The 107,081-nt window shown below is 70.2% G+C and carries 104 protein-coding genes and 1 pseudogene; 41 read left to right on the top strand and 64 right to left on the bottom strand.

Annotation, left to right across the window (positions count from 1 at the left end):
• A partial coding sequence (locus AB0C26_RS41710; protein WP_360259539.1) for an integrase core domain-containing protein occupies positions 1 to 153 on the top strand: 153 nt, incomplete at its 5' end.
• Here AB0C26_RS41710 and AB0C26_RS41705 read toward each other — a convergent pair.
• Positions 150 to 1,088 (bottom strand): carbohydrate kinase, encoded by a 939-nt coding sequence (locus tag AB0C26_RS41705; protein WP_360259506.1) that lies wholly within the window; start codon positions 1,086 to 1,088, stop codon positions 150 to 152. The two genes, AB0C26_RS41710 and AB0C26_RS41705, sit on opposite strands and share 4 nt — an antisense overlap.
• A gap of 102 nt (positions 1,089 to 1,190) precedes the next feature.
• On the opposite strand from AB0C26_RS41705, the gene AB0C26_RS41700 reads away from it, so the two are divergent.
• Complete coding sequence (locus tag AB0C26_RS41700; RefSeq protein ID WP_360259504.1) at positions 1,191 to 1,835, top strand: superoxide dismutase family protein; 645 nt, start codon at positions 1,191 to 1,193, stop codon at positions 1,833 to 1,835.
• 94 nt (positions 1,836 to 1,929) lie between these two features.
• Complete coding sequence (locus AB0C26_RS41695) at positions 1,930 to 3,417, top strand: aminopeptidase P family protein (RefSeq protein WP_360259501.1); 1,488 nt, start codon at positions 1,930 to 1,932, stop codon at positions 3,415 to 3,417.
• Here the strand turns inward: AB0C26_RS41695 and AB0C26_RS41690 are convergent.
• Complete coding sequence (locus tag AB0C26_RS41690; protein WP_360259498.1) at positions 3,414 to 4,136, bottom strand: aminoglycoside adenylyltransferase domain-containing protein; 723 nt, start codon at positions 4,134 to 4,136, stop codon at positions 3,414 to 3,416. The two genes, AB0C26_RS41695 and AB0C26_RS41690, sit on opposite strands and share 4 nt — an antisense overlap.
• A 74-nt stretch (positions 4,137 to 4,210) precedes the next feature.
• Here AB0C26_RS41690 and AB0C26_RS41685 point away from each other — a divergent pair, with 74 nt between their 5' ends.
• Positions 4,211 to 4,948 (top strand): metallophosphoesterase, encoded by a 738-nt coding sequence (locus AB0C26_RS41685; protein WP_360259496.1) that lies wholly within the window; start codon positions 4,211 to 4,213, stop codon positions 4,946 to 4,948.
• On the opposite strand, the gene AB0C26_RS41680 is transcribed toward AB0C26_RS41685, so the two are convergent.
• Together AB0C26_RS41680 and AB0C26_RS41675 are read right to left on the bottom strand one after the other, a co-directional pair.
• Complete coding sequence (locus AB0C26_RS41680) at positions 4,930 to 5,829, bottom strand: SDR family NAD(P)-dependent oxidoreductase (protein ID WP_360259494.1); 900 nt, start codon at positions 5,827 to 5,829, stop codon at positions 4,930 to 4,932. The genes AB0C26_RS41685 and AB0C26_RS41680 overlap by 19 nt on opposite strands.
• A gap of 34 nt (positions 5,830 to 5,863) precedes the next feature.
• On the bottom strand, positions 5,864 to 6,361 hold the full coding sequence (locus AB0C26_RS41675) for a hypothetical protein (protein ID WP_360259491.1): 498 nt from the start codon (positions 6,359 to 6,361) through the stop codon (positions 5,864 to 5,866).
• A gap of 312 nt (positions 6,362 to 6,673) precedes the next feature.
• Here AB0C26_RS41675 and AB0C26_RS41670 point away from each other — a divergent pair, with 312 nt between their 5' ends.
• Together AB0C26_RS41670 and AB0C26_RS41665 are read left to right on the top strand one after the other, a co-directional pair.
• A complete protein-coding gene (locus AB0C26_RS41670; RefSeq protein ID WP_360259488.1) occupies positions 6,674 to 7,093 on the top strand; it encodes a YciI family protein in 420 nt (139 codons plus the stop codon).
• Positions 7,066 to 8,352 (top strand): sigma-70 family RNA polymerase sigma factor, encoded by a 1,287-nt coding sequence (locus tag AB0C26_RS41665; protein WP_360259485.1) that lies wholly within the window; start codon positions 7,066 to 7,068, stop codon positions 8,350 to 8,352. Before AB0C26_RS41670 ends, AB0C26_RS41665 begins: the two co-directional genes overlap by 28 nt.
• Positions 8,353 to 8,435: 83 nt before the next feature.
• On the opposite strand, the gene AB0C26_RS41660 is transcribed toward AB0C26_RS41665, so the two are convergent.
• The 3 genes from AB0C26_RS41660 to AB0C26_RS41650 all read right to left on the bottom strand — a co-directional run bounded on the left by AB0C26_RS41660 (position 8,436) and on the right by AB0C26_RS41650 (position 12,992).
• On the bottom strand, positions 8,436 to 9,191 hold the full coding sequence (locus tag AB0C26_RS41660; RefSeq protein ID WP_360259536.1) for a class I SAM-dependent methyltransferase: 756 nt from the start codon (positions 9,189 to 9,191) through the stop codon (positions 8,436 to 8,438).
• An 83-nt stretch (positions 9,192 to 9,274) separates the two neighbouring features.
• Positions 9,275 to 12,490, bottom strand: coding sequence for a pullulanase-type alpha-1,6-glucosidase (pulA, locus tag AB0C26_RS41655; protein WP_360259482.1), 3,216 nt, complete (start codon positions 12,488 to 12,490; stop codon positions 9,275 to 9,277).
• A gap of 112 nt (positions 12,491 to 12,602) precedes the next feature.
• Positions 12,603 to 12,992 carry a hypothetical protein gene (locus tag AB0C26_RS41650; protein WP_360259534.1) on the bottom strand — a complete coding sequence of 130 codons (390 nt, stop codon included), beginning with the start codon at positions 12,990 to 12,992 and terminating at the stop codon, positions 12,603 to 12,605.
• Positions 12,993 to 13,183: 191 nt separating this feature from the next.
• Between AB0C26_RS41650 and acnA the strand changes: the two genes are divergently transcribed.
• Genes acnA through coaD form a run of 3 tightly spaced genes read left to right on the top strand, consistent with a single transcriptional unit; the run spans position 13,184 to position 18,240 of the window.
• Positions 13,184 to 15,958, top strand: a complete 2,775-nt coding sequence (acnA, locus tag AB0C26_RS41645) for an aconitate hydratase AcnA (RefSeq protein ID WP_360259479.1) — start codon at positions 13,184 to 13,186, stop codon at positions 15,956 to 15,958.
• A gap of 58 nt (positions 15,959 to 16,016) precedes the next feature.
• Complete coding sequence (locus AB0C26_RS41640; RefSeq protein ID WP_360259477.1) at positions 16,017 to 17,828, top strand: ATP-binding protein; 1,812 nt, start codon at positions 16,017 to 16,019, stop codon at positions 17,826 to 17,828.
• A 4-nt stretch (positions 17,829 to 17,832) separates the two neighbouring features.
• Positions 17,833 to 18,240 carry a pantetheine-phosphate adenylyltransferase gene (gene coaD, locus AB0C26_RS41635; RefSeq protein ID WP_360259475.1) on the top strand — a complete coding sequence of 136 codons (408 nt, stop codon included), beginning with the start codon at positions 17,833 to 17,835 and terminating at the stop codon, positions 18,238 to 18,240.
• A gap of 1 nt (position 18,241) precedes the next feature.
• Here the strand turns inward: coaD and AB0C26_RS41630 are convergent, their stop codons facing one another.
• On the bottom strand, positions 18,242 to 18,664 hold the full coding sequence (locus AB0C26_RS41630) for a DUF6069 family protein (protein ID WP_360259473.1): 423 nt from the start codon (positions 18,662 to 18,664) through the stop codon (positions 18,242 to 18,244).
• Between the two features lie 132 nt (positions 18,665 to 18,796).
• Between AB0C26_RS41630 and AB0C26_RS41625 the strand changes: the two genes are divergently transcribed.
• From AB0C26_RS41625 to AB0C26_RS41615, 3 genes are all read left to right on the top strand, one after another.
• Complete coding sequence (locus AB0C26_RS41625; RefSeq protein WP_360259471.1) at positions 18,797 to 19,954, top strand: histidine kinase; 1,158 nt, start codon at positions 18,797 to 18,799, stop codon at positions 19,952 to 19,954.
• On the top strand, positions 19,942 to 20,604 hold the full coding sequence (locus tag AB0C26_RS41620; protein ID WP_360259468.1) for a response regulator transcription factor: 663 nt from the start codon (positions 19,942 to 19,944) through the stop codon (positions 20,602 to 20,604). The genes AB0C26_RS41625 and AB0C26_RS41620 overlap by 13 nt, the downstream gene beginning before the upstream one ends.
• Before the next feature lie 123 nt (positions 20,605 to 20,727).
• Positions 20,728 to 20,973 carry a DUF2630 family protein gene (locus tag AB0C26_RS41615; protein ID WP_360259465.1) on the top strand — a complete coding sequence of 82 codons (246 nt, stop codon included), beginning with the start codon at positions 20,728 to 20,730 and terminating at the stop codon, positions 20,971 to 20,973.
• A 52-nt stretch (positions 20,974 to 21,025) separates the two neighbouring features.
• Here AB0C26_RS41615 and AB0C26_RS41610 read toward each other — a convergent pair whose 3' ends face one another.
• Both AB0C26_RS41610 and AB0C26_RS41605 read right to left on the bottom strand, forming a co-directional pair.
• A complete protein-coding gene (locus AB0C26_RS41610) occupies positions 21,026 to 21,910 on the bottom strand; it encodes an RIO1 family regulatory kinase/ATPase (RefSeq protein ID WP_360259532.1) in 885 nt (294 codons plus the stop codon).
• Between the two features lie 178 nt (positions 21,911 to 22,088).
• Entirely contained in the window at positions 22,089 to 22,739 is a 651-nt protein-coding gene (locus tag AB0C26_RS41605; protein ID WP_360259463.1) for an HAD family hydrolase, read from the bottom strand.
• Positions 22,740 to 22,904: 165 nt separating this feature from the next.
• Here AB0C26_RS41605 and AB0C26_RS41600 point away from each other — a divergent pair, with 165 nt between their 5' ends.
• The 4 genes from AB0C26_RS41600 to AB0C26_RS41585 all read left to right on the top strand — a co-directional run bounded on the left by AB0C26_RS41600 (position 22,905) and on the right by AB0C26_RS41585 (position 25,747).
• Complete coding sequence (locus tag AB0C26_RS41600; protein ID WP_360259461.1) at positions 22,905 to 23,483, top strand: helix-turn-helix domain-containing protein; 579 nt, start codon at positions 22,905 to 22,907, stop codon at positions 23,481 to 23,483.
• A 68-nt stretch (positions 23,484 to 23,551) separates the two neighbouring features.
• On the top strand, positions 23,552 to 24,463 hold the full coding sequence (locus AB0C26_RS41595) for a TIGR04222 domain-containing membrane protein (RefSeq protein ID WP_360259458.1): 912 nt from the start codon (positions 23,552 to 23,554) through the stop codon (positions 24,461 to 24,463).
• A gap of 16 nt (positions 24,464 to 24,479) precedes the next feature.
• Positions 24,480 to 25,307, top strand: coding sequence for a DUF692 domain-containing protein (locus AB0C26_RS41590; RefSeq protein WP_360259530.1), 828 nt, complete (start codon positions 24,480 to 24,482; stop codon positions 25,305 to 25,307).
• On the top strand, positions 25,304 to 25,747 hold the full coding sequence (locus tag AB0C26_RS41585) for a hypothetical protein (protein ID WP_360259456.1): 444 nt from the start codon (positions 25,304 to 25,306) through the stop codon (positions 25,745 to 25,747). The genes AB0C26_RS41590 and AB0C26_RS41585 overlap by 4 nt, the downstream gene beginning before the upstream one ends.
• Here the strand turns inward: AB0C26_RS41585 and AB0C26_RS41580 are convergent.
• Positions 25,686 to 26,138 carry a DUF3592 domain-containing protein gene (locus AB0C26_RS41580; protein ID WP_360259528.1) on the bottom strand — a complete coding sequence of 151 codons (453 nt, stop codon included), beginning with the start codon at positions 26,136 to 26,138 and terminating at the stop codon, positions 25,686 to 25,688. The two genes, AB0C26_RS41585 and AB0C26_RS41580, sit on opposite strands and share 62 nt — an antisense overlap.
• A 196-nt stretch (positions 26,139 to 26,334) precedes the next feature.
• Complete coding sequence (locus tag AB0C26_RS41575) at positions 26,335 to 26,673, bottom strand: nuclear transport factor 2 family protein (RefSeq protein ID WP_360259454.1); 339 nt, start codon at positions 26,671 to 26,673, stop codon at positions 26,335 to 26,337.
• Between the two features lie 112 nt (positions 26,674 to 26,785).
• Between AB0C26_RS41575 and AB0C26_RS41570 the strand changes: the two genes are divergently transcribed.
• The 4 genes from AB0C26_RS41570 to AB0C26_RS41555 are packed head-to-tail and all read left to right on the top strand — an operon-like array spanning position 26,786 to position 29,386.
• On the top strand, positions 26,786 to 27,502 hold the full coding sequence (locus AB0C26_RS41570; RefSeq protein WP_360259452.1) for a helix-turn-helix transcriptional regulator: 717 nt from the start codon (positions 26,786 to 26,788) through the stop codon (positions 27,500 to 27,502).
• Between the two features lie 23 nt (positions 27,503 to 27,525).
• Complete coding sequence (locus AB0C26_RS41565; protein WP_360259449.1) at positions 27,526 to 28,287, top strand: SDR family oxidoreductase; 762 nt, start codon at positions 27,526 to 27,528, stop codon at positions 28,285 to 28,287.
• A complete protein-coding gene (mug, locus tag AB0C26_RS41560) occupies positions 28,284 to 28,832 on the top strand; it encodes a G/U mismatch-specific DNA glycosylase (RefSeq protein ID WP_360259447.1) in 549 nt (182 codons plus the stop codon). The genes AB0C26_RS41565 and mug overlap by 4 nt, the downstream gene beginning before the upstream one ends.
• Positions 28,829 to 29,386, top strand: a complete 558-nt coding sequence (locus tag AB0C26_RS41555; protein WP_360259444.1) for a TIGR03086 family metal-binding protein — start codon at positions 28,829 to 28,831, stop codon at positions 29,384 to 29,386. The genes mug and AB0C26_RS41555 overlap by 4 nt, the downstream gene beginning before the upstream one ends.
• Here AB0C26_RS41555 and AB0C26_RS41550 read toward each other — a convergent pair.
• From AB0C26_RS41550 to AB0C26_RS41535, 4 genes are all read right to left on the bottom strand, one after another.
• Positions 29,383 to 31,305 (bottom strand): ABC transporter ATP-binding protein, encoded by a 1,923-nt coding sequence (locus AB0C26_RS41550; RefSeq protein WP_360259526.1) that lies wholly within the window; start codon positions 31,303 to 31,305, stop codon positions 29,383 to 29,385. The two genes, AB0C26_RS41555 and AB0C26_RS41550, sit on opposite strands and share 4 nt — an antisense overlap.
• A 138-nt stretch (positions 31,306 to 31,443) precedes the next feature.
• The gene (locus tag AB0C26_RS41545) at positions 31,444 to 32,211 is read right to left on the bottom strand and encodes an enoyl-CoA hydratase/isomerase family protein (protein ID WP_360259524.1); all 768 of its coding nucleotides are present in this window, start codon (positions 32,209 to 32,211) and stop codon (positions 31,444 to 31,446) included.
• A gap of 23 nt (positions 32,212 to 32,234) precedes the next feature.
• A complete protein-coding gene (locus AB0C26_RS41540) occupies positions 32,235 to 32,462 on the bottom strand; it encodes a helix-turn-helix domain-containing protein (RefSeq protein WP_097322431.1) in 228 nt (75 codons plus the stop codon).
• Between the two features lie 440 nt (positions 32,463 to 32,902).
• Entirely contained in the window at positions 32,903 to 34,507 is a 1,605-nt protein-coding gene (locus AB0C26_RS41535) for an ABC-F family ATP-binding cassette domain-containing protein (RefSeq protein ID WP_360259442.1), read from the bottom strand.
• A 209-nt stretch (positions 34,508 to 34,716) separates the two neighbouring features.
• Here AB0C26_RS41535 and AB0C26_RS41530 point away from each other — a divergent pair, with 209 nt between their 5' ends.
• Positions 34,717 to 35,628: a neutral zinc metallopeptidase gene (locus AB0C26_RS41530; protein WP_360259440.1), complete on the top strand. Its 912-nt coding sequence runs from the start codon at positions 34,717 to 34,719 to the stop codon at positions 35,626 to 35,628.
• Here the strand turns inward: AB0C26_RS41530 and AB0C26_RS41525 are convergent.
• Positions 35,625 to 36,257 (bottom strand): acVLRF1 family peptidyl-tRNA hydrolase, encoded by a 633-nt coding sequence (locus tag AB0C26_RS41525; RefSeq protein ID WP_360259438.1) that lies wholly within the window; start codon positions 36,255 to 36,257, stop codon positions 35,625 to 35,627. The two genes, AB0C26_RS41530 and AB0C26_RS41525, sit on opposite strands and share 4 nt — an antisense overlap.
• Before the next feature lie 32 nt (positions 36,258 to 36,289).
• Here AB0C26_RS41525 and AB0C26_RS41520 point away from each other — a divergent pair, with 32 nt between their 5' ends.
• Positions 36,290 to 36,958: a DNA alkylation repair protein gene (locus AB0C26_RS41520; protein ID WP_360259436.1), complete on the top strand. Its 669-nt coding sequence runs from the start codon at positions 36,290 to 36,292 to the stop codon at positions 36,956 to 36,958.
• Here AB0C26_RS41520 and AB0C26_RS41515 read toward each other — a convergent pair.
• The 3 genes from AB0C26_RS41515 to AB0C26_RS41505 all read right to left on the bottom strand — a co-directional run bounded on the left by AB0C26_RS41515 (position 36,955) and on the right by AB0C26_RS41505 (position 39,495).
• A complete protein-coding gene (locus AB0C26_RS41515) occupies positions 36,955 to 37,713 on the bottom strand; it encodes a LysE family transporter (RefSeq protein WP_360259433.1) in 759 nt (252 codons plus the stop codon). The genes AB0C26_RS41520 and AB0C26_RS41515 overlap by 4 nt on opposite strands.
• 144 nt (positions 37,714 to 37,857) lie before the next feature.
• Positions 37,858 to 38,757: a hypothetical protein gene (locus AB0C26_RS41510; protein ID WP_360259430.1), complete on the bottom strand. Its 900-nt coding sequence runs from the start codon at positions 38,755 to 38,757 to the stop codon at positions 37,858 to 37,860.
• A gap of 6 nt (positions 38,758 to 38,763) precedes the next feature.
• Positions 38,764 to 39,495 carry an MBL fold metallo-hydrolase gene (locus AB0C26_RS41505; protein ID WP_360259427.1) on the bottom strand — a complete coding sequence of 244 codons (732 nt, stop codon included), beginning with the start codon at positions 39,493 to 39,495 and terminating at the stop codon, positions 38,764 to 38,766.
• Positions 39,496 to 39,565: 70 nt separating this feature from the next.
• Between AB0C26_RS41505 and AB0C26_RS41500 the strand changes: the two genes are divergently transcribed.
• From AB0C26_RS41500 to AB0C26_RS41490, 3 genes are all read left to right on the top strand, one after another.
• The gene (locus AB0C26_RS41500; RefSeq protein ID WP_360259425.1) at positions 39,566 to 40,549 is read left to right on the top strand and encodes a helix-turn-helix domain-containing protein; all 984 of its coding nucleotides are present in this window, start codon (positions 39,566 to 39,568) and stop codon (positions 40,547 to 40,549) included.
• Positions 40,550 to 40,558: 9 nt separating this feature from the next.
• A complete protein-coding gene (locus tag AB0C26_RS41495; RefSeq protein ID WP_360259423.1) occupies positions 40,559 to 41,254 on the top strand; it encodes a histidine phosphatase family protein in 696 nt (231 codons plus the stop codon).
• A gap of 61 nt (positions 41,255 to 41,315) precedes the next feature.
• The gene (locus AB0C26_RS41490; RefSeq protein WP_360259421.1) at positions 41,316 to 42,728 is read left to right on the top strand and encodes a type II CAAX prenyl endopeptidase Rce1 family protein; all 1,413 of its coding nucleotides are present in this window, start codon (positions 41,316 to 41,318) and stop codon (positions 42,726 to 42,728) included.
• Positions 42,729 to 42,733: 5 nt separating this feature from the next.
• On the opposite strand, the gene AB0C26_RS41485 is transcribed toward AB0C26_RS41490, so the two are convergent.
• The 9 genes and pseudogenes from AB0C26_RS41485 to AB0C26_RS41445 all read right to left on the bottom strand — a co-directional run bounded on the left by AB0C26_RS41485 (position 42,734) and on the right by AB0C26_RS41445 (position 49,964).
• A complete protein-coding gene (locus AB0C26_RS41485; RefSeq protein ID WP_360259419.1) occupies positions 42,734 to 43,483 on the bottom strand; it encodes a maleylpyruvate isomerase family mycothiol-dependent enzyme in 750 nt (249 codons plus the stop codon).
• A 30-nt stretch (positions 43,484 to 43,513) separates the two neighbouring features.
• Positions 43,514 to 43,837: pseudogene (locus tag AB0C26_RS41480) on the bottom strand (metal-sulfur cluster assembly factor); the annotation flags it as partial.
• A gap of 11 nt (positions 43,838 to 43,848) precedes the next feature.
• Positions 43,849 to 44,304 carry a Fe-S cluster assembly sulfur transfer protein SufU gene (gene sufU / locus AB0C26_RS41475; protein WP_360259416.1) on the bottom strand — a complete coding sequence of 152 codons (456 nt, stop codon included), beginning with the start codon at positions 44,302 to 44,304 and terminating at the stop codon, positions 43,849 to 43,851.
• Positions 44,304 to 45,533 (bottom strand): cysteine desulfurase, encoded by a 1,230-nt coding sequence (locus AB0C26_RS41470; protein ID WP_360259413.1) that lies wholly within the window; start codon positions 45,531 to 45,533, stop codon positions 44,304 to 44,306. Before AB0C26_RS41470 ends, sufU begins: the two co-directional genes overlap by 1 nt.
• Positions 45,534 to 45,554: 21 nt before the next feature.
• Complete coding sequence (sufC, locus tag AB0C26_RS41465) at positions 45,555 to 46,316, bottom strand: Fe-S cluster assembly ATPase SufC (RefSeq protein ID WP_097322442.1); 762 nt, start codon at positions 46,314 to 46,316, stop codon at positions 45,555 to 45,557.
• Positions 46,313 to 46,645: a non-heme iron oxygenase ferredoxin subunit gene (locus AB0C26_RS41460; protein ID WP_360259410.1), complete on the bottom strand. Its 333-nt coding sequence runs from the start codon at positions 46,643 to 46,645 to the stop codon at positions 46,313 to 46,315. Before AB0C26_RS41460 ends, sufC begins: the two co-directional genes overlap by 4 nt.
• Positions 46,646 to 46,647: 2 nt before the next feature.
• Positions 46,648 to 47,778: a Fe-S cluster assembly protein SufD gene (gene sufD / locus AB0C26_RS41455; protein ID WP_360259407.1), complete on the bottom strand. Its 1,131-nt coding sequence runs from the start codon at positions 47,776 to 47,778 to the stop codon at positions 46,648 to 46,650.
• Positions 47,779 to 47,808: 30 nt separating this feature from the next.
• Positions 47,809 to 49,230, bottom strand: a complete 1,422-nt coding sequence (sufB, locus tag AB0C26_RS41450) for a Fe-S cluster assembly protein SufB (protein WP_360259405.1) — start codon at positions 49,228 to 49,230, stop codon at positions 47,809 to 47,811.
• Positions 49,227 to 49,964, bottom strand: coding sequence for an ArsR family transcriptional regulator (locus AB0C26_RS41445; RefSeq protein WP_360259403.1), 738 nt, complete (start codon positions 49,962 to 49,964; stop codon positions 49,227 to 49,229). Before AB0C26_RS41445 ends, sufB begins: the two co-directional genes overlap by 4 nt.
• A 116-nt stretch (positions 49,965 to 50,080) precedes the next feature.
• Between AB0C26_RS41445 and AB0C26_RS41440 the strand changes: the two genes are divergently transcribed.
• Positions 50,081 to 51,100, top strand: a complete 1,020-nt coding sequence (locus AB0C26_RS41440; RefSeq protein WP_360259401.1) for a COX15/CtaA family protein — start codon at positions 50,081 to 50,083, stop codon at positions 51,098 to 51,100.
• A 1,450-nt stretch (positions 51,101 to 52,550) separates the two neighbouring features.
• On the opposite strand, the gene AB0C26_RS41435 is transcribed toward AB0C26_RS41440, so the two are convergent.
• The 3 genes from AB0C26_RS41435 to AB0C26_RS41425 all read right to left on the bottom strand — a co-directional run bounded on the left by AB0C26_RS41435 (position 52,551) and on the right by AB0C26_RS41425 (position 55,007).
• Positions 52,551 to 53,453, bottom strand: a complete 903-nt coding sequence (locus tag AB0C26_RS41435; RefSeq protein ID WP_360259399.1) for a hypothetical protein — start codon at positions 53,451 to 53,453, stop codon at positions 52,551 to 52,553.
• A gap of 9 nt (positions 53,454 to 53,462) precedes the next feature.
• Positions 53,463 to 53,756, bottom strand: coding sequence for a hypothetical protein (locus AB0C26_RS41430; protein WP_203768207.1), 294 nt, complete (start codon positions 53,754 to 53,756; stop codon positions 53,463 to 53,465).
• A 309-nt stretch (positions 53,757 to 54,065) separates the two neighbouring features.
• Positions 54,066 to 55,007 (bottom strand): heme o synthase, encoded by a 942-nt coding sequence (locus AB0C26_RS41425; protein ID WP_360259522.1) that lies wholly within the window; start codon positions 55,005 to 55,007, stop codon positions 54,066 to 54,068.
• A 260-nt stretch (positions 55,008 to 55,267) separates the two neighbouring features.
• Here AB0C26_RS41425 and tkt point away from each other — a divergent pair, with 260 nt between their 5' ends.
• From tkt to AB0C26_RS41395, 6 genes are all read left to right on the top strand, one after another.
• Entirely contained in the window at positions 55,268 to 57,400 is a 2,133-nt protein-coding gene (gene tkt, locus AB0C26_RS41420; protein ID WP_360259396.1) for a transketolase, read from the top strand.
• 12 nt (positions 57,401 to 57,412) lie between these two features.
• Positions 57,413 to 58,549, top strand: coding sequence for a transaldolase (gene tal / locus AB0C26_RS41415; RefSeq protein WP_360259394.1), 1,137 nt, complete (start codon positions 57,413 to 57,415; stop codon positions 58,547 to 58,549).
• A gap of 92 nt (positions 58,550 to 58,641) precedes the next feature.
• Positions 58,642 to 60,159, top strand: coding sequence for a glucose-6-phosphate dehydrogenase (zwf, locus tag AB0C26_RS41410; RefSeq protein ID WP_360259519.1), 1,518 nt, complete (start codon positions 58,642 to 58,644; stop codon positions 60,157 to 60,159).
• On the top strand, positions 60,156 to 61,172 hold the full coding sequence (locus AB0C26_RS41405; protein WP_360259393.1) for a glucose-6-phosphate dehydrogenase assembly protein OpcA: 1,017 nt from the start codon (positions 60,156 to 60,158) through the stop codon (positions 61,170 to 61,172). Before zwf ends, AB0C26_RS41405 begins: the two co-directional genes overlap by 4 nt.
• Positions 61,173 to 61,238: 66 nt before the next feature.
• Positions 61,239 to 61,979, top strand: a complete 741-nt coding sequence (pgl, locus tag AB0C26_RS41400; protein WP_360259391.1) for a 6-phosphogluconolactonase — start codon at positions 61,239 to 61,241, stop codon at positions 61,977 to 61,979.
• A 93-nt stretch (positions 61,980 to 62,072) separates the two neighbouring features.
• Positions 62,073 to 62,669 carry a GNAT family N-acetyltransferase gene (locus AB0C26_RS41395; protein ID WP_360259389.1) on the top strand — a complete coding sequence of 199 codons (597 nt, stop codon included), beginning with the start codon at positions 62,073 to 62,075 and terminating at the stop codon, positions 62,667 to 62,669.
• An 11-nt stretch (positions 62,670 to 62,680) separates the two neighbouring features.
• On the opposite strand, the gene AB0C26_RS41390 is transcribed toward AB0C26_RS41395, so the two are convergent.
• The 14 genes from AB0C26_RS41390 to rsgA all read right to left on the bottom strand — a co-directional run bounded on the left by AB0C26_RS41390 (position 62,681) and on the right by rsgA (position 79,478).
• Positions 62,681 to 63,025, bottom strand: coding sequence for an RNA polymerase-binding protein RbpA (locus AB0C26_RS41390; RefSeq protein WP_360259386.1), 345 nt, complete (start codon positions 63,023 to 63,025; stop codon positions 62,681 to 62,683).
• A 118-nt stretch (positions 63,026 to 63,143) separates the two neighbouring features.
• Positions 63,144 to 63,401 carry a preprotein translocase subunit SecG gene (gene secG, locus AB0C26_RS41385; RefSeq protein WP_360259383.1) on the bottom strand — a complete coding sequence of 86 codons (258 nt, stop codon included), beginning with the start codon at positions 63,399 to 63,401 and terminating at the stop codon, positions 63,144 to 63,146.
• 91 nt (positions 63,402 to 63,492) lie between these two features.
• Positions 63,493 to 64,257 (bottom strand): triose-phosphate isomerase, encoded by a 765-nt coding sequence (gene tpiA / locus AB0C26_RS41380; RefSeq protein WP_360259517.1) that lies wholly within the window; start codon positions 64,255 to 64,257, stop codon positions 63,493 to 63,495.
• A gap of 28 nt (positions 64,258 to 64,285) precedes the next feature.
• Complete coding sequence (locus AB0C26_RS41375) at positions 64,286 to 65,488, bottom strand: phosphoglycerate kinase (RefSeq protein WP_360259516.1); 1,203 nt, start codon at positions 65,486 to 65,488, stop codon at positions 64,286 to 64,288.
• The gene (gene gap / locus AB0C26_RS41370; protein WP_360259381.1) at positions 65,485 to 66,486 is read right to left on the bottom strand and encodes a type I glyceraldehyde-3-phosphate dehydrogenase; all 1,002 of its coding nucleotides are present in this window, start codon (positions 66,484 to 66,486) and stop codon (positions 65,485 to 65,487) included. Before gap ends, AB0C26_RS41375 begins: the two co-directional genes overlap by 4 nt.
• Before the next feature lie 315 nt (positions 66,487 to 66,801).
• Positions 66,802 to 67,359 carry a hypothetical protein gene (locus tag AB0C26_RS41365; protein WP_360259379.1) on the bottom strand — a complete coding sequence of 186 codons (558 nt, stop codon included), beginning with the start codon at positions 67,357 to 67,359 and terminating at the stop codon, positions 66,802 to 66,804.
• Between the two features lie 113 nt (positions 67,360 to 67,472).
• On the bottom strand, positions 67,473 to 68,453 hold the full coding sequence (whiA, locus tag AB0C26_RS41360) for a DNA-binding protein WhiA (protein ID WP_097322458.1): 981 nt from the start codon (positions 68,451 to 68,453) through the stop codon (positions 67,473 to 67,475).
• Between the two features lie 57 nt (positions 68,454 to 68,510).
• A complete protein-coding gene (yvcK, locus tag AB0C26_RS41355; protein WP_360259376.1) occupies positions 68,511 to 69,500 on the bottom strand; it encodes a uridine diphosphate-N-acetylglucosamine-binding protein YvcK in 990 nt (329 codons plus the stop codon).
• A complete protein-coding gene (gene rapZ / locus AB0C26_RS41350) occupies positions 69,497 to 70,399 on the bottom strand; it encodes an RNase adapter RapZ (RefSeq protein ID WP_360259513.1) in 903 nt (300 codons plus the stop codon). The genes yvcK and rapZ overlap by 4 nt, the downstream gene beginning before the upstream one ends.
• Positions 70,400 to 70,568: 169 nt before the next feature.
• A complete protein-coding gene (gene uvrC, locus AB0C26_RS41345) occupies positions 70,569 to 72,650 on the bottom strand; it encodes an excinuclease ABC subunit UvrC (protein ID WP_360259374.1) in 2,082 nt (693 codons plus the stop codon).
• Between the two features lie 97 nt (positions 72,651 to 72,747).
• Positions 72,748 to 73,275, bottom strand: coding sequence for a Rieske (2Fe-2S) protein (locus AB0C26_RS41340; RefSeq protein WP_360259372.1), 528 nt, complete (start codon positions 73,273 to 73,275; stop codon positions 72,748 to 72,750).
• Between the two features lie 184 nt (positions 73,276 to 73,459).
• On the bottom strand, positions 73,460 to 76,408 hold the full coding sequence (gene uvrA, locus AB0C26_RS41335) for an excinuclease ABC subunit UvrA (RefSeq protein ID WP_360259370.1): 2,949 nt from the start codon (positions 76,406 to 76,408) through the stop codon (positions 73,460 to 73,462).
• 166 nt (positions 76,409 to 76,574) lie between these two features.
• The gene (locus AB0C26_RS41330; RefSeq protein WP_360259368.1) at positions 76,575 to 78,359 is read right to left on the bottom strand and encodes a hypothetical protein; all 1,785 of its coding nucleotides are present in this window, start codon (positions 78,357 to 78,359) and stop codon (positions 76,575 to 76,577) included.
• An 81-nt stretch (positions 78,360 to 78,440) separates the two neighbouring features.
• Positions 78,441 to 79,478 carry a ribosome small subunit-dependent GTPase A gene (gene rsgA / locus AB0C26_RS41325; RefSeq protein ID WP_360259367.1) on the bottom strand — a complete coding sequence of 346 codons (1,038 nt, stop codon included), beginning with the start codon at positions 79,476 to 79,478 and terminating at the stop codon, positions 78,441 to 78,443.
• A 189-nt stretch (positions 79,479 to 79,667) separates the two neighbouring features.
• On the opposite strand from rsgA, the gene AB0C26_RS41320 reads away from it, so the two are divergent.
• Together AB0C26_RS41320 and AB0C26_RS41315 are read left to right on the top strand one after the other, a co-directional pair.
• Positions 79,668 to 80,375: a maleylpyruvate isomerase family mycothiol-dependent enzyme gene (locus AB0C26_RS41320; protein WP_360259363.1), complete on the top strand. Its 708-nt coding sequence runs from the start codon at positions 79,668 to 79,670 to the stop codon at positions 80,373 to 80,375.
• Position 80,376: 1 nt separating this feature from the next.
• Positions 80,377 to 81,021, top strand: coding sequence for an MBL fold metallo-hydrolase (locus AB0C26_RS41315; RefSeq protein WP_360259361.1), 645 nt, complete (start codon positions 80,377 to 80,379; stop codon positions 81,019 to 81,021).
• 13 nt (positions 81,022 to 81,034) lie between these two features.
• On the opposite strand, the gene AB0C26_RS41310 is transcribed toward AB0C26_RS41315, so the two are convergent.
• Positions 81,035 to 81,928: an NAD(+)/NADH kinase gene (locus AB0C26_RS41310; RefSeq protein ID WP_360259359.1), complete on the bottom strand. Its 894-nt coding sequence runs from the start codon at positions 81,926 to 81,928 to the stop codon at positions 81,035 to 81,037.
• 108 nt (positions 81,929 to 82,036) lie between these two features.
• Here AB0C26_RS41310 and AB0C26_RS41305 point away from each other — a divergent pair, with 108 nt between their 5' ends.
• Positions 82,037 to 82,660 (top strand): ATP-dependent Clp protease proteolytic subunit, encoded by a 624-nt coding sequence (locus tag AB0C26_RS41305; RefSeq protein WP_360259357.1) that lies wholly within the window; start codon positions 82,037 to 82,039, stop codon positions 82,658 to 82,660.
• Between the two features lie 46 nt (positions 82,661 to 82,706).
• Here the strand turns inward: AB0C26_RS41305 and AB0C26_RS41300 are convergent, their stop codons facing one another.
• Positions 82,707 to 83,132 (bottom strand): 50S ribosomal protein L11, encoded by a 426-nt coding sequence (locus AB0C26_RS41300; protein ID WP_360259355.1) that lies wholly within the window; start codon positions 83,130 to 83,132, stop codon positions 82,707 to 82,709.
• A 150-nt stretch (positions 83,133 to 83,282) separates the two neighbouring features.
• A complete protein-coding gene (locus tag AB0C26_RS41295; protein WP_360259353.1) occupies positions 83,283 to 84,083 on the bottom strand; it encodes a lytic transglycosylase domain-containing protein in 801 nt (266 codons plus the stop codon).
• Positions 84,084 to 84,271: 188 nt separating this feature from the next.
• On the opposite strand from AB0C26_RS41295, the gene typA reads away from it, so the two are divergent.
• The gene (typA, locus tag AB0C26_RS41290; protein WP_360259351.1) at positions 84,272 to 86,137 is read left to right on the top strand and encodes a translational GTPase TypA; all 1,866 of its coding nucleotides are present in this window, start codon (positions 84,272 to 84,274) and stop codon (positions 86,135 to 86,137) included.
• A 57-nt stretch (positions 86,138 to 86,194) separates the two neighbouring features.
• Here the strand turns inward: typA and AB0C26_RS41285 are convergent, their stop codons facing one another.
• Entirely contained in the window at positions 86,195 to 87,184 is a 990-nt protein-coding gene (locus AB0C26_RS41285; RefSeq protein WP_360259349.1) for a TerC family protein, read from the bottom strand.
• Between the two features lie 412 nt (positions 87,185 to 87,596).
• Between AB0C26_RS41285 and AB0C26_RS41280 the strand changes: the two genes are divergently transcribed.
• Entirely contained in the window at positions 87,597 to 87,893 is a 297-nt protein-coding gene (locus AB0C26_RS41280; RefSeq protein WP_360259347.1) for an antibiotic biosynthesis monooxygenase, read from the top strand.
• A gap of 89 nt (positions 87,894 to 87,982) precedes the next feature.
• Here the strand turns inward: AB0C26_RS41280 and AB0C26_RS41275 are convergent, their stop codons facing one another.
• The 5 genes from AB0C26_RS41275 to rpsA all read right to left on the bottom strand — a co-directional run bounded on the left by AB0C26_RS41275 (position 87,983) and on the right by rpsA (position 95,154).
• Complete coding sequence (locus AB0C26_RS41275; RefSeq protein WP_360259345.1) at positions 87,983 to 88,696, bottom strand: VOC family protein; 714 nt, start codon at positions 88,694 to 88,696, stop codon at positions 87,983 to 87,985.
• Positions 88,697 to 88,704: 8 nt separating this feature from the next.
• Positions 88,705 to 89,283 (bottom strand): N-acetyltransferase, encoded by a 579-nt coding sequence (locus AB0C26_RS41270; protein ID WP_360259343.1) that lies wholly within the window; start codon positions 89,281 to 89,283, stop codon positions 88,705 to 88,707.
• Between the two features lie 647 nt (positions 89,284 to 89,930).
• The gene (gene uvrB / locus AB0C26_RS41265; RefSeq protein WP_360259339.1) at positions 89,931 to 92,048 is read right to left on the bottom strand and encodes an excinuclease ABC subunit UvrB; all 2,118 of its coding nucleotides are present in this window, start codon (positions 92,046 to 92,048) and stop codon (positions 89,931 to 89,933) included.
• A 307-nt stretch (positions 92,049 to 92,355) separates the two neighbouring features.
• A complete protein-coding gene (gene coaE / locus AB0C26_RS41260; protein WP_360259336.1) occupies positions 92,356 to 93,546 on the bottom strand; it encodes a dephospho-CoA kinase in 1,191 nt (396 codons plus the stop codon).
• Between the two features lie 90 nt (positions 93,547 to 93,636).
• The gene (gene rpsA, locus AB0C26_RS41255; protein ID WP_360259333.1) at positions 93,637 to 95,154 is read right to left on the bottom strand and encodes a 30S ribosomal protein S1; all 1,518 of its coding nucleotides are present in this window, start codon (positions 95,152 to 95,154) and stop codon (positions 93,637 to 93,639) included.
• A gap of 312 nt (positions 95,155 to 95,466) precedes the next feature.
• Here rpsA and AB0C26_RS41250 point away from each other — a divergent pair, with 312 nt between their 5' ends.
• Genes AB0C26_RS41250 through AB0C26_RS41240 form a run of 3 tightly spaced genes read left to right on the top strand, consistent with a single transcriptional unit; the run spans position 95,467 to position 96,795 of the window.
• Positions 95,467 to 96,270: a methyltransferase domain-containing protein gene (locus tag AB0C26_RS41250; RefSeq protein WP_360259331.1), complete on the top strand. Its 804-nt coding sequence runs from the start codon at positions 95,467 to 95,469 to the stop codon at positions 96,268 to 96,270.
• Positions 96,267 to 96,476 (top strand): DUF2945 domain-containing protein, encoded by a 210-nt coding sequence (locus AB0C26_RS41245; RefSeq protein WP_360259329.1) that lies wholly within the window; start codon positions 96,267 to 96,269, stop codon positions 96,474 to 96,476. Before AB0C26_RS41250 ends, AB0C26_RS41245 begins: the two co-directional genes overlap by 4 nt.
• The gene (locus AB0C26_RS41240) at positions 96,469 to 96,795 is read left to right on the top strand and encodes a DUF3140 domain-containing protein (RefSeq protein WP_360259327.1); all 327 of its coding nucleotides are present in this window, start codon (positions 96,469 to 96,471) and stop codon (positions 96,793 to 96,795) included. Before AB0C26_RS41245 ends, AB0C26_RS41240 begins: the two co-directional genes overlap by 8 nt.
• 4 nt (positions 96,796 to 96,799) lie before the next feature.
• Here AB0C26_RS41240 and AB0C26_RS41235 read toward each other — a convergent pair whose 3' ends face one another.
• A complete protein-coding gene (locus AB0C26_RS41235) occupies positions 96,800 to 97,123 on the bottom strand; it encodes a metalloregulator ArsR/SmtB family transcription factor (protein WP_360259511.1) in 324 nt (107 codons plus the stop codon).
• 71 nt (positions 97,124 to 97,194) lie between these two features.
• Here AB0C26_RS41235 and AB0C26_RS41230 point away from each other — a divergent pair, with 71 nt between their 5' ends.
• Entirely contained in the window at positions 97,195 to 97,695 is a 501-nt protein-coding gene (locus tag AB0C26_RS41230) for a hypothetical protein (RefSeq protein ID WP_360259324.1), read from the top strand.
• 101 nt (positions 97,696 to 97,796) lie between these two features.
• Here AB0C26_RS41230 and polA read toward each other — a convergent pair whose 3' ends face one another.
• From polA to AB0C26_RS41190, 8 genes are all read right to left on the bottom strand, one after another.
• Entirely contained in the window at positions 97,797 to 100,490 is a 2,694-nt protein-coding gene (polA, locus tag AB0C26_RS41225) for a DNA polymerase I (protein ID WP_360259322.1), read from the bottom strand.
• 97 nt (positions 100,491 to 100,587) lie between these two features.
• Positions 100,588 to 101,352, bottom strand: a complete 765-nt coding sequence (locus AB0C26_RS41220; RefSeq protein ID WP_360259320.1) for an amino acid ABC transporter ATP-binding protein — start codon at positions 101,350 to 101,352, stop codon at positions 100,588 to 100,590.
• Positions 101,349 to 102,353: an amino acid ABC transporter permease gene (locus tag AB0C26_RS41215; RefSeq protein WP_360259318.1), complete on the bottom strand. Its 1,005-nt coding sequence runs from the start codon at positions 102,351 to 102,353 to the stop codon at positions 101,349 to 101,351. The genes AB0C26_RS41220 and AB0C26_RS41215 overlap by 4 nt, the downstream gene beginning before the upstream one ends.
• Positions 102,354 to 102,361: 8 nt before the next feature.
• Positions 102,362 to 103,267: an ABC transporter substrate-binding protein gene (locus AB0C26_RS41210; RefSeq protein WP_360259315.1), complete on the bottom strand. Its 906-nt coding sequence runs from the start codon at positions 103,265 to 103,267 to the stop codon at positions 102,362 to 102,364.
• Between the two features lie 27 nt (positions 103,268 to 103,294).
• Positions 103,295 to 104,005, bottom strand: a complete 711-nt coding sequence (locus AB0C26_RS41205) for an ABC transporter ATP-binding protein (protein WP_360259313.1) — start codon at positions 104,003 to 104,005, stop codon at positions 103,295 to 103,297.
• Positions 103,995 to 104,885, bottom strand: coding sequence for an ABC transporter ATP-binding protein (locus tag AB0C26_RS41200; RefSeq protein WP_360259310.1), 891 nt, complete (start codon positions 104,883 to 104,885; stop codon positions 103,995 to 103,997). The genes AB0C26_RS41205 and AB0C26_RS41200 overlap by 11 nt, the downstream gene beginning before the upstream one ends.
• Positions 104,878 to 106,008 (bottom strand): branched-chain amino acid ABC transporter permease, encoded by a 1,131-nt coding sequence (locus AB0C26_RS41195; RefSeq protein WP_360259308.1) that lies wholly within the window; start codon positions 106,006 to 106,008, stop codon positions 104,878 to 104,880. Before AB0C26_RS41195 ends, AB0C26_RS41200 begins: the two co-directional genes overlap by 8 nt.
• Positions 106,005 to 106,925, bottom strand: coding sequence for a branched-chain amino acid ABC transporter permease (locus tag AB0C26_RS41190; RefSeq protein WP_360259508.1), 921 nt, complete (start codon positions 106,923 to 106,925; stop codon positions 106,005 to 106,007). Before AB0C26_RS41190 ends, AB0C26_RS41195 begins: the two co-directional genes overlap by 4 nt.
• Positions 106,926 to 107,081: the final 156 nt, after the last annotated feature.

Below are 107,081 nucleotides of genomic sequence, written 5' to 3'. Positions count from 1 at the left end.
TGGATCTACTCAAGGCCCTTCACCAACGGCCAGGACCGCGCCGACGCCCTACCCGGCTGGCTCCACACCTACAACTACCATCGAGCCCACACCGCCCTCGGAGGCAAGCCACCCATCACCCGAGTCAACAACGGTCCTGGTCGCTACAACTAGGCGAGCGTTCCCCAGCGGGCGGTGAGCTCCTCCTGCGTGGGCATCGCGACGGCGCCGCCGCGGCGCTCGCAGACCAGGCCGGCCACGGCCAGCGCGAACCGCACGTTGCGCTGCCAGCCGTCGAGGTCCTTGGGCAGCCCGTCGGCGAGCAGGCGGCGGATCAGAGCGCCCATCACCGAGTCCCCGGCACCGGTCGCGTCGACCGCGTCGACCACCGGGGCCGGCAGCGTCGCGGTGCCGTCACCGGCGGCCACGTAGGCACCCTTCGACCCGCGGGTCACCACCACCGCTTTGGCGCCGAGCCCGCGGATCCGCTCGGCCGCGACGTCGGGCGCCGCGCCGTCGTAGAGAACTTCAGCGTCGGCCGCGCTGAGCTTCACCAGATCGGCGCCGGCGAAGAACTCCTCGGACAGCTCGCGCAGCGAGGTCACCGCCGCCCCGTCGGGCAACAGTGTGGGCCGGGCGTTCGGGTCGAACACCTTCAGCGGCCCGGGCGTGTGCCAGGCGGCCCGGGCGGCGGCCCGGAACGGCTCCCGCAGCAGGCAGATCGACCCCGCGTAGAGCACATCGGCGCCCCTGACCGCGCCGAGGTCGACGTCCGAGGGCGCGAGCAGCGAGTACGACGGCGGTTCGCCGTAGAACGTGAAGGTCGGCTCAGCGCCCACGAAGGTGGTCACCGCCAGCGTGGTCGGCACGGCAACCCGCTTGACGCCGTCCACGCCGACGCCGGTCTCGCGCAGGAAAGTCGCGATCCGGTCGCCGAGGACGTCTTGGCTGAGCGACCCCGCGTACCGCACATCGCCGCCGAGCCGGGTCGCCCCGACCGCGACGTTGAGCGGCGCCCCGCCGATCGCCTGCCGGTAGACCACCCCGCCGTCGTGCTCGGCCTCCTGGAGGTCGATCAGCGCCTCACCGAGCACCACCGCATAGCCCATTGCCGTCTCCCTGTACTCCGCCGTGATTACCGCCAGCCTTGCGCCCCGGGACGCGCGGCGCCAGTACTCGCCCGATAAGTACCTTTTTGAGAAGATCACCCGATGATCCTCCGCGCCCTGGCCCTCGCCGCTCCCGCCGCTCTGCTCGCCGCCTGCACCAACTCGGTGGAGGTCGAGCCGGCCGCCCTGCCCTCGGCGGCCTCGGCCTCGGCCTGGGTGGTCTACCAGGGCGCCATGAGCGCGTCCCCGGCCGTGTCGTGGGCGCCCGACACCGTCGCCGCCGGCACCTTCCTGCCCTACCGCCCCGACTCCCCGGCGATCACCTACGAGCCCACGGTGGTTCCGCCGGGCGCGCGGGCCGAGGTCGGCATCGCCCGCAACGCCGCCGGCATGATCGTCCGCCTGACCACCCGCGGCCTGATCCCCCGCCGGTCGTACGGCGCCCATCTGCACACCGCCCCCTGCACCGCCGCCCCGGCCGACGCCGGCCCGCACTTCCAGCACCAGAAAGACCCCAAGACGCCCTCGGTGAACCCGTCCTACGCCAACCCGCGCAACGAGATCTGGCTGGACTTCACCGCCGACGCCACCGGCGCGGCCACCGTCACGAGCGAGCAGCGCTGGAGCTTCACGGCCGGGTCCTCGCCGCGCTCGCTGGTCATCCACACACTGACCACCCGTACCCGCGCCGGAGCGGCCGGGACGGCCGGCGAGCGGGCCGCCTGCCTCACCCTGCCCGCCCGCTGAGCGGGCGGGATGTTGATCATCGTCTCCCGGGACTGCGTTCCGCCGGAGCCAGGCGGTAACGTCGGGGGCGGATCGACGATCGGAGGCAACACCCATGGCCGAGCAGGGTGACGGCAAGACTCAGGGCAAGGCGCAACCCGCCGCGAAGACGGAGTCGCACGACCCCGGCTTCCCCGAGGCGTTTCTGCAGTTCATGCGCACCGGGTGGCGTGAGGACCCGATCGCTGTCACGCCTCGCCCCGAGGTGCCGAACTACGCCAAGCGCCGGGCCGCGCTCTCCGAGGCCTTCCCCGGCGAGACTCTGATCATCCCGAGCGGCAACGAGAAGGTGCGCGCCAACGACACCGACTACACGTTCCGCCCCGGCAGCGACTTCGTCTACCTCACCGGCGACCGCGACCCCGACAGCGTGCTCGTGCTGCGGCCGAGCGGCTCCGGGCACGACGCCGTGCTCTACACCCACCAGCGCAACTCGAAGGACACCGACGCCTTCTTCCGCAGCCGCAACGGCGAGCTGTGGGTCGGCCGCACCCACACGCTGGGCGAGAAATCGACCGAGCTGGGCGTCGAGACCGCGTCGCTGGGCGAGCTCGGCACCGCCCTCGCGAACTCGGCGCCGGGCCGCACCCGCGTCCTGCGCGGTCTCGACGCGGCGGTCGACCGGGCCGTGCTGGCCTACGAGCCCGATCGCGACAAGCCCCGCGACCGTGAGCTGGCCTGGGTGATCTCGGAGCTCAAGCTCGTCAAGGACGAGTGGGAGATCGCTCAGCTCCAGGCCGCGATCGACGCGACGGTCCGCGGCTTCGAGGACGTGGCGCGCATCCTGCCGGCCGACCGCGGGGTCAAGGAGCGGCTGCTCGAGGGCGTCTTCGGCCTGCGGGCCCGGCACGACGGCAACGACGTCGGCTACACCTCGATCGTCGGCGCCGGCAGCCACGCGACGATCCTGCACTGGGTCCGCAACACCGGGGTGACCAAGCCCGGTGAGCTGCTCCTGATGGACATGGGCGTCGAGGGCGACAACTTCTACACCGCCGACGTGACCCGCACGGTGCCCGTCTCCGGTTCGTTCACCCCGCTGCAGCGCCAGGTGTACGACATCGTCCACGCTTCGCAGCAGGCGGGCATGGACGCCATCAAGCCCGGCGTGCTCTTCCGCGACGTGCACACGACTTGCATGCGGGTCCTGGCCGAAGGGCTGAACGACCTGGGCCTGCTCCCGGTCAGCGTCGACGAGGCGATGAGCGAGGAGAGCACCGTCTACCGTCGCTGGACCCTGCACGGCTTCGGCCACATGCTCGGCATCGACGTGCACGACTGCAACAACGCCCGCAACGAGAACTACCGCGACGGCGAACTGAAGGAGGGCTACGTCCTCACGGTCGAGCCCGGCCTCTACTTCCAGCCCGAGGACGAGCTGGTCCCCGAGGAGCTGCGCGGCGTCGGTGTCCGCATCGAGGACGACGTGCTGGTCACGGCCGACGGCTGCCGCAACCTGTCGGCCGGCCTGCCCCGCTCGTCGGCCGACGTCGAGGCCTGGCTCGCCTCCCAGCGTGAGGCCGGCCCCCGCCTGCCGGGCTAGTCCGTCTCCTTCAACACGGTCTCGAGCACTACGGCCAGTCGCGCCGGATCGATCGGGGTGGGATCATCCTGCTCGATCCGGCGGATGGCCTGACGGACCGCGATCAGGCTCGGCCGCCGCTCGAGCGCCCACCGGCCGGCCGCGACCTTGGGCAGGTGGCTGCCCTCGACCGCGAGATGCCAGATGCGGCAGGCGGTCAGGACCATGAAGGCCGCGTGGTCGTCGTCCTCGGTCAGGCCCAGCCAGGTGCGCAGCCACTGACGGCCTCGGTCCACGACCCAGCGGGTCGGGACGGGCCCGATCACCTCACCCGGCGGTTGGCCGTGCAGTGCCTCCCCGCCGGCCCGCGCCATCGACAGCTCGGCGAGAAGGTCGGGCGCGACCCCGGCCCGGCGCTCCACCTCGAACAGGGTCTCGTAACGCCCGACGTGCAGCTCGAGAGGTGGCCGCGGTGACGGCGCCGCCGCCGTCTCCGCGAGCACGACATCGAGGTCGACCCCCGACACCTGGCCGCCCAGGTCGGCCTCGCGGACCACAGCCTCCAGCGCGTCCATCTGGGTGTCGGTGAGGCGATCGGTGGTCACGGCCAGTAAGTCGATGTCGCTGCGGCCCGGCCGGAAGCCGCCGGACGACAGGGAGCCATGCAGGATCACCGACCGGGCCGACGGTCCCAGAACGTCGGCGACGGCGGCCGCGATGCGCTGAGCGGGTGCGGTCATGAGCGGGTCTTGTTGCCGGTAAGCCGACAGAGCGAGCGGTCCACAAGGGCGAAGCGTAGCCATACGATTGCGGCGTGAACGTGATTGCCCATATCAGCGACGTCCATATCGACGGCGGGGACCGCAGCGTCGAGCGTGCGGGGCGTGTCATGCGCTATCTCGCCGGGCTTCCGGTTCCGGTCGACGTGGTGCTCGTGACCGGGGACATCGCCGACCACGGCTTCGCCCAGGAGTACGAGCGGATGCGCCAGGTGCTCGACCTGCCGGTGCCGACGCTGCTGCTGCCCGGCAATCACGACGTCCGCGAGGCGTACCGCAAGATCCTGCTTGAGGAGACACCGAGCGGCGGCCCGATCAACTCGGCGCACCGGGTCGGCGGCATGTTCTTCGCGATGTGCGACTCCAGCATCCCGGGCCGCAACGACGGCCTCCTGGCGCCCGAGACCCTCGACTGGCTGGAAGCTGAGCTGACCGCCGCCGCCGACCTGCCGGCGTTCATTTGCTTCCATCACCCGCCCGTACCGCTTCAGGTGCCGTTCATCGACGAGATCCGGCAGTTCTCCACCGAGCGCCTGGCCGAGATCGTCGCCGCTCACGGCAACGTCGTGGCGGTGCTCTGCGGTCACGCCCATACGGCCGCGGCGAGCACCTTCGCCGGCAAACCGATGCTGGTCGCGCCCAGCATCGCCTCGACTCTGCTGCTGCCCTTCGAGAGCGACGACGTGATCACCCGTGATCTGCCCTCGATGCTGGCGTTCCACATCCTCGACGACGACGGCCGGCTGACCACCCACTACCGCGTCGTACTCTGACGCGGGTCCAGCCCGGTGAGGTCCGCGGAGAGGTCCCAGAGCCGTTCACCCTCCGGCCCGTCGGTCGAGTAGGCCTCGGTAGCCGCGCAGTCGCGGCAGTAGGAGCCGCCGAACGGCTCCGCGCCCGGTGAGGTCGCCGCCCACACCGGCGTGGCGGCGCCCTGAGCGGCACTGCGGAACAGCCCCGGCGCCGGCCGGCCCTCGGCGTCGATCCAGCCGGCCTCGATCATCTCCGTGCGCGCCAAGTGCCGCTGCAACGGCGAGAGCACCCACCCGGGGCTGGCGGAAAAGGCGCGTACCCCCCATTGGTCGAGACGGTGGGCGAACAGCACGGCGGCGAGCTTCGATTGCCCGTACGCGGCCCACTTGTCGTACTCCCGGGTGAAATGGATGTCGTCCCACCGCATGCGGTCCTCGGGCGACCGCCCGGAGGCGACCATGACCACCCGGGCCGCCTCGGCCGCTTTCAGCGCGGGCCACAGGTGCGCCACCAGCGCGTAGTGCCCGAGGTGATTGATCGCGAACTGGGCCTCCCAGCCGGGACCGACCCGCGTCTCGGGGCAGGCCATCACGGCCGCGCTCCCGATGACGATGTCGACCGCCGGGCGGTCGCTTACGATCTCGCCGGCGGCCTTCTCCACCGAGGCGAGGTCGGCGAGGTCCATCGGCCGGATGTCGATCCGGCCGTCGCGCAGCGCCTGCCGCGCCACCTCGGGCCGGCGCGCCGGGACGATCACGTACGCCCCGGCGTCGGCGAGGGCGAGCGCCGCCTCCCGCCCGATGCCGGAATATCCGCCCGTCACGATGGCGGTGCGGCCGCTCAGGTCCACGCCGGAGAGCACCTGGGCCGCCGTGCTGTGCGCATCGAACCTAGTCGTCATACCGGCGAAGCTAGGCGTTCGAGCGCACTCGAGGTCAAGAGGTCTTGAAGTCGCTGACCGCGAAGCACTCGGCCCCGCTGGGGCCTTCCTCGGAGACGTTGATGGAGATCTTCACCGGCAGTCCGTCCGGGGTGAACGTGCGGGTGACCTCACCGCCGTCGTCGGCGGCCGTCTGCGCGTTGTCGATCAGCTGCTTCAGCGTGAAGGCGTCGATCTCCTCGCCCTGCTCGCCGGTGACCGGGCCGAGGTCGACCTCGCTGCTGCTCGCCGGGGCGGCGGCCGACGCGTCCAGCCGCTCGGTCGACGCCACCTCGCCCGAGGCCACGGTCACGCGGTAGCGCCCGAGCGGCTTGGCGTCGTCGCAGCCGCGGGTGAGCACGTATGAGTAGTCGGCCGGCTCGGTCCACGGCGGCGGCGAGGTGACCACCGACGGGGACGGCGTGACGAAGGTCGAGGTCTTGGGCTCGTCCGACGTGCATCCGCCGATCGCCGCCACCAGGGCGATGCCGCCAAGGGCCCACGCGAGCCGCACTGTCAACCTCCGTGATCACGCCCGCGGGTGCGGGGCAGGGGACCCGCAATCTAGCGCAGCCGCGCATCCTCACCGGTTGCCGGGCTGTATCGCTGTGGTGTGTCGCTGTGGTGTGTCGCTGTGGAGTTGTCAAGGAACGACGCCGCCCACTCTGCTCCCGACGGCCATGAGTGGGGAGAGCCGAAGGTAGGGGTCGGCCCCATACCAAAGTCGGGGTAAAAAACTTCCGGAACCCCGTCGATGGGAGGGTCCGCCGTTCGACCTGTCAGTGAGAAGGTCGACGAGCGACCGCACCGACGCGAGGAGAGCACGATGGCCAAGTACATCCTGATCATGCGCAACACCGACGAGGGCCTGGCCAAGATGGGCGAAGTCTCGTTCGACGAGATGCTCGAGACGGTCGGCCGCTTCAACGAGACGCTGATCAAGGCGGGCGTCCTGATCGCGGCCGAGGGGCTCGACGACGCCGCGCAGGGCGTGGTGGTCGACTACAGCGGTGAGACCCCGGTGGTCACCGACGGGCCGTACGGGGAGACCAAGGAGCTGTTCGGCGGCTTCTACATCATCGACGTCGCCTCGAAGGAGGAGGCGATCGAGTGGGCCAAGCGGATGCCGGCGTTCCCGGGCGCCAAGACCGAGATCCGGCGGGTGCCCAGCATCGACGAGTTCCCACAGGACAACGAGTGGGTCATCAGGGAGCGCGCGTGGCGCGAGCAGACCGGGCAGCTGTGACCAAGGAACTCGAGGCCGTCTGGCGCATCGAGTCACCGCGCATCGTCGGCGCGCTCGCCCGCTACACCGGCGATCTCGAGCTGGCCGAGGACGTCGCCCAGGAGGCGGTGGCGGAAGCGCTCGTCTCCTGGGCCCGCGACGGCACGCCGGACAACCCGGTGGGCTGGCTGCTCGCGACCGCGCGGCGCCGGGCAATCGACAGCTTCCGCCGCCGGGCGGCCCGCGACGAGCGGTACGCGCTGCTGGCCGCCGGCGGCGACGAGCGGTACGTGCCCGCGGCCGAGACGGCTGCTGACGACGGTCAGGGCGACCTGCTCTGGGACCCGGACCGGATCGACGACGACGTTCTGGCGCTGATGTTCGTGGCCTGTCATCCGGTCCTCTCCCCCGAGGCCCGGGTGGCACTCACCCTGCGCACGGTCGGAGGGCTGACCAGCGAGGAGATTGCCCGCGCCTTCCTCGTGCCGGTGCCGACGATCCAGGCGCGCATCACCCGCGCCAAGAAGACGATCGCGGCGGCGCGGGTGCCGTTCGCGCTGCCGCCGGCCGGCGAGCGAAGACAGCGGCTCGGCGGGGTGCTCAGCGTGCTCTACGTGATCTTCACCGAGGGCTCGACGGCGACTTCGGGCGACCGGCTGGTGCGCGAGGATCTGGCGTACGAGGCCATCCGGCTGGCCCGGATGCTGGCGGCGTTGCTGCCGGGCGAGCCCGAGGTGTACGGGTTGCAGGCGCTCTTCGAGCTGACGGCCGCGCGCTTTCCCGCGCGCACCGGCCCGGACGGCGAACCGATCCTGTTGGAGGATCAGGACAGGAGGAGATGGGACAGGTCGGCTATCCGCCGTGGGCAGGCCGCGCTGAGTCAGGCCACGGCGTGGGGAAAGGGCTTGGGGCCGTACGGGTTACAGGCTGCGATCGCCGCCTGCCATGCCGCGGCCGCCTCGGTGGCCGAGACCGACTGGGACAGCATCGTTCTTCTCTACGAGGCGCTCGGCCGGGTTGCGCCGTCACCGGTCGTCGAGCTCAACCGGGCCGTCGCGGTGGCGATGGCGAGTGGACCGGCCGAGGCGCTCGCCATCGTGGACGATCTGGCCGCCCGCGACCGGCTCCCCGGCTCGCATCTGCTCCCCGGGGTGCGTGGGGAGTTGCTCGCCCGCCTGGGCCGGGCCGCCGAGGCGCGGGCCGAGCTCGAGCTGGCCGCCCGCCTCTGCACGAACGCCCGGGAACGCTTCGTCCTACTCGGAAAGGCGGCCGCACTCTAGCGCGTGAGGGCGCGGCGCCAAAGGAGAGGCGCGGCGCGAAGGAAACGCGCCACGAGACGACGCGGCGCGACACCGGCGCGCTGTTAAGGGGCGCGTTCCAGGACCAGGAGGTCGCTTTCCTCGTCGACTGGGCGGGGGTGGCGTTCGGTGGCTACCGCGGCGTCCAGGGCGGCGAAGCCGTCGAGGATCTCCTCCTCGGTCAGGCGCTCGAAGGTGGATGAGCCGCGCAGGCGTAGGCGGTCGGCGTAGTCGGAGAGGCTGTCGGCGATGCGTTCCTGGATGCGGTCGACTGTCACGTAGGTCAGGCCGTACTCGGCGAAGTCCTCGATCAGGGGGTCCATGCGCGGGAAGACCTGCTCGTCGACCAGGCGGGCGCCGGGGAAGTAGCTGTACCAGAGCAGCTCGGGCATGCGGTCGGGGAACGAGCTGCGGATCAGGGCCCGGCCGCCGGGGCGCAGGACGCGGGCGACCTCGGCCGCCGCCGCCTTGTGGTCGCGGACGTGGTGGAGCACCAGGAAGAGCAGCACCAGGTCGCAGCTCGCGTCGGGTAGGGGGATCTCGGTGGCCGAGCCCTCCAGGTATGTCACCGCCGGGTGGGTCGCGTTCGCCTCGGCGACCTCGCGCATGCGCACCGACGGCTCGACGCCGTAGACCGGGCCGCCGAACTCGTCGGCCAGCAGCGGGGTGAACCGGCCCGTGCCCGAGCCGAGGTCGAGCACGGTCAGCGGGCGCCCGGGCGGCGCGTGGCGGGCGAAGGCGCGCAGCCACTCGGTCATCGTCTCGGGCGGCAGTGCCCTGGCCCGGGCGTAGACCAGATGCTGCCGATCGTCGTAGTTCACCTCGCGCAACGGCTCCCCCTTTCCGCGCTGGACCCATTCTTGCGAGCGGCGGAGGTTCGCGCATCCCCGGCGTCCGTCGAGACTTACCGTACGTCGGCCACGAAGACCGCGACCGAGCGCCCGGGCACCGTCAGCAGGTCGCCGGCCGCCGTGGTCGTGCGCAGCAGCGGGTCGGCCGAACCGGCCACCTCGGGGTGTAGGCGCAGGTCCACCCCGGCCAGTGCCGGCACCTCCTGCTGCACCGTCTCCTCGGTCGCGTTGAAGACCACCACGATCGTGCTCCACCGCGGGTCGAGGCCGGTGCCGTCCAGGCACATCACGATCACGCCGGGGGTCTCGGCCGGGCCGCCCAGCGGGAACGTCAGGCGGCGCTGCACCTCCTCGGCGGTCGGCAGGCCGAAGACCGGCGAGGAACGCCGGATCCGCAGCAGTTCGCGGTAGCGCTCGGCGGTCATCTCGATCGCCTCCGGCGGCGGGATCAGCGCCGGGTCGGCCAGCAGCGGCCGGGCCCGGTCCCATTGGTCCTCGTTGTCCGCCTCCGGCGGCAGGCCCAGGCCGAAACCGTTGCCCAGGGCCGGGTCCCAGCGGATCTGGTTGAACCAGTCGCCCGAGTTGAACGAGTTGCGGTCGAGCGATTTCGAGCGCAGCCGCTCGCTGCCCATCGCCACGAAACCGACGCCCTGGCCGAGCACCACCAGCGACAGCGCCAGGATCTGCATGCGCGCGCGGTCGGTGGCCGAGCTGGACCGGGGCAGCTTGAAGGCCATCGCGTCGTACAGGATCTCGTTGTCGTGGGCGTCGACGTAGTTGACCGTCTCGCCCGGCGACAGCGCGTACCCGCTCGGCGAGCCGTTGTAGTCGATCTGGGCACCGCTCAGCTCGGCACCGGTGTGCGTCACGAACCGGTACGTGGACAGGGCGCCCGACAGACCCACCTTGATCTCGTCGTGGACGTACAGCGGCGTCCGGGAGCCCAGCCCGGTCGCGAAGCCCGGCACCGACGGGTCGCCGAACGAGCCACCGCCGCGGGCGGCGTCGCGCAGGCGGTCGTTGAAGGTGCCGATGCCCGTACCGGCCATGTTGATCTGAGTGGCCTGGGCGAACCGCGCGTCGTACGCGACCTCGCCGAAGTTCCACCCCTCGCCGTACAGGTAGATGTCCTTGCCGTGGGGCAGATGGTCGAGCGTCACCCGCACCTCGAGGATGTTGGCGCGGGGGTGGTGTCCCATCAGGTCGAAGCGGAATCCGTCGACCTTGTACTGCCGGGCCCAGGTCTCGACCGAGTCGACGACCAGCCGGCCCATCATCATGTGCTCGGTGGCCGTGTTCGGGCAGCAGGTCGACTCGGCGGTGGTGCCGTCGGCCAGCAGCCGGTGATAGTAGCCCGGCACGATCTTGTCGAGCACGCTGAAGCGGCCGAGCCCGTCGTGCATCGTGTGGTTGTAGACCACGTCCATGACCACGCGCAGCCCGATCGCGTTCAGCGCCGCCACCATGGTGCGGAACTCCAGGATGCGCGACGGCCCGGCCGGGTCGGCCGCGAAGCTGCCCTCGGGCGCCGTGTAGTGCCACGGGTCGTAACCCCAGTTGAACCCGTCCTCGTCGGCGATCTCCATGACGGCGGCCTGCTGCGCGGGCGAGTCCGGCGGAAAGGTCGCCAGGTCGCAGGCGGGCGTCGCCTGATCGGCCCGCCGGTCGGGCACGGTCGCGAAGTCGAAGGCCGGCAGGAGGTGTACGTGGGTCAGGCCCGCGTCCGCAAGCGAGCGCAGATGCCGCATCGAGTCGGACTCGAGGTGGGCGAAGGCGCCGTAGGTGCCGCGCAGCGCGGCCGGCAGCGACTGATCGAAGATCGAGAACTCGCGGATCGACACCTCGCTGATCTGCATGCGGGCCGGCGCCACCGGCGCCGGTTTGGCCAGCGCGTCCCAGCCCGGCGGGGCCAGCGCGGGATCGTCGAGGTCGACGAGCAGGCTGTGCGTCGAATCGGCGGCGAGACCCAGCGAGTACGGGTCGGTGACGCCGGCCGTCACGACCCGCTGGGCGGCCGGATGCCAGACCTCGACGCGAAAACGGTAGTAGCGACCCAGCCACTTGCGTTTGACGCCGGCCGACCACACCCCGGTCACGTCGTCGCGGTCCATCGGCAGGACCTTGGGATCGTCGGCCGGCGTACGGAAGATCTCCAGCGCCACCGACCGGGCGGTCGGCGCCCACACCGCCACGAAGGAGCGTTCCGCGTCGAGCACCAGCCCCAGCTCGGCGTCGGCCGCGTCGGCGTAGAGGTCGTCGAGCACGCCGGCCATCTGCACGCCGGTCAGGGCGGTGACCTCACCGCGCGGGTCCTGGCCGACGACGAGCAACTGCCCGCGCAGCAGCGACCCGAGCACCGCGTCGCCCAGCTCGCGCACCGAGAAGGCACGGTACGCCCGCAGGTGGGGGAACTTGCGGCTCTGCGCCTGGAACAGCCCGCCCGGCCGCGGTGTCAGAGGCACCTCGAGGTCGTCGCCGGCCAGCGCGAACACCGCGGCCCGGTCGGCCAGGTCGCCGGGCAGCGCGATGGTCGTCCGGTCGACGAAGACGGCCAGGGACCGGGCCGGGTCGAGTTCCGGGCCGAGCGTGCCCACGTCGGGCCGGACGGGGGCGACCGTGCCGCCGACCAGCCACAACTCGCGGGCTACGGAGAGGTCGATCCGCTGGTCGTCGGGCAGGTCTTTCTGCTCGCCGCGATGCAGGACGAAGCGCAGCCCGATCGCGTCGGGGCGCACCGGCACCCGGAAGACGGCGCCGAACGCGTCCCACGCCGAGGGCATGATCGGCGTACGCCAGACGGGCTTGGATTTTGTGCCCTCCCAGGCGTGCAGTCCCCAGCCCGCGTAGTCGCCGTCGGGCCGCCGGTAGTGGATGATCACGTCGCCGGAAGAATCGGAGATGTCGGAACTGCGCGGTGACGTGTAGATCGTCGGGTCGCCGGGCCGCAGCCAGATCTCGGAGATCACCGACGGGTCGACGTGCCGGTCGTCCGGAACGTCCTTGACCCCGGCACGATCGACGAGAACAAACCCGACGTCCCGCGCCCCGGGGGTCAGCGCGACCCAGGCGAACCGGCCGTAAGAGTCCTCACCAGCGAAAGGGCGGCCGCCCGGATAGCCGTTGATCTGCCCCGGCTCGATGTCACCCCAGGCGTGCAGCGACCAGGCCGCATAGTCACCGTCGGGCCGTACGTAGTGCACGAGCAGCCAGCGCGGCGATGAGCGGACCAGAGAAGCGGGCGCGACGGAGTCGATCTCGATCGTGGTCACCGGAACATCCTCGCACCGGCCTCCGACAATTGAGGATTATTCAGGGCCGTGGAGACCAGGGCGGTAGGCTGCGGCGCGTCGTCGGCCCAGGTAGACCTTGAATGAACTCAATTCAGTGCGTCGCCACGACCGTGGTGATCCGAGGGCCGTGCTCGTCGACCCGCAGCAGGTAGCGGTAGCGTTCGCCGGGCACGGCGTTGCCCGAGCTGTCCAGGTACTCCCACTCGACAGCGACCATGGTCAGCCGGGCCGACAGCGGCTGCACCTCGGTCAACTGAGCGTGGGCGGCGACGATCTGCTGCTCCTGGTACGCGGGCGCGGCACCCAGGAACGACAGGGCGACGGCGGCCGGCGAGGCGAACGTGAAGCTGTACGAGTCGGCCACCACCATGCCCGGCAGCGCGTAGCAGTTCGCGATGGCCGAGACGTCCCCACTGGTCAGCGCGGTCCCGTAGCGGTCGAAGAACTCGGTCAGCCCATCGGAATCGGTGGGTGCCTGCACGGTTCGAGGTGTGCCCACGGCCCAACGGGAGTAAACGTGAGAGGGATGCCCGACCCCGCCTTGCGCGGCCTTACAAGACGGACGTACGGTTTACGGGAAACGTGAACCGAGAGTTAGGTATGCCTAACCCGAAGGCCGCTCATTCGGTGCGAAAGACTTGTCCGACGATCGCTGGGTGTGAAGGAGATGACGTGGCCAGCCTCGACACCTTTGGTGCGAAGAGCGAGCTGCGCGTCGGTGACGCGAGCTACGAGATTTTCACGATCGACAAGGTCGAGGGGCACCACCGCCTGCCCTACTCCTTGAAGATCCTGCTGGAGAACCTGCTGCGGACCGAGGACGGCGCGAACATCACCGCCGACCACATCCGCGCCCTCGGCGGCTGGGACCAGACCGCCGACCCCAGCGTCGAGATCCAGTTCACCCCGGCGCGGGTCCTGATGCAGGACTTCACCGGTGTGCCCTGTGTGGTCGACCTGGCCACCATGCGCGAGGCCGTGAAGGAGCTGGGCGGCGACCCGACCAAGGTCAACCCGCTCGCCCCGGCCGAGCTGGTCATCGACCACTCGGTCATCGCCGACCTGTTCGGCCGCGAGGACGCCTTCGCCCGCAACGTCGAGCTGGAGTACCAGCGCAACCGCGAGCGCTACCAGTTCCTGCGCTGGGGACAGACCGCGTTCAACGAGTTCAAGGTCGTGCCGCCCGGCACCGGCATCGTGCACCAGGTCAACATCGAATACCTGGCCCGTACGATCATGGAGCGCAACGGCCAGGCCTACCCCGACACCGTGGTCGGCACCGACTCGCACACCACCATGGTCAACGGCCTGGGCGTGCTGGGCTGGGGCGTCGGCGGCATCGAGGCCGAGGCCGCGATGCTCGGCCAGCCGGTCAGCATGCTGATCCCGCGGGTCGTCGGCTTCAAGCTGAACGGCGAGATGCCGGCCGGCACGACCGCCACCGACCTGGTGCTGACGATCACCGAGATGCTTCGCGAGCACGGCGTGGTCAGCAAGTTCGTCGAGTTCTACGGCCCCGGCGTGAGCGCCGTGCCGCTGGCCAACCGGGCCACCATCGGCAACATGTCGCCCGAGTACGGCTCGACCGTCGCGATCTTCCCGATCGACGACGAGACGATCAAGTACCTCAAGCTCACCGGCCGCTCCGAGCAGCAGGTGGCGCTCGTCGAGGCGTACGCCAAGCGTCAGGGTCTCTGGCTCGACCCGAACGCCGAGCCGGACTACTCCGAGAAGCTCGAGCTCGACCTGTCGACCATCGTGCCGTCGCTGGCCGGCCCGAAGCGCCCGCAGGACCGGGTGCCGCTGAACGCGGCCAAGCCGATGTTCCGCGAGGCCCTCACCAACTACGTCACCGACTCCGGGCCGGCCGACGAGGCGAGCGAGGAGTCCTTCCCGGCCAGCGACCCGCCGGCCAACCACGAGGACTCGGCCGCCGACAAGCCGCACCACCTGGTCAGCGCGGCCAACGGCGCCGAGGGCCGACCCTCCAAGCCGACCCGGGTCAAGGGCGAGGACGGCGTCGAGTACGAGCTCGACCACGGCGCCGTGGTGATCGCCGCGATCACCTCCTGCACCAACACGTCGAACCCGCAGGTCATGATCGGCGCGGCGCTGCTCGCGAAGAAGGCCGTCGAGCGCGGCCTGACCCGCAAGCCGTGGGTCAAGACCACCCTCGCCCCGGGCTCCAAGGTGGTCTCCGACTACTACGACCGGGCCGGCCTCACGCCGTACCTCGACAAGATCGGCTTCAACCTGGTCGGTTACGGCTGCACGACCTGCATCGGCAACTCGGGCCCGCTGCCCGAGGAGGTCTCGGCCGCCGTCAACGAGGCCGACCTGACCGCGGTCAGCGTGCTCTCCGGCAACCGCAACTTCGAGGGCCGGATCAACCCGGACGTCAAGATGAACTACCTGGCGTCCCCGCCCCTGGTCGTGGCGTACGCGCTGGCCGGCACGATGGACCTGGACATCACGACCGAGCCGCTCGGCACGGGCTCGGACGGCAAGCCGGTCTACCTGAACGACATCTGGCCCACCGCCAAGGAGGTCGACGACGTCATCGCGTCGGCGATCGGGGCCGAGGGCTTCAGCACCGCGTACTCCGACGTGTTCGCCGGCGACGAGAAGTGGCAGTCGCTGCCGACCCCCGAGGGCAAGACCTTCGAGTGGAGCGACGAGTCGACGTACGTCCGCAAGCCTCCTTACTTCGAGGGCATGGCCGCCTCGCCGCAGCCGGTGAACGACATCTCGGGCGCTCGCGTGCTGGCCAAGCTGGGTGACTCGGTCACGACCGACCACATCTCGCCGGCCAGCTCGATCAAGCCGGACTCGCCCGCGGGCAAGTACCTGGCCGAGCACGGCGTCCCGCGGCACGAGTTCAACAGCTACGGCTCGCGCCGCGGCAACCACGAGGTCATGATCCGGGGCACGTTCGCCAACATCCGGCTGCGCAACCAGCTCGTGCCGGGCGTCGAGGGCGGCTTCACGGTCAACCACCTCACCGGCGACCAGAGCACGATCTACGACGCCTCGGTGGCCTACCAGGAGGCCGGCGTGCCGCTGGTCATCCTGGCCGGCAAGGAGTACGGCTCAGGCTCGTCGCGCGACTGGGCGGCCAAGGGCACCATGCTCCTCGGCGTCCGCGCCGTCATCGCCGAGAGCTACGAGCGCATCCACCGCTCGAACCTGATCGGCATGGGCGTGCTGCCGCTGCAGTTCCCGCCGAAGACGAACGCGGAGTCGCTGGGCCTCACCGGCACCGAGACCTTCACGATCACCGGCGTGACCGCGCTCAACGACGGCGAGACCCCGCGCACGGTCAAGGTCCGTACGGACACCGGCATCGAGTTCGACGCCGACGTCCGCATCGACACGCCCGGCGAGGCCGACTACTACCGGCACGGCGGCATCCTGCAGTACGTGCTCCGCAAGATGCTCAACTCCTGATTCGTGCCGACCCCGGCGGGCTGCTCAGTCCCGCCGGGGTCGTGCCGATCGGGTAGGGGTGAGGGCTCTCTCCAGGCGGCAGACATGGGCCTGGACCGTCGTCGTGATCGTGGTGGGCGTCCTGGCCAGCGTCGGCGGCGGCGTGCTCCTCGACCAGCAGCAGCGTCAGGGATTCGACGCCGTCATGGACCGCCGCGCCGGGCTCGTCGCCCAGGCCGTCACCAACCAGGCCGCCCGCTACATCGACACGCTGCGCACGACGGCCGGCGCGATCGGCGCCTTCGAAAGCCTGAACGCCTCGAAGTTCGCGCAGACCGCGGCCCCGCTCACCCAGCTGCGGCTGGCCGGGGCCACCTCGCTGACCTATCTGATCGCCACCGACCGCCCCGGCGTGGCCGCGGCTCAGGCGAAATGGCGCGGTCGTGGCGTACCGGATCTCCGGCTGAGCCCCGACACGAACTTCCAGGAACACATCTTTCCCATCTTCTCCGTACGCTTTGACGGCAGCACGCCCTCGACCACGACCAGCGATCTCGCGGCGAGCGCCGTCCCGGCGGCGACGTTCGCCGAGGCGCGGCGCACCGGCCAGGTCACGCTCTCCGACCCGTTCGTCCTCAAGCGGGACGAGACCCTGCCGGAAGGGGTCAGGCAGAGTTCGTTCCTGCTGACCACGGGCCTGTGGGGACCGGCCGGCGCCCACGGCGTCAAGCCGTTCCGCGGCTGGCTGCTGATGGGCCTGCGCAGCGAGACCTTCCTCGGCGACAGTCTCCGCCTGGTCGCGCAGAGCGGCATCGACGTCACCCTCCAGGCTCAGGGCCTCGACGCTGTGCCCTCGGTCGTGGCGACCCTGCGCGCCCCCGCGCCCGGACTGCGTGACCTGCACCGCACCGTCACCATCCCGGTGGCCCAGCGGCACTGGACGATCGTCGTCGCCTCCCCCACGTCGACGATGCCCGGCACGAAGAACCTGCCGGCGGCGGTGACCCTGGCCGGGCTGCTGTTCACCGTCGCGCTCGCCCTGCTCGTGCACACGCTGGCCAGCGGGCGGGCCCGGGCCGAGTCCCGGGTCGAGGCCGCGACGGCCGACCTGCGGTCCACCCAGATCGTGCTGCGCCAGCAGAAGGCCGACCTCACCGCGTTCGCCGGCGTCGTCGCCCACGACCTCAAGGCCCCGCTGGCCACCGTGCAGGCCCACGCCGAGTTTCTCGACGAGGAACTCGAGGGCCGGTCCGCGGTCGACGTGGCCGAGATCCGTCCCGACCTCCGCAAGATCACGGCGGGGGTGACCCGGATGGGCACCCTCATCGACGACCTGCTCACCTACGCCGCCGCTCGCGAGGGGGGTATCCGGCCGGTCGACCTGGACCTGCACGCCCTGGCCGACGAGGTGGCGATCGCCCATCTCGACGCCGCCAGCGCGGCCCGCCGCTCGATGCCGACCATCTACGTCGGCGACCTGCCCCCGGTCGCGGCCGACCCGGCCCTGATCCGGCAGCTGCTGAACAACCTGATCGGCAACGCCGTCAAATACACGGCGGCGGGCCGGACGCCGCGCGTCGACGTCACCGCGCACCGGACCGAGGACGGCCGGAAGGTCGTCGTCCAGGTCGCCGACCGCGGCCTCGGCGTGCCGGCCGGCCAGCACGAGGCGATCTTCAACGGATTCCACCGCGCCCACCAGTCCTCGGGCATCCCCGGCACCGGCCTCGGCCTGGCGATCTGCCACCGCATCGTCGAACGGCACGGCGGCGTCATCACCGCCGAGGACAACCGCGGCGGCGGCACGATCATCACCTTCTCGCTGCCCGCCGCCACCGGCACCCCCGTGGCGCTGAAAGCGGATGTCGCCCACCCGCAAACGCTAATCTGAGTCGATGGTGCGCGCCGTCTATCCGGGCACGTTCGACCCGCTCACGCCCGGTCATCTCGACATCGCCGACCGGGCCCGCCAGGTGGCCGATCATCTGACCGTGCTCGTCGCCGTGAACAGCGCCAAGCACCCGGAACGGGCCGAGGGCGAGCGGGCCGCCTCGGTGCGGGCGGTCCTGCCCGCGTACTGGGACAATGTCGAGGTCGTAGCCTGGGCCGGCCTGACCGCGACGTTCTGCCGCGAGCACGACATCGACGTCATCATCCGCGGCGTCCGCAACGCCACCGACATCCGCCATGAGCAGGAGCTGGCCGCCATGAACGAATCCCTCGGCGTCACCACCCTGCTGATGGCGGCCCGCCCGGCGCTGGTCACGGTCTCCTCCACCGCCGCCCGATCCCTCGGCGCCTGACTCAGCGGCACGAGCGGCGGCCCGGCAGGCCGATGATCAGGGCGATGCCGACCGTCAGGTGCATGCCCAGCAGGACCAGCTTGCTGCTGAGACCCACGCCGCCGCCCAGCGGGCCGGCCAGCGAGACGAGCAGCAGGACGGTCGCGATGATCCGGAAGGCGCGGACGGGGTGGCGGGCCTTGCGCTCCAGCAGCGCGAGCAGCCCCCAGGCGGCCAGGCCGGCGATCAGCGCGGTGGCCACCACCGCGGCGGCGCCGATCGACTGGACCTCGCCGCCCTGCCGGACGGCGAGGTCGAGGCCGCCCCACGGGACGTTCACGGCCCAGAGCAGCAGGGAGCCGGCGGCGCCGGCCACGACCGTGACGGCGCGGCCGGTCCAGGTGGCGGTGGTCGTGGTCTCGAGGTCCCGCATGTTGTTCGTCATGCCGATGAGCGTGGGCCCTGAGGCCGGGTGTGCACATCGGACCTCGGACATCGCCGGGCCCTTCTTTGGGAGGGCGCCGGCACCTACTTAAGTAGGTGTCGCCGACGACTGCCCACCGGTTAGCGTCGCCCCGTGACCGCCACTTTCCGCCCTCCCGGCGCCGCCGCCGTCGCCACGATCGCGGCCGTGTCAGGAGTGCTGATCGCCTCCACCCTGTTCGCCCTGTGGGGAGGCCACGGAGGCGGCCGGGCGCTCGGCCCGCTGTTCGCGCTCGACGTCGCGGCCGGCCTGCTGAGCTGGGCGGTCACCCCGCTGCTGGCCTGGCGCCCGGTCCTCGGCACGGCCGTGCTCACCGTCCTGGCCGCGGTGTCACCGGCCGCCACCCCGCCCGCCACGATCGGCGCGTTGCAGGTGTCGTGGCGGCGGCCGTTCCCGGTCGCGATCGCCGTGGCGGGGGCGGGTATCGCCGCCCACGCGGTTCAGGGGGCCTGGCGGCCCAACGGCTCGATGCCGTACGGGTGGTGGCTCGTGCTGATCACCATCGGCTACGGGGCGCTGCTGGGCTGGGGCGCGTGGGCACAGGCCCGGGCCGCGCTGATCCGCTCGCTGCGCGAGCGGGCCGACCGGGCTGAGGCCGAACAGGGCCGCCGGGTGGCCGAGGCGCGCATGCTGGAACGCCGCAAGATCGCCCGCGAGATGCACGACGTCCTCGCCCACCGCCTGTCGCTGCTGGCGACGTTCGCCGGCGCGATGGAGTATCGGCCCGACTCGTCGCCCGAGCGCCTCTCCCAGGCCGCCGGGGTCGTCCGCGCCGGGGTCCATCAGGCTCTCGAGGAGCTCCGTGAGGTGATCTCGCTGCTGCGCGACGACGACCCGCCGGACGGCGAGGCGTCCCGTCCGCAGCCGGTGCTGGCCGACGTTCCGCGCCTGGTCGAGGAGTCCCGCGGCGCCGGCACCGAGGTGCTGCTGCGCGAGGCGGTGGCGGCGCCGGCCGAGGCGCCGCCGACGGTCGCCCGCACGGCGTATCGGGTGATCCAGGAGGGGCTGACCAACGCCCGCAAGCACGCCGCCGGCCAGCCGGTCCGGGTCGCGCTGCGCGGCGGTCCGGGCGCGGGGCTGGAGGTCGAGCTGGTCAATGCGCTGCCGCCCGACGGGACGCCGCCCGGGTGGTCGGGCGGGGCCGGGCTGGTCGGGCTCACCGAGCGGGTGCAGCTGGCCGGCGGGCGGCTCGATCACCAGGCGAGCGAGGGCGAATTCCGGCTGTGTGCGTCGCTACCATGGCCGGCATGACTCAGCCGGTGCGCGTGCTCGTGGTCGACGACGACGCGCTCGTCCGGGCCGGGCTGACCATGATGCTCGACGGCGCGCCCGGCATCGCTGTGGTCGGCGAGGCCGACGACGGTGACCAGGTGTCCCGGGCGGCCGACGCCCACGCGCCCGACGTCGTGCTGATGGACCTGCGGATGCCCCGGGTCGACGGCATCACCGCCACCCGCCGCCTGCGGGCGCGCCCGCGGCCGCCCGAGATCATCGTGCTGACCACGTTCGACACCGACGAGAACATCCTGCACGCCCTGCGGGCCGGCGCCAGCGGCTTCCTGCTCAAGGACACGCCGCCGGCCCGCATCGCCGACGCCATCCGGCAGGTGGCGGCCGGCGAGCCGATCCTGTCGCCGCGCGTCACCCGGCGCCTGATGGACCGGGTCGCCGTCCAGGCCGGGGCCTACACGAGCGCCCGCGCCGTGCTGGCCACGCTGAGCCCCCGCGAACACGACGTGGTCGTCAGCATCGGCCGGGGCCACAACAACGCCGAGATCGCCGCCGCCCTCGACATGACCCTGGCCACGGTCAAGTCCCACGTCTCACACATCCTGACCAAGCTGGCCCTCGACAACCGCACCCAGATCGCCCTGCTGGCCCACGACGCCGGCCTCGCCTGATCCGCCACCACGCCCATCCGCCGGCTGCTCGCCACGGCGCGCCGCCGGCCTCGCCGTTGAGGGCGCGCTTCGTCACAGCGTGACCGGGTGAGGGTCCGGCGGGGCTGCCTTTAGGCTCTTCGCATGGATGACAAAACTGTTCTGGGCCGGATCAACGGCCTGGTTGACGAGGAGCACAAGCTGCGGCAGCAGCTGGCCAAGGGCGAGATCTCCTCCAGCGAGGAGCACTCGCGGCTCAAGGAACTCGAAGAAGCGCTCGACCAGTGCTGGGACCTGCTGCGCCGGCGGCGGGCCGCCCGGGAGTTCGGCAACGACCCGAACTCCGAGCAGGCCCACAGCGTCGGCGAGGTCGAGGGCTACCTGCAGTGACGCGGCTCCGGCCGCGGGCGCCGAGGTTTCGGCGGCCGCGGGCCGGGCCTTCTCATCGCAGCCCCGCCTCGTAGAGCAGCCGTTCCAGCAGCTCGTCGGCGTCCACTCGCAGACCGCGCTGGGTGAACCAGGCCGCGACGTTGCGCACATCACGGGCGATGAAGTCGGCGCCCTGCGGGTTGGCGACGACGTCGACGATCTGCGGCAGGTCGATCAGCACGAGCCGGCCGTCGTGCACCAGCGTGTTGTACGGCGACAGGTCGCCGTGCGCCACCTGGGCCCGGGCCAGCACCGACAGGGCGTCGGTCATCTGCCGCCACAGGTCGGCGAGCTGGTCGGGGTCGGCGCGCACCTGCGCCAGCCGGGGCGCCGCCTCGCCGGTCTCCCAGTCGCCGATGAACTCGAGCATCAGCTCGGTGCCGATGAGCTGCACCGGGTACGGCACCCGGACCAGGCCGCTCTCCTGGCCGACCTCCCACAGGTGGGACAGGGCGCCGAACTCGGCGACCGCCCACTGCCCGGAGATCATCTCCTTGCCGAAGGCGGTGCGGTTGTTCATGGCCCGCATCTCGCGGGACCGGCGAACCCGGCGGCCCTCGAGATATCCGGCGTCGCGGTGGAAGAGCCGGTGATCGCCGTCCCGGTACCGCTTGGCGGCCAGCATGCTGACCTTGTCGGTGTCGGGGATCTCCCGCCGGACCAGGAAGACGTCGGCTTCCTTGCCGGTCTTGAGCATGCCCAGTTCGGTGTCGACAGCGCCGTGCTCGGTGCGCACCCAGTCGGGGCGCGGCTCGGGGCCGTGCAGGGCGCCGTCCCAGGTGGACCAGCGGTCGCCGACCTCGGGAAGGTCGGGATCCTCGTGAAGCTGCGGCTCGAGCCGCCCGCGCTTCAGAAAGTTCGAGTCGTCGTCGTCGAACTTGCGACGGCCGCGGCGCATGGTTGCCGGGCCGAAAGAGTCGTGCTCTCGCACTGAAGGGTCTCCTCGGAGAAAGAAGGAAGAAGAAGTTCTGGAATCCGGGCAGCAGTCATCACAAAGACAGCCATGGAGTCCACCTCCCTCTCTCTCGTCGGTACGCGGGTCACTTTGCCGGGCCCGCGGAGGTCGCGCAACCTATTTATCGCGCGGTTGCCATGATCTCCGACAGACCCTGAATCACGTTGCCGACCACGCGGGTCGGCGCGAACCGGTCGTCCATCCACTTGCGGCCCCGATGCAGCCACACGCTGGGCAGGGCCATCGCGGCCGCGCCGCCGATGTCCGCCTCGGGGCTGTCGCCGACCACCCACGCCCCGCCGAGCCGCATCCGGACCCGCTGCGCGGCGAGCGCGAAGATCCGTGGGTTCGGCTTGCTCACGCCGGCCTGCTCGGAGATCACCCAATCGGCCACGTAACGGTCGAGACCCGTACGGCGGATGCGGGCTTCTTGAATCTCCGCCCGCCCGTTGGTGACCACGACCGGGACGAAGCCCGCGTCCGCGGCGATCTTCAGGGCGCAGCCGACCAGTGGATCAAGCTTCTCGTAGGCGAGTGGGCCCTCGTGCAGCTCGTCGACGACGTCGATCGAGGGAATTCCGAGGGCGTACCGCTCGCGGATCAGATCGGCCAGGTCCCAGCGCGGAGTCAGACCGTCAGCATCCACGGAGAGTAACCAGTCGAGATCGTCCTGTGAGGCTCCGATCTCGTCCAGGAAACCCTTCGCCCACAGCTTGAAGGCACCGCTGCGGTCGAGCAGGGTGTCGTCGAGAGCGATCAGGACGAGAGGCACGCGGGCACCTTACGTGACCGAACGGGCGGGCGAACAGTCCGCGGCTGTAAACAAGTGACGGGCGGGATGGGGGAATTCGCAGCATCCGTCCGATGGCCGTGGCGTGTCTGGCAAGACGTACGTACGGATTGCATGGCCGCCCGGCCGCGTGACACGATCCAGAACGTGCCCAGAGTAAGCCAGGACCAGCTAGACGCGCGCCGACACGAGATTCTCGCCGCCGCGCGTGACTGTTTCGCGCGGTTCGGCTACGAAGGCGCGACCGTGCGCCGCCTCGAGGACGCCACCGGGCTGTCCCGAGGGGCGATTTTCCACCATTTTCGCGACAAGGAATCGCTCTTCCTCGCCGTGGCCGAGGACGACGCCGCCGCCATGGTCGCGACGGTGACCCGCAACGGTCTCGTCCAGGTGATGCGTGACCTGCTCGACCGCGCGGGCAACAGCGACGGTGACACCGCCGGCTGGCTCGGCAGCCAACTCGAGGTGTCCCGCCGGCTGCGCACCGACCCGGCCTTCGCCAAGCGCTGGGCCGAGCGGTCCGCGGCCATCGCCGACGCCACCCGCGAGCGCCTTCAGCGCCAGCGCGAGGCCGGGGTCCTGCGGGACGACGTGCCGGTCGAGGTGCTGACCCAGTTCCTCGAGCTGGCGTACGACGGTCTCGTGCTCCACCTGGCCACCGGGCGCCCGCCGGGCGAGCTGAGCCGGGTGCTCGACGTCGTCGAGGAAGCCGTCCGCCGGGCCTGACGCCCGGCCGTTGCGCGCGTCTGCACAATGAGGGCCATAGACGCGACGAGCACGGGAGGTTAAAGCCCATGAACGACACGTGGGGGATCCCCGGCCCGACCTTCCTCATCTACTACATCGCCGCCATGGTCCTGGTGGCGATGCTGGCCTACTTCCACCGCAAGACCCTCTTCCGGGGCATCCGGTTCGCCCGGGTCGACCACCTCGGCCCGCAGCAGCTCGCCTACCTCAACGGCGGCGACAAGCTGGCGGTCTACTCGGCGATGGGCGGCCTGCGCGCCGCCGGCGCCATCGGCACCGGACCGGGCCGCACGCTCGTACAGACCGGGCCGCTGCCCAGCGGCGTCACCCCGCTCGACAGCGCCATCTACAACGCCGCCGCCCGGGGCCTGCGGGCCCGCGAGGTCTTCACCGACCAGGCGGTGGTCTCCGCGGTCGAGCAGCTGCGCGACCACCTCGAGGCGAGCGGGGTGGCGATCAGCGCGGCCAAGCTGCGCGAGGCCCGGGCGTGGGCGCTGGCCGGCGTCGCGCTCGTCCTCGTCGGCGTAGCCCGCATCATCGACGGCACCGCCAACGACAAGCCGGTCGGCTTCCTCATCCCGCTGGTCTTCTTCGCCGTGATCCTGACGATCGCCCTCTACACCCGCCGGCGCTGGGCCACCGACGCCGCCCGCCGCCACATGCGCGGCCTGCGCGACCAGAACCGTCACCTCTCCCCCAGCCAGTCGCCCTCGTACGCGACGTACGGGGCCACCGGCGCCGCCATGGGCGTGGCCCTCTGGGGATCCAGCTCGCTCTACACGATGGACCCGGCCTTCGCGGCCGAGGCCGAAGTCCAGCGGATCGCCGCCACGGGCGGGGCGACCGGCTCGGTCGGGGGTGGCGGCGGCAGCGACGGCGGCTCCGGCAGCAGTTGCAGCAGCAGCTCCTCCTGCGGAGGCGGCGGTGGTTGCGGCGGCGGAGGCGGTTGCGGTGGCTGACGACCGTACGGGCATCGTGTTCGGTAGCGAGGCCGAGTACGGCGTCGGCATCGGGTGGCGGCCCGAGATCGCCGGGTTCGTCGCCGAGCTGCCGGGGCTGCGGTTCGCCGAGGTGGTCGCCGAGTCGGTCCACGCGCACGGCGACCTGCCCGGCGGGCTCGAGGAGCTGATGGCCCGCGGTGTCACGGTCATCCCGCACGGGGTCCGGCTCTCCCTGGGCGGGGCCGAGCCGGTGCCGGCCGAGCGGGTCGAACACTTCGCGGCCGTGGCCGACCGGCTCGGCGCCCCACTGGTGAGCGAGCACATCGCCTTCGTCCGGGCCGGCGGCATCGAGGCCGGGCACCTGCTGCCGCTGCCCCGCACCCGCGAGGCCGTGGCCGCGGTGACCGCCAACGTGCGGCGGGTGCAGGCGTCGCTGAGCGTCCCGATCGCCCTGGAGCCGATCGCCGCCCTGTTCGACTGGCCCGACGACGAGCTGACCGAGGCCCAGTTCATCACCGAGATCCTCGACCGTACGGGCGCCCTGCTCCTGCTCGACGTGGCGAACGTCTACGCGAACGCCCGCAACCGCGGTACCGACCCCGAGGACCTTCTCGGCCGGCTCCCGCTGGACCGGGTCGCCTACACCCACGTGGCCGGCGGCGCCGAGCATCAGGGGCTCTACCACGACACGCACACCGACGCCGTACCCCAGCCGGTCCTCGATCTGGTCGCCTCGTTGTGCGCGCGCCACCGCCCGCCGGCCCTCATGCTGGAACGCGACGGCGACTACCCGCCGGCGGCCGACCTCCGAACCGAGCTGGACGCCATCGCCAAGGCCTCCGGCTACCCGCCCGTCACATGACGGCGGACAGCCTGGCCGACCGCCAGGCCGCCCTCGTCGAAGCGCTCACCGCGGGCCGAGCCGTACCGGAAGGTTTCGACGGTTTCCGCTTCGAGGCGGCGCGGGTGGCGCTGCTGCGCAAGCGGGCCGGCGAGGTGGCACGGCAGTGGCCGCTGCTGGCCGCCGGCCTCGGTGACCGGTGGAAACAGGAGTTCGCGAAGTGGGCCACGGCCCGGCCCACGCAGGGCTCCCTGCGCGACGGCTGGGACTTCGCGCGCGACCTGGCCGCCCGGGACGCGCTGCCCCCGATGGCGGCACCGGAGCTGGCGGAGCGGGAGGCGACCTGGAAGTACGACGGCCGGTCGGCTCCCCAGGCTCGCCGCGCGCCCGCACTGCGCCTCATCGCCGGGGCCGCCGCCCTGCACGCGGCCGGCCGCACCTGGATCCTGCGCCGCCCGTGACTCGCCGCCGGCGCCGCCGCCGTAGACCTTCAAAGGCCACGCCGGCGACGGTGCAGGCGGCTAGGCCGCCGACCAGGCTCAGGGCGTCGTGCGCACCGGCCCGGCGGGCCAGAGACGGATGCGACGGCGAGTACTCGATACGGACGTGGTCGCCGGTGTAGACGCTTCCTCCCCACCACGACTGCCCGACCGACGTCGTGTGCTCACGGCCATCGGCGGAGTAGACGACGTCGACACTGCCGGGCCCGCGCAACGAAGTCGAGATACCGATCACAGTGCCTTCCGTGACCCGGTGATGAAGGTCCAGAAGAACCTCCTCGCGGGCCACCATGAACAGGGCGATTCCCACCACTACCGCGCTGAGGCCGGCCAGGCCGAACGCGACGTACATACGCCACGCGGCCGTGGGAGAAAGCTCTACCGTCGGTCCGGCTGGGCCGGGCGCCAGACCCCGGCGTTTGCGCGAAGACTTCGGCTTCTTCGCGCGTCGCCCGGTCACCCGACCATGATCACCCAGGAGGGCACGACATGGCAGTTGCGCTGGTCACGGGCGCCTCACGCGGGCTCGGCGCACCCGACGCGATGGACTAAGCACGGTCCAGGAAACCCAGCACGGTGGTGATCCGGCCCTGCTCGTCGAGTTGGGCCACGTCGAAGCCGGCCGCCGGGCCGAGGGTCCAGGTGAAGCGGACCTGGTCGTGGTGACCGTCGATCAGGCCGCCCGGCGTGAACTTCAGGCCGGGGAACTGCTGCTGGGCCGCGCCGATCAGCTCGGACAGGGCGGCCCGGCCGGACACCGCGGCCAGCGGGTCGACGTAGCGGACGTCCTCGGCGAACAGGTTGTCGATCGCGGCCCGGCGAGCGCCGGCGTCGGTCTCGTTCCACGCGGCGAGGTAGCGGTCCACCACGGTCTCGAAGTCGCTCATCGTTTCGTCCTCTCGTTGTCGGTGCGACCACCGTCGCCCGCCACCGGTAGGGCCGTCGATTACCTCGGAGGTAATGGCCGCCATGAGGCCGCCGGCCCTAGGGTCGGCGGGTATGAGCGACGTGGGGCAGCGACTGCGCGAGTGGCGGACCGGCCGGCGGATGAGTCAGCTGGAGCTGTCGGCGCAGGCCGGCGTCTCGGCCCGGCACCTCTCGTTCGTCGAGACCGGGCGGTCCCGGCCGACCCGCGACATGATCCTGCGGCTGGCCGAGCAACTGGGCGTGCCGCTGCGGTCCCGCAACGAGCTGCTGGTGGCCGGCGGCTTCGCCCCCGCCTACTCCGAGTCGGCGCTGAGCGGGGCACCCCTGGCCGCGATCCTCGAGTCGCTGCGGAACGTGCTGAAGGGGCACGAGCCCTACCCGGCACTGCTGGTCGACCGGAACTGGACGATGATCGACGCCAACGCCGCGGTGGGGCCGCTGGTCGAAGGCTGCGCGCCGTGGCTGCTGGAACCGCCGGTCAACGTGCTGCGCCTGTCGCTGCACCCCGACGGCCTGGCGCCCCGCATCCGCAACCTGGCCGAGTGGCGGGGCCACATTCTCGACCGTGTGTCCGACATGGCCGATCTCCGGGACGAACTCCGCGGCTATCCGGGTGGTGTCGACCGGTCGGGCGCCGGTCCGGTCGTACCGCTGCGGATCGACGATCTCAGCTTCTTCAGCATCACCTCGGTGCTCGGCACCGCCCGGGACGTCACCCTGTCGGAGCTGGCGATCGAGTCTTTCCTCCCCGCCGACGAGGCGACGGCCGCCGCCCTGCACCGCCGCTGACCGGCGGCTGGCAGGATCGGGGTATGGATCTCGGATTGGCCGATCGCGTCTACGTTCTCACCGGTGCCTCGCGCGGGCTCGGGTTCGCCACGGCCGAGGCGCTCGTCGCCGACGGCGCCAAGGTGGTGATCTCGGCGCGCGACAGCGACCGCGTCGAGCAAGCGGTCCACCAGCTGGGCGGCGAGCGGTACGCGGCCGGGGTGGTGGCCGACCTCGCCGACCCCGAAGCGCCGCGCCTGCTGGCCGACACCGCTGTGGACCGGTTCGGCCGCTTCGACGGCGCGATGATCTCGGTGGGCGGGCCGGCCCTGGGCACCGCGGCCACGATGACCGACGAGCAGTGGCGCGACGCCTTCGAGACGGTCTTCCTGGGTACGATGCGCGCGGCCCGCGTCTTCGCGGCGGCGCTGCCGGAGAGCGGTGCGATCGCGCTCGTGCTCTCCACCTCGGTCAAGACCCCGCTGACCGGCCTCGGTCTGTCCAACGGGCTGCGGCCGGGTCTCGCCATGGCGGCCAAGGACATGGCCGACGAGTACGCCCCGCGTGGCGTCCGCATCGTCAGCCTGCTCCCGGGCCGCATCATGACCGACCGCAACCGGGAGTTGTTCGCGGCGACCGGCGACGCCTCGGCCGCCGCGGCCGACGTGGCGTCGAAGATCCCGATGCGCCGCCTGGGCGAGCCGGCCGAGTTCGGCCGGGTGGCCGCGTTCATGCTCTCGCCCGCGGCCAGCTATGTCACCGGCACCCTGATCACCGTCGACGGCGGGAACACGCGCGCGCTGTGAAGCCGACCCCGGCCGAGATAGCGGCCGCCGCCGACCGCACCATCCCCGACCTGATCGGCCCGGGCCTGCGGGTGTTGTTCTCGGGCATCAACCCGAGCCTGTACTCGGCGGCGACCGGCCACCACTTCGCCCGTCCCGGCAACCGTTTCTGGCCGGCCCTGTACCGCTCGGGCTTCACCGACCGGCTGCTGCGCCCGTCCGAGCAGTTCGAGCTGCCCGCGATGGGCCTCGGCATCACCAACGTGGTCGCCCGGGCCACCGCCCGCGCCGACGAGCTCTCCCCCGCCGAGCTGGTCGAAGGCGGCGAAGCCTTGGCGGAGAAAGTTCGGAATGTCGCGCCGAGAATTCTCGCCGTACTCGGCGTCACCGCGTACCGGACGGCGTTCGCCCGGCCGAAAGCCACAATGGGGCCACAAGAGGAGCAGGTCGGTGGAAGACCGGTCTGGGTGCTGCCCAACCCGAGCGGCCTGAACGCCCACTACACCGTGGACACCCTCGCGGGGGCCTTCCGGGAGCTGCTCGATTCGCTACCGTCTAGGCCATGACGACCGAGATCAGTACTTTGCTGGCGGCCGCGGCCGAGCGGACGCTCCCGGTGATCCGGGAGGTCCGCGACGACCAGCTCGACGAGCCGACGCCCTGTGCCGAGTTCCGCGTCCGCGACCTGCTCAACCACCTGTTCCAGGTGGTGGTCAACTTCCAGGCCCTGGCCGTGCGCGAGCAGCCCGACTTCAGCACCACCCCGGACGTGATCACCGGCGACTGGCGCCGGCGCTTCACCGACGAGACCGCCACCCTGATCAAGGCCTGGTCCGACCCGGCCGCGCTGGAGGGCAACTCCCCCGGCATGGGCCTGCCCCAGCCGGTCGTCGGCAACCTCGTCCTGGTCGACCTGACCGTGCACGGCTGGGACCTGGCCCAGGCGACCGGGCAGAGCTACGAGCCCGACCCGGCCGCGGTCAAGGTCCTGTCACCGGTCATCGCCCAGATGGCCCCGCAGGCCCGCCAGATGGGCGTCTTCGAGGACGAGGTCCCGGTGCCCGAGGGCGCCAGCGACTTCGTCCGGCTGCTCGCCATCAGTGGCCGGGCCTGCGTCTAAGGTTCGATCGAGCGGGCCGGCACGGTGACCACCTCGACCTCCTCGGTGTACGACGCGGGGGAGGTTTCGGCGAACTGCGTGCGGTACAGCTCCGCGTAGAGCCCACCGGCCGTCACCAGTTCGTCGTGGCGGCCGCGCTCGACGACGCGGCCCTTGTCGAGCACGAGGATCTGGTCGGCGTCGCGGACCGTGGAGAGCCGGTGGGCGATGACCAGCGCCGTACGCCCCTCGAGGGCCGTGGTGAGCGCCCGCTGAACCGCCGCCTCGGACTCGCTGTCGAGGTGGGCCGTGGCCTCGTCGAGCACGACGATCGACGGGCGCTTGAGCAGCAACCGGGCGATGGCCAGGCGCTGTTTCTCGCCGCCGGAGAAGCGGTAGCCGCGCTCGCCGACCACCGTTTCCAGCCCGTCGGGCAGGCCGCGGACGAGGTCGGCGACCTGGGCGCCGCGCAGCGCCTCCCACATGTCGTCCTCGGTGGCGTCCGGCCGGGCGTACCGCAGATTCTCCGCGATCGTCTCGTGGAACAGGTGGGCGTCCTGGGTGACCACGCCGATGGTGTCGCGCAGCGAGTCGAGGGTGGCGTCGCGGACGTCGACGCCGCCGACCCGTACCGAACCCTCGGTGACGTCGTAGACCCGCGACAGCAGCATCGAGGTCGTCGACTTGCCGGCGCCGGACGGGCCGACCAGGGCCACCATCTGGCCGGGCTCGACGGTGAAGTCGACGCCGCGCAGCACCGGCGCCTGCTCGGTGCGGTCGAGCGTGGCCACGTCCTCCAGCGTCGCCAGCGACACCTCGTCGGCGCTCGGGTAGCGGAAGCGCACGTCGCGGAACTCGACCCGGCCGCCGCCGGCGGGCAGGTCGACCGCGTCCGGTTTCTCCTCGATGCCCGGCTTGAGGTCGAGCACCTCGAAGACCCGGTCGAACGAGACCAGCGCGCTCATCACATCGACCCGCACGTTGCTGAGCGCGGTCAACGGCCCGTACAGCCGGGTCAGCAGCAGCGCGAGGGTCACGACCGTGCCGGCGGTGACGCTGCCGGCCACCGCGAGCCAGCCGCCCAGCCCGTACGTCAGCGCCTGGGCGAGCGAGGCGACCAGCAGCATCGCGACGAAGAACGTGCGTGAGTACATCGCCTGCTGCACGCCGATGTCGCGGACCCGGGCGGCCCGCTCGCCGAAGCGGGCGGCCTCGGTCTCGGGCCGGCCGAAGAGCTTGACCAGCATCGCCCCGGAGACGTTGAAGCGCTCGGTCATGGTCGCGTTCATCTTGGCGTCGAGGTTGTACGACTCGCGGGTGATGTCGGCCAGCCGCTTGCCGACCCGGCGGGCCGGGATGATGAACAGCGGCAGCATGATCAGCGAGAGCACGGTGATCTGCCAGGACAGGCTGAACATCACGGCGGCGGTGAGCACCAGCTGGATGACGTTGCTGACCACGCCGGACAGGGTGGACGTGAAGGCCCGCTGGGCGCCGGTGACGTCGTTGTTGAGCCGGCTCACCAGGGCGCCGGTCTGGGTGCGGGTGAAGAACTGCAGCGGCATGCGCTGGACGTGGTCGTACACCCGGGTCCGCAGGTCGAGGATGATGCCCTCGCCGATGCGGGCCGAGTACCACCGCTGGGCGAGCGAGAGGAACGCGTCGATGACGGCGAGCGCGCCGATGAGCAGCGCGAGGCGGACCACAAGCGACGCGGCGCCGGCGCCACCGCCGGTGATCGCGTTGACCACGTGGCCGGCGAGAAGGGGCGTGGCCACGCCGATACCGGCGGCCAGCACCACGGTGAGCAGGAAGACCAGGATGTCCCGGCGATAGGGACGGGCGTAGCGCAGGATCCGCCGGGTGGTGCCCCGGCGAAGGCGGTGCTCGGCGACCCGGTCCGAGTTCTGGATCGAGCGCAGCATGGTCCAGCTGGGCATGCTCATCTCGTCACCTCCCGGGCGGTCGTGAAGTGTGGGCAGCGACATTCTGCCCCGGGGGTACGACAACCCGGGCGGTGCGAGAATTCCCGGAGGCCTTCAGTCCGGTTAAGGGTGGCGGTGGGGCGGTCGGATGGGTTACTCGCCGGGTCCCAGCAATTCGCGGACACGGCGGGTCTGAGCCTCACGCTCGGCGCGGTCCTGCTCGGCGTACGACCGGAGCCCGGCCCCCGACAGCAGGGCCTTGATCTCGCTGGTGGCGCCCGCGTCGGCGGCGATGATGGCGGCCGTGAGGTCGGCGACCGTGCCGGAGAGCTCGGCGGCGGGCACGACCGTGGTGGCCAGGCCGATGCGCTCGGCCTCGTCGGCGGGGATGCGCCGGCCGGTCAGGCAGATCTCGAGCGCGCGGGACGGTCCGGTCAGTTCGGCGAGACGTTTCGTCCCGCCCAGGTCCGGCACGAGCCCGAGCGTCACCTCGGCCATCGAGAACTTCGCGTCGTCCGCGAGTACCCGAAGGTCGCAGTTGAGCGCTAGCTGGAAACCGGCGCCGATGGCGTGCCCCTGAACGGCGGCGATCGTCACGAAGGACGGGTTACGCAGCCAGGTGAACGCGGCTTGGAAGCCGGCAATCCGATCGGCGCACTCCTCGGGTGACAACTGCGCGAGCTTCACGAGTGAAGAATCGCCATCACCACGCGCGACCGACAGATCCAGGCCCGCGGAAAAGGAACGTCCCTCACCACGGACAATGACGACTCGCACGTCGCCCGGTAATTTCCGCGAAATGTTCGCGAGCTCGGCCCACATCGCTGGTGTCTGCGCATTGAGCACGTCGGGCCGGGACAACGTCACCGTTGCCACCGGCCCGTCCAGGTCGTAGCGAACGCCCGACTCGTCGGCGGGGATGCCGGGTGCGGCGTTGCCGGTCGTCACGCCTTCTTGCGGCGACGCGCGCCGCCACGCTGGCGTAGCTGCACGCCGGATTCGGTGAGTACGCGGTGCACGAATCCGTAGGAACGACCGGTCGATGCGGCGAGCGCGCGAATGCTCTCACCGGAGGTGTAACGCTTGACCAGATCCTTCGCTAACGACTGGCGCTCTGTGCCGACGATTCGCCGACCCTTCTCGGTGCTGCTGGCGGTGCCCGTGGCTGGCATGCTGAATCCTCACATCCGGAGACTGTGCGGTTCGATACGGTCTCACCTATTAGACCGCCTCCAACGATCATGCGCTAGGTATCCAGGCTTAGCCAACGTGCCCATTTGCCACTGTCAGGAACTTGACGATGACCACGGCCATCAATGTCAGACAGTTAACTGACGTTAGGGGCGGCAGCTTTCCGACTGGCCGGTCCACATCGGTACGACCCGGACCAAGACCATCGATCACCTGCACAAACACTCGATCGAGGACAGCCGTCGGCCGGATATGACGCAGCGTCGATGCGACACGCACCGAGCGCTCCGATCACGAGTGTGCCAACTTTGCCGCGATCACGGCGATGCCCGACCTGACCGCAAACGCCCGAACGTCGCACTGTCTGTGTGGGCACTGGTTGACAACCGACGATCGCGATGATTGCCGATCAACCCGTCGATCAGGCGAGTTCGACGAGCTCCAGCAGGTCGTCGCTCCACGCGTCCTCGTCGCCGTCGGGCAGCAGGATCGCCCGGTCCGGCTTCAGCGCCTGCACGGCCCCGGCATCGTGCGTGACCAGCACGATCGCGCCCGGGTAGTTGGCGATGGCGTCGAGCACCTGCTCCCGGCTGACCGGGTCGAGGTTGTTCGTCGGCTCGTCGAGCAGCAGCACGTTGGCGCCCGAGCAGACCAGCGTGGCGAGCGCCAGACGGGTTTTTTCACCACCTGAGAGGACACCCGCCGGCTTGTCGACGTCGTCACCCGAGAAGAGGAACGCGCCCAGGATCTTGCGGAGCTCGGTGTCGGTCTGCTCGGCCGCGGCGCTGCGCATGTGCTCCAGGATCGTGCGGTCGACGTCGAGCGTCTCGTGCTCCTGGGCGTAGTAGCCCAGCCGCAGCCCGTGCCCGGCCCGCACCTCGCCGGTGTCGGGCTCGAGCAGCCCGCCCAGCATGCGCAGCAGCGTCGTCTTGCCGGCGCCGTTGAGGCCGAGGATCGCGACCCGGGAACCGCGGTCGACCGCCACGTCGACATCGGTGAAGATCTCGAGCGAGCCGTACGACTTCGACAGGCCGCTCGCCGTGAGCGGCGTCTTGCCGCACGGGGCCGGGCTGGGGAAGCGCACCTTGGCCACCTTGTCGGAGACGCGCTGCTCCTCCAGGCCGCCCAGCAGTTTCTCGGCCCGGCGGGCCATGTTCTGCGCCGCGACCGTCTTGGTGGCCTTGGCCCGCATCTTGTCGGCCTGCGCCATCAGGGCGCCGGCCTTCTTCTCGGCGTTGGCCCGCTCGCGGCGGCGACGGCGCTCGTCGGTCTCGCGCGACTCGAGGTACTTCTTCCAGCCGACGTTGTAGATGTCGACCACCGAGCGGTTGGCGTCGAGATACCACACCTTGTTCACCGCGGCGTCGAGCAGCTCGACATCGTGGCTGATCACCACGAGGCCGCCCTTGTGCTGGGCCATGTAACCGCGCAGCCAGGCGATCGAGTCCTGGTCGAGGTGGTTGGTGGGCTCGTCGAGCAGCAGGATGCCCTTGCCGTTCTGGCCGGAGTCGGCGAACAGGATGCGGGCGAGCTCGATGCGGCGGCGCTGACCGCCGGAAAGGGTGCCGATGGTCTGGGCCAGTGCCCGGTCGGGCAGGCCCAGGTTGGAGCAGATGCGGGCGGCCTCGGCCTCGGCCGCGTACCCGCCCAGGGCGGAGAACTGGTCCTCGAGGTGGCCGTAGCGGCGGATCAGTTTCTCGTCGGCGCTCTCCTCGAGCTCGATCTCGAGCTTCTGCATCTCGGCGATGATCGAGTCGAGGCCGCGGGCGCTGAGCACGCGGTCGCGGCCGGTGACGTTCAGGTCGCCGGTGCGGGGGTCCTGCGGGAGGTAGCCGACCTCGCTGGTGCGCTCGACGGCGCCCGCGTACGGCTGGCCCTCACCGGCCAGCACCTTCAGGGTGGTGGTCTTGCCCGCGCCGTTGCGCCCGACCAGCCCGATCCGGTCGCCCGGCTGCACCCGCAGGGTGACCGGGGAGAGCAGGATGCGGGCGCCGGCGCGTAGTTCCAGTCCGGTGGCGGTGATCATGATTAAAAGCTCGCTCTCGAAGATAAAGAAGGCTGACTCCGGACACGCGAAAGCGCCGGCCATCTCACGGGAGGCGGTCGGCGCGGGGCAGGTCAGTCTTCGCAGAGCAGCACCCGGCAATAGTACCGGGCACCCGCTGACACCTCCCAACCGATTAACGATCAAGATCAACGGGTACACGCCGGGCACAACGCTCAGTGAGGGATGAGATGGAACTCAACGAGAACGCCGACATCGATACCAGTCAGGTCGAGGATCGACGTGGATCCGGCGGCGGAGGTGGCGGCCTCGGTGGCCTGCCGATCCCCATCGGTGGCGGCGGCCTCGTGGGCATCATCATCACGCTCGTCATCGCCGTGGTCGGAGGCTACTTCGGCATCAACGCCATGGGCGGCGACGGCTCCAACCAGGCGGGCGACAACGGCAACATCAACCAGGAGTGCGGCGACAAGGCGAGCGCGACCAAGCAGCTCGACTGCCGCAACGTGCTCTACGTCAACTCGATCCAGGCCTTCTGGAAGCAGGAGACACCCGAGGCCTTCGGCATGCAGTACCAGCCGGCCAAGACCGTCTTCTTCAAGAGCCGCGTCAACACGGCCTGCGGCGCGGCCGACTCCGGGGTCGGCCCCTTCTACTGCCCCGGCGACAACCTGGTGTACATCGACCTGAGCTTCTACCAGGTCCTGGCCAAGCAGCTCGGCGCCCCCGGCGAGTTCGCCCAGCCGTACGTGCTGGCCCACGAGTACGGCCACCACATCCAGGACATCACGGGCACCGAGGCCAAGATGCGCCGCGCGCAGGAAGGCGCGAGCAACTCGGAGAAGAACGCGCTCTCGGTCAAGCTCGAACTCCAGGCCGACTGCTACGCCGGCGTCTGGTCCAAGGCGGCCAGCACCACCACCTCGGCCAACGGCCAGCGCATCTTCAAGAGCCTGACCGAGCAGGACATCCAGGAGGGCATCCAGACGGCCGGCCAGATCGGTGACGACACGCTGCAGCAGAAGGGCGGCGGCACGGTCAACCCGGCCGAGTTCACCCACGGCACCTCGGCCCAGCGCCAGCAGTCCTTCAGCACCGGCTACAACACCGGCGACCCGAAGAGCTGCGACACCTCGTTCTAAGGCTCCTTGACCAGTACGGACACCGACCGGGCCCCGGCTATCGCGGACACCAGCACCGCGTGCCGGGGCTCGGGCACGTCCAGGAACCGTTCGGCCCGGACGGCGGCCACCGGGGCCAGCTGAGGCGCGGCCAGAATCGCGTCGACCGCCGCCCGGTCACCGCCGGTGACGAGCGCGCTCAGACCGCGTACCTCCGGAAGAAGAATGCGCCCGGCGATGCCGGCGCCGTCGGCAGTGGCCGCTTTGGCCTGGTTGTCGCGGCGCCGGGCGAAGCGCTGCTGCGACCAGCCACCAGCGGCCGTCCGGCCCTGGACGTAGTGGGTGTCCACCTTGGAGGCGACCAGCTCGTCACCCTGCGCGATGCCCACGGCGACGGCACCCTTGCGGGCCAGCAGCAGCCCCAGCCGCCGAGGCCGGCCGGCCTCGGCGATCAGCTCCGCCATCGTCTCGACCGGCGGCGCGCCCGGCGGCACCTGCCAGGCGGCCGTGGCGCCGTCCTCGGCGATCAAGGTCAAGCCCGTTTCCCGGTACGGGCCGTGGCGGCGCTCGAAGTTCTCGAGCCAGCGAGGCAGCCGGCCCGGCGCGACATCCACCCATTTCCCGCCGCCGGCGGCCGCTCGTTCACTCATTCTTGTCACACTACGGTGGCAGGATCCGGGTCGTGACCGACCTGCTGCCCCGCCTGGACGCCCTGCTGCGGCCCGCCGCCGACCCGGCCCGCGCGGCGGCCCAGGCGAAATACATGCGCGACCAGTTCCCGTTCCTCGGCCTGGCCTCGCCCGCCCTGCGCAAACTCGAACGGGCCGCCCTGGCCGGCCGCCCGAAACCGGCCGAGGACGAGCTGCGCGCCGACGCCCTCGCGCTGTGGCAGCGCGACGAACGCGAATACCAGTACGTCGCCTGCTCCTACCTGGCCCGCCACGTCGACGTGCCCGGCCCCGGCTTCCTCGACGTGGTTCGCACGCTGGTCACCACGAAAAGCTGGTGGGACACGGTCGATCCCCTCGCGACCCGGTTCACCGGCGACCTCGTGCGCCGGCATCCGTCGCTGAGCACGGCGATGGACCAGTGGGCGGCCGACGACAACAAGTGGGTGGTCCGCACGGCGATCCTGCACCAACTGCACTACGGCGCCGACACCGACACCGACCGCCTCTTCGCCTACTGCCGCGCCCAGTCCGGCCACCGCGACTTCTTCGTCCGCAAGGCGATCGGCTGGGCTCTTCGGCAGTACGCGCGAACCGCCCCGGACGCGGTCCGCGCCTTCGTCAGCGAGAACCACGCCCGGCTCTCCGGCCTGTCGATCCGGGAGGCCACAAAGCATCTTTAGCCGGCTAGAAGCTTCACGGCGAGCACAGCGATCACGGCGCTGGAGACCAGCGCGGTGATCACGCGCCCACGCTCGCCGGTCAGCCATCGGCCGATCAGCGAGCCACCGCCGGCGATCACGAGTTGCCAGCTGGCCGAGGCCAGCACGACGCCCGCCACGAACCAGGCACCGCCGCCCGCACCGCCTCTCCCGAGCACCAGCGCCGCGAAATAGATCACCGTCGCCGGGTTCAGAAGCGTCAGTCCGAGCACGCCGGCGTACGCCTTGAGCGGCGTCGCCGAGCGCTCGCCCCGCTCCGCCAGGCGTCCGTCGCGCTCCCCCGGGTGCTCGTTACGCCCCGCCGGGTGCTCGCCCTCCGCCGAGTGATCGGCGCGCTCCGCCGTGTACTCGGCGCGTTCTTCCGGGTGCTCGGCGCGCTCTGCCGGATGCTCGTCACGGCCTGCCGAGTGATCGGCGCGCTTCGGCGGCGTGTGGAAGGCGGCTCGCGCTGTGATCGCGGCCAGTCCCAGCAGCACGACGGCGGCCACCCAGCGCAGCGGCGCCGCGATCGGCGCGATGGCGGTCGCCGCCGCCGCTCCCCCGGCCACGGCGATCGCCGCGAAGACCCCGTCGGCGGTGGCCGCGCCGAGACCGGCCGCGGCGCCGACCCGCAGCGACACCCGAGCGCTGAGCCCGGCGATGAGCACCCCGATGGCGCCCATGGGCAGCGCGACACCATAGCCGGCGACGACGCCGGCCATGAACGCCGCGCTCATGACGGCTGTGCGACGACCGCCGATCCGCGACGCCCGGCCTGCTGCTGCCGCGCGGCCCGACCGGCCGGAGCGACAGAGACGGCGAGGAAGGCAATCGGCTTGGTCACGCCGCCATCATGCGCCGGCGTACCCGCTGACCGCGACTCAATTAGCGCGTACGGCCCGCCACTGCTCCCAGACCAGTTCGGGCTCGAGATCGGCGTACCCACGCCGGCGTTCGAGGCCCTTCGCATCGGCGTGACTCATCATGACGCAGGCGCCTTCGGCGGTGAAGCGCTCGACCTCGCCCCGGCTCAGCGGCCGGCCGGCCTTCTCCTCGGCCGCGGTGAGCACGGCGGCCAGCGGAGGGATGAAGACGGGCCGTTGTTCGCCCCGCGGGTCCGCCCGGCCGCCCTCGGGACCCAGACGCCAGACCCCGAACGGGTTGTGACACGGGTGGCCCGGCGGATATCCGTCGTCGGGCCAGCGCTCCAGCCGGCGGCGCGGCGTGTCCCGGTCGGGGGTGAAGGTGTCGCCGGTGACCAGCACCGGGTCCTCCGCCAGCTGATACACGTTCAGGACGCCGAGGAGTTCGTTCGCCTGGGCCGGCGGCGCCTCGACGAGCGCGTCCGGCAGCCCGAAGGCGTGCATGCCGCACGTTCGCGACACACCGCCGTCCTGCAACGCCACGACGGCGCAGTGGTAGACCTCCCAGGGATCGCCGCTCTCCAGCGCCTCGACCCAGCGGCCCACCGGCCATCCCAACTTCGACTGCTCGAGCCGTACGCCCAATGCTCCGGCCTTTCCGAGCCCGGCGATCAGCCTCGCCGTCGCGGCGTCCAGGTACCCCGGTAGGTCGAGGATGAGCGCACCGCCCGCCTCGGCTACCGCACTCTGTTCCTCGGCCGACATGGTGCCGTAGCCGAACGCCGCACCGAACGAGCCGTCGTTGGCCACCCACTCGACCGCCGCGTCGTCCAGCGTCAGACCGCAGCGCCGGAGGGAGTCCTGCCACTGCGCCATCGTCGTCGCCGTCCCCGGGACGAAAAGCCGTACGCCTGTCATGCGGCGTTATCTTGCCGGATCCGGTTCGCGGAGGCGGTCCTGGAGGCCGGCGGCGGCGAAGGCGGCCCGTACGTCGTCGATGGATTCGGTGAAGTGCGCCCAGCTGTCGATGTGCGCGGGTACGACGGTGCGCGCGCCGAGGAGGCGGGCCGCCTCGACCATGTCGGCGGCGCTGATCGTCAGGTTGTGGTCGCCGACCAGCGGGGTGCGGGCCGCGCCGGCGAACAGGACGGCGACGTCGATGTGCGGGAAACGGGCGGCGATCTCGCGGACGACGTCGAGCGAGGCGTTGTCCCCGCTGACGTAGACCGTCTCGCCGCCGGTCTCCACGACGAATCCGGTCACCGGGCCGACCAGGTGTTCGGTGCCGTCCGGGCCGTGCTGGGCGGGCACCGCGGTGACGCGTACGTCGCCGACGGTCGTGCTCTCCCACGGTTGCAGGCCGCGGGCGTTGCCGCCCAGCCGTTCGGCGCCGAGCGGGGTGGTCAGCACCAACGGCACCGTGGCGGCGAACGCGCGCCCGCCGCGGTCGAGGTTGTCGGGATGCTGATCGTGGGACAGCAGCACGACGTCGACGTGGCCGGCGGCCTCCGGACCGGCCACCGCCGGGGCGGTCTTGGTCAGGACGCGGTCGCCGATCGGGTAGTCGCCGGCGTCGTCGAAGGTGGGGTCGGTCAGAAAGGTGAGGCCGCCGAGCTGGAACGTCACGGTCGGGCCGCCGAAGCCACGAAAGGTCATGACCCCACTTTCGCCGTCGTCGCGCCTCGACGGCAGTGACTGGAAAGCCATCGTGCGATAGGTTCCAGCCATGACGCGTGACGCGACCACCATCGGCGTGCTGATCGGCGACGGCGCCTCGATCCTCGAAGTGGCGGTCGCGCCCCGCGTCTTCGAGATCGACCACGGTCCGCGCGGCGGCCCGACGTTCGAGCTGCTGACCGCGGGCGAACGTCCCGGTCCGCTGGCGACGACCGGCGGCATCACCATGAGCGCGCCACACCCGCTCGCCGCCCTCGACCGGGCCGGCGTGGTCATCGTCCCCGGCTGGCGCCGGCCGGGCGGCCCGCCGATCGCCGCGCCGGTCCGGAAGACCTTGGTTCGGGCGTACGACGAGGGCGCCACCGTGGTCGGCCTGTGCCTGGGCGCGTTCGTGCTGGCCGAGGCCGGGCTGCTCGACGGCCGGCGGGCCACCACCCACTGGGTGTGCCTGCCCGAGTTCACCGAACGATTCCCGAAGGTCGAGGTCGTTCACGACGCGCTCTTCGTCGACGAGGGCCGCGTGATCACCAGCGCCGGCAGCGCCGCCGGCCTGGACGCCTGCCTGCATCTGCTGCGCCGCGACCACGGGCCGGCGGTCGCCAACGCCACGGCCCGCGCTCTCGTCGTGGCCCCGCAGCGGGCCGGCGGTCAGGCCCAGTTCGTCGAACGGCCCGTGCCCGCGTTCGGCCACGACGATCCGGTCACCGCCGCCATGCGGTACGCCCTCGAGCACCTCGACGACACCGCCCTCGACATCGACCGTCTCGCGGCCACGGCCCACCTGAGCCGCCGCAGCTTCGACCGCCGCTTCCGGGAGACCGCCGGCTGCTCACCCCTGCAGTGGCTGCTGCACCAACGGGTCCTGCGCGCCCAGCACGTTCTGTCCACCACCGACCTGCCGATGAACGCGGTGGCCCGGGCCAGCGGTTTCACCGACGGCGTGGCCATGCGCCCCCACTTCCGCCGCCTGGTCGGCGTACCGCCGCAGTCGTACCGGGAGAGCTTCCGCGCCGGTCCGCCGCCGGCGGGATAGGGTTCGATCATGGGTGTGGTTGCCGAACTCGTCCTCGTCCGACACGGGCAGAGCCTGGCCAACGTCGCTTTCCCCGCCGCTGACGCGGAGGGGCTGCTGGAGGCGGAGGTGAGCGGCCGCGACGCCGAGGTGCCGCTGACCGAGCGCGGGGAGCAGCAGGCGGCGGCGCTGGGTGAATGGCTCGGCCAGTTGCCCGAGAACGACCGGCCCCAGGTGGTCATCACGTCGCCCTACCTGCGGGCCCGCGAGACGTGGCGGCTCGCCGCGGAGGCGTCCGGCGTCGGCCTGCCCGCGCCGGCCACCGACGACCGGCTGGTCGACCGGCTGCTGGGTGACCTGGAGATGATGACCCGGGCGGCGGTGGCCGAGCGTTTCCCGGGTGAGGCGAAACGCCGTACGGACGCGGGCGAGTACCGCTACGCGCCGCCGAACGGCGAGTCGTTCGCCGATATCGAGGTACGCCTGGGCGCCTTCCTCGACGACCTCAACCGCGACCACGCGGGCGAGCGGGTCATCGTGGTCGCCCACGACGCCGTCGTGCTGATGATGCGGGCCGTCATCGAGAAGCTGGACTGGGACCAGGTCGTCGCGGCCGAACGCGCCGCCGGCAACGTCCGCAACGCGTCGTTGTCCCGTTTCGTCGAGGTCGACGGCCGGCTCGAGCTGGCCTACTACAACTCGGTGGACCACCTGCCGCAGGGCTGAGCGCCGGGACGAGCCGAACGGTGGTTGCCGCCGCGGCCCCGGATCGTCATGATCTTCGATCGTGCTTGCCAAAGTGCTGGTCGCGGCGCTGGTCCTCGCGCTCCTGTCCGACGTGGTCACGAACCTGCTGCGCCCGGGCCGGGCGATGGCCCAGATCGCGGCGCGCCCCGACGGCCGGATCTGGTTCTACCGCCGTTTCCTGTTCGGCGGCTGGACCCTGGCCGTCTTCGCCTTCCTGCCGGTCGTCGACAGCCCCGGCCTGACCTTGGCCGACCTCGGCCTGACCTGGTCGGGCGGCGGCGTAGCGGCCTCGCTGCCGTCGTTCGGCCCCGCTCTGGCCTGGGCCCTGACAGCGTTCCTGCTCGCCGTCGTGGTGATCACCGGCAACCGCCTCCGACGCCACGCGCAGGCCGGCGGCACGGTGCCCACGCGCGACAAGGCAGCACCCATGTTCCCGCGCACGCTCCGGGAACGAGGCCTGGCCGCGGCCGTAGCGGTCACCGCCGGCATCACCGAGGAGATCGTCTTCCGCGGCCTCCTGACCGCCGCCGGCGTCATCCTCTTCGACCTGCCCCTGGTAGCGGCCTGCGCGCTCAGCATCGCCTTGTTCGCGGCAACCCACCTCTACCAGGGCGCCCAGGGCGTCGTGGGCGTCGCCGCCCTGGCCGTGGCCTTCACCGGCCTCACCGTGCTCTCCGGCACCCTCCTCCCAGCGATCGCCCTGCACGTCGTCGTCGACCTGATCGCCTTCCTGCACATCCCACCCCCGCCCCTCCCCGCCACTCCAGCCGAAGCCCACCCAGCAAAAGCCCACCCAGCCGAAGCCCGCCCAGCCGAAGCCCGCCCAGCCGAAGCCCGCCCAGCCCGAGCCCAGACGGCCGAAGCCCAGCCGCCCACCGACCAGCGCCGAGCCGCGCTGCCGCAAACCCAGCCGCCGCGCATACCGGCAGGGGCGCGACCCGCGAGCGCGAGGGTGCAGGCCGGAGCTCTGTCGAGAGCCGAACTCGCCGCCGCCCTGGCCAACAGCCAACCGACCGAAGCTCGACCCGCCGCCGCACTGGCCCACAGCCAACCGACCGAAGCCCAACCCGCCGCCGCCCAGCCCGAATACCCGCCGCCGAGCGCGGCAGGAGAGAGACCAGCGCCGGAAAGTAACCAGGTGATCGAAGGACGGCCGGCAATCCCCGGCGCGCCGTCGGGTGATCAGGCGACCGTGGAGCAGCCCGCGAGCACCGGCACAGTGTCAGGCGATCTGAAGACCGAGGCGCAGCCCGCGAGCAGCGGCACGGCGTCAGGTGGGCAAGTGACCGCGGCGGCCGAGCCGGCCCGGACCGGGGCGGCGAGTGGCGGGGGCGCGAGCGCGTGGAACGTTCCACGCGCGGGCGCGGGAGCGGGGAACGTTCCCGTCGTGCCGGGCCGAGCGCCCGTGGCCCCCGCGGTTCCCAAGCTGCGGCGGCCGGCCCCTGGGGCCTGAGCGGGTCAGTCGTTGTCGACGAAGTTCTGGAGTTCGGTCAGTACGCCTCGGTCGCCGTCCACCCGCAGGTTGTCGAAGGGGACGCGGCCGTAGAGGGCCAGAACCAGGTCGCTCGCCGGCCCGTGCACCGTGGCCACGGGGTCGCCGGCGGCCGGTGGGTCCAGGCGTACACCGGAAGGGGAAAGGTCGACGGTGAAGACGGGGCCGTCGGTCGCCGAGAACGCGATCCGGGCCGGGCGATAGGGCCACTCCCCCGTGGAGGCCAGCCCGACCGAGAGGAATTCCGCCACGCCGTCGACGGCGATCGCGGCCGGCAGCGGCTCCGCCTGGCCGATCGTCTCCTGGGCGTCGAAAGCGTGCACCGCCGCTTCCTGCACCTGATGGCGCGCCACCGCCCCCGCGGTCAGTGGCGTGCCCGAGGCGGCCCACCAGGCCCACACCGGGGTGTCGGCCTCGGCCGCGCGCAGCGCCGACAGCAGCAGCTCGGTCGACGCGGCCGACCACTCCACGAGATCACCGTGTGGGTGCTGGTCGGTGACGTCGTCGTCGCCCGGCTGCCGGGACGGGTCGGCCATGCTCACCGCGCCCGCCCAGAACCGGTGGACCGCGCCCAGATGGGCGACCAGGTCGGTCAGCGTCCACTCGGGACAGCCGGGCACCCGGGCCGACCGATCCGGCGCGGCGGCGAGCGCGGAACGCAGCGCCGCCGACCGATCGTCGATGAGAGACAGGAGCTCGGTGTAAGGGATAGTCATACCCGGGTTTCTATCAGCCGGGTATGACAGTCAGACGTTGAACCCGAGGGCCCGCAGCTGCTCGCGCCCGTCGTCCGTGATCTTGTCGGGGCCCCACGGCGGCAGCCACACCCAGTTGATCCGGAAGTCGGAGACGATGCCGCCACCGGGTCCGGCCGTCAGCGCGGTCCGGGTCTGGTCCTCGATCACGTCGGTCAGCGGGCAGGCCGCCGACGTCAGCGTCATGTCGAGCGTGGCCACGTTGTCGTCGTCCACGTGCGTACCGTAAACGAGCCCGAGGTCGACCACGTTGATCCCGAGCTCGGGGTCGACGACGTCCTTCATGGCTTCTTCGATATCGGCGATAGACGCCTTGGCTACGTCAGTCATGCCTTCACCTCCGGGGCAGCGCCCACATCCACACCGGCGCGTGCCGCGGCGTCCTTGAACGCCATCCACGGCAGCAGCGCACATTTGACCCGGGCCGGGAACTTCGCCACTCCGGCGAAGGCCACCGCGTCCCCCAGCACGTCCTCGTCGGGTTCGACCTGGCCGCGCCCCTGCATCAGCTCCACGAAAGCTTCGTGAATTCCCGCGATGTCGTCCGCGTCGCGCCCCTGGAGCAGCTCGTACAGCACCGACGCGGACGCCTGGCTGATCGAGCACCCCAGCCCATCGTACGAAATGTCAGAGAAGTCCGACGCGACCCGCACGGTGATCTCGTCCCCGCACGTCGGGTTGACGTGATGCGCCTCCCCGTCGAACGGATCACGCAGACCGCGCCCGTGCGGGTGCTTGTAGTGATCGAGAATGATCTCCTGGTAGAGCCCGTCCAGCATCATCAGGCGAACACCTTCCGCACCTGGTCGAGGCCGCGGGCGAGAGCGTCGATCTCGTCCGTGGTCGTGTAGAGGTAGAACGACGCACGGGTCATCGCCGGCACCCCGAACCGCGCGCACACCGGCTTGGCACAGTGGTGACCCACGCGGACCTCCACGCCGAGCGCGTCGAGGACCTGGCCCACATCGTGCGGGTGCACCCCTTCGACGTCGAAGGACAAAGTGCCTCCACGGCCGTCCGGCGTGGCCGGGCCGAAAAGGCGCACATAAGGCACATCGGCCAGCACCTTCAGGGCGTACGCCGTGATGTCCTGCTCGTGCTGGTGGACGGCCTCCATGCCGAGCGCGTTCAGGTAGTCCACGGCCGCGCCGAGCCCGATGGCCTCGGCGATCGGCGGCGTGCCGGCCTCGAAGCGGGCGGGCGGCGCCGCGTACGTCGTCCGGGCCATCGTGACCGTCTCGATCATCGAGCCACCAGCCAGGAACGGAGGCATCTCGGCCAGCAGGTCGTAGCGGCCCCAGAGGACGCCGATGCCGGTCGGGCCGAGCATCTTGTGGCCGGTGAACGCGATGAAGTCGGCGCCGAGCGTGCGGACGTCGACCGGCAGGTGCGGCACCGACTGCGAGGCGTCGAGCATGACCAGCGCGCCGACCTGCCGGGCCCGCTCGACGATCCGCGACAGGTCGTTGATCGTGCCGAGCGTGTTCGACATGTGCACCAGGGAGACGATCTTCGTACGCTCGTTGACCAGCTCATCCAGAGGAGATTCGTCGAGCCGGCCCTCGTCGGTCACCCCGAACCAGCGCAGCGTCGCGCCCGTGCGCTCGCAGAGCAGCTGCCAGGGGACGATGTTGGAGTGGTGCTCCATCTCGGAGATCACCACCTCGTCGCCCGCCGTCAGGCCGAGGTGCTGCCCGAGCGAGTGCGCCACCAGGTTGATCGCCTCGGTCGAGTTCTTCGTGAAGATGATCTCGTCGGGGTTCGTGGCGCCGATGAACGCCGCGATCTTGCCGCGGGCGTCCTCGTACGCCGACGTGGCCTCGGTGCCGAGCGTGTGCACCGAGCGGGACACGTTGCCGTTGTGCCGCTCGTTGTGCTCACGCATGACCTCGAGCACCTGCCGGGGTTTCTGCGAGGTGTTGGCGCTGTCCAGATAAACCAGCGGGTGGCCGTTGACCTCCCGCGAGAGGATCGGGAAATCGGCTCGGACCCGGGCCACGTCGAACGTCATCGTTCTACTCCTACAAGGAAATCAGACGCGGGTGCCGACGTAGCGCTCGTAGCCTTCGGCTTCCAGCTGCTCGGCGAGCTCCGGGCCGCCCTCCTGGACGATCTTGCCGGCGACGAAGACGTGCACGAAGTCCGGCTTGATGTAGCGCAGGATGCGGGTGTAGTGGGTGATCAGCAGCAGGCCGGTCTCGCCGGTCTCGCGGACCCGGTTGACACCCTCGCTGACGATGCGCAGCGCGTCGATGTCGAGGCCGGAGTCGGTCTCGTCGAGGATCGCCATCTTCGGCTTGAGCAGCTCGAGCTGCATGATCTCGTGCCGCTTCTTCTCACCGCCGGAGAAGCCCTCGTTGACGTTGCGCTGGGCGAACGCCGGGTCCATCTGCAGCTTCTCCATGGCGCCGCGCAGCTCGCCGGCCCAGGTGCGCAGCTTCGGCGCCTCCCCGTCGATGGCGGTCTTGGCCGTACGCAGGAAGTTCGCCACCGAGACGCCGGGCACCTCGACCGGGTACTGCATGGCCAGGAACAGGCCGGCGCGGGCCCGCTCGTCGACGGTCATGTCGAGCACGTTCTCGCCGTCGAGGGTGACCGTGCCGCCGGTGATCTCGTACTTCGGGTGGCCCGCGATGGAGTACGCCAGCGTCGACTTGCCCGAGCCGTTCGGACCCATGATGGCGTGGGTCTCGCCCGACTTCACGGTGAGGTCGACCCCGGCCAGGATCGGCTTCAGCTCGCCCTCGGGCAGCTTGACCGACACCTGCAGGTCGCGGATCTCCAGGGTGCTCACGGGTTTACTCCATTGCTCGGAATAGTCGATACATAGATGTCGCCGTCGCGGATCTCGACGGGGAAGGTCGCCACCGGCTCGAAGGCGGGCGGGCCGCTGGGCTCGCCGGTGCGCACGTCGAACCGGGAGCCGTGCAGCCAGCACTCGAGCATGCAACCCTCGACCTCACCCTCGGACAGGGCCACCGAGGCGTGACTGCACTCATCCCGTACGGCGTAGAAGTTGTCGTCGTCGGCGTGCACGACGGCGATCTCGGTGCCGTCGAGCTCCACCGAGATCACCTCGCCCTTGGCGACGTCCGCCGCCGGGCCGACCAGCTCGAAGCTCACTTTTACGCTCCGGCCTCGGCCAGGCGGGACTCGATCACGTCGCCCAGGCGCTCGCGCAGCTCCTCGGACGGGATCTTGTTGATCAGCTCGGCGAAGAAGCCGCGGACGACGAGCTTGCGCGCCTCGCCCTCGGGGATACCGCGGGCCATCAGGTAGAACAGCTGCTCCTCGTCGAAGCGGCCGGTCGCGCTGGCGTGGCCGGCGCCGACGATCTCGCCGGTCTCGATCTCGAGGTTGGGCACCGAGTGGGCGATGGCGCCGTCGGTCAAAATCAAGTTCCGATTGATTTCGTACGTGTCGGTGCCCGTAGCCGCCGCGCGGATGAGCACGTCGCCGACCCAGACGGTCTGCGCCGACTTGCCCTGCAGCGCGCCGCGGTATCCGACGTAGCTGCGACAGTCCGGAACCGCGTGGTCGACCAGCTGGCGATGCTCGAAGTGCTGGCCGGCGTCGGAGAAGTACAGGCCCCACAGCTCGGCGTCGCCGCCCCGGCCCGCGTACTCCACGCTGGTGAACTGGCGGACCAGGTCGCCGCCGAGCGCCACCTGCACGTGCTGCACCCGGGCGTCCTTGCCGACCCGGAACTTCACGTGCTGGGCCTGCACCGTGCCGGCGTCCCACTCGGCCAGCGTGACGAAGGTCAGCTGCGCGCTGTCGCCGATGACGACCTCGATGTTGTCGGCCAGGGTGGCCGTGCCGACCTGCTCGAGGATCAGGGTCAGTTTGGAGAAGGCGCCGATCTTGACGACCGTACGGGCCGCCGCCGCGTCCCCGCCCTTGCCGACGACCCGGATCACGACCGGGTCGGCCAGCTCGGTCTCGGTCGCCACATCGATCTTGGTGACGTGCGCGGCCGAGCCGTAGGCCAGGGCGCTGATGCGGTCGAACGGCGTGAGGATGGCGTCGGCCGTGGCCACCTCGTGCACGGAGACGCCGACGGGCAGGTCGCCGTGCTCGACCGAGGGCGCCACGCCGGTCAGCGACGTCGCCTTGATCAGGTCACCAAGACGCTTGATCGGGGTGAAACGCCAGTCCTCCTCCAGGCCGGTGACGGCTGGGAAGTCGTTGACGTCGAAGGAGCGCAGCACCTGCGACTTGGTGCTCGGCGGCGGGGCGATGGCCTCGGTTGTCATGTCGTCCTTTAGTCGTCTCTTCAGCCGTCGTCAGCCGACGGCGCCTTCCATCTGGAGCTCGATGAGGCGGTTGAGCTCCAGCGCGTACTCCATCGGAAGCTCCTTGGCGATCGGCTCGATGAAGCCACGCACGATCATCGCCATCGCCTCGTCCTCGGTGAGACCGCGGCTCATCAGGTAGAAGAGCTGGTCCTCGGAGACCTTGGAGACGGTCGCCTCGTGCCCCATCGCCACGTCGTCCTCGCGGATGTCGACGTAAGGGTAGGTGTCCGAGCGGGACACGGTGTCGACAAGGAGTGCGTCGCACTTGACGGTGCTCTTGGAGCTCGACGAACCCTCGAGGACCTGGACCAGGCCGCGGTACGAGGTCCGGCCGCCGCCCCGGGCGATCGACTTCGAGACGATCGTCGAGGAGGTGTGCGGCGCGGCGTGCACCATCTTGGCGCCGGAGTCCTGGTGCTGGCCCTCGCCGGCCATGGCGATCGAGAGGACCTCGCCCTTGGCGTACGGGCCGGTCATGTAGACGGCCGGGTACTTCATGGTCACCTTGGAGCCGATGTTGCCGTCGACCCACTCCATGGTCGCGCCCTCTTCGCAGGTGGCGCGCTTGGTGACCAGGTTGTACACGTTGTTCGACCAGTTCTGGATGGTCGTGTACCGCACCCGGGCGTTCTTCTTGACGACGATCTCGACGACCGCGGAGTGCAGCGAGTCGGACGAGTAGATCGGCGCGGTGCAGCCCTCGACGTAGTGCACGTACGAGCCCTCGTCGGCGATGATCAGCGTCCGCTCGAACTGGCCCATGTTCTCGGTGTTGATCCGGAAGTAGGCCTGCAGCGGGATGTCGACGTGCACGCCCTTCGGCACGTAGATGAAGGAGCCACCCGACCACACCGACGTGTTCAGCGCGGCGAACTTGTTGTCGCCGACCGGGATGACGGTGCCGAAGTACTCCTGGAAGAGCTCCGGGTGCTCCTTGAGCGCGGTGTCGGTGTCGAGGAACAGGACGCCCTGCTCCTCGAGGTCCTCGCGGATCGCGTGGTAGACGACCTCGGACTCGTACTGCGCGGCGACGCCGGCCACGAGGCGCTGCTTCTCGGCCTCGGGGATGCCGAGCTTGTCGTACGTGGCCTTGATGTCCTCAGGCAGCTCTTCCCAGCTCGCGGCCTGCTTCTCGGTCGAGCGCACGAAGTACTTGATGTTCTGGAAGTCGATGCCGGTGAGGTCGGCACCCCAGTTCGGCATGGGCTTGCGGTCGAACAGGCGCAGGCCCTTGAGCCGGAGGTTGAGCATCCACTCGGGCTCGTTCTTCTTCGCGGAGATGTCGCGCACCACGGCCTCGGACAGGCCACGCTGCGCCGCGGCGCCGGCGATGTCCGAGTCGGCCCAGCCGTACTCGTACTTGCCGAGGGCGGCGAGGTGCTCTTCCTGAGTAGCGATCTGGTCGGTCATGTATCTGTCCTAACCGTGGTGGTCAGCTCGGTCTTTTGTGCAGCGCGGGTCGGTGCCGGGATGTGCGTGGTGCACACCCCGTCGCCGTGCGCGATGGTTGCGAGGCGCTGCACGTGGGTGCCGATGAGGCGAGAAATGACCTCGGTCTCGGCGTCGCACAGCTGAGGGAACTCGGCAGCCACGTGGGCCACCGGGCAGGAGTGCTGGCACAACTGGCCGCCGGACGCGATCGTGGTCGCGTTGGCAGCGTAGCCCTCGGCGGTCAGCGCCTCGGCGAGCGCCTCGGCCCGGGCGATCGGGTCGTCGCCGGCCTCCCGCAGGGCCGCCCGGCAGCGCTCCTCGAGGGCGACGACCTGGGTCGCGGCGAACGCGGAGATCGCCTCGGCGCCGTGCTGATCGGCGATCCAGCGCAGCGCGGCCGTCGCAATACCGTCGTAGAAGTGCGGGTTGAGGTTTTCCCGGGCGGCGGTGGTGAGGGCGAAGGTCTTGGCCGGCCGTCCCCGCCCACGCGGGCGGGTGTTGCGGACCTCGCGGATCTCCACGAGGCGGTCGGCGAACATCGCGTCGAGGTGCTTGCGGATCGCCGCCGGGCTCAGCCCGAGCTCGGCGCCCAGCTCGGCCGCGGTGGCGGAACCGCGCTCCAGCAGCAGCTGAGCGACCCGGTCACGGGTACGCCCGTCCGCGGCGACGGCAGACGCCGACGCACCGCTTCCGAGCAGCACCTCGTTTTTCACTACGCCAACGTTACGTATTTCGTCACGAGCCCGCAAACCGACCCCCCGGTGATCTGTCACACCGCGTTCCGTGGGCACCGGTTCTTGCGCTCCACCGCCTGCGTACGATCCCAGAGGTGAGGTTTCTACCGCTGCGCCCCCTGGCCCTGGCGTCCCTGATCGCCAACATCGCGCTGATCGTCACCGGCGCGGCGGTCCGTCTCACGGGTTCCGGGCTCGGCTGCCCGACGTGGCCCAAATGCACCGACGCGTCCTACACGACCACGTCGGAGATGGGCGTCCACGGCGTCATCGAATTCGGCAACCGCATGCTCACGTTCGTGCTGGGCCTGCTGGCCGTCCTGTGCGTGCTGGCCGCGCTGCTGGAGAAGCCACGCCGCCGCTCGACGGTCCTGCTGAGCATCGCGGTCCTGGCCGGCATCCCCGGCCAGGGCGTAGTCGGCGGCATCACGGTCCTCACCGACCTCAACCCGTGGGTGGTCGGCCTGCACTTCCTGCTGTCGATCGCGCTGATCGCCCTGGCCTACTTCCTGTGGAAGCGCACCTTCGAGGGCGACGGCAAGCCGGTCGACCTGGTCCCCCGCCCCCTGCGCCACCTGGCCGCGATCCTGACCGCGACAAGCGTCGCCGTGATCGCCATGGGCGTGGTGGTCACGGGAAGCGGCCCCCACGCCGGCGACGAGGAGGCCAAGCGCAACGGCCTCGACCCGGCCACGGTCTCCCAGGCCCACGCGGACGTGGTCTTCCTGTTCATCGGCCTGACGATCGCCCTGATCTTCGCCCTGCGCGCGGTCAAGGCGCCCCGCGCGGCGAACCGGGCCGCCCTGACCCTGCTGGCCATCGTCCTGGGCCAGGGCGTCATCGGCTTCGTCCAGTACTTCACCCACCTACCGGTCATCCTGGTCGGCGCCCACATGCTCGGCGCCGGCCTGGTCTGGACCGGCACCCTGTCGGTGTGGTGGTCGCTGCGGTCCCGCCCCGCCCTGGAACGGGCCCCCACCACACCTCCGCCGGCCCCCGTCCCAGCCGACGCCGCCACCACCGGCACCGCCACTGGCACTGCCACCGGCACTGGCACTGCCACCGGCACTGCCACCGGCACCGCCACCGAGGAGCCGGTGCCAGCCCAGCGCTGACCCACCCTCCCCCGCAGCGCCGAGCCTCCTCCCGAGGCCGGCGCTGCTTCCTTTCTCGTCAATTCGGGCGAGCGCTTCGCGGTGCCGGTTTCAGCGGGACACACGAAACGTTCTGACCTGGACTTCTTCCGAAGCGCCTGTGGATAACCGCGTGTCGTCCACAGGAACAGCGTTCCGTTCTCCATTGATCGGCGCGCTCCGGCAGGCTTTCCCGCATGCCACACAGGAGCCCCACCAGTTCCACAGTTCACAGCCGAACAGTCCCACCTCGACCCGCGGCGCGACCCCCTCGACGCGGCCGATCACCGACCGGGACCATCCCGGCCTCGGCCACGACAGGCGCCGCCGGACGACTGCTGCGCACGATCGGCGCTCCCCCGGCCCGATCAACGCCGTGCACGCCCGCCGGCCCACGACACCAGAGGGGGTGGTGAGCCGGAAAGAAAGTCCGTCGAGAGCTGAGGCGGCCGCCTGTCTCCCGGGGCGGCCGCCGTCTAAACCACCACCCGCGCCCCGGCGCCTCCCTACGCCCCAGACCCGCAACGCCCGCTGCACACGGTCGGGCACTCGTCGCACGAACGCAGACCGCACGAGCACCCACAGCGCGAACCCACACAGCGGGCACACTCGGCACGGACCCAGACCGCACCAACACCCACAGCGCGAACACGTACCGCGCGCACAGGCGGCACAAACACAGACCGCACGAGCACCCGCAGCGCGAACACGCACCGCGGCACCCGCGGCAGGGACACCGACCGCACCGGCACCAGCACCAGCACCAGCACCAGCACCAGCACCAGCACCAGCACCAGCACCAGCAGTCTGGGCACACGCAGCGCGGACGCCCTCGGCCTACACGCGAGGTGGAGCCGACGCACAGCCGCGGACGCACGCACGATGTCCGACGCAGGGGCGCGGATGCGTGCAGCGCCGACGCACGTGTGGTCCCGGAGCGGCGCGGACGTTCGCACGATGTCCGACGCAGGGGCGCGGATGCGGGCAGCGCCGACGCATGTGTGATACCGGAGCGGCGTGGACGCATGGTTGGCGCCGACGGCACGGGCGAATTCGCCTCGCAGCCGGGGCCGACGCACGTAGCCCGGACATACTCGTGAGCCCAGGGCCGCAGACACCCGCTCAACGTCCGGCGTTCGCGGCGGAACGTACGCGCTGCGTCGGCAGATGCGGCCACCCGCGCCGCAAAGCCGGCTTGCCGTGCGTACGTACGGTGAGCAACGGCGCCGTGCAAGGCGCGGGCGCGGGCCCTGCAAGGCACGCACCCTGCAAGGCGCGCACCCTGCAAAGCGCGCACCCTGCAAAGCGCGCGCCCTGCAAAGCGCGCGCCCTGCAAAGCGCGCACCCTGCAAAACGCGCGCCCTATAAGGCCTCGTGCGCTACAAGACGCGGAGCGCTACAAGGCCGGGGGCTCTGCGAGCGGGACAGGAGGTCAGAGGCGGGCGAGGATGGCGTCGGCCAGGCGGGTGGCGGCGTCTGGGGACTCGGTGAGGAAGAGGGAAGGCTCGGTCAGTTCGAGCTCGACCAGCAAAGGCGCGCCGTCGGGGCCCGGGATCAGGTCGATGCGGGCGTAGAGCAGGCGCTTCGCGCCGCCGGGGATGTGGTCCAGGACGCGGGTGGCCACGTCCAGTTCGGCCTGCGTCGGGGTGCGCGGGGTGATCTGCTCGCTGCCGGGGTCGATGGTTCCCTCGTCGGGGCCGGTCAGCATGGCGCCCTTGCGGATGGAGTGGCTGAACCTCAGCTCGCCGCCGGCGTCGGGGGTGTAGATCAGCGCGCTCTCGCCGTCCGTGTCCACGGCGGCCAGGTAGGGCTGGATCATCGCGGTGCGGCCGGCCGCTCGCAGGCGGGTCACGTGGGCCTCGGCCAGGGTGCGCTGGTCCGGCAGGCTGTAGCGGCCGGTGTCCTGGCTGCCGGCGCTGATCGTGGGCTTCACGACCCACTCGCCGGTCTCGGGTGGCGTCCACGTGTCGCCGGGCTCGACGAACTCGGTGGGTGTGACCGGCAGGCCGGCCTGGGCGAGCTGGCCGAGGTAGCGCTTGTCGGTGTTCCACTCGATGATGTCGGCCGGGTTGAGCAGGCGGGGCACGCCGTGGGCCCAGGCCACGAACGCGGCGCGGCGCGGGACGTAGTCCCACGGTGACCGGATCACGGCCAGGTCGTAGGCGGCCCAGTCGGCGGCCGGGTCGTCCCAGCGGACGGCGTCGACCGCGGTGCCGCGTTCGCGGAGGGCGTCGCGCAGCGGGTGGTCGTCTTCCCACAGGTCGGGGAAGAGCTCACAAGTGACGAGAGCGACCCGGGAGGTCTCCCGGGCCGCTCGGTGAGTAGAGGAAGTCACGTGTTGTTTCTACCGGGCCATGCTCCGGCGCGACATCGACCGCCAAAGGTCGTTGCTGGGGCGCATCTGCTCCATGAGCTCGCGCTCCCACTCGTTCTCCACCTCGACGCCGGCGCTCTCACACGCCTTGCGGGCGACGTTCGTGTCGTCGGCGAACTGGTCGGACCACTCGCCGTCCTGGCCGACGAGGACAATGCGGGCACCACGCTTGCCGACGTACTCGATGACCGCCTTGGCGCCACCGTGGCCGGCGGCGAAGGATTTGATCCCCGCGGTCAGTGTCGTATCGGAACCTTGAGCCATGACGGGCAGCGTAAGCAGTGTTTCTGGGAGAGCAAGCACTCCCGGCCGGGTTTTGTGAGGCGAATTACCTGCGGGTTTAACTGTTGGACACATTGCTATCGACCAATTCGCCCGTTTTGAACCCATCAACGGGTTTCCATCTTATGAGTGACCGGCCGTAACCGAAAACCGGGTCATTTCGGGCGCGTTGTGCGACGGGTGTGACGCTCCGGTAGTGCTGAGGCCTCCGGGAAACGGCGCGGGCGGGCGCCTGCGGCCGATAACCGCCGAACGCCCGCCCGTGACGAGAACGAGATCGAAGCTTAAAGATCAGACAAGGGCGTCGACCGCGACCGCGATGAACAGGATCGTCAGGTACGTGATCGACCAGTGGAACAGCCGCATCGGCTTGGCCGGTTGCCCGGCGCGGGTCCGCTTCACCAACAGGAGCGCCTCGGCCAGGAAGGCCACGCCGGTCGCGATCGCGGTGAGCCCGTAGATCAGGCCCAGGCCCAGCGGCCAGGCCGCCAGCGAGGCGGCCACGGTGAGCACCGTGTAGAGGACGATCTCGAAGTTCACCCGAGCCACGGACCGCACCACCGGCAACATCGGAACGCCGGCCCGCGCGTAGTCGTCCTTGTACTTGATGGCCAGCGCGTAGAAGTGCGGCATCTGCCAAAAGAAGACAATGGCGAAAAGCGCCCACCCGACGGCGCCCACATCGCCGGTGACGGCGGCCCAGCCGATGATCACCGGGGCCGATCCGCAGATGCCGCCCCAGAAGGTGCTGGCGACCGTGCGCCGCTTGAGCCACAACGTGTAGATGACGTCGTAGTAGAAAATCGCGCCCGCGGTCAGAGCCGTGGCCAGCCAGTTGGTGAAAACGGCCATCAGGGCGACGGAAATCACGGCCAGGGTCAGACCAAAGATCAATACCGATCTCGGAGTGACGCTGTTGGCCGGCAGCGGGCGCCGCTTGGTCCGCCGCATCACCTGGTCGATGTCGCGGTCGATGTAGCAGTTCAGGGCGCTCGCGGCACCGCCCGCCATCGCCCCGCCGATCAGCACCACGGCGAGTGTGCCCAGGTCAGGCCACCCTCCAGCGGCGACGATCATGGCCGGGATCGTGGTCACCAGAAGCAACTCGACGATCTGCGGCTTGGTCAGCGCCAGGTAGGCGCGGAACAAGGCGATGGGATCACGACGCGTCGCCTCGGCGGTGCTCTCGCGACTGCCAAGCTCCCGTTCAGGAACGGGACGCTCGGTGATCATGCTCACGGACTGCCACCTTCCGGCATCGGCACTAGCCAACTCACGACCGTTGCCGGCAGCAGCCGGCGGCACGCTCGGACAGCCTACGCTCAGCCATCTCCGCTGCTCTGACGACCCTTGCCGGGTGCATGGCGTCACACAGGACGTGTCCGCTCTCAGCGTATGGGCCTCAGCCGTTCCCCGGGCGCGGGTTTAACCCAAGTGGATAGGGTCAAGCTCAAAAGGGATTCCCAAAATCATGCCCGAGGAGCACAACCGACGTGGCTGCCACAGATCCTGCTCTCAATTGGTCCGACCTTGACCGCAAAGCGGTGGACACTGTCCGGGTGCTGGCCATGGATGCCGTCGAGAAATCCGGCAACGGCCATCCCGGTACCGCGATGAGCCTCGCGCCGGCCGCATACCTGCTGTTCAACCGGGTCATGCGCCATGACCCCACCGATCCGCTCTGGGCCGGACGCGACCGCTTCGTGCTCTCCTGTGGGCACTCCAGTCTCACCCTCTACATTCAGCTCTACCTCAACGGCTTCGGTCTGGGCATCGACGACCTGGCCTCGCTGCGCCAGTGGGACTCGCTGACCCCCGGTCACCCCGAGTACGGGCACACCCCGGGCGTCGAGGTCACCACCGGCCCGCTCGGCCAGGGCATCGGCAACGCGGTGGGCATGGCGATGGCCGCCCGCCGCGAGCGCGGCCTGTTCGACCCCGAGACGCCCGCCGGTGACTCTCCGTTCGACCACAATGTGTACGTACTGTGCTCGGACGGCGACATCGAAGAGGGCGTCAGCCACGAGTCGAGCGCCATCGCCGGCGTGCAGAAGCTCGGCAACCTCACGGTGATCTACGACGACAACGAGATCTCCATCGAGGACGACACCCGCATCGCCAAGAACGAGGATGTCGGCGCCCGCTACGCCGCGTACGGCTGGCACGTGCAGCACGTCGACTGGCGCAAGGGCGACCCGTCGAAGGGTAGCGAGTACCACGAGGACGTCGAGGCGCTGCACAAGGCGATCCTCGAGGCCCAGAAGGTCACCGACAAGCCCTCCTTCATCGTGCTGCGCACGATCATCGGCTGGCCCGCGCCGAACAAGCAGAACACCGGCAAGATCCACGGCTCCGCGCTGGGCGCCGACGAGGTCGCCGCCACCAAGGAGATCCTCGGCTTCGACAAGAACGAGACGTTCGCGGTCGCCGAGGACGTGCTCGCGCACGCACGTCGGGTCGTCGAGCGGGGCCAGGCGGCGCACGCCGAGTGGAACACCAAGTTCGAGGCGTGGGCCAAGTCCAACCCCGAGGGCAAGGCGCTGTTCGACCGGCTCTCCGCGCACACCCTGCCCGAGGGCTGGGAGAAGGCGCTGCCCGAGTTCCCGGCCGACGCCAAGGGCCTGGCCACCCGCGCCGCCTCGCAGCAGGTGCTCAACGCCCTGGCTCCGGTGCTGCCCGAGCTCTGGGGCGGGTCGGCCGACCTCGCCGAGAGCAACAACACCACGATGAAGGGCGAGCCGTCCTTCATCCCGTCGGAGTACGCGACGAAGGCCTTCCCCGGTAACGAGTACGGCCGCACGCTGCACTTCGGCATCCGCGAGCACGGCATGGGCTCGGTCCTCAACGGCATCACCGCCCACGGCCGCACCCGCCCGTACGGCGGAACCTTCCTGGTCTTCAGCGACTACATGCGAGGCGCCGTCCGGCTCTCGGCGCTGATGAAGCTCCCGGTCATCTACGTGTGGACGCACGACTCGATCGGTCTCGGCGAGGACGGCCCGACCCACCAGCCGATCGAGACGCTGTCGGCGCTGCGCGCGATCGTCGGCCTCGACATCGTCCGCCCGGCCGACGCCAACGAGACGGCGTACGCCTGGCGCGGCGCCATCGAGCACAATGACCGGCCGACCGGCCTGGCCCTGTCCCGCCAGAACCTGCCGACCATCGACCGTACGAAGTACGCGTCGGCCGAGGGCACGCTCAAGGGCGGCTACATCCTGTCCGAGGCGACCGGCGGCGAGCCCAAGGTGATCCTCATCGGCACCGGCTCCGAGGTGTCGATCTGCCTGGCCGCGCAGGAGCGGCTCGAGGCCGAGGGCACCCCGACCCGGGTGGTATCGATGCCGTGCCTCGAGTGGTTCTACGAGCAGGACACGGCGTACCAGCAGCAGGTGCTGCCGCGTCGCGTCAAGGCCCGGGTGACGGTGGAAGCCGGCATCCGGCAGAGCTGGGACCGGATCCTGGGCGAGGCGGGCGAGCCCGTGAGCATCGAGCACTACGGTGCGAGCGCCCCCGCCAAGATCCTCTTCGAGCAGTTCGGGTTCACCGCGGACAACGTGGTGGCCAAGGCCAACGCCGCCCTGGCCAAGGTCGGCGAGATCACCGGTCACACGACCGGTAACTGAGGAGAAGTAGTTATGACCGACAGGCTGGCAGAGCTCAGCGCCCAGGGCGTGGCGGTGTGGCTCGACGACCTCTCCCGTCCCCGGTTGACCACCGGCTCGCTGAAGAAGTTGCTCGACGAGCAGCACGTGGTCGGCGTGACCACGAACCCGAGCATCTTCCAGAAGGCGCTCTCGGACGCGGACGCGTACGACGCGCAGCTGAAGGACCTGGCCGCGCAGCGGGTCACCGTCGAGGAGGCCGTACGCCTCATGACGGCCCGCGACGTGCGTGACGCGTGCGACGTGGAGCGCCCGGCGTACGACGCCTCCAACGGGCTCGACGGCCGCGTGTCCATCGAGGTCGACCCGCGCAAGGCGCACGAGACCGAGAGCACCGTGGCCGAGGCCAAGACCCTGTGGTGGCTGGTCGACCGCGAGAACCTCTTCATCAAGATCCCGGCGACCCTCGAGGGCCTGCCGGCGATCACCGCCACGCTCGCCGAGGGCATCAGCGTCAACGTGACCCTGATCTTCTCGCTCGAGCGCTACCGCGCGGTGATGGAGGCGTTCCTGGCCGGCGTCGAGCAGGCCAAGGCGAACGGGCACGACCTCAGCAAGATCGGCTCGGTGGCGTCGTTCTTCGTCTCCCGCGTGGACTCCGAGGTCGACAAGCGCCTCGACAAGATCGGCAGCGACGAGGCCAAGGCCCTCAAGGGCAAGGCCGCCATCGCCAACGCCCAGCTCGCGTACGAGGCGTACGAGGAGATCTTCGGCGGTGAGCGCTGGAAGGCGCTCGCGGCCGCCGGCGCCCAGCCGCAGCGTCCGCTGTGGGCGTCGACGTCGACGAAGAACCCCGAGTACAAGGACACCATCTACGTCGAGGAGCTGATCGCGCCCGGCACGGTGAACACCATGCCGGAGTCCGTGATCAAGGCCTACGCCGACCACGGCGAGACCCGCGGCAACACGATCTCGGGTCAGTACGACGCCGCCCGCAAGGTCTTCGCCGACCTCAAGGCCGTCGGCGTCGACTTCGACGACGTGGTCAAGGTCCTCGAGACCGAGGGCGTCGACAAGTTCGAGCAGAGCTGGAAGGAGCTGCTCGAGGGCGTCGACAAGTCGCTGAAGGCGGCCGCCTCCGGCTCGAAGAGCCCGAGCGACGCAGCCTGATCGATGAGGGGGTCCACCGCACGCGGTGGGCCCCCTCACCTCGTACCTGCTAAGACACCTGCACGACACCGAAAACTGGCAGGATGGATCACGTGGGCAATCCGCTGCGTACCGCACAGGACCGCAGGCTTCCCCGGATCCCGGAGCCCTGTGCTCTGGTGATCTTCGGAGTCACCGGTGACCTGTCTAGAAAGAAGCTCATCCCGGCCGTCTACGACCTGGCCAACCGAGGCCTGCTGCCGCCCGGTTTCGTGGTTCTGGGCTTCGCCCGCCGCGACTGGGGCGACGGCGACTTCGAGTCCCTGGCGTACGAGGCGGCGAAAAAGGGCGCCCGTACCCCGTGGCGCGAGGACGTCTGGCAGCGGCTGGCCAGCCAGTTCCAGTTCGTGCCGGGCTCGTTCGACGACGACGCCGCGTTCGACAACCTCGCCGAGACCCTCGACGACCTGCGCGAGCGCAACGGCATCCCGGGTAACGCCGCCTTCTACTTCTCGATCCCCCCGGCCGCGTTCCCGCTGGTGCTCAACCAGCTGGCCCGTACCGGCATGGCCGACAACGCCAAGTCCGGCGGATGGCGCCGGGTCGTGGTGGAGAAGCCGTTCGGCAGCGACCTGCAGAGCGCCATCGCGCTCAACCAGCTGGTCGACGAGGTCTTCACGCCGGGCGACGTGTACCGCATCGACCACTACCTCGGCAAGGAGACGGTCCAGAACATCCTGGCCCTCCGCTTCGCCAACAGCCTGTTCGAGCCGGTGTGGAACTCCAAGTACGTCGACTCGGTGCAGATCACGATGGCCGAGGACGTCGGCATCGGCACCCGCGCCGCGTTCTACGACGCCTCCGGCGCCGCCCGCGACGTGCTCCAGAACCACCTGCTCCAGCTGATGGCGCTGGTGGGCATGGAGGAACCGACCAGCTTCGACCCGCGCGACGTCAGCGCCGAGAAGCTGAAGTTCCTCAAGGCGATCAGCCTGCCGAAAGACATCTCCAAGGGTTCCGTACGCGGTCAGTACCTGCCGGGCTGGGTCGCCGGTGAACGGGCGGTCGGGTACTTGGAGGAGAAGAACATCCCGGCCAACTCGACGACCGAGACCTACGCGGCGGTACGGCTGGGCGTGCAGAACCGGCGCTGGGCCGAGGTTCCTTTCTACGTACGGGTCGGCAAGCGGATGCCGCGCCGGGTGACCGAGATCGCGATCCTGTTCAAGCGCGCCCCGCACCTGCCGTTCGACCCGGCCGACGTCGAGATGCTCGGCAACAACCAGCTGGTCATCCGCGTGCAGCCGGACGAGGGCGTGGTCCTCAAGTTCGGCTCCAAGGTGCCGGGCACCACGATGGAGGTCCGCGACATCGCGATGGACTTCCAGTACGGCGAGGCGTTCACCGAGTCCAGCCCCGAGGCGTACGAGCGCCTGGTCCTGGACGTGCTGGTCGGCGACCGGACCCTGTTCCCGGACGCCGCCGAGATCGAGCAGAGCTGGCAGGTCATCGACCCGCTGGAGGCCGCCTGGAAGGGCACGAAGCCGGAGCCGTACCGGGCCGGCGAGTGGGGCCCGCGGGCGTCCGACGAGATGCTGGCCCGCGAGGGCCGCGCGTGGAGGCGAGCATGATCGGGCTGTGGGACACCACCGGCAACGAGGTGGTGAAAGCGCTCGCCGCCGAGCGGCGCAGCGCCGGCGGTGTGGCGTCGGGCCTGGCCCTGACGCTGGTCGCCGTCGTCGAGGAGAAGAAGGTCCGCGAGGCCGAGGCCGCGGCCACGATCGCCGCCGCCGCGCACCCGTGCCGGCTGCTCATCGTGGTCCGCTCCGACCTGGAGGGTCGTAGCCGGCTGGACGCCGAGATCGTCGTGGGCGGGCGTCTCGGCCCGGCCGAGGCGGTCGTGATGCGGATGTACGGCCGTCTCGCGCTGCACGCCGAGTCGGTGGTCATGCCGCTGCTCGCGCCGGACGTCCCGGTGGTCACCTGGTGGCACCAGGAGCCGCCGGACACGATCGCCAACGACTTCCTCGGTGTGGTGGCCGACCGCCGGATCACCGACTGCGCCCAGGCGGCCGACCCGGTGGCCGCGCTGCGGCAGCGGGCGATCGACTACGCGCCCGGCGACACCGACCTGACCTGGACCCGCATCACCCTGTGGCGGACCCTGGTCGCGGGCGCGTTCGACACCACCGAGGCGCGGGTGGTCGGCGCGACCATCACCGCCCCGGAATCCGACCCGACGGCCGCGCTCATGCGGGGCTGGCTGCAGGCTCGCCTGGGCATCCACCCGGCGCTGCAGCACACCGACCGCTCCCCGCGGATGCACTCGGTGAGCCTGCAGTGCGAGAACGGCGACACGGTGACGGTGACCCGCGAGGAGAACACCGCGCTGTTCAGCCGGACCGGCCAGGAGGACCGCTACATGCCGCTGCCGAAGCGGCCGGTCGGCGACGAGCTGGCCGAGGAACTGCGCCGCCTGGACGCCGACCAGATCTACGCCGACGCGCTGGGCGCGATGGCCGGCGTGTCCGGCCTCGACCACAAGCCGCCGATGCGCGTGCACGTCTGGAAGGACCCGGCCCTGGCCGCCAAGGCGGAGTCCGAGGCCGGCGCGATGGCGGGCCCCGGCGGCTCGGCCGCGTAGTTTTCCCATTCGAGTGGGCCGCCTCCGTTCCCGGAAGGCGGCCCACGGCCTTTGACAGGAGTGACAGTGAGCAAGACCTTGGTCGTGGTGGTACCCGACGCCGACATCCTCGCGGCGACGGTGGCGTCCCGGCTCGTCGCCAAGATCGTGGACGCGCAGGCCGAGCGCGGTACGGCGAGCGTGGTGCTGACCGGTGGCCGGATCGCCGGCAAGGTGCTGCACACCCTGAAGGACCTGCCGGCCGCCGCCGCCATCGACTGGTCGCACGTGGACCTGTGGTGGGGTGACGAGCGTTTCCTGCCCGCGGGCGACCCCGACCGCAATGAGACCCAGGCCCGGGCCGCCCTGCTCGACGCGCTGCCGCTCGACCCGGCCCGGGTGCACGCCATGCCCGCCTCGGACGGTCCGGACGGCGACGACGCCGAGGCGGCGGCCGCCCGGTACGCGGGTGAGCTGCGCCTGGGCGGCGCCGACGTGCCGCCGATCGACGTGCTGATGCTCGGCGTGGGCGAGGACGGCCATGTGGCCTCGCTCTTCCCCGAGCACCCGGTGCTGAACGAGACCGGCACGACAGCGGCCGTACACAACAGCCCGAAGCCGCCGCCGACCCGGATCACCCTGACCATGCCGACGATCCAGAGCGCCGACGAGGTGTGGCTGATCGCCGCCGGGCCGGACAAGACCGAGTCGGTGGGCAAGGCGCTCAACGGCGACAAGCTGCTGCCGGCCGCGCACGCCACCGGCGTCTCGAGGACGTACTGGCTGCTCGACAAGGCCGCCGCGGCGAACGTGGCCGCCAAGAACTGAAAGATTGCCCGAAGGTGCGGCGCCGAGGGCAATCGGCGCCCACCTCGAGGCGTGAGCCAGGCCACGCGGTGGGTGAACCCTAGACTGCGGATCGTGCAGCCACACATCCGCGCCTACCGGCCCAGCGACCTCGACTCCGTCTACGACATCTGCGTCCGCACGGCCGACGCCGGTGGCGACGCCCGCGGGCAGAACAGCTCCGACCGGCTGGTCGGTGACATCTTCGCCGCGCCGTACGTCGTGCTGGAGCCGGAGCGGGCGTCCGTGCTGGACGACGGTGAGGGCACGGCGGTCGGGTACGTGCTGGGCACGAAGGACACCGCCGATTTCGTCAAGCGGTACCGCGAGGAGTGGCTGCCGGCGACCGAGGGCCGCTACGGCGACGATCCCCGCGACCAGACGTGGCTGAGCCTGCACCACAACCCGGAGCGCATGATCATTCCGGAGCTGGCCGATTACCCCGCCCACCTGCACATCGACCTGTTGCCGGAGTGGCAGGGCAAGGGTTTCGGCCGCGGTCTGATGGCGGCCTTCCTCGACGGTCTGCGTGCGGCCGGCGTGGACCGGGTGCATCTGGGGATGAACCCGGCCAACACCGGGGCGCGCGTCTTCTACGACCGGCTGGGCTTCACCGAGATCACGGTGCCCGGCGCCGAGAACGTGACCTACATGGGCCGTACGACGTCCTAGTTCCGGACGGGTCAGTCCCGGCCGCGGCGCTGGCGCACCTTGGCCAGCGCCTCTTCCAGGATCTTGGCGCCGTCCTCGTCGGAACGGCGCTCCTTGACGTACGCCAGATGCGATTTGTACGGCTCGGAGCGCAGCCGCCCGGGCGGGTTCTTCCCGTCCAGGCCGGCCGGCTGGCCGCAGCGCGGGCAGTCCCACGTCTCGGGCGGGGACGCCTCAGCGGCGAACAGGATGTCGCTGACGTGCCCGGCGGCGCAGAAGTAGGTCACCTCCCGGCGCGGTGCGGGCTCGGTGCGCTCGTCGGGGCGCATCGGGGACGAGCCGATTCGGCTGCCGCGGATGGCGCTGCCACTGGACACGACGTCACTCCTGACTCGGTGCGTGGACAAACCAAAACAAACGCCGCGCGCCCGGCAGAACCGGACGCGCGGCAGATTCTACGACTATCACGCTCCGTCAGGAAGCGTGGCTGGCCTTCTAACTGCCGGGCAGCGCCAGGCGCAGCCAGAGACCCATCCCGACGATGGCGGCAAACCAGATGACACCGACGAGCACGGTGTAGCGGTCGAGGTTCTTCTCCGCCACTGACGAACCCGCCAGGCTGGAGGTCACCCCGCCACCGAACATGCTCGACATGCCGCCGCCCTTGCCGCGGTGCAGCAGGATGAGCAGGGTCAGCAGAATGCTGGTGAGCACCAGCAACACGATCATCGTGTACGCGAACCACATCGGCATGGTCGGTTCGATTCCTCTCGAAGGGCACAGCAGCGGTCCAACAATAGCGTGTGCCCGGACACCTGAGGCGCCCGGGCACACGAGGAACTTCTCAGCGGGCTACGTGCTCCCGAAAGCGGGCGATCGACGCGAACTCCTCCGCGTCGAGGCTCGCGCCGCCGACCAGGGCACCGTCCACGTCCGGCTGGGCCATGATGGCCGCGATGTTCGCCGCCTTCACCGAGCCGCCGTACAGGATCCGGACCGCGTTGCCGACCTCTTCGCCGTACTTCTCGACGAGCCGCACCCGCAGGGCGCCGCAGACCTCCTGCGCGTCCTCCGGCGTCGCGGTCTTGCCGGTACCGATCGCCCAGACCGGCTCGTACGCGATGACGATCTGCTTGACCTGCTCCGGCTTGAGCCCGGCCAGGCCGGCGTCGAGCTGGTCGACGCAGTGCGGGCAGTGCCCGCCGGCCTCGCGGATGTTCAGGCCCTCGCCCACGCAGAGGATCGGCGTCAGGCCGCTCGCGAAGGCCGCCTTCACCTTCGCGTTGACGATGTCGTCGCCCTCGTTGTGGTACTCACGCCGCTCGGAGTGGCCGGCCAGCACGTACGTACAGCCGAGCTTCTCCAGCATCGAACCGGCGATCTCGCCGGTGTAGGCGCCGGACTTGTGCTGCGAGATGTCCTGCGCGCCGTACTCGATGAGCAGCTTGTCGCCGTCCACCGCGGTCTGCACGGTGCGCAGATCGGTGAACGGCGGCAGCACGGCCACCTCGACATCGGTGAGCTGCTGCTCGGACAGGCTCGCGGCCAGCTTCTGCACCAGCAGATTCGCCTCGAAGTGGTTGAGGTTCATCTTCCAGTTGCCGGCCATCAGCGGCCGGCGAGCTTCCGCAGTCACGTCACTTCTCCAGCGCTTCGATGCCGGGCAGGGTCTTGCCCTCGAGGTATTCCAGGGAGGCGCCGCCGCCCGTCGAGATGTGCCCGAAGGCGCTCTCGTCCAGGCCGAGGGTGCGCACGGCCGCGGCCGAGTCACCGCCGCCGACGACCGAGAAGCCGTCGATCTTGGTGATGGCCTCGGCGACGCCCCGGGTGCCGGCCGCGAACGGCGCGAGCTCGAAGACGCCCATCGGGCCGTTCCAGAACACGGTCTTGGCCGGGCCGATGGCGTCGGCGAACAGCGCCACCGACTCCGGGCCGATGTCGAGACCGAGCCGGTCGGCCGGGATCTCGGACACCGGGACCGTCACGTGGTCGGCGTCGGCCGAGAACTCGGTGGCCGCGACGACGTCGACCGGCAGGACGATCCGCCCGTCGGCCTGCGCGAGCAGGTCGGCGCAGGTCTGGACCATCTCGTCCTCGAGCAGCGACTTGCCGACCTCGTGGCCCTGGGCCTTGAGGAAGGTGAAGCACATGCCGCCGCCGACCAGCAGCTTGTCGACCTTCGGCAGCAGCGCCTTGATCACGGCGAGCTTGTCGGAGACCTTCGAGCCACCCAGGACCACGACGTACGGCTGCTCGGGGCTCTCGGTGACCTTCTTGAGCACCTCGACCTCGCGCAGCACGAGGCCGCCCGCGTAGTGCGGCAGGATCGCCGGCACGTCGTACACCGAAGCGTGCTTGCGGTGCACGGCGCCGAAGGCGTCGTCGACGTAGTAGTCGGCGAACGAGGCCAGCTGAGCGGCGAACGCGGCCCGGGCGGCCTCGTCCTTCGACGTCTCGCCCTCGTTGAACCGCAGGTTCTCCAGCAGGAGCACCTGGCCGTCCTGGAGCGCGTCGACCTTGGCCGACGCGTCGTCGCCGACGGTGTCGGACGCGAAGGCGACCGGCGCGCCGAGCAGCTCGCCGAGCCGCGTGGCGACCGGGGCGAGCGTGAACTTGGGGTCCGGGGCGCCCTTCGGGCGGCCCAGGTGCGAGACGACGATGACGCGAGCGCCGGCGTCACGCAGGGCGATCAGCGTCGGCAGAACCGCGCGGGCGCGGCCGTCGTCCGAGATAACACCGGGGTGGGCCTTGTCGAACGGGACGTTCAGGTCGGCGCGCACGAGCACGCGCCGACCCGAGACACCCTCGCCGAGCAGGTCGTCGAGAGTCTTCAAGATCAGGCTCCGACGAGCTTGACCAGGTCGACGAGGCGGTTCGAGTAGCCCCACTCGTTGTCGTACCAGCCGACGACCTTGACCTGGTTGCCGCCGATGACCTTGGTGAGGCCGGCGTCGAAGATGCAGGAGGCCGGGTCGGTCACGATGTCCGAGGAGACGATCTCGTCCTCGGTGTAGACCAGGATGCCCTTGAGCGGGCCCTCGGCGGCGGCCTTGATCGCGGCGTTGACCTCCTCGACCGTGGTGTCACGGGCGGCGGTGAAGGTCAGGTCGGTGGCCGAGCCGGTGGGGATCGGCACCCGCAGCGCGAAGCCGTCGAGCTTGCCCTTGAGCTCCGGCAGCACCAGGCTGACGGCCTTGGCGGCGCCGGTCGAGGTCGGCACGATGTTCAGGGCGGCGGCGCGGGCGCGGCGCAGGTCCTTGTGCGGGCCGTCCTGCAGGTTCTGGTCCTGGGTGTACGCGTGGATCGTGGTCATCAGACCCTTCTCGATCCCGAGCGCGTCGTTGAGGACCTTCGCCATCGGGGCGAGGCAGTTGGTGGTGCAGGAAGCGTTCGAGATGATCGTGTGCTTCGCGCCGTCGTACAGGTTGTCGTTGACACCCATGACGATGGTGATGTCTTCGTTCTTGGCCGGGGCCGAGATGATGACCTTCTTGGCGCCCTGGTCGACGTGCGCCTTGGCCTTGGAGGCGTCGGTGAAGAAGCCGGTCGACTCGATGACGACGTCGGCGCCCAGGTCACCCCACGGCAGGTTGTTGGGGTCACGCTCGGCGAACGCCTTGAAGGTCTTGCCGTTCACGGTGATCTCGTCGGCGGTGGCCTTCACCTCGTACGGCAGGCGGCCGAGGATCGAGTCGTACTTGAGCAGGTGCGCCAGCGTCGCGTTGTCGGTCAGGTCGTTCACACCGACGATCTCGATGTCCGCGCCCGAGGCGAGAACCGCCCGGAAGAAGTTGCGGCCGATACGGCCGAAGCCGTTGATGCCAACCCGGATGGTCACAGGTGGATCTCCTCGTTTCGGTCCGCCGGATTTTGCGACCGGCGGAGGGTCTGCGTTGCCGACCGTTTCCCGGGCCGGCAAAGGGGCGTCCGGCCGCCGCGCCAGCAGGAGGAGGCGCCGCGACTGACGGGCGGCGCACAGCGCGGTCGGCCGAGCTGCCGGCACCGTCGCCGTCGGCTAAGACACTATCCGAGCCCCCTGAGCCCATCACGCAGGGGGCGCAACCCAACCGTGACTAAGCTCCCTCGTTAACCTGCGCTTCTCCCCAGCGAAAACAGCGAGGGGCCGCTCAGGCGACCCCTCGCTCACCGCTGGTCAGTTGGCCGCGCCGTCACCTCGGCGCTCAAGCAGCTGAAGAACCCTCGCCATGCCCGTCTTGAGCTCCGTGACGTCCGTCTTGAGCTCCGTAACGTCCGTCTTGAGCTCCGTAACGTCCGTCTTGAGCTCCGTGACGTCCGTCTTGAGCTGCGTGACGTCCGTCTTGAGGTCGGAGATCTTCGCCTTCTGATCCCCGTGGTGCCTGAGCTGATTCCGCTTGATCTCCTGGATGTCGGTCCACTGGCGGAATTGAGCCTCGGCCAGCTTTTCCAGATCGGCCTGCTGGTCGAGCTGCGTCACCCGCAGACTCTTCACCTCATCGAAAACATGGCGCACATCGGTGGAGAGCGCCCTGAGCTGCCCGGACTGCTCGAGCTGCGTCTTACGCAGCGCGTTCAGCTGTTGGACATGATGCCTCAGCGACGATTGATAGTCGCTCGCGTCCTGGCTCGCACCGGCTGCCAAGATTCTCACCTCCGCCGCGTCTTGCCGGATGTCCGTGATCTCATCTTCCACTGTTGCCACCCTCTGTGCGAGGGCCTCGTTGCCGCTCATGACGGGAGAGTCTTCCGGGTTTTCGAAGGCTTGTGTAAGAGGAAAAACGTGGTCGAAAACCCGGATGGCGCGAAGATGATCTGTTGACAAGGAGCATCTAGGCGTGGAGCAAGTCAGCAGGCCATCATCTCGGGGGTCACGGCGGCTTCGGTGTCGGGGATGCCCAGGTCGCGGGCGCGCTTGTCGGCGAGGGCGAGCAGACGCCTTATACGGCCGGCGATCGCGTCCTTGGTCAGTGGCGGGTCGGCCAGGGCGCCCAGTTCCTCCAGCGACGCCTGGCGGTGCTCCAGGCGGAGCTGGCCGGCCGAGGTGAGGTGGTTCGGGGCCTCGTCGGCCAGGATCTCCAGGGCGCGGGTGACCCGGGCCGCCGCCGCGACCGCGGCGCGGGCCGAGCGGCGCAGGTTGGCGTCGTCGAAGTTGGCCAGGCGGTTGGCGGTGGCGCGGACCTCGCGGCGGACCCGGCGCTCCTCCCAGGCCAGCACGCTCGCGTGGGCGCCGATGCGGGTCAGCAGGGCCGCGATGGCGTCACCGTCCTTGATGACGACCCGGTCGACGCCGCGCACCTCGCGCTCCTTGGCCGTGATGCCGATGCGGCGGGCCGCGCCGCGCAGCGCCAGCGCCGCCTCCGGGCCGGGGCAGGTGATCTCCAGGGCGCTGGAGCGGCCGGGCTCGGTCAGCGAGCCGTGCGCCATGAAGGCGCCCCGCCACGCGGCCACCGCGCAGCAGACGTTGGCCGACACCACGTGCGGCGGCAGGCCCCGGACGGGACGGCCGCGCACGTCGAGCAGGCCGGTCTGGCGGGCCAGCGCCTCGCCGTCCTTGACGATGCGGACGATGTAGTGGCTGCCCTTGCGCAGGCCGCCGGAGGCCAGCACGTGCACCTCGCTCGGGTAGCCGTACACGTCGGCGATCTCGCGCCGCAGCCGCCGCGCCACCGCGCCGGTGTCGAGCTCGGCCTCCACCACCACCCGGCCGGAGACGATGTGCAGGCCCCCGGCGAACCGCAGCAGGGCCGCCATCTCGGCCCGGCGGCAGCAGGGCTTGGGCACGTCGACCCGGCTCAGCTCGTCCTTGACCGCTGCCGTCATCGCCATTATGTGCTCACCTCATGCGCCGGATTTCCACCAAAACATGCCGTATTCGGCGTCTGCTTAACGAGCGGCGCCCAATACTGGCACCAGGGCAACGCCCAACGACTCAGGATCATGCCTGGCGCTGCCGTCCGCAACGGCCACGGGTGCCAGAATCAGCTGCGCACCCAGGGCCTCAGCGGCCCGGCGCACCGGTTCCGGCTCGCCCACCCACTTGCCGTCGGCGACCACCGCGTCGACCCGCAGGCCGGGCAGATACCAGTGCAGGGCGGCCACGTGGTCGGCCACCGACAGGCCGAGGGTCTCGTTGTCGGCGGCCAGGTTGAGCGTCACCAGCCGCCGGGCCGGGCTCGCCGTGATCGCCCGGGCCAGCCGGGGCACCATCAGGTGCGGCAGCACGCTCGTGTACCAGCTGCCGGGCCCGAAGATCAGCCAGTCGGCGGCCGCTATCGCGTCGATCACCGGGTCGCAGATCGGCGGGTCGGCGGGCTCCAGGCGTACGGCCTCGACGTGACCGCAGGTCACCGCGACCGCGTGCTGACCGCGGACCGTGACCACGTCGTCGGGCCGGGCCGGGTCGGCACCGCGCACGTCCGCCTCGATGCCGACCGCGTGGCGGGCCATCGGCAGCACCCGGCCGCGCGCGCCGACCATCGCCGCCGCGTGGTCGAGCGCCTGCACCGGATCGCCGAGCATCTCCATCAGCCCGAGCAGCAGCAGGTTGCCCACGGCGTGCCCGACGAGCGGGTCGGGACCCTCGCCACCGGCCGGGATCTCGGCGAAGCGGTACTGCAGGACGTCGGCCGTGCGCCGGGTGACCGGGGTGTCGTCGGCCAGCGCGGCCAGCGCCTGGCGCAGGTCGCCCGGGGGCAGCAGGGCGTCCCGCTCGGCCAGCAGCCGCCCGCTGGAGCCGCCGTCGTCGCCCACGGTGACCACGGCGGTGATGTCCAGCTCAAGCTCCTCGCTCGCCCGGCGCAGGCCGCGCAGTGAGGCGCTGAGGCCGTGACCGCCGCCGAACGCGACCACCTTGACCGGGCGGCGCGCCGTCACTCCCGCCCCAGATCGCGGTGGGACGAGTGGGCCGCGAGCCGCATGTCGCGCAGCTGGGCGGTGAGCTCCTCGGTGATGGCGACGCTGCGGTGCTTGCCGCCCGTGCAGCCGACGGCGACGGTCAGGTAGCGCTTGCCCTCGCGCTCGAAACCGGTGGCGGTGGCGGCGATCAGCGAGGCGTACGTCTTGACGAAGTCGCTCGCGCCCTCCTGGTCGAGGACGTACGTGCTGACCGATTCCTCCAGGCCGGTGTGGTCGCGCAGGGCCGGCACCCAGAACGGGTTGGGCAGGAACCGCGCGTCCATCACGTAGTCGGCGTCGGGGGGCAGGCCGTACTTGAAGCCGAAGGAGAGCACGGTGATCCGCAGCCGGCGCACGTCCTCGCCGCCGAACAGCTCCTCGACGCGGCGGCGGAGCTGGTTGACGTTGAGGTGGCTGGTGTCGATGATCACGTCGGCCTGCTCGCGGGCCTCGGCCAGCAGCTTGCGCTCGGCCGTGATGCCGTCGGCCAGGCGCCCGTCGCCCTGCAGCGGGTGCGAGCGGCGCACCGACTCGAACCGCCGGATGAGCACGTCGTCCTCGGCGTCGACGAAGACCACGCGCGGGTTGAAGCCGCGCTCGCGCAGATCGTGCACGGCCCCGGTCAGGTCGGTCGAGAAGGCCCGGCTGCGCACGTCGAGGACCATTGCCGTACGCCGCGCGGCGCCACCCGCCTGCACGGCGAGCTGGGCCATGTCGAGCATGAGGGCCTGCGGCAGATTGTCGACGACATAGAAGCCGACGTTCTCCAAGGCCCGGGCCACGGTACTGCGGCCACCGCCGGACACCCCGGTGACGATCACGAGATCGGTCGTCACTTCCTGGTCAACCCCATCAGAGTCCGCCACGTACTCCGGCATCGACTCCGTCACCACGCCTCCCGCGTCCGTGCCCGCGCCTGCGGCGGACACAACATCCTAGGCCGAAGCCACCGGCACCAACCGGCCGGACGGCTGTCGACTACCCGATCCGGTGCACCGGACCCGTCACTTCAACAACCGGTCACCCTTTCGCGTTCCGCCTCACCACTCAGGTCGGCGTCACGTGTGACCTGTTCGACGGCGCGTTGACCCGCCCGGCCCGGGCCTTCGTCGGCCCGGCGCCACCGGGCGGAATCGCGCCGGGGTCGATCTCGGGTGCTTCGGATGCCGGCTCGGACGCCGGCGGGATGAGGGCGGCCAGGACCGCCTCGGCCGTACGCCGCCCGATGCCGGGCACCTCGGTGATCTCCTCCGGGGTGGCCGCGGAGAGCCGCTTGAGCGAGCCGAAGTGCCGCAGCAGCGCCTTGCGCCGGGTCTCCCCCAGGCCGGGGATGTTGTCGAGCGCCGACGCCGTCATCCGCTTGGACCGCCGCTGCCGGTGGAACGTGATGGCGAACCGGTGCGCCTCGTCGCGTACCCGCTGCAGAAGATAAAGCGCCTCGGAGGTGCGCGGCAGGATCACCGGGAAGTCCTCCCCCGGCTGCCACACCTCCTCCAGCCGCTTGGCCAGGCCGCACAGCGCCACGTCGGTGATGCCCAGGTCGGCGAAGACCGCGGCCACCGCGTTCACCTGAGGCTGGCCACCGTCGACAACCACCAATTGCGGTGGGTACGCGAACCGTCGCGGCTTGCCGGTCAGCGGATCGATCCCCGGCAGCTCGCTGGTGGCGATCTCGCCGTCGGCCGGCTCTTCCGGTTTGTCCAAAGGCCCGTCCGCACCGGGCTGCGCCTTGAACCGGGCGAAGCGGCGCCGCATGACCTCGCTCATCGCCGACAGGTCGTCCATGCCGCTGCCGTCGGCGTTGCCGCGGACCGCGAAGCGGCGGTACTCGCTCTTGCGGGCCAGGCCGTCCTCGAAGACGACCATCGAGGCCACCACGTCGGTGCCCTGGATCTGCGACACGTCGAAGCACTCGATGCGCAGCGGCGCCGAGTCGAGCCCCAGCGCCTCGGCGATCTCGTCGAGCGCCTTGCTGCGGGTCGTCAGGTCGCCGGCGCGGCGCAGCTTGTGCCGCTGCAGCGACTCCCCCGCGTTGCGCGCCACCGTCTCCATCAGCGACCTCTTGTCGCCCCGCTGCGGCACCCGCAGCGCGACCCGGCTGCCGCGGCGCTCGGACAGCCAGCTCTCCAGGGCGGGGGCGTCGTCGGGCAGCGCCGGCACGAGCAGCTCGCGCGGCACGTCGTTCTCCCCCTCGGAGCCGCCGTACATCTGGCTGCAGAAGTGGTGCACGAGGTCGCCGGTGGACAGGTCCTCGACCTTTTCCACCACCCAGCCGCGCTGGCCGCGCACGCGCCCGTCGCGCACGTGGAAGACCTGGACCGCGGCCTCGAGCGGGTCCTCGGAGAAGGCCACCACGTCGGCGTCGGTGCCGTCACCGAGCACCACCGTCTGCTTCTCCATGGCGCGGCGCAGGGCGGCGATGTCGTCGCGCAGCCGGGCCGCCTTTTCGAACTCGAGCTCCTCGGAGGCCTGCATCATGTCGCGTTCGAGCCGCTTGACGAACGTGTCGGTGCGCCCGGCCATGAAGTCGCAGAAGTCGTCGACGATCGCGCGGTGCTCGTCGGCCGAGACCGTGCCGACGCAGGGCGCCGAGCACTTGCCGATGTAGCCCAGCAGGCAGGGACGGCCGATCTGGCCGGCGCGCTTGAAGACCCCGCTCGAGCAGGTCCGCGCCGGGAAGACCCGCAGCAGCAGGTCGAGCGTCTCGCGGATGGCCCAGGCGTGCGAGTACGGGCCGAAGTAGCGCACGCCTTTGCGCTTGGCGCCGCGCATGACCTGGAGCCGGGGGTACTCCTCGTTGAGGGTGACGGCGAGGAACGGGTACGACTTGTCGTCGCGGTACTTGACGTTGAAGCGCGGGTCGAACTCCTTGATCCAGCTGAACTCGAGCTGGAGTGCCTCGACCTCGGTGCCGACCGTGACCCAGTCCACACTGGCCGCCGTGGTGACCATCTGCTGGGTACGCGCGTGCAGCGACCACGTGTCGGCGAAGTAGGAGTTCAGCCGGTTCCGCAGGTTTTTGGCCTTGCCCACGTAGATGACGCGGCCGCCGGGGTCGCGGAAACGGTAGACGCCGGGCGACTCGGGAATCGACCCGGGCGCCGGGCGGTAGCTGGAGGGGTCTGGCACGGTCTCAACACTAGTGCGGGGGACTGACATGATTACCCGACCGGAGGTCCGCTGCCGCCGCCACGGCTCGGACCTCCGGCCTTTCCGCTAGCGGCGGTCAGGCCGCGACGATGTTGTCGCCGTCCTTTTTGACCTTGGTCTCGGGCAGGGCCTTGGTGGCCGGTCCCGAGGTGGGCTCGCCGGTCTCGATCGAGAACTTGCTGTTGTGGCAGGGGCACGAGATCTGCCCGGCGTCGATCTTGTTGACGTCGCAGCCGGCGTGCGTGCACACCTTGCTGAACGCCTTGTACGTGCCGGCCACGGGCTGGGTGATCACCAGGTCGCCCTTGATGATGCCGCCGCCCTCGGGGATGTCGGCGGCGGCCGCGAGCGCGGCGCCACCGGCGGCCGTGTTGCCCGTGCCGTCGTTCTGCGCGCCCGCGCTGCCGGCCGGGGCCGGCTGGTCGCTGAAGTCGGTGCCGTTGCTGTTGGTGCTCGACGCGTTCGTGCCGCAGGCGGCGAGCACACAGGCCGCGCCCAGGCCGCCCGCGCCGAGAAGGACGACACGGCGGGTCGACGCCGTACCGGGACGGTTGGGCTCCTCGGTGCTGAGCTCGGCGTCGGTCCTGGTCTGCACGTCAGTCATCTCTGTTGTCCTCCAGTGCCTGGTTCCGCATGAGTGGGTCACGCGGCGTCGCATCTACATACGCTGTCGCGGCGGCCCCGGGTTCAGGCGTTCGGCGAAAATTACCCACATAACAGCGCCCGGTCGAGACTAAGGTCCCGACCGGGCGCGCTGGCTATGGATCACCTGAGACGTTGCTGAGCTCTCACACGGACGCCTTCGCGCGGGCTCGCGTCGCCCGCTTCTTGGGCGCGGTGCCGTTGGCCTGGGCCGCACGGGCGATCGCGTCGGACGAGCCGGCCGCCTTGCCCTCGAGACCCAGCATGTGGCGCAGGTACTGACCCGTGTGGCTCTCGGGCACCTCGGCCAGTTCCTCGGGCGTGCCGGTGGCGAGCACCAGACCGCCCTTGCTGCCGCCCTCGGGGCCCATGTCGATCAGCCAGTCGGCCGTCTTGATCACGTCGAGGTTGTGCTCGATCGTGATCACCGTGTTGCCCTTGTCGACCAGGCCGTTGAGGACCATCAGCAGCTTGCGGATGTCCTCGAAGTGCAGGCCGGTGGTCGGCTCGTCGAGCACGTAGACCGTCTTGCCGGTCGAGCGCTTCTGCAGCTCGGAGGCGAGCTTGACGCGCTGCGCCTCGCCGCCGGACAGGGTGGGCGCCGGCTGGCCGAGCCGCACGTAGCCCAGGCCGACGTCGACCAGCGTCTTGAGGTGCCGGTGGATCGCGGGGATCGGCTGGAAGAACTCCGCCGCCTCCTCGATCGGCATGTTGAGCACCTCGGAGATCGTCTTGCCCTTGTAGTGCACCTCGAGCGTCTCCCGGTTGTACCGGGCGCCCTTGCACACCTCACACGGGACGTAGACGTCCGGCAGGAAGTTCATCTCGATCTTGATCGTGCCGTCGCCGGAGCAGTTCTCGCAGCGGCCGCCCTTGACGTTGAACGAGAACCGGCCCGGGCCGTACCCGCGCACCTTGGCCTCGGTCGTCTCCGCGAACAGCTTGCGGATGTTGTCGAAGACGCCCGTGTACGTCGCGGGGTTGGACCGCGGGGTCCGGCCGATCGGCGACTGGTCGACGCCGACGACCTTGTCGACGTTCTCCAGGCCGCTGATGCGGGTGTGCCGGCCCGGCACCATGCGGGCGCCGTTGATCTGGTTGGCCAGCACCGTGTAGAGGATGTCGTTGACCAGCGTCGACTTGCCCGAGCCGCTGACCCCGGTGACCGCGATGAACTGCCCGAGCGGGAAGCCGACGGTCAGGTTGCGCAGGTTGTGCTCGCGGGCGCCCTGAACGACCAGCTCACGGCCGGGCGTCTGCGGGCGGCGGCCGGCCGGCGTCGGGATCGACTTGCGGCCGGAAAGGTAGGCGCCGGTGGGCGACTGCTTGTTCTTGAGCAGGCCCTCGACCGAGCCGCTGTGCACGATCTGGCCGCCGTGCTCACCGGCGCCCGGGCCGATGTCGACGATCCAGTCGGCCGTACGGATCGTGTCCTCGTCGTGCTCCACCACGATCAGCGTGTTGCCCAGGTCGCGCAGCCGCACCAGGGTCTCGATGAGCCGGTGGTTGTCGCGCTGGTGCAGGCCGATCGACGGCTCGTCGAGCACGTAGAGCACGCCGACCAGGCCGGAGCCGATCTGGGTGGCGAGCCGGATGCGCTGGGCCTCGCCGCCGGACAGGGTGCCGGCGCCGCGGTCGAGCGACAGGTATTCCAGGCCGACGTCGACCAGGAAGCGCAGCCGGGCGTTGATCTCCTTGAGCACCCGCTCGGCGATCATCTTCTGCCGGTCGTCGAGCTCGAGGCCGGCCAGCAGGTCGGCGCAGTCACCGATGGACAGGTTGCAGACCTCGGCAATGCTCTTGCCGGCGATGGTCACGGCCAGCACCTCGGGCTTGAGCCGGGCGCCGCCGCAGACCGGGCACGGCACGTCGCGCATGTAGCCCTCGTACTTGTCGCGGGACCAGTCGCTCTCGGTGTCGTTGTGCCGGCGCTCGATCCACTGCACCACGCCCTCGAACCCGGTGTAGTACGAGCGCTCACGCCCGTACTTGTTCCGGTAGCGGACGTGGACCTGGTCCTCCGAGCCGTACAGGATCGTCTTCTGCGCGCGGGAGGGCAGCTGCCGCCACGGCGTGTCGATGCTGAACTTCTCGCTCGACGCGAGCGCCTCGAGCAGGCGCAGGAAGTATTCCTGGGTCTGGCCGCCGGACCAGGGCTGGATCGCGCCCTCGCGGATGCTGCGCTCCTCGTCCGGGATCAGCAGCTCAGGGTCGACCTCTTTCTTGGTGCCGATGCCCGTGCACTCGGGGCACGCGCCGTAGGGCGCGTTGAACGAGAAGACCCGGGGCTCGAGGTCCTCGATGGCCAGGGGGTGGTCGTTCGGGCAGGCCAGGTGCTCGGAGAAGCGCCGCTCGCGCTGCGGGTCGTCCTCGGGCAGGTCGACGAAGTCGAGCACGACGATGCCGTTGGCCAGGCCCAGCGCCGACTCGATGGAGTCGGTCAGCCGCTGCTTGCTGCTCGCCTTGACGCTGAGGCGGTCGACGACCACCTCGATGGTGTGCTTCTCCTGCTTCTTGAGCTTGGGCGGCTCGGTCAGCGGGTGGACCACGCCGTCGACCCGGGCCCGGGCGTAACCCTTGGCCTGCAGCTCGGCGAACAGGTCGACGTACTCACCCTTGCGCCCGCGGATCACCGGCGCCAGCACCATGAACCGGGTGCCCTCGTCCATGGCCAGGACCCGGTCGACGATCTGCTGCGGGGTCTGCTTGCTGATCCGCTCGCCGCAGATCGGGCAGTGCGGAATGCCGGTCCGCGCGAAGAGCAGGCGCAGGTAGTCGTAGACCTCGGTGATGGTGCCCACCGTCGAGCGCGGGTTGCGCGAGGTGGATTTCTGGTCGATCGACACCGCCGGCGACAGGCCCTCGATGAAGTCGACGTCGGGCTTGTCCATCTGCCCGAGGAACTGCCTCGCGTACGACGAGAGCGACTCGACGTAGCGTCGCTGCCCCTCGGCGAAGATCGTGTCGAACGCGAGGCTGGACTTGCCCGACCCGGACAGACCGGTGAACACGATCATCGCGTCACGGGGCAGGTCGAGACTGACGTCGCGCAGGTTGTGCTCGCGCGCGCCTCGAATAGTCAAACGGTCGGCCACCAGCCAGCCTTTCCCGCAAAAGAGTCGAAACCGTACAGGTGTATGAATGCTGCAAAGCCGGGGGCCACTCTAGCCAGGGGGTACGACATCTTTTCCCCAGCGCGGGCCCAAGTAAGTGCAGCGCCCACCAGATGGCGCACATTCCCGCAGTTCACCCGCGGAGAGATCACTCTTTGGAGGGAACCGCCAAATAGCGTACGTCCCAGATCTCGACCCCGCCGACCTGCTGGGGCGGGCCCAGCGCGTCGGTCAGCGTGGCCAGCAGGTCGTCGCCGTTGCGGCTGTTCGGCACGAGGACGACCACGGCGGCCCGCCAGAAGATCAGGTCCTCGGTGATCCGGGCCCGGTCGGCGGCGGTGAGCTGGGGCCGGATGCCGTACTCGCGAACCCGCCAGAGCACGTTGGAGGTGAAGCGCGGCGGCGCGCTCCAGGAGCCGGTGTTGTTCTCAGGCGGGTTCGCCGGGCCCATGAAGTAGCCGCGCGGCGTCGGATAGGCGAAGTGCGACAGCGTCGCCCAGCGCATGCCGGTCCGCCCGGTGGTGACGTCGGGCAGCGGCACCGCGACCAGGGTGCGGTCGCCGGTGACGTACTGCTTCCAGGTGCCCTGGGTCAGGAACGGCGGCAGCGGATCGGCCCGCACGATCGGCGACGGTTTCGGGAACAACGGCACCAGGGCGAGCACCAGGCCGATCTGGAACAGGCGGCGCTTCTTGGCGGGGAAGTCGCGGGCCCGGTCGGCGGCCAGGGCCAGCAGAACGCCGGCGATGGTCGAGGTCACGATGGCGAACCGGGTCACACTCACCAGGTCGATCACCGGCGCGTGGCTGATCAGGGCGAACGGCAGCGGCACGCCGGTGCGGTGACCGAAGAACACCAGTTCGGGACCGAGCGACATCACCAGCAGCACGAAACCGGCGATCGCGGCGGCCCGGGCCGCCACCGAACGCCACAGCACCACTATCGAAACGATGATCATCAGCAGGCCGACCGGCCCGAAGAACGTGTTGTCCTCGGTCGCGCTGACGCTCATGTGCCGGGTCAGCGCCCCGTAGCCGGCCAGCGACTGCCGCGCGAAGAAGCCCAGCGAGGCCAGGTCGGTGGCGTAGTGGTCGGGCTCGAACGGCTGCCCGTGGTAGTTGCCGGGCGCGAAGAACTGATACCACAGCGGGTAGGCCAGCAGGCTCCCCGAGACCAGGGCCGCGACGCCGAGACCCTTGAGCATGTGCGGCGCGTCGCGCTTGGCGCTGGTCCGGGCCATCAGGCCGTACGCCACCACGAAGACGCCCAGCGCGAGCGCGGTGAAGAGCAGGCTCTCCTCGTTGATGAAGACCTGCAGCACGATGAGCAGGCCCAGGATGATCCCGCCGCGCACGGCCCGGCCCGGCTCACGCAGCCGCAGCGCCTGCCAGACGATGAACGGGATCACGTACTGGCTGACGAAGTTCACGTGGCCGTTGCCGTGCGAGATCATCGCCGGGCAGAAGCCGCACCACAGGCCGCCGATCCAGGCCGCCACCCGGCTGGTCACCAGGTGCCGGGACAGCACCCAGTACCAGGCGGCGGCCGTGCCGGCCAGGCCCAGCGTGATCAGCAGGACCACTGTGACGCCGACGCCCAGGAAGTGCGAGACCGGCGCCAACGGCAGGCCGAGGGCCAGCACCGCGGTGTTGGCCATCATGTTCACGCCGTCGGGCACGTTGAGCCGGCTGGAGTGGAACGGGTTCTCGCCGGCGAACACGACCCGCTCGGCGTGCGCGATCATGAACAGGAAGATGTTGTGGTCGTCCCGGTTGCCGGCGAGCAGGCGGCCGTTCGGGTCGCGCCAGAGCTGGCTCATCACCAGCACCGACAGCACCGCGTAGCTCAGGAACGCCCAAAGATCGGCCGGCCCGCGACGGCGGGCCGGGGTCTCCGCGGCTTGCTCCTGGGCCACCTGTTCCACCGTTTGCACCGCAGCATTGTGGCAGCCCGTCCAACCACCCCACCACCGCCCTTGACCGGACTAAAGGCAATTCACCTCGACAGTTCCTTGTCAGTGCCGCCGTCGCCGTTGCCCAGCCGCGCCTGCTAGGCGGGCGTTCTGGCGGGCCGATTCGACCTCGATCTCGCGCTTGAGCTTGCGCCACGAGGAGAGCCGGCGCGGCGCGAGAGTGCCGTCGGCGACGGCCACCACGACCGCGCAACCGGGCTCGGCGTCGTGCCCGCAATCACCGAAACGACAGTGGGTGGCCAGCTCGGCGATGTCGGCGAAGGCCCGGTCGAGACCCTCCGCGGTGTCGAGCAGACCCACACCGCGGATGCCGGGCGTGTCCAGCACGGCGCCGCCGTTCGGCAGAAGGACCAGATTTCGGTACGCGGTGGTGTGCCGGCCCTTGCCGTCCACGTCACGAATTTGCTGTACGGGCATGACGGGCATCCCGGCCAGCGCGTTGACCAGCGTCGACTTGCCGGCACCGGAACGGCCGAGCAACGCGAGGGTGCTTCCGGGGCGCACGTACGCCCGTACCTCGGCAAGCCCCGTTTTCTGCCGAACGCTCAACGGAACCACCGGCACGCCGGGGGCCAGCTCGGCGAGTTGCCGGGCGATGGCCGCCGGATCGGCGGTCATGTCGCTCTTGGTCAGGATCAGCAGCGGTTTCGCCCCCGAGTCCCAGGCCAGGGCGAGCAGGCGCTCGATCCGGGCGTCGTCGGGCTCCGGATGGATCGGCTCGACCACGGCGACGGTGTCCATGTTCGCCGCGAGGACCTGGCCGGTGGAGTCCTTGTCGGAAGTGCGACGGATCAGCGTGGTCCGCCGGGGCAGCACGCACTCGATGGTGACCCGGCGGTCGGGCCAGTGCCGTAACACCACCCAGTCGCCGGCGCAGGGCAGGCGGGACGGATCGTTCGCCGCGCTGAGCAGCACGCCACCGGCCAGGCTGGCCCGGGTGACGCCGCTGGCGTCGAGCACGGTGCAGACACCGCGGTCGGCGCGCAGGACGCGTCCGGCCGAGGCGTCCGAACGGTCGAAACGACGGTAGGCGGATGCGAAAATTTCGTCCCAGCCCAGCTGGGACAGGTCGTACGACATGGGAACCCTTTGCGGGACGGGAAGCTTGCCTGCCGGTGGGCGGTCAGGCGAGAGCCTCCGGGTGAAGGGACGCCACAACGAACAGCACGCTCCCCACCTCCTCCGCGGGCTCGATCGACGCGTCTGCACCGACGGTACGGTCGCGGCTACTTCTGCGAAAGCGAATTCCGTGCCGATAGGGTTTCCCCTGTGACGATGGATCCGCTCGTTCTCCTGACTGACGTGGACCGAGCCACCGAGGAGTTACTCCGTACGGCGGCCGATCTCGACCCGGCGGCGGTCGGGCAGGCGTCGCTGCTGCCCGGCTGGACGGTCGGGCACGTCCTGACCCACGTCGCGCGTAACGCCGACGCGTACGTGAACCTGCTGACCTGGGCCCGCACCGGCGTGGAAACCCCGCCCTACCCCTCACCCGAGGCCCGCGAGGCGGGCATCCAGGAGGGTGCCGGGCGGCCGCTGCGCGAGCAGCTCGAGGACATCCGCGCCGCCCACGACCGGTTCGCCGACGCCGGGGCCGCGATGCCGGCCGAGGCGTGGGCGTTCTTCCTGCCGCCGACCGGCCAGTCGGCGGCGGCGGTGCCGTGGGCGCGGCTGCGCGAGGTGACCGTGCACCACACCGACCTGGGCCTGTCCTACACGCCGGCCGATTGGACCGACGCCTTCGCGCTGCGCCTGCTCCGTGAGATCGTCACCGAGGCCACCGCGGCCGGCTGGCCGGCGATGGAACTGCGCCCGTACGGCATCGAACACGCCCTGAGCATCGGCTCCGCCGACAACCCGCCGGTGATCGGCGGCCCGACCAAGTCGCTGGCGGCCTGGCTGGCCGGCCGGGCCGACGGCGCCGACCTGACCGTCTCGCCGGATGGCGAGCTCCCGAAACCAGCAAGGTGGAAGTGACATGACCTACACCGGTGACGTCTCCGTCGGCGGCCCCGCCGACGTCCGTGACCTCGGCGCCCTGACCATCACCAAGGTCGCGGTGGGCCCGATGGAGAACAACGCCTACCTGCTCAGCAGCGGCAACGAACAGCTGATGATCGACGCCGCCAACGAGGCGCCGACCCTGCTGAAGCTGATCGGCGGAGGCGGCCTGGCCACGGTCGTCACCACCCACCGGCACGGCGACCACTGGCAGGCCCTGTCCGAGGTGATCTCGTCGACCGGCGCCGAGTCGCTGGCCCACATCGACGACGCCGCCGAGATCCCCCTGGTCAACCGCGACCTGCGCGAGGGCGAGACGATCACCGTGGGCGACGCCGCCCTCGAGGTGATCCACCTGGTCGGCCACACGCCGGGCTCGATCGCCCTGCTCTACCAGGACCCGAACGGCACGGCCCACCTGTGGACCGGCGACAGCCTGTTCCCCGGCGGCCACGGCAAGACGGTCACCGTCGAGGACCACATCACCCTGATGGACGACCTGGAGGCCAAGGTCTTCAACCGCCTCCCCGACGACACCTGGTTCTACCCGGGCCACGGCAAGGACTCGACCCTCGGCAACGAGCGCCCCCACCTGAAGGAGTGGCGCGACCGCGGCTGGTGATCCGTGAGAGGCCTCAAGGCCGGTGCTTCAGGACTCTCTCGCGGAGGTGTTCGGGGACCAGCTCGATCAGCTGATCGGGGCGTAGCGGGAGGTCGAGGAGGCTGAGCTTGACGCGGGTGCGGCGTTCGTGGGCGGCTCGATCGAAGCGGACCACGTTGACGGCGTTGGGGCGCAGCTGGACGGTGAGGTCGGTGTTCTCGTCGATCGTGACCGTGTCCGCCCCGTCCAGGGAGACCCGGGACGGGGCGGCGCCGCGCAGGGTGATGATCTCGGTGCCGCCCAGGACGAGGGGACGGCTGATGCCGGACATCGGGGCCACCGGGGTGAGGCCGATCGCGGTGACCGACGGGGAGATGATCGGGCCGCCGGCCGCGTAGTTGTAGGCGGTCGAGCCGGTCGGGGTGCACACGACCACGGCGTCGCAGCGGAAGTAGCCGTGCTTGACGCCGTTCAGCTTCAGGTCGAGCGCCACCGACGTCCACGCGGTGGCGGCCGTGACCACCACGTCGTTGAAGGCCAGGACGTCGCCGACGGCCAGCGCGCTGTGCGGTTCCAGGCTGAACTCGCCGGCCATCAGGCGTTCCAGCGCCGCCGGGAGGTCGGCCGGGCTCGTCTCGATGAGGAAGCCCAGGTTGCCGTGGTTGACGCCGAGGATCGGCGTCGGGCGGCCGGCCATCAGCCGCATCGCGCCCAGCATGGTGCCGTCGCCGCCGAGGCTGAAGACGAAGTCCACCTTCTCCACGAAGTCCGGGTCCTCCAGGGCGAACAGCCCCAGCCGGGCCGCGTCGTCCGGGCGGGCCACCACCCGTGCCCCGACACGGGCCGCCACGTTCACCACCGTGGTGACCGACTCGCTCACGTCGTTGCTGGGGTGGACCACCAGCCCGAGAACAGCTTTGTCGCCCATCCCCCGAGTATCGCGTCATCGACGGGCCTGTTTGCCCTCAGCGGAAGAAGTGGCCACTGGTGGTGCTCCCGTGGTTAGTCTGGCGACACGCGGCGACGGGAGGTCTCGGTGAATCTGCGTCATGATCCGATGCGGTGGGGGCAGCCACCGCAGAACCCCGAGCCCTGGCCGCCGCACCTGGCGCCCGCCGGCGGGCCGGGGCTGCCCGGGTGGCTCGAGGAGCGGCTGTTCGACCAGCGGATCGTCCTGATCCGGGGGCCGCTGACGCCGGAGGGCGCGACCGGCATCGCCGCCGCCCTGCTCACCCTCGACGCGGCCGGGCCCGAGCCCGTACAACTGCATGTGGCCAGCTCGGGCGGTGAGCTCGGCGCTGCCCTGTCGGTCATCGACGTGATCGACTCGATGGCGGCGCCGGTGCACGGGGTCGTCACCTCCGAGGCCGGCGGGGCCGTGGTCGCGGTGCTCGCCGCCGCCGAGCGGCGCGCCGCCTACCGGCACGCCCGGTTCCGGCTGACCGAGCCCCGCGCGGCCGCGGTCAGCGGCACCGCCGACGAGGTGGCCCGGGCCGCCGGGCAGCATCTGCGCGAGCTCGAGGAGATCATCCTGCGGCTGGTGGAGCTGACCGGGCAGACCCGCAGCCGTATCGAGGACGACCTGTCGGCCGGCCGCGGGCTGACCGCCCAGGAAGCGCTCGACTACGGCCTGATCGAGGAGATCGTCGGCAAGGCATGAAAAAAGCCCCCGGGTCCACGACCCGGGGGCTTTCTCTATGGCTTTGTTACTGCGCGACCTTCACACCCATGGAGCGGGCGGTGCCGGACACGATCTGGATCGCGGCGTCGAGGTCGTTGGCGTTGAGGTCGGGGAGCTTGCGCTCGGCGATCTCCTTGACCTGCGTCGCGTTCAGCGTGCCGACGGTCTGGGTCAGCGGGTTCGACGCGCCGGACTGAATACCCAGGGCCTTGCGGATCAGGAAGCTGGTCGGCGGCGTCTTGTAGGCCAGCGTGTGGCTGCGGTCCTCGTAGACGCTGACGATCACCGGGATGATCTCGCCCCGGTTCTTCGCGGTGGCCTCGTCGTACTCCACCTTGACGGCACGCATGTTGGCCCCGGTCGGACCAAGCATCTTGCCGAGGTCGACCATCGCGGCGTTACCCGCCTCAAGCGCGAGGGTTACCTCATGAGTCTTTTTCTTGGGCGGCATTGCGTAGGGCTCCTTAGGGTGAGCTGCAAGCTCAACTCACAGCTCGCCAGCTTCATCAACACACGACAACCCCGAGACCTTACTACCGGCGCTTTTGTACGGTCAAAACGGCGGCGGGTCTCGGGTAGCTCAACTAGTGTAGCTCGACCCCTAGTACTGGTCGCACTGGCACCGCTTCATCAGCGCGCGCACCGACGCCACGTAATTCGGGTTGGGCAGGGTCTTGTCGGCGGCGGCCTGCTCGATGCCGCCCGCGCCCGCGTTGTAGCCCGAGATCACCACGTTCAGCGGGCACCACGACGACGCCGTCTTGCACTTGGCGGCGCTCAGGTTGTAGCTGCCGCCGAAGTACCTGTCGCCAACCCACTTGGTCAGCCAGGCCAGGTAGTTGCCGCCGGCGAGGACGTTCTGCTGGAACACCGACGCGTCGTAGTCCAGGCCGAAGCGGTTGTTGACCATGCTGACCGTGTCCGGCATGACCTGCATGACGCCGGCGCCGCCGTCGCAGTTGTGGATGTTGCTCTGCCAGCCGCTCTCCTGCCAGGCCACCGCCTTGATCAGCGGGTAGTTGATCCGCAGGGACGGTGCCTCGGTACGCCAGTAGGTCTTGCCCGCGGCCGCCTTGAGCGCCGCCTTCACCTTGGCCTTCGAGACCGGCTTCGTCTTGTCGTAGTGGGCACAGTCGGGCAGCTGGCTCCAGAACGGCGGCTCGGTCGGCTCCGTCGCCGCGGGCTTGGCCGGCTTCTTCGTGGGCGGCTTGGTGGTCGTCTCGACCGGCTCCGGCGTCGGACTCTCGGTGATCGGCTCGAACTCCGGCTGGCCGTCGTCGCTCGCGGCCACCGCCGACGGCGCCGGATCGGCGGCCGCCTTGTCCTCGCCCTTACCGCCCAACCCGCACCCGGCCGCGACCAGCAGCGCGACCAGCCCCAGCGCCCACGTCCTCCGAGCCATATCGTTCCGGCCTTTCCCCGTTGGTGGAATCGATGCGGAGGCTACCGATCACGGCCCGGACGCGCAGACCCTTAAGCCCTCCCTGAAAGGCTGACCGCCATAACGGACAAACCAGGTGTGATGCAGAACCGGTACCGTCGATCCAACCCCGGACCGCGACAGCAACCAACACCGGGGACAATGGTTTCATGCAGACCCGCACCGACCTACGCAACGTCGCCATCATCGCTCACGTCGACCATGGCAAAACAACCCTGGTCGACGCCATGCTGCGCCAGGGGAGCCAGTCCCACGCGCGCGGCGAGATGGCCGACCGCGTCATGGACTCCATGGACCTGGAGCGGGAAAAGGGCATCACCATTCTCGCCAAGAACACGGCGATCAGCTACCAGCCCGCCGAGGGTGACGCCGTCACCATCAACATCATCGACACCCCCGGCCACGCCGACTTCGGCGGTGAGGTCGAGCGCGGCCTCACCATGGTCGACGGTGTCGCCCTGCTCGTCGACGCGTCCGAGGGCCCGCTGCCGCAGACGCGCTTCGTGCTCCGCAAGGCGCTGGCGGCCAAGCTCCCGATCATCCTGATCATCAACAAGGTCGACCGTCCCGACGCCCGCATCAAGGAGGTCGTCGACGAGACGTACGAACTCTTCCTCGACCTCGACGCCGACGAGCACCAGATCGAATTCCCGATCATCTACGCGTGCGCCCGCGACGGCATCGCCTCGCTGACCCAGCCCAAGGACGGCACCGTCCCCGAGGACGCGACCGACCTCGAGGCGCTGTTCAGCACGATCCTCGAGACCATCCCGGCGCCCACCTACACCGAGGGCGCGCCGCTCCAGGCGCACGTCGTCAACCTCGACGCGTCGAACTTCCTCGGCCGTCTCGCGCTCTGCCGCGTACACCAGGGCACCATCCGCAAGGGCCAGACCGTGGCCTGGTGCAAGACCGACGGCACGATCAGCAACGTCCGGATCTCCGAGCTGCTGATCACCGAGGGCCTCGAGCGCAAGCCGGCCGAGAGCGCCGGCCCGGGCGACATCATGGCCGTCGCCGGCATCGCCGACATCATGATCGGCGAGACCCTGGCCGACGCGGAGAACCCGATCCCGCTCCCCCTGATCAGCGTCGACGAGCCCGCCATCTCGATGGTCCTGGGCACCAACACGTCGCCGCTGGTCGGCAAGGTCAAGGGGGCCAAGGTCACCGCCCGCATGGTCAAGGATCGCCTCGACCGCGAGCTGATCGGTAACGTCTCGCTGCGCGTACTGCCGACCGACCGCCCCGACGCCTGGGAGGTGCAGGGCCGTGGTGAGCTGGCCCTGGCCATCCTGGTCGAGCAGATGCGCCGCGAGCAGTACGAGCTGACCGTCGGCAAGCCGCAGGTGGTCACCAAGACCATCGACGGCAAGATCCACGAGCCGGTCGAGCGCCTGACGATCGACGCCCCCGACGAGTACATGGGCGCCATCACCCAGCTGCTCTCGACCCGCAAGGGCCGAATGGAAGAGCTGATCAACCACGGCACCGGCTGGCTCCGCATGGAGTGGCTGGTCCCGGCACGCGGCCTCATCGGATTCCGTACGGAGTTCCTGACCGAGACCCGCGGCACCGGCATCATGCACCACCTGTTCGAGAGCTACGAGCCCTGGTTCGGCGAGCTGCGTACGCGCAACAACGGCTCCCTGGTCGCCGACCGGGCCGGCGTGGTCACCCCGTTCGCCATGATCAACATTCAGGAGCGGGGCTCGCTCTTCGTCGAGCCGACCACCGAGGTCTACGAAGGCATGATCGTCGGCGAGAACTCCCGTGAGGACGACATGGACGTCAACATCACGAAGGAGAAGAAGCTCACGAACATGCGCGCCGCGAGCGCCGACAACACCGAAAAGGTGATCCCGCCGCGCAAGCTCTCGCTGGAGCAGGCCCTCGAGTTCTGCCGCGAGGACGAGTGCGTCGAGGTGACCCCGGCCGCCGTCCGCATCCGTAAGGTCGTCCTCGACCAGCAGACCCGTGGACGTATGGCCGCCCGCCGCAAGCACGCCCAGTAACAACACACGCAAAGGCGCCCGGGTCGGATGACCCGGGCGCCTTTCGTATCCGTACGACTAAACCAGCTCTTTCTTTCTGTCCCTGGACGTCTTCACCAGGCTGGCCGCCGTCGCGACCCCCAGCGTCCCCAGGATGATCAGCAGCGAGAGCCAGATCGGGATCTCCGGCGCCCAGTGCACCTCGTGGCCGCCGTTGATGAACGGCAGGCTGTTGGTGTGCAGCGCCTCGAAGAAGAGCTTCACGCCGATGAAGGCGAGCACGGCGGCGAGCCCGATGTTGAGGTAGACCAGCTTCTCGAGCAGGCCCCCGAGCAGGAAGAACAGCTGCCGCAGGCCCATCAGCGCGAACACGTTCGCGGTGAAGACCAGGTACGGCTCCTTGGTGATGCCGAAGATGGCCGGGATCGAGTCGAGCGCGAACAGCAGATCCGTCGTACCGATCGCGATCATCACGATCAGCAGGGGCGTGAACAGCCGCTTGCCGGTCTCGGTGACCACCGTCATCTTGCCGCTGTCGAACGACGACGAGACCGGAAGGGCCTTCTTGGCCCAGCGGATCAGGATGTTCTCCTTGAAGTCCTCCTCGTCGTTCTCGCCCTCCTTGAGCAGGTTGATGGCGGTGTAGACGAGGAACGCGCCGAACAGGTAGAACACCCAGGAGAACTCCGAGATCAGCGCGGCGCCGGCGGCGATGAAGGCGCCCCGCATGAGCAGCGCCAGCACGATGCCGATCAACAGCACCTTCTGCTGGAATTTCCGCGGCACCGCGAAGCGGGCCATGATGATCACGAAGACGAACAGGTTGTCGACACTCAACGAGTACTCGGTCAACCAGCCCGTGTAGAACTCGGCGGCGTACTTGCCGCCCGCGGTGACCCAGACACCGACACCGAAGACCAGGGCGAGCGCAACGTAGAACGCGACCCAGCTCCCGGACTCCTTCATCGAAGGTTCGTGAGGCCGGCGCCCGATGATCAGCAGATCAACGGCGAGAACGGCGACGAGAGCGACCAGGGTGACGATCCACACCCAGGTGGAGACGTTCAACAGGAACCTCCGGCAGACACGGTTCGACGCTGCGCCCACTCAAAGATCGGGTGAGAACAGCGGCGTGCGACTGTCGGAGGTCTCTTCCGCCGCAACCCGCGTGAGGCGGGGAATCGCGACCACCGGCCCCGGGCACACCCTCGAGGATGTTCCGTGTTGACGAGACCGGCGCGGGGGAATACTCCCCTCCTACGGCAGCCATTGTGGCGCATCCCCCGGAGCATTGACACTGGACCCTGGCAAAGGGTGTCCAGCCTCTCGGCCAAACCTCTCAACCTGGACACTTGTCACCCTCCGGGGTGCTGCCATCACGCTACCTCGTGGCAACCCAATGCCCACCCGGAACCGGCTCCACACCCGCTTTAGGCTTCCTAGGAGGCTAGTTCACTCGTTGGTGTGGCAGGCTGCGCTCATGGTTCTCGAGGTCGCGCTGATCGACATCAACCCTGGCGAGGAGGACGCCTTCGCGGCGGCCTACCAGGCCGGACGGCCGATCCTGGCGGGCACGCCGGGCTGCCTCTCGGTCCGCATGACCCGCGGCGTGGAGTCCCCGTCCCGCTTCGTCCTGCTGGTGGAATGGGAAAGCGTCGAGGCCCACCTGGAGAACTTCCGGGGGACCGAGCGCTACACCCAGTGGCGCGGCCACATCGGTCAGTACTTCGCCACGCCACCGCTGGTCGAGCACTTCCTCGACGTCCCCGCCAGCTGACCCGCCTCCCGGCGTCCCGCCGCGCGGGGAAGCAGGCCGCGGCGTAAGCACTGCGTCGTCCTGAGGCGGACAGTGAAGGTGAAGGGCGACTAGTCCGCGGCGGGGTCGCCCTTGGTCAGGCAGTAGGTGCCGCCGGCCGGGTCGCGCAGGGTGGTCCAGTACGGCCACTCGCCCACGAAAGTCGCGCCGAGCGACTCGTGCCAGGCGCGGCCGGCCGGGATGTCGGAGCAGGTGACGTCGAGGTGAGCCGAGGTGGGGCGCTCCTCGTCGAGCCGCTGGATCAGGAAGCGGATCGGGATCGGCGGCTCCGGCTGCAGGCGGCGGAACTCCCCCAGCTCGCCCGGGTCCAGGCGCCAGCCGGTGGCGATCTCCCAGAAGCGCACCTCGTCGTCGAAGGCCGCCGGGCCGACGTCGACACAGATCTGGTGCGGCCGGGTGGTCACTCCGCCCGGCCCGGCAAAAGGCCTCGGCCGTACGCTCTGACCCCGCCACCGGGCCACACAGAACGCCAGGCCGCCGGGCGAGCGCAACGTCACCCACTCGCCGTGGTCGGTGACCAGGGAGGCGCCGGCCGTGAGGACCCGGCCGGTGAACGCGGCCGGATCGTCGACCCACAGGTCGGGGTGGGTGCCGCCCTCGCCCGTACGCACCCCTTGGATCTCGATCCAGTCGTCGCCGGCCGCCGTGCCCAATCGCACGAACCCGGGGTCGTGCTGCGGTTTCGGCTCCGAGCCGGTCACCTCGGACCAGAATGAGACCGCCGCGTCGAAGTTCTCGACCGGCCGGTCCAGAAAGACGTCCACCCAGCGAATCATGCGCTTCGCCTACCCCCAGCCTCGTCTCGGTAACGGGCCCGGCGGCCCCGATGCTCGAAGCCGAGGCGCCGGTAGACCGCCGCCGCGCCGGGGTTGTTCAGATTGACCGTCAGCCAGGCGTGATCGCTGCCGTCGGCCCGCAGCCGGGCCAGCGCCGCACTGACCAGGGCGGCGCCGAGCCCACGGCGCCGCGCCGCCGGCACCACGCCGACCTGCACGATCCAGTCCCGCGCGGCCGTCACGAAGCCGGCGTCCCCGACCCCGGGCACGCTGACCAGCAGCGAGCTGTCCGGCCGGAAGTCCTCGTCCTCCTCGTTCTCGGCGATCCACTCGTCGGCCGGATCTCCGGGAAACCCCGGCCGCTCCCGGAACGACGCCTCGTAGACCGCGTGAAACCGCCGCGCCACCTCAGCCGACCATGACACCACCGTCGCGCCTTCCGCCCACGCGGCCGACGGCGCCTCCCGGGCGAGATCGATCCGCATCACGTCCTCGGCGAAAACCCGCCGCAGCCCGCGCGACACGAACAGAGCATCCGCGTCCTCCGTCAACGACTCGATCTCCACCGTGATCACGCCCGCGCCGGAGGAAACGGCAGTCGTCTCACCGCCGGAAGGCGCGGCGGCGAAAGGCGAGGTGGAGGCCGGATTGCCGCCCCCGGCGGAAGATGGGGCGGAGGTGGGATCGCCGTTCGCGCCGGAAGGCGACGTCGAGGCGGAAACGCCGTCCGCAAGGGAGGATACGGCGGTGGGACCGGCGGTTGCCGCAGCTAAAGCTCGGGCCTCGGCCAATCCGCGGTCGAGTAGGCGGGCGCCGAGGCCACGGCCGCGAGCGGTGGGGTCGACCAAGCCGGTGAAGGCCGCACCGCCCGCGATGGGACGGACCGCGCCGGCCGCCAACAATGTGCCAGCCGAGGGCGAAGAGCCCGCCGGGAAGGAGGCACCCGTTGGAGACGAAGGCGACGCCGGCGATGAAGGGGCCGCTGGGGCCGGGAAGTCTGTGGGGGATGCCGCCCGTACGGCGAATGCCACGGTGTTCGGGGATGACCAGCGGCGGGCCAGGAAGGTGGGGTCGGTGGACAGGGGGAGGCCGCCGTCGGTGTGGAAGCAGCGTTCGGCCAGGGCTATGAGTTCTGGGGGTACGCCCCTGAGCTCGGCCCAGGCGGGCCGATCGATGGCGGTCATCCCGGCAGCTTAGGGCAGCTGCCGGGAGAGATCGACCACTATTTGACGCCGGCGGCGTCCATGCCTCGTAGTTCCTTTTTCAGTTCGCCCATCTCGTCGCGGATGCGGGCGGCCAGTTCGAACTGCAGTTCGCGGGCGGCGGCCAGCATCTGCTCGTTCAGGTCCTGGATGAGCTGGGCCAACTCGGTGCGGGCCATGCCCTCGCGGGCCGGGGCGGCCGTGGCGCCGCGCGCCTTCGAGCGGGTCTCGGGGACCGGCGCCTTGCCTCGTGACATCTGCCGGCCGGCACCGCCGACCATCGGGGTGACAGCGGCGTCGGTGTCCTCGGCCTCGCGGTAGATGTCGTCGAGGATGTCGTGGATCTTCTTGCGGAGGGCCTGCGGCTTGATGCCGTTCGCCTCGTTGTGGGCGATCTGCCTCGCGCGGCGGCGGTCGGTCTCCTCGATGGCGTCGCGCATCGACGGCGTCATCTTGTCCGCGTACATGTGGACCTCGCCCGACACGTTACGGGCGGCACGGCCGATGGTCTGGATCAGCGACCGGCCGCTGCGCAGGAAGCCCTCCTTGTCGGCGTCGAGGATCGCCACCAGCGACACCTCGGGCAGGTCGAGACCTTCCCGGAGCAGGTTGATGCCGACCAGCACGTCGTAGTCGCCCTTGCGCAGTTCCTTGAGCAGTTCGACCCGGCGCAGCGTGTCGACCTCGGAGTGCAGGTAGCGCACCCGGATGCCGTTCTCCAGCAGGTAGTCGGTGAGGTCCTCGGACATCTTCTTGGTCAGGGTCGTCACCAGGACCCGCTCGTCGCGCTCGGTCCGGAGCTTGATCTCGTGCATGAGGTCGTCGATCTGGCCCTTGGTCGGCTTGACCACGACCTGCGGGTCGACCAGGCCGGTCGGGCGGATCACCTGCTCGACGTACTCCCCCTGGGCCTCCTGCATCTCCCACGGGCCGGGCGTCGCCGACAGGAACACCATCTGGCCGACGCGCTCGAGGAACTCGTCGAAGCGCAGCGGCCGGTTGTCGGCGGCGCTGGGCAGCCGGAAGCCGTGCTCGATGAGGATGCGCTTGCGGGACGCGTCTCCCTCGTACATGCCGCCGATCTGCGGAATCGTCTGGTGCGACTCGTCGAGGATGGTGATGAAATCGTCCGGGAAGTAGTCGAGCAACGTGTACGAGGGCTCGCCGGGCCGGCGGCCGTCCATGTGCATCGAATAGTTCTCGATGCCGTTGCAGAAGCCGACCTGGCGCATCATCTCGATGTCGTAGGTCGTGCGCATGCGCAGCCGCTGCGACTCGAGCAGCTTGCCCTGCCGGTCGAGCTCGGCCAGCCGCTCCTCGAGCTCGGCCTCGATGTCGCGGATCGCCCGCTCCATCCGCTCCGGACCGGCCACGTAGTGGGTGGCCGGGAAGATGACCAGCTCGTCGACCTCGCGCATGATGTCGCCGGTCAGCGGGTGCAGGTAGTAGAGCTTCTCCACCTCGTCGCCGAACAGCTCGACGCGGATGGCCAGTTCCTCGTACGCCGGAATGATCTCGAGGGTGTCGCCCCGGACCCGGAACGTGCCGCGCTGGAACGACATGTCGTTGCGCGCGTACTGGATGTCGACGAGGCGGCGCAGCAGCTGGTCGCGGTCGATCTCGCCGCCGACCTTGACCTTGACCGCGCGCTCCAGGTATTCCTGCGGCGTGCCCAGGCCGTAGATCGCCGAGACCGTCGCCACCACGATCGTGTCGCGCCGGGTGAGCAGCGACATCGTGGCCGAGTGGCGCAGCCGCTCGACCTCCTCGTTGACCGACGAGTCCTTCTCGATGTAGGTGTCGGTCTGCGCGATGTACGCCTCGGGCTGGTAGTAGTCGTAGTAGCTGACGAAGTATTCGACGGCGTTGTTCGGAAGGAGCTCGCGCAGTTCCTTGGCGAGCTGGGCGCAGAGGGTCTTGTTCGGAGCCATCACCAGCGCGGGCCGCTGCAGCTTCTCGATGAGCCAGGCCGCGGTGGCGCTCTTACCGGTGCCGGTCGCGCCGAGCAGGACCGTGTTGCGGTCGCCGCGCCGGACCCGTCGCTCCAGCTCAGCGATGGCTGCGGGCTGGTCGCCGGCCGGCTGAAAATCGCTGACGACCTCGAATCGGCCGTCGAGTCGTGGGATGTCGAGCGCCATGGGGACAACCGTACGTCGGGGGTACGACAAGTTTCGGCCGACCGGTTCGGCCGTCGGCGAAGAGCCGCCGGCGAAGAGCCGCCGGGACCGTCGTGCGGAGGGTGCACAAACGGCCCCCCGGGCGGCATTGTTGCTGTTGCACGTGTCACCTAGCCTGGTCGGGTAGGCCGCTCGCGGCGGCCGCCCGGTATCGAGCGGGGTCACCACACGGTTCCCTCGACCGGCCCGTGGTCGTTGCGCCCCGGTTCTCCGGCGCGCGCACCCGCGGAGGTCGCGCCACGCGCGGACCCGGCCGCCGCGAGAGCCCTCAATCGGATCCGGGCTGCCAGCCGGTGGCCTCGGCCCACTCGTCGGCGGCCCGCGCCTCCTCGTCGAACCAGGGCTCCTTGGCCTCGCCGTACGTGAAACGGTCCGTATGCTCCGCCCACGCCGCCTTGGCCGCCGCGTAGCCCTCGCGGGCCTCCGGCACCGACCGCAGGTGATCGCGCATGAGCAGGGCGAACCGCCAGCCCGGCGAACCGGCCACCCGGACGTGCAGGTTGACCGGCCGCCCGGGGTCGGCCGAGCCGTGCAGCCGCTTGGGCCACGTCTCGCCGGGCAGGCCGCGGGCGTTGTCGGCCCACTCCCCCGGGCGCCGGGGCAGGCCGGCCGCGCCGAGCGCGCCGGCCAGCTGATCGGCCTCGTCGAGGGTCCGCACGGCCAGCATGAGGTCGATGACGTCCTTGGCCGGCAGCTCCGGGACGGCGGTCGAGCCGATGTGCGACACCGTGGTCTCCGGGTGGTCGCGCAGGGCGTGCCGGATCCGCCCCATGACCCGCTCGGCCGTCTCCGGCCACCGCGGATCGGGGTCGGCGATGTGCAGGTCGCGCGGGGCGCGGGCCGAGGTGCCGGTGCGCACGTTCCGTTCGTACGGCCGCAGACGCTGATTGACGAGGGCGTCGACCCGGGAGTTCAGGTCGTCGAGGGTGCCGTCGTTGATCAGCAGGACGTCGGCGGCGGCCCGGCGCTGGGCGTCGGCGGCCTGCGCGGCGATCCGGGCGGCGGCCTGTTCCTCGGTCATCCCGCGGGTCTGCATGAGGCGCCGCACGCGGGCCTCGCGGGTCGCCTCCACCACGACGACCAGGTGGAACGAGGACGTCTGGCCGGTCTCGACGAGCAGCGGGATGTCGTTGACGACGATCGCCTCCGGGCCGGCGGCCGCGTGCAGCTCGGCCGCCCGCTCGCGTACCCGGGGATGAATGATCTTTTCCAGGCGGTGGCGGGCCGCCTCGTCGCCGAAGACCTTGGCCGCCAGGGCCGGCCGGTCGAGGGCGCCGTCGGTGGTCAGCACGCCGGCGCCGAACGCCGCCACCACCTCGGCCAGACCGGGCGTGCCCGGCTCCACCACCTCGCGGGCGAGCACGTCGGAGTCGATGATGATCGCCCCGTGGCGGGCGAGCCGCCGCGCCACCGCGCTCTTGCCCGCACCGATCCCGCCGGTCAGTCCCACCCTCAGCACGAGCCCAGTATCGACGAGGAACACCGGACGGCGAAAGGCCGCCCCGACCGGAGTCGGGACGGCCTTCAGCGTGCCGCTGGGGTCAGAGCGTCAGCTCTTGCCGCCGGCCAGCTTCTCGCGCAGAGCGGCGAGGGCCTCGTCGGTGGCCAGGGTGCCCGAGGGCTCCTCGGACGCGCGGGCCGGAGCCGACGAGCTCGAGGAGCTCGACGACGTGGAGGACGACGTGGTGGTCGCGCCCGTGCCGGCCGGAACCGGGTTGAGAGCGGCCTCGGCGTCGGCCTCGCGGGACGCCTGCACCTGCTTGGTGTGGGCCTCCCAGCGCTCGCGCGCGTCGGCGTACTGCTTCTCCCAGGCCTCGCGCTGCTTGTCGAAGCCCTCGAGCCACTCGCCCGTCTCGGGGTCGAAGCCCTCCGGGTAGATGTAGTTGCCCTCGTTGTCGTACGTGGCGGCCATGCCGTAGAGGGTGGGGTCGAAGTGCTCCTCGCCCTCCACGAAGTTCTCGTTGGCCTGCTTGAGCGACAGCGAGATGCGGCGACGCTCGAGGTCGATGTCGATGACCTTGACCAGAACGTCGGAGCCCACCTGGACGACCTGCTCGGGCAGCTCGACGTGCCGCTCGGCCAGCTCGGAGATGTGCACCAGGCCCTCGATGCCGTCGTCCACGCGGACGAAGGCGCCGAACGGAACCAGCTTGGTGACCTTGCCCGGCACGATCTGGTTGATCGCGTGGGTCCGGGCGAACTGGCGCCACGGGTCCTCCTGCGTCGCCTTCAGCGACAGGGAGACGCGCTCGCGGTCCAGGTCGACGTCGAGCACCTCGACCTCGACCTCCTGGCCGACCTCGACGACCTCGGACGGGTGGTCGATGTGCTTCCAGGAGAGCTCGGAGACGTGTACGAGGCCGTCCACGCCACCCAGGTCAACGAAGGCACCGAAGTTGACGATGGAGGACACGACGCCCTTGCGGACCTGGCCCTTCTGGAGCTTGTTGAGGAACTCCGTGCGGACCTCGGACTGCGTCTGCTCGAGCCAGGCGCGGCGGGACAGGACCACGTTGTTGCGGTTCTTGTCCAGCTCGATGATCTTCGCCTCGAGCTCACGGCCGACGTACGGCTGGAGGTCGCGGACACGGCGCATCTCGACCAGCGAGGCCGGGAGGAAGCCGCGGAGGCCGATGTCGAGGATGAGGCCACCCTTGACAACCTCGATGACGGAGCCGCGAACGACGCCGTCGTCCTCCTTGATCTTCTCGATGGTGCCCCACGCGCGCTCGTACTGCGCACGCTTCTTCGAGAGGATCAGGCGACCTTCCTTGTCCTCCTTGGTGAGGACGAGGGCTTCGATGTGGTCACCGACCGACACCACTTCCGCGGGGTCCACGTCATGCTTGATCGACAACTCGCGCGAGGGGATGACGCCCTCGGTCTTGTAGCCGATGTCGAGCAGGACCTCGTCCCGATCGACCTTGACGACGGTGCCTTCGACAATGTCGCCGTCGTTGAAGTACTTGATGGTCTCGTCAATGGCGGCGAGGAAAGCTTCCTCAGAACCGAGATCGTCGACGGTGACCTTGTTGGCGCTCGAGGTGGCCTCGATGCTGCTCGTCATGTGGACTGTTGCTCCGAACGGATGGGTGTCGTGGTGTCTCCCGCGCTCCACGGAACTGCCGCCGGGCACGACACGAACAACCAGATGACGACCAGTCGATCATGCAGTCGATCATGTCGGGACCGCCGACCACGGAACCTGCTCCCTGCCGAGGTACACGATCCGCGAGCGCATCGACTAGCTTACCGTGCGCATTACCACAGGTTGCAAGCCCTCCTGACGAGCGCGGCACAATGTTGGCCCGAAACCCCACACCATGCCCCTAATGTGCCGAATAGTGACGGCGGCGCGGACGGCGGTTACCTTGGCGCAGTGATCGAAAACGCGCCGTCCGACGCCGAGAGCCGCCGCGCCAGCCGCGGCTGGTGGGACTCCGACGCCGACGAGTACCAGGCCGAGCACGGCGCCTTCCTGGGCGATCTCGACTTCGTGTGGTGCCCCGAGGGCCTGCGTGAGGCCGACGCCCACCTGCTCGGCGACGTGCGCGACAAGCGGATCCTGGAGCTCGGCGCGGGCGCCGCGGCCGGGGCCCGGTGGCTCGACGGGCAGGGCGCGGAGGTGGTCGCCCTCGATCTCTCGGCGGGCATGTTGCGGCACGCTGCCGCCGCCGCCGGCCGTACGGGGGTGACCGTGCCCCTCGTGCAAGCGGACGCGCTGGCGCTGCCGTTCGCGGAGAGCGTATTCGACATCGTCTGCACGGCCTTCGGGGCGATCCCGTTCGTGGCCGACTCGGCGGCGGCCATGCGCGAGGTGGCGCGCGTGCTGAAGCCCGGCGGGGACTGGGTCTTCTCGGTCACCCACCCGATGCGGTGGATCTTCTGGGACGAGCCGGACGAGAGCGGCCTGATCGCCCGTAACTCGTACTTCGATCGGACGCCGTACGTCGAGCGGGACGAGTCGGGCCAGGTCACCTACATCGAGCAGCACCGGACCCTCGGCGATCGCGTACGGGAACTGGTGGCGGCCGGCTTCGAGCTGCGCGACCTGGTCGAGCCGGAGTGGCCGGCCGGCCACGAGGAGACGTGGGGCCAGTGGAGCCCGCTGCGGGGACGGCTCTTCCCGGGCACCGCGATCTTTGTTAGCCGGCTCGGCCCCGGGGTACCACCCCGTACATGACCAAAGATCCGAAAAAGGGCGACCAGGTGACCTGGCGCAGCCACGGCGAGACCGTGCACGGCACGGTCGAGCAGAAGATCACCAAGCGCACGGAGGCGGCCGGGCGGACCGTCGACGCCTCCCCCGACGAGCCGCAGTACAAGGTCAAGAGCGACAAGACGGGCCGCGAGGCGGTTCACAAGCCGGGCGCGCTGCACCATGGCTGACGACGTCCACGCCGAGTTCTCGTCAGCGGTGAACATGACGGCCGGCGAGCTCGAGAAGTGGCTGAAGACCGACGAGTCGAAGGACGTCGGCCAGAAGCCGTCGTCCGGCGGCGAGTCGGTGGGCCACGACTCCGGCCGCAAGATCGTCAAGATCCTCGGCACGAAGAAGGCCGACCTGACCGAGGACGACGAGGCGCACATGCGCAAGGTCGTCGGCTACGTCCACCGGCACCGGGCGCAGCGCCCGTCCGGCGACGTGTCGGAGACGAAATGGCGGTACTCGCTGATGAACTGGGGCCACGACCCACTGAAGAAGTAACCGGTCAGGCCGTCAGGACGCCGGCGTCGAGCAGCCCGCCGAGCACGGCCAGGGCGGCCGGGATCATCCGGTAGTAGACCCAGGTGCCGCGGCGGTCGCTGTCGACCAGGCCGGCCTCGCGCAGCACCTTGAGATGGTGCGAGATCGTCGGCCCGGTCAGGTGGAACGCCCCGGTGAGGTCGCAGACGCAGACCTCGCCGCCACGCGCCGAGGCGATCATCGAAAGCAGCCGCAGCCGCACCGGATCCCCCAGCGCCTTGAACATCGGCGCGTACGCGTCCGCCTGCGCGGGCTCGAGGGGCCCCCGCCCCAGCGCCGCCCCCGTCATGTGGCTAGTCATGGGCCACACACTTACAGAGCCCCGCAACCCGGTGGTGCCGCCTGCCTAGGCTGGCCGGCATGGGCGTGCGGGTGGCGGTGCGGGAACTGCTTCAGGTGACGGGGATGTGGCTCGGCATGGGCGAGCCGGACGGCGACGGCGATGGCGCGCCGGCGCCGGCCCGGACGGGCGCGGCGTTCATGGCGGTGCAGACGCTGGCGGCGGTGGTGCTCGGCGCGCTTCTGGCCGGAGTGTGGGCGCTCCTCTTCCAGCAGCAGGTGCGCACGCTCTTCCTGCTCGGCTATCTGCCGCTGTTGGTGCCGCTGGCGATCGGGGTCGCCCGGCACCCGGCGGCCGCCGTGGCGCCGCTGGCCGGCGCGCTGCCGGCGGGCGCGCTCGCCGTGGTCGCGGTCCGCGCGGCGACGGGCGGCGGCGACGGCTTCTGGTGGTGGTTCCTGGCCTTCGCCGCGGGCGCCCTGGCCGCCGGAGTCGTCTTCGGCGCGATCAGCGCCCGCCTGGGCGCCCGGCACCGGACGCACGCTCACGCGGCGCCGCCCGAGGAGCCCGGCCGCGAGAGCTAGAACGGCCGAGCGCCGACCCCCGGCGCCGACCCCCGGCGCCGACCCCCGGCGCCGGGTCAGCGGGCCGGGTCGGCGGGCCGGCGCCGGGTCACCGGGCCGGGTCAGTGGTCGGCGCCGTTCCAGTCGCGGCCGGAACCGACGGAGACCTCGAGCGGGACCGACAGCGGGTGGGCGTTGCCCATCTCCTGGCGGACCAAAGCCTCCAGCGGCTCCCGCTCGCCGGGGGCCACGTCGAAGACGAGCTCGTCGTGGACCTGCAGGAGCATGCGGGACTTGAGGCCGGACTCGCGGATGGCCCGGTCCACCCGGAGCATGGCGACCTTGATGATGTCGGCGGCCGAGCCCTGGATGGGGGCGTTGAGGGCCATCCGCTCGGCCATCTCGCGGCGCTGGCGGTTGTCGCTGGACAGGTCGGGCAGGTAGCGGCGGCGGCCGAGGATGGTGGCCGTGTAGCCGTCCTGGACGGCGCGGCGAACCACTGCCTGCAGGTACTCGCGGACGCCGCCGAAGCGCTCGAAGTACTCGTCCATCAGGCCGCGGGCCTCGTCGACCGGGATGGTGAGCTGGTTGGACAGGCCGAAGGCGCTCAGACCGTACGCCAAGCCGTAGTTCATGGCTTTGATCTTGCGGCGCTGGTCGGGGACGACCTCCTCGACCGGGACGTGGAAGACCGAGGACGCGGTGGCCGCGTGGAAGTCGAAGGCCGAGTTGAAGGCGGCGATCAGGGCCTCGTCCTCGGAGAGGTGGGCCATGATGCGCATCTCGATCTGGCTGTAGTCGGCCGTCATGAGGGACTCGAAGCCCTCGCCGACGACGAACGCGCGGCGGATCCGCCGGCCCTCCTCGGTGCGGATCGGGATGTTCTGCAGGTTGGGGTCGGTCGAGGACAGGCGGCCGGTGGCGGCGACGGTCTGGTTGAACGTCGTGTGGATGCGACCGTCGTCGGAGACCGACTTGAGCAGGCCGTCGACAGTGGACTTGAGCTTGGCCACGTCGCGGTGGCGCAGCAGGTGTTCCAGCAGCGGGTCGCCGGTCTGCGCGAACAGGTTCTGCAGGGCGTCGGCGTCGGTCGTGTACCCCGACTTGATCTTCTTGGTCTTGGGCAGGTTGCGCTCATCGAAGAGGATCTGCTGCAACTGCTTGGGCGAGCCGAGGTTGAACTCGCGGCCCACGACCTCGTGCGCCGCCTGCTGGGCGGCCTTCACCTCGGCCGCGAAGTGGGCCTCGAGCTCGGACAGGTAGCCGGTGTCGGCCGCGATGCCCAGGTGTTCCATCTCGCCGAGGACCTCGGACAGCGGCTGCTCGACCTCGGTGAGCAGGGTCTGCGACTCGCCGCCGTCGCGGGACAGCTCCTCGGTGAGCACGTCGGCCAGGTCGAGGGTGGCGCGGGCGCGCAGCATGACGCTCTCCTCGGCGCCGCCCTCCTCGCCCACGCCGGCCAGCAGGTCGAGCTGGCCGGTCGGCGGTTCCTCGACGCGCAGCTCGCGCTTGAGGTAGCGCAGGGCCAGGTCGGTCAGGTCGTACTGCCGCTGGTCGGGCTTGGCCAGGTAGGCCGCGAGCGCCGTGTCGATGCGGACGCCGGCCAGGCGCCAGCCGTGCGCGCGCATGGCCAGCGAGGCCGGCTTGGCGTCGTGCACGACCTTGGGCCGGTCGGGGTCGGCCAGCCAGAGGGCGACGGCCTGCTCGTCGGCCTCGTCCAGGGCGGCCGGGTCGAACCAGCCCGCCGGCCCGTCGCCGGTGGCCACCGCGACGCCGGTGAGCGCGCCCGTGCCGCGCCCGAACGTGCCGGTGACGGCGACACCGACGGGCGCCGCCTGCGCGTGCGCGGTGAGCCAGCCCGCCACCTCGCCGGCGCGCAGCACGCGGGCCTCGATGTCGAAGCCGGCCTCGGCCTCGGGCTCGACGGCCTCGAGGTAGCTGTAGAGGCGCTCGCGCAGCACCCGGAACTCGAGGGCGTCGAACACCTGGTGGACCGCCTCCCGGTCCCAGCCGGGCCAGCGCACGTCCTGCGGGCGTACCGGAAGCTCAAGGTCGGTGCGCAGGGCGTTGAGCTCGTAGTTGAGCATCACCGACGACAGGTGGGCGCGCAGGTTGTCGCCGGCCTTGCCCTTGATCTTGTCGGCGTTGGCGACGACGCCCTCGATACCGCCGTACTCGGTGATCCACTTGGCCGCCGTCTTGGGCCCGACGCCGGGGACACCGATCAGGTTGTCGCTGGTCTCGCCGACCAGGGCGGCCTTGTCCCGGTAGAGGTGCGGCGGCACGAGCTGCTTCTCCTCGACCAGGGCGGGGGTCATCCGCCAGACCTCGGAGACGCCGCGGCTCGGGTAGAGGACCGTGGTGTGCTCGCCGACCAGTTGCAGGGCGTCCCGGTCGCCGGAGGAGATCAGCACCTCCATGCCGGCGTCGCGGGCCTGGGTGGCGAGGGTGGCGATGACGTCGTCGGCCTCGAAACCGGGCTTTTCGACATACGGGATGCGCAGCGCGTCGAGGATCTCCTTGACCAGGCTGACCTGGCCCAGGAACTCCGGCGGCGTCGCCGACCGGCCGGCCTTGTACTCCGGGTACTTCTCGGTACGGAAGGAGACGCGGGAGACGTCGAAGGCGACCACGATGTGCGTCGGCTTCTCGTCGCGCAGCATGTTGATCAGCATCGAGGTGAAGCCGAACACGGCGTTCGTGTGCTGCCCGGTCTGGGTGCTGAAGTTCTCCTTGGGCAGCGCGTGGAACGCGCGGTAGGCCAGGGAGTGGCCGTCGAGCAGCAGCAAACGGGGGGTCTCGGCGTCTTCGCTCACGTCGGAGAACTCTAGTCGTGAGGTCTGACATTCTTGCGTCGCAGTACGGCGAAGCCGTCTAAATGTCGCTGCCAGAAACCCGGACCACCCCGCCTGCTCAGAGCACCTTGCTGAGAAATGCCCTGGTTCGCTCGTGCTGCGGATTCGCGATGACGTCCCGCGGGGCGCCCTCCTCCACGACGACGCCGCCGTCCATGAAGATCAGCTTGTCGCCGACCTCGCGGGCGAAGCCGATCTCGTGGGTGACCACGACCATGGTCATCCCGTCCCGGGCCAGGTCCTTCATCACGTCCAGGACCTCACCGACCAGTTCCGGGTCGAGCGCGCTGGTCGGCTCGTCGAACAGCATCAGTTTCGGCCGCATGGCCAGGGCCCGGGCGATCGCCACCCGCTGCTGCTGGCCGCCCGAGAGCTGGCCCGGATACGACTCGGTCTTCTCACTCAGGCCCACCCGGTCGAGCAGGGCGCGCGCCCGGTCCCGTACCTCGGCCTTGGCCTCGCCCTTGACCCGGCACGGGGCCTCCATCACGTTCTGGAGCACCGTCATGTGCGGGAAGAGGTTGAAGCGCTGGAAGACCATGCCGATCGAGCGGCGCTGCTTGGCCACGTCCTTCTCGCCGAGCTCGTGCAGCTTGCCGCCGCGCTCGCGGTAGCCGATCAGGTCGCCGTCGACCAGGATGCGGCCGGCGTTGATCTTCTCGAGGTGGTTGACGCAGCGCAGGAACGTCGACTTGCCGGAGCCGGACGGGCCGAGCACGCAGCACACCTCGCCCGCGTTGACGACCAGGTCGATGCCCTTGAGCACCTCGAGCGAGCCGAACGACTTGTGCACGTTGTCGGCGCGCACCATCTCGGAAGTCATGCGCCCTCCCGGGTGTCGGTGATCCGGCCGCCCTGTTCGACCTCGATGTCGCGCAGCCGCTGTTTCGCCTTGCCGACCGCGCCGTACCCCTTGCCGTAGTGCCGCTCGAGGAAGTACTGGCCGATCATCAGGACGGTACAGATGATCAGATACCAGATCAGCGCGGCCACCAGCACGGGCAGCACCACGAAGGTACGCGCGGACACCGCGTTCAGCTGGAACCACAGTTCGCCGGTGACCGGAACGTACGCCACCAGCGACGTGTCCTTGACCATGGCGATGGTCTCGTTGCCGGTCGGCGGCACGATCACCCGCATGGCCTGCGGCAGCACGATGCGCCGCAGCACCTGGAAGCGGGACATGCCCAGCGCGACCGCCGCCTCGGCCTGCCCCTGGTCGACGGATTGCAGGCCGGCCCGGACGATCTCGGCCATGTACGCGGCCTCGGACAACCCCAGCGCGAGCATGCCGGCCACGAAGCCGGCCAGCAGGTCGACCGCGCGGATGCTGTAGAACTGCCCGCTGAAGTTGTCGATGCCGAACAGGTCGCCGATCTGCTTGTCGAACGGCAGGCCGAAGCCGACCCGGCTCCACAGGATGTTCAGGTTGCCGAACAGGATCGCCAGCACGAGGCGCGGCACGGCCCGGAAGAACCACGTGTACAGGAACGCCACCGACGACAGGACCTTGTTCGGCGACATCCGCATGATCGCGATGACGACGCCGAGCCCGATGCCGATGACCATCGCCGTGATGGTCAGCAGGATGGTGCCGCGCAGGCCCTCGAGAACCGGCCCGGTGAACATGACCCCGCGCTTGCCGTCCTCATAGGACGAGAAGATGAACGACCAGCGGAACTGGTCGTTCGTCACCAGCAGGTGCACGAACATCGCGGCCAGGATCGCGATGACCGCGGTCGTGACCCAGCGCAGGGGGTGCCGGACGGGCACGGCCTTGATCGGTTCCGGCCGTGCCCGTTCGGTGGTGGTCTGGTCGCTCATCTAGAGGGTCAGACCGCGGGGTTCACTTCGGCAGTGGTGACCGCGCCCGCGGTGACGCCCCACTTGTCGAGGATCTGCTTGTACGTGCCGTCGGCGATCAGCGCCTTGACGGCGTCGCCGATGACGCCGGCGAACTCGGTCTGGTCCTTGGCCACCACGTAGCCGTACGGGGCCGAGTCGTAGATGTCGCCGACCAGCTCCAGCTTTCCGCCGGTCTGCTTCACCGCGTACGCGGTGATCGGGGAGTCGGCCAGCATGGCCTCGTCCTTGCCGGTGTTGACGGCGTTCGTCGCGTCCGACTGCTTCTGGTACTGGTCGATCGTGATCTTGGCCTTGCCGGCGTCGGTGCACTTCTTGGACCGGGCGGTGATGTCGTCCACCTGCACGGTGGTCGCCTGCACGGCGATCTTCTTGCCGCAGACGTCGTCCGGGTTGATCGAGGCGCCCTTCTTGGCCGCCCACTGGGTGCCGGCCGAGAAGTAGGAGATCATGTTGACCTCCTTGAGCCGGTCCTTGTTGATCGTGAACGAGGAGACGCCGACGGCGTACTTGTCGCTGCTGACGCCCGGGATGATGTCGCCGAAGGTCGCCGACTGCCACTCGGTGGTCAGGCCCAGCTTCTGCGCGACCGCGTTGAACAGGTCGACGTCGAAGCCGATGACCGTCTTGCCGTCGCTGTCCAGGAACTCGTTCGGCGCGTACGACGAGTCGGTGCCGATGACGAGCTTGCCGGCGCTCTTGATGTCGGCCGGGACCTTGTCGGCCAGCGACGTGTCGGCGGAGGCGCTGGGCGCGGGAGCGCCGCTCGAGCTGGAGTCGTCGGACTCCGAGCCGCAGGCGCCCATCGACAACGTCAGCGCCGCCGCGGCGGCCAGGCCGAGGATCGCCCGGCGGCCTGAGGGGGTGCGGAACATGATGACTCCTAGTTGTCCAAAGGGGTGTTACGCGACGCCGAGGTAGGCGTCCTTGACCGCGGGGTCGGTCAGGAGGTCCTGGCCGGTGCCCTCCTTGACGATCCGCCCGGTCTCCAGGACGTACGCCCGGTGGGCGCGTGACAGGGCCTGCTGCGCATTCTGCTCCACCAGCAGCACGGTCGTGCCCTGTTGGTTGATCTCCACGATGATGTCGAAGATCTGCTGGATCAGCATCGGCGCCAGGCCCATCGAGGGCTCGTCGAGCAGCAGCAGCTTGGGCCGGCTCATCAGCGCGCGGCCCACGGCGAGCATCTGCTGCTCACCGCCGGACAGCGTGCCGCCGGCCTGCTTCTCCCGCTCCTTCAGGCGCGGGAACAGGTCGAACGCCCGCTGAAGGTCTTCGTCGATCTCGGTACGGACCCGGCGCGTGTACGCGCCCATCTCGAGGTTCTCCCGGACCGTCATGCCCGGGAAGATGCCGCGGCCCTCGGGCGACTGCGACACCCCGCGGATGACCCGCAGGTCGGCCCGCATCTTGGTGATGTCCTGCCCATCGAAGTGGATCTTGCCCTGGCCGACGGGCCGCAGACCCGAGATGGCCCGCATCGTGGTCGACTTGCCGGCGCCGTTCGCGCCGATCAGCGCGACGATCTCACCCTCGCCCACGGTGAGGCTGATGCCGTGCAGGGCCTCGATACGCCCGTACGACACCGTCACGTTGTCCATCTCAAGCAGCATCGGTCGGCACTCCCAGGTAGGCGGCGATGACCGCCGGGTTCTCCCGCACCTCGGCCGGCGTCCCCTCGGCGATCTTCTTGCCGAACTCCAGCACGACGATCCGGTCGGTGACGCCCATGACCAGGCGCATGTCGTGCTCGATGAGCAGCACCGTGACCCCGGTATCGCGGATCTTGCGGATCAGCTCGAGCAGCGACTCCTTCTCGGCCGGGTTGAAGCCGGCGGCCGGCTCGTCCAGGCAGAGCAGGCCCGGCTCGGTGGCCAGCGCCCGGGCGATCTCCAGCCGGCGCTGCTCGCCGTAGGCCAGACTCCGGGCCAGTTCGCCGGCCCGGTGCTCGATGCCGACCAGCTTCAGCAGCTCGGTCGCCTTGTCCTTGGCCGCCCGCTCCTCGAGGGTGTGCCGGGACAAACCGAAGATCCGCTGGCCGGTACGGCGTACCTGCTGAACCGCGCGCCCGAAGCCACTCTTGGCGTCGACCTCGACCAGCTCGTGCGACTTGACCGGCACCCGCCAGATGCGAAACAGCGCGCCGACCACACTGGTCTTGTGCCGCGCGTCCGCGCCGACCTGCACGTTCTCCAGCGCCGTCATCTCCGGGAACAACCGGATGTTCTGGAACGTCCGCGCGATGCCGAGCCGGGTGATCTTGTGCCGCTGCTGGCCCACCAGGGCCTTGCCGCGGAACCGGATCGCGCCGCTGGTCGGCTTGACCACGCCGGTCACCGCGTTGAAGCAGGTCGTCTTGCCGGCGCCGTTCGGGCCGATCAGGCCGAGGATCTCGCCCTCCTTGACGGAGAAGTCCACCCCGTCCAGGGCGGTCACGCCGCCGAAGCGGATCGTGACGTTGTCGACCTCGAGCAGATTGTTGCGCTCACTCACCGACGGCACCTTCCTTAGCCCGGTCCTCCAGCTCGACCTTGCGCCGGCGGCTGGGCAGCAGACCCTGCGGCCGGAAGATCGTCATGACGATCAGGGCGACACCGAAGATCAGCAGCCGGTAGTCGGCGAACTCGCGGAACCGCTCCGGCAGGTACGCCAGCAGGATCGCGCCCAGCGCCACCCCCAGCTGGTTGCCGGCGCCGCCGATGACCACCGCGGCCACCCACAGGATCGACGTGAACAGGTCGAAGCCCTGCGCGTTGATGAACGTCTGCTTGCTGAAGAACAGCGCCCCCGACAGGCCGCCCAGCGCCGCGCCGATCGCGAACGCCCACAGCTTGTACTTGAAGGTCGGCACGCCCATCACCTCGGCGGCGTCCTCGTCCTCACGGATCGCCAGCCACGAGCGGCCGACCCGGCTGCGCTCCAGCCGGCGCACGCCCAGCATGCAGATGAAGACCAGGGTGATCGCCAGCCAGTAGAAGCCGATCACATTGGACACGCTGAAGATCGGGCGGCCCGCGGTGATGCCCGGGAACCAGTCCATCCACTCCGGCCACGTGCCCTCCGACGGCACCGGAACGCCGGTGATGCCCCGGTTTCCGTTGGTGATGTCCGAGTTCAGGGCGAACACCCGGATGATCTCACCGAAGCCGAGCGTCACGATCGCCAGATAGTCGCCGCGCAGACGCAGCGTCGGCCAGCCCAGGATCACGCCCGACACCATGGTCACCGCGATCGCGATCGGGACGCACACCACCCACGGGAACTGGATCACGACCGGCGAGTTGGGCGAACCCAGAATGGCCACCGTGTACGCGCCGACCGCGTAGAAGCCGATGTAGCCGAGGTCGAGCAGGCCGGCGAGTCCGATCACGACGTTCAGGCCGACCGCGACCAGCACGTAGACCGCGCACAGGAACAGCACCGAGGTGAAGTCCGTGTCCGGCGTCGTGATCAGCGGGATCTCGAGACCCGGCAACGCGTACAGGAAGATGATGAAAGCGAAAAGGACCGAGATGCGCCAGCCGTACGGAAGGTTGGACCACCGGTCCCGCAGGCCGGTCACCGCGCGGACCCGGCCCTCGTCGGCCTTCCGCGCGGAATCGAGAACAGCCATCATGCCCGGGCCCTCCCCAGAGACTCACCCAACAGGCCCGTCGGGCGGAACAGCAACACGACCACGAGCATCACGAAGGCGACGACGTCCATCCACTCGTTGCCGAAGACACCGGCGCCGTAGTTCTCCACCACGCCCAGCAGCAGACCGCCCAGCAGGGCGCCGCGCAGGTTACCGATACCGCCGAGCACCGCCGCGGTGAACGCCTTGATACCGATCAGGAAGCCCACCGAGTACGTCGTGATACCGACCTTGACGTCGTAGAGCACCGACGCCGCGCCGGCCATCATGCCGCCCAGGATGAAGATCAGCATGATGACGCGGTCCTTGTTGACACCCATCAGCGCCGCCACGTCCGGGTTCTGCGCCACGGCACGCACACCCCGGCCCAGCCGGGTGCGGTTGATGAAGATGTCCAGGCCCGCGAGCATCGCGAGCGCGCTCAGGATGATGCCGATCTGGAGGTTGGTGACGTCCGCGCCGAAGAGCGTGAACTGCACCTTCGGCTGTACGAGACTCGGCATGCCGCGCGGCTGCCGGTCGGTGATCGCACCCACCAGCTCGAACAGCGCCACCGAGGCGCCGATCGCGCTGATCAGGAAGATCAGGCTGGGCGCGTTACGCTTGCGCAGCGGGCGGTAGGCCACCCGCTCCACGATCAGCGCCGTGCCGCCCGAAGCGGCGCCGGCCGCGATGACGGCCAGCGCGATCAGGCCCAGCACCCCGAAGGTGCCCGGAGCCGCCGCACCCACACCGAAACCCAGGCCGGCCCAGACGATCGTGGTAACGAACGTGCCGATCATGAAGACTTCGGAATGAGCGAAGTTGATCAGGCGCAGAACGCCGTAGACCAACGTGTAACCGAGAGCGACCAGGGCATAGATGGCGCCCTGGGTCAGCCCCGTCACGGTGAGCGACATGAAGTTGTCGCCCAAGAATTCAAAGTTCAACGCGACTCCAGCGAAGGAAAGTCATACAGGACGTGGGGGGGGGGGGGGGGCCCCCCCCCCCCCCGGGGCCGACACAGCGAACACCACAACGAACAACCAAACCGCCAGAGAGGCGCCGGCGCCACC

The sequence above is a fragment of the Actinoplanes sp. NPDC048796 genome (assembly GCF_040650035.1).
Lineage (GTDB): Bacteria > Actinomycetota > Actinomycetes > Mycobacteriales > Micromonosporaceae > Actinoplanes.
The sequence above is the reverse complement of the archived record's forward strand: the minus strand, read 5'-3'. Positions and strand labels throughout refer to the sequence as shown.

What these genes read in the sequence shown, in the direction of transcription:
- AB0C26_RS41425 (WP_360259522.1), bottom strand. Translation starts at nt 55,007, where the DNA reads ATGATCACCGAGCGTCCCGTTCCTGAACGGGAGCTTGGCAGTCGCGAG.
- AB0C26_RS41630 (WP_360259473.1), bottom strand. Translation starts at nt 18,664, where the DNA reads ATGACGAACAACATGCGGGACCTCGAGACCACGACCACCGCCACCTGG.
- AB0C26_RS41525 (WP_360259438.1), bottom strand. Translation starts at nt 36,257, where the DNA reads ATGAGTGAACGAGCGGCCGCCGGCGGCGGGAAATGGGTGGATGTCGCG.
- AB0C26_RS41530 (WP_360259440.1), top strand. Translation starts at nt 34,717, where the DNA reads ATGGAACTCAACGAGAACGCCGACATCGATACCAGTCAGGTCGAGGAT.
- AB0C26_RS41620 (WP_360259468.1), top strand. Translation starts at nt 19,942, where the DNA reads ATGGCCGGCATGACTCAGCCGGTGCGCGTGCTCGTGGTCGACGACGAC.
- AB0C26_RS41515 (WP_360259433.1), bottom strand. Translation starts at nt 37,713, where the DNA reads ATGAGCGCGGCGTTCATGGCCGGCGTCGTCGCCGGCTATGGTGTCGCG.
- AB0C26_RS41700 (WP_360259504.1), top strand. Translation starts at nt 1,191, where the DNA reads ATGATCCTCCGCGCCCTGGCCCTCGCCGCTCCCGCCGCTCTGCTCGCC.
- AB0C26_RS41500 (WP_360259425.1), top strand. Translation starts at nt 39,566, where the DNA reads ATGACGCGTGACGCGACCACCATCGGCGTGCTGATCGGCGACGGCGCC.
- AB0C26_RS41315 (WP_360259361.1), top strand. Translation starts at nt 80,377, where the DNA reads ATGACCTACACCGGTGACGTCTCCGTCGGCGGCCCCGCCGACGTCCGT.
- AB0C26_RS41280 (WP_360259347.1), top strand. Translation starts at nt 87,597, where the DNA reads ATGGTTCTCGAGGTCGCGCTGATCGACATCAACCCTGGCGAGGAGGAC.
- AB0C26_RS41575 (WP_360259454.1), bottom strand. Translation starts at nt 26,673, where the DNA reads ATGAGCGACTTCGAGACCGTGGTGGACCGCTACCTCGCCGCGTGGAAC.
- AB0C26_RS41615 (WP_360259465.1), top strand. Translation starts at nt 20,728, where the DNA reads ATGGATGACAAAACTGTTCTGGGCCGGATCAACGGCCTGGTTGACGAG.
- AB0C26_RS41705 (WP_360259506.1), bottom strand. Translation starts at nt 1,088, where the DNA reads ATGGGCTATGCGGTGGTGCTCGGTGAGGCGCTGATCGACCTCCAGGAG.
- AB0C26_RS41580 (WP_360259528.1), bottom strand. Translation starts at nt 26,138, where the DNA reads ATGTACGTCGCGTTCGGCCTGGCCGGCCTCAGCGCGGTAGTGGTGGGA.
- sufD (WP_360259407.1), bottom strand. Translation starts at nt 47,778, where the DNA reads ATGACAACCGAGGCCATCGCCCCGCCGCCGAGCACCAAGTCGCAGGTG.
- AB0C26_RS41565 (WP_360259449.1), top strand. Translation starts at nt 27,526, where the DNA reads ATGGATCTCGGATTGGCCGATCGCGTCTACGTTCTCACCGGTGCCTCG.
- AB0C26_RS41430 (WP_203768207.1), bottom strand. Translation starts at nt 53,756, where the DNA reads ATGGCTCAAGGTTCCGATACGACACTGACCGCGGGGATCAAATCCTTC.
- whiA (WP_097322458.1), bottom strand. Translation starts at nt 68,453, where the DNA reads ATGGCGATGACGGCAGCGGTCAAGGACGAGCTGAGCCGGGTCGACGTG.
- AB0C26_RS41695 (WP_360259501.1), top strand. Translation starts at nt 1,930, where the DNA reads ATGGCCGAGCAGGGTGACGGCAAGACTCAGGGCAAGGCGCAACCCGCC.
- AB0C26_RS41245 (WP_360259329.1), top strand. Translation starts at nt 96,267, where the DNA reads ATGACCAAAGATCCGAAAAAGGGCGACCAGGTGACCTGGCGCAGCCAC.
- rsgA (WP_360259367.1), bottom strand. Translation starts at nt 79,478, where the DNA reads ATGTCGTACGACCTGTCCCAGCTGGGCTGGGACGAAATTTTCGCATCC.
- AB0C26_RS41505 (WP_360259427.1), bottom strand. Translation starts at nt 39,495, where the DNA reads ATGACCTTTCGTGGCTTCGGCGGCCCGACCGTGACGTTCCAGCTCGGC.
- rpsA (WP_360259333.1), bottom strand. Translation starts at nt 95,154, where the DNA reads ATGACGAGCAGCATCGAGGCCACCTCGAGCGCCAACAAGGTCACCGTC.
- sufB (WP_360259405.1), bottom strand. Translation starts at nt 49,230, where the DNA reads ATGACCGACCAGATCGCTACTCAGGAAGAGCACCTCGCCGCCCTCGGC.
- AB0C26_RS41365 (WP_360259379.1), bottom strand. Translation starts at nt 67,359, where the DNA reads ATGAGCGGCAACGAGGCCCTCGCACAGAGGGTGGCAACAGTGGAAGAT.
- AB0C26_RS41405 (WP_360259393.1), top strand. Translation starts at nt 60,156, where the DNA reads ATGATCGGGCTGTGGGACACCACCGGCAACGAGGTGGTGAAAGCGCTC.
- typA (WP_360259351.1), top strand. Translation starts at nt 84,272, where the DNA reads ATGCAGACCCGCACCGACCTACGCAACGTCGCCATCATCGCTCACGTC.
- AB0C26_RS41535 (WP_360259442.1), bottom strand. Translation starts at nt 34,507, where the DNA reads ATGATCACCGCCACCGGACTGGAACTACGCGCCGGCGCCCGCATCCTG.
- AB0C26_RS41680 (WP_360259494.1), bottom strand. Translation starts at nt 5,829, where the DNA reads ATGACGACTAGGTTCGATGCGCACAGCACGGCGGCCCAGGTGCTCTCC.
- AB0C26_RS41340 (WP_360259372.1), bottom strand. Translation starts at nt 73,275, where the DNA reads ATGACTGACGTGCAGACCAGGACCGACGCCGAGCTCAGCACCGAGGAG.
- AB0C26_RS41210 (WP_360259315.1), bottom strand. Translation starts at nt 103,267, where the DNA reads ATGTTCCGCACCCCCTCAGGCCGCCGGGCGATCCTCGGCCTGGCCGCC.
- AB0C26_RS41215 (WP_360259318.1), bottom strand. Translation starts at nt 102,353, where the DNA reads ATGAGCGACCAGACCACCACCGAACGGGCACGGCCGGAACCGATCAAG.
- AB0C26_RS41610 (WP_360259532.1), bottom strand. Translation starts at nt 21,910, where the DNA reads ATGCGCCGCGGCCGTCGCAAGTTCGACGACGACGACTCGAACTTTCTG.
- AB0C26_RS41510 (WP_360259430.1), bottom strand. Translation starts at nt 38,757, where the DNA reads ATGACAGGCGTACGGCTTTTCGTCCCGGGGACGGCGACGACGATGGCG.
- AB0C26_RS41690 (WP_360259498.1), bottom strand. Translation starts at nt 4,136, where the DNA reads ATGACCGCACCCGCTCAGCGCATCGCGGCCGCCGTCGCCGACGTTCTG.
- AB0C26_RS41205 (WP_360259313.1), bottom strand. Translation starts at nt 104,005, where the DNA reads ATGCTGCTTGAGATGGACAACGTGACGGTGTCGTACGGGCGTATCGAG.
- AB0C26_RS41570 (WP_360259452.1), top strand. Translation starts at nt 26,786, where the DNA reads ATGAGCGACGTGGGGCAGCGACTGCGCGAGTGGCGGACCGGCCGGCGG.
- uvrB (WP_360259339.1), bottom strand. Translation starts at nt 92,048, where the DNA reads ATGGCGCTCGACATCCCACGACTCGACGGCCGATTCGAGGTCGTCAGC.
- AB0C26_RS41540 (WP_097322431.1), bottom strand. Translation starts at nt 32,462, where the DNA reads ATGCCAGCCACGGGCACCGCCAGCAGCACCGAGAAGGGTCGGCGAATC.
- AB0C26_RS41220 (WP_360259320.1), bottom strand. Translation starts at nt 101,352, where the DNA reads ATGACTTCCGAGATGGTGCGCGCCGACAACGTGCACAAGTCGTTCGGC.
- secG (WP_360259383.1), bottom strand. Translation starts at nt 63,401, where the DNA reads ATGCCGATGTGGTTCGCGTACACGATGATCGTGTTGCTGGTGCTCACC.
- AB0C26_RS41585 (WP_360259456.1), top strand. Translation starts at nt 25,304, where the DNA reads ATGACGGCGGACAGCCTGGCCGACCGCCAGGCCGCCCTCGTCGAAGCG.
- AB0C26_RS41555 (WP_360259444.1), top strand. Translation starts at nt 28,829, where the DNA reads ATGACGACCGAGATCAGTACTTTGCTGGCGGCCGCGGCCGAGCGGACG.
- tal (WP_360259394.1), top strand. Translation starts at nt 57,413, where the DNA reads ATGACCGACAGGCTGGCAGAGCTCAGCGCCCAGGGCGTGGCGGTGTGG.
- AB0C26_RS41310 (WP_360259359.1), bottom strand. Translation starts at nt 81,928, where the DNA reads ATGGGCGACAAAGCTGTTCTCGGGCTGGTGGTCCACCCCAGCAACGAC.
- AB0C26_RS41470 (WP_360259413.1), bottom strand. Translation starts at nt 45,533, where the DNA reads ATGACGTTCGACGTGGCCCGGGTCCGAGCCGATTTCCCGATCCTCTCG.
- rapZ (WP_360259513.1), bottom strand. Translation starts at nt 70,399, where the DNA reads ATGCCGGAGTACGTGGCGGACTCTGATGGGGTTGACCAGGAAGTGACG.
- tpiA (WP_360259517.1), bottom strand. Translation starts at nt 64,257, where the DNA reads ATGGCCGGCAACTGGAAGATGAACCTCAACCACTTCGAGGCGAATCTG.
- AB0C26_RS41190 (WP_360259508.1), bottom strand. Translation starts at nt 106,925, where the DNA reads ATGTCGCTCACCGTGACGGGGCTGACCCAGGGCGCCATCTATGCCCTG.
- AB0C26_RS41240 (WP_360259327.1), top strand. Translation starts at nt 96,469, where the DNA reads ATGGCTGACGACGTCCACGCCGAGTTCTCGTCAGCGGTGAACATGACG.
- AB0C26_RS41595 (WP_360259458.1), top strand. Translation starts at nt 23,552, where the DNA reads ATGAACGACACGTGGGGGATCCCCGGCCCGACCTTCCTCATCTACTAC.
- AB0C26_RS41495 (WP_360259423.1), top strand. Translation starts at nt 40,559, where the DNA reads ATGGGTGTGGTTGCCGAACTCGTCCTCGTCCGACACGGGCAGAGCCTG.
- AB0C26_RS41230 (WP_360259324.1), top strand. Translation starts at nt 97,195, where the DNA reads ATGGGCGTGCGGGTGGCGGTGCGGGAACTGCTTCAGGTGACGGGGATG.
- AB0C26_RS41485 (WP_360259419.1), bottom strand. Translation starts at nt 43,483, where the DNA reads ATGACTATCCCTTACACCGAGCTCCTGTCTCTCATCGACGATCGGTCG.
- AB0C26_RS41235 (WP_360259511.1), bottom strand. Translation starts at nt 97,123, where the DNA reads ATGACGGGGGCGGCGCTGGGGCGGGGGCCCCTCGAGCCCGCGCAGGCG.
- AB0C26_RS41300 (WP_360259355.1), bottom strand. Translation starts at nt 83,132, where the DNA reads ATGCCGCCCAAGAAAAAGACTCATGAGGTAACCCTCGCGCTTGAGGCG.
- AB0C26_RS41295 (WP_360259353.1), bottom strand. Translation starts at nt 84,083, where the DNA reads ATGGCTCGGAGGACGTGGGCGCTGGGGCTGGTCGCGCTGCTGGTCGCG.
- AB0C26_RS41670 (WP_360259488.1), top strand. Translation starts at nt 6,674, where the DNA reads ATGGCCAAGTACATCCTGATCATGCGCAACACCGACGAGGGCCTGGCC.
- AB0C26_RS41195 (WP_360259308.1), bottom strand. Translation starts at nt 106,008, where the DNA reads ATGATGGCTGTTCTCGATTCCGCGCGGAAGGCCGACGAGGGCCGGGTC.
- AB0C26_RS41550 (WP_360259526.1), bottom strand. Translation starts at nt 31,305, where the DNA reads ATGCCCAGCTGGACCATGCTGCGCTCGATCCAGAACTCGGACCGGGTC.
- sufU (WP_360259416.1), bottom strand. Translation starts at nt 44,304, where the DNA reads ATGATGCTGGACGGGCTCTACCAGGAGATCATTCTCGATCACTACAAG.
- coaD (WP_360259475.1), top strand. Translation starts at nt 17,833, where the DNA reads ATGGTGCGCGCCGTCTATCCGGGCACGTTCGACCCGCTCACGCCCGGT.